Raw genomic sequence first — 86,543 nt, 5'->3', positions numbered from 1 at the left:
GTCGACGTGCTGTGCTTCGGCGGCACCAAGAACGGCATGGCGGTGGGCGAGGCGGTGATCTTCTTCGACACCGCGCTCGCCGCCGATTTCGACTACCGCTGCAAGCAGGCGGGCCAGCTCGCCTCGAAGATGCGCTTCCTCTCGGCGCCGTGGGTCGGCCTGCTGGAAACCGGCGCCTGGCTCGCCAATGCCCGCCACGCCAATGACTGCGCCACTTGGCTCGCCGCGCAGCTGTCGGGGCTGCCGGGGGTGGAGCTGCTGTTCCCGGTCGAGGCCAACGCCGTCTTCGTCAAGGCTCCGGCCGAGGTGCTGGAGGAATTACGGGCGCGCGGCTGGCGCTTCTACACCTTCATCGGCGGCGGTGCCCGCTTCATGTTCGCCTGGGATGCCGACCCGCAGCGGGTCGACGATCTCGCCGCCGACATCCGAGCGGCGTCCGTGCTCCAGGAGGCGGCAGCCGCGGCACGCTAGAGCAGCGGTTCGATCCGGCGGACGAGGGCGAGCAGGCGCGCATCCTGCCCGCGCGCGGCGGTGAACTGCAGGCCGACCGGCAGCCCGCCCTGCCGGCGGCAGGGGACCGACAGGCTCGGCGCGCCGGTGAGATTGGCGTGGGTGAGGGTGAGGATCTCGTCATCTCCCTCCGCGCTCAGCGCCGGATCGGTATCGGGCGCGACGAAGGGCACGGTCGGGGCGATGATGGCGTCCACTGTGCCGAAGATCGTGTCGAGTTCGTCGGTCCAGCGCGCCTGATGCCGCTTCGCAGCGAGATAGCGAAGCGCCGGCAGGCTCATGCCGGCGCGGATCTGTTCGGCGGTGCCCGGAGCATAGCCGGCGGCGCCGCGCTCGAAGGTCCCGGCGTGCACCAGCGCCGCCTCGGGCAGCAGGATGTCGAGCAGGGCGGCAGCCATGGCCTCGGGAGAGGGCAGGTCGATCGCCACGACCTCCACGCCCGCCCGCTCCAGCCGATGGCGCGCGGCGTCGATGGCGGACCGGACCTCGGGTCGGATGGCGGGGCTCTCCCACTGGCTCGCCGCCACGCCGAGGCGGATCCGCGCGAAGGGCTCGCCGGGCGGACCCATGTCGGGCGCGAGCGCGGCCAGCGCCAGCGTCACATCCTCCGCATTCCGGCCGAGAATGCCGAGGTGATCGAGGCTCGGCGCGAGCGGGTAGACGCCCTGCAATGACAGGAGGCCATGGCTGGGTTTCAGACCGACGATCCCGCAATAGGCCGCCGGCGCGCGGACCGAGCCGCCGGTGTCGGTGCCGAGCGCCAGCGGTACGATGCCCGCCGCCACGGCCGCAGCCGATCCCCCGCTGGACCCGCCGGCGGTGCGGCGGGGATCGCACGGGTTGTTGGTCTGGCCGAAGGCGGGATGGGCGATGCCATAGGCGAATTCCAGCAGGTTGGTCTTGCCGAAGATGATCGCCCCCGCCTGCCGCAGGCGCTGCACGCAGGCGGCGTCCGCGTCGGCGATGAGGGGCGTGAGGGCCTTGGTGGCGCAGGTCGTCGCGATCCCCGCCACATCGATGATGTCCTTGATCGCGAAGGGGATTCCGTGGAGGGGGCCCTTGTCCTCGCCGGCGGCCAGCTCGCGGGTGGCCTGCTCCGCCTGACGCGTCACCTCGGCCGTCATCGGGTCGATGAAGGCGTTGAGGCGGGGTTCCCAGTCCCGCAGCTGATCCATCGCATGCCGGCAGACGTCGATCGGCGTGAAGCGCCCGGCACGGTATCCTTGCCCCAGGGCGTGCACCGACAGGAAGGGTGAGGGAAGGGCCATGTTGTGCGCTCCGGCGGGGTGTCGTCACACCTAGAAGCGGTCTCCCGCGCGAGCAATGAGGACCGCAGTCACCATGACAGCGGTGGCAGGTCGATGCCGGTATCGGTGCCACCGGCAGGAGCAGGCCGGTGACGCGACGAGAAGAGGAGCGGACGGACCGCGGCGACCCCCGCGATGGCTACCGGCACCGCGCTCGAGCACGGCTTCCGTACGCGTGACGACTGCCGGCGTGGAGGGAGAAAACCGCGGGCGGAGCGTACCCGCCTTAAGGAACGGCCCGCGGGCCGTGCATGAGGAACAAAGCAGGGAAGCGGGCCCCTTTCCACGCCGGCGCAGAAGGCGGCGCACGCAGGGCTTTCAATGGAAGTCGCGCGACTTCGGCAGGAGGCGGACCTGACGCGGATGGCCTTGGCGCGGATGGCCCTGGCGCGACTGGCGGCCGGGCAGCCCGCGGCCGTCACCGCGCACGCGCTCATCGACCCCGGGATCGACCTGGGGAGAGGGAAGGGAGCGGGCTCCCGGGTGAACCTCGAACAGGCGGGCGAGCTCGCCGCTCCGGTCGTGGACCCGCTCGGCCATGACATGAACGACGCCCTCCTTGCTCTTCTGCACCCGGCCCTCCACCAGGACGAGGCGCGCGCCCATCACCTGCGCGCGGAAACGCTCGAACAGCCGAGCCCAGATCAGCACGTTGACGATGCCGGTCTCGTCCTCCAGCGTCATGAAGATGGCGTTGCCCTTGCCGGGCCGCTGGCGCACCAGCACGATGCCGGCGGTGCGCACGAAGGTGCCGTCGCGCCCGGCCGCCGTTTCCGCGCTGCTGGCGACGCCCTCCGCCCGGAAGACGGCGCGCAGCATGCCCATCGGGTGACCTTTCAGCGAGAGGCGGGTGGTCTGGTAGTCCACCGCGATCTGCTCGGGCAGGGACATGAGCGGAAGCTGCGCATCCGGTTCGGCGCCGAGTTCGCGCGCTTGCGCCGCCGCGAACAGGGGAAGCGGCGCGTCGTCGGGCAGGCGGCGGACGATCCACGCCGCTTCCCGGCGGTCCAGCCCGAGAGAGCCGAAAGCATCCGCATCCGCCAGCCGTCGCAGCGCCGCGACCGGCAGGCGCGTGCGCATGGACAGCGTCTCGATGTCGGGATAGCCCGCGCCGCGCACCGCCGCGAGGCGCTCCGCCCACACCTGGCCGACTCCGTCGATCTGCCGCAGGCCGATGCGCAGCGCCAGCGCACCGTCCGGCCGACGTTCGAGCGTGTTGTCCCAGAAGCTGTGGTTGATGTCGGCGGGGCGGATCTCGACGCCATGTTCGCGCGCATCCCGGACGATCTGGGCGGGGGCATAGAAGCCCATGGGCTGGGCGTTCAGCAGCGCGCAGGCAAAGGCGGCGGGGTGGCGGCATTTGATGAAGGCGGAGATATAGACCAGCTTGGCGAAGGAGGCGGCGTGGCTTTCCGGGAAACCATATTCGCCGAAGCCCTTGATCTGCTCGAAGCAGCGCGCCGCGAAGGCCGGGTCATAGCCGCGCGCGCTCATGCGCTCGATCAGCAGGGTCTGGAACTCGCCGATCGTGCCCACATTGCGGAAGGTCGCCATCGCCCGGCGCAGCTTGTTGGCCTCGACCTCCGTGAACTCGGCGGCGACCATGGCGAGCTTCATCGCCTGTTCCTGGAACAACGGCACGCCCTTGGTGCGTTCCAGCACGGCGACCAGTTCGTCAGGATCATTCGGCGGCTTCGGCGAGGGATAGGTCACCACCTCGCTGCCCTCGCGCCGGCGCAGATAGGGATGCACCATGTTGCCCTGGATCGGCCCGGGCCGGACGATGGCCACCTGGATCACGAGATCGTAGAGCTTTCGCGGCTTCATCCGCGGCAGCATGTTGATCTGTGCCCGGCTCTCCACCTGGAACACCCCGATGGAGTCGCCCTTGCAAAGCATGTCGTAGACATCGCTCTGCTCCCCCGGCACGTCGGCCAGCGTATAGTCGTGGCCCTCATGCGCCCGGATGAGATCGAACGCCTTGCGGATGCAGGTGAGCATGCCCAGCGCCAGCACGTCGACCTTGAGCAGGCCGAGCGCGTCGATGTCGTCCTTGTTCCATTCGATGAAGGTGCGATCCGCCATCGCCGCCCGGCCCACCGGCACCATCTCGTCGAGCCGGCCTTGCGTGAGCACGAAGCCGCCCACATGCTGCGAGAGGTGACGGGGAAAGCCGAGCAGCCGGTCGGCGAGTTCCACCGCGCGGCGGATCGAGGGATTGGCGGGATCGAGCCCAGCCTGCCCGATCTGGCCCTTGTGCACCATGTCGCCCCAGCTGCCCCAGACGAGGCTCGACAGCCGCGCGGTGACATCCTCGGTCAGGCCGAGCGCCTTGCCGACATCGCGGATGGCGCTGCGCGGGCGGTAGGAGATGACGGTGGCGGCGATGCCCGCGCGATGGCGGCCATAGCGCTCGTAAATGTACTGGATCACCTCCTCGCGCCGCTCATGCTCGAAATCGACGTCGATATCCGGCGGCTCCCGCCGCTCGCGGGAGATGAAGCGGGCGAACAGCAGGTCGCTTTCGTTCGGGTCGACCGCGGTGATGCCGAGCACGTAGCAGACGGCGGAATTGGCCGCCGAGCCACGGCCCTGGCAGAGGATGCCTTTCTTCTCCGCGAAGCTGACGATGTCGCGGATGGTGAGGAAATAGGGCGCGTAGTGCAGCTCGGCGATCAGCGCCAGCTCCGCCTTCAGCTGCCTTTCCACCTTCTCCGGCACGCCGGCGGGATAGCGCATGGCGGCGTGGCGCCAGGTCATGTCCTCCAGCCATGATTCCGCCGTGTGGCCGGGCGGGATCGGCTCCTTCGGGTATTCATAGGTGAGTTCGCTCAGGCAGAAATCGATCCGGTCGAGGAAGTGCCGCGTCTCCTCCACCGCTTCTGGCGCGTCGCGGAACAGCCGGACCATCTCGGCGGGCGGCTTGAGATGGCGCTCGGCATTGGCCTCCAGCCGGCGGCCGGCGGCCTCGATCGTGGTGCCCTCGCGGATGCAGCTGAGCACGTCCTGCAGGTCGCGCTGCGCGGGATGGTGATAGAGCACGTCGTTCATCGCCAGCAGCGGCACCCCGGCCTGCGCGGCCAGGCCTTTCAGCCCCGCCAGCCGCCGGCGGTCGTCGCCCCGTCGCGGCATGTCGGCGCCGAGCCAGAGGGAGCCGGGAGCGGCTTCCGCGAGGCGGGCGAGCGGGGACGCCAGCCCGTCAAGCGCGCGGGGTGGCATGAGGATGAGCGAGAGCCCGCGGGCATCGCCCAGCAGATCCTCGAGGGTGAGGAGGCAGCTTCCCTTGGCGGCGCGCATGTTGCCGACCGTGAGGAGCCGGCACAGCCGCCCCCAGCCGTCGCGATCCTGCGCATGGGCGATCACATCGGGGGTGCCGTCCGCGAAGACGAGCCGCGCGCCCACCGCGAGACGGAAAGGCAGCGGCGCTTCGAGCGTGCCGGTATCCGCCCGCCACGCCTCTTCCGCCTCCTTCAGCGCGGCATACGCCCTTACCACGCCCGCCACGGTATTGCGGTCGGCGATACCGATGCCGGCATGGCCGAGCCGGAGCGCCTGCGCCACCAGATCGCTGGCGTGCGAGGCGCCGCGCAGGAAGGAGAAGTTCGTCGTCACCGCCAGCTCGGCATAGAAGGTCCCGCTCATGGGAAAAGACCATGGACGAACCAGCGCGGGGTGCCGGGCTCGCGTTCATAGAGGCCGAGACGGAACAGCCAGAAGCGGCGCCCCTGATCGTTCTCAACCCGGTAGTAATCCCGCGTCGGCGTGCCGTGGCCCTGCCGCCACCATTCGGTCGCGATCCGCTCCGGCCCTTCGGCATGGACGACCTGATGCACGACGCGTCGCCAGCGGAAGCGCAGGGGCGGACCATCCGGCACTTCCGCCAGCGCCTCGATCGGCTGCGGCGGATCGAACATCGTCAGGGGGCGTGGCAGCCTGTCGTCCGGCGGCGGGCCCGCCGGCGTAATCGGGTCGGCCGCCGGCATGAGATGGGCGGCGCGGTCGGGATGGTGAGTGTCGCGCATCGCGACGCGCAGCACGCGCTCGCGGCCGAGCCGCGCCACCAGCCGGTCGACCAGCGCCGCGACCTCCTCCGCCTCGATGGCACGGCCGTCGAGGCTCACCTGCGCCGGCGCCAATGGTTCCGCGCGCAGGACGGCGAGGCGCACCATGTCGAAGCCGAAGCCGGGATCGAGCGGATCGGCCAGCGCGTCGAGCTTCTCGCGGAACAGCCGGCCGAGGGATGCGGGATCGCGCGAGGGGCGGGCGGTCTCCACCGCGATGCGCCGTACCGCGCCGTCCGCCCGGAAGAACGATGCCTCGAAGGCACGACCGCCCTCGCCACGCGCCTCCAGCATCCGCGCGAGATCCTCGAGCAGCCGGCGAACCGAGCCCTCGATATCCTCGGCGCGGCCGATCGGCTCGGCGAAGCGTCGTTCCGTGAGGCAGGCGGGCAGCGGGCGGCGGGGCACGATGCGCGCATCCTCGCGTCCCAGCGTGCGCCGCAGCCGGGTCAGCAGTTCCTCGCCGAAACGCGCCGCCAGCGGCGTTCCCGGTCGCGCGGCGAGGTCGCCGATGGTCCGGAGCCCGGCCCGGGAAAGCCCGGTCACGGTGGCTTCCGGCAGGTCGAGCGCCGCGATGGGAAGCGGGTCCACGCACTCCGCCTCGCGCCCGGGGGGCACCACGCCGCCCTTGCCGCAGCGGGCGAGGGCGCGCGCTGCCTCCGGCGTACCCGCCACCACGGCGCGCAGCGCCAGCCCGTGGTGCTGCAGATGCTCCATCACCCGCCGGCGCATCGTCGCCTCGCCGCCGAACAGATGCGCGCAGCCGGTGATGTCGAGCACCAGCCCGTCCGCCCCGTCGAGCGCCACCAGCGGGGTCCAGCGGTCGCAATCATCCGCAACCGTTTCGAGAAAGGCGGCATCGGCGCGGGGATCGTGATCGGCGACCGCCAGGTCGGGAATGCGGGCGCGCGCGTCCGCCAGCGTCAGCCCCGGCGCCAGACCGACGGCCTGCGCCCGGGGCGACAGGGCGGCGAGGCGCAGCGCGCCTTTCACCCGCTCGACGAACACCAGCGGCAGCGTCTCATCCGGCACGCTGGAGGGGGCGGACGTCGGCGGGCGCCGGACCATGTGCCGCCGCACCCGGTCGAGCCGGTTGGCCGGCAGGAACGGGAACCACAGCGCGAGATAGCGGGGCGATGTCGCGGAAGGAACGGTTGTCATGGTTCCACTCCAGGCTCCAGGCATGGCCTTGCAGGCCGCCGCGGTGACGCAGCAACTCGGCGGCAAAGGCGGGTGCTCCCGGCGCATCCGCCGCCAGCGGGATGGAGATCGCCGGCCGCACACGCCAGCGCGTCGCGGCGACGCTGGGCGACGGCCGGGCGGCCACGCGGATCAGGAAAAGCGTGACGCCGGAAACGCCTGACCGCAGCGCCAGCCGCCGCGTCGCCGTGAGGTCCAGCACTTTCGGCTCCCCCCAGGGTTCGAGCAGGACCGCCCCCAGCGCCGGACAGCGCACCGCATCTCCCGCCGCGCGCAGCGCCTGTTCCGGATCGTGCGTCCGTACCAGGATGAGCCGCGCCGGATCGAGGCCGAAGCCGCTCAGGCCATGGGCATCGAGCCGCCCCGCTTCCGATTCGAGGAAATCCTGCCGGATCCAGACGATGGGCCGCGCCTCGCCCTGCGCGTGAGACGCCCGCAGCGCCAAGGCCAGCGCAAAGCCGCACGCCGCGGGAATATCGGCTCCCTCGGCGGCATAGACCTCATGCAGGACACCCCGCGCCAGCGTGCCCGCCAGCACGCTGTCGGGCCCCGCCGCGCCCAGGCTGAAGGAGGATGAAGCGCCGGGCAGATGCACCGCCTCCAACCCGGCGAGCATCTGCCTCAGCGCGGAAACGTCATGGGCCGCGTTCATGTGAGTTCTCGTTTTGTTCGACTAAAACGACTCAAACGCGAGAGGGAGTCAAGGGCAGCCTCAGGCCCTCGTCTTCGCGAGGCCGACGGTGCCGCGTCGGGGATAGCCTGCCGCCGCCCCGGACAGTCCGGGGCGAAGGAGTAAATAATTAGTCGGCGAATAAGATGCCGTCAGAACCATCGCGCGCGTTTGCGTGCTGTAGGGCGTGTCGCCTTTTCCGTCGGACGCCAATCCGTTCGGGCGAGGAGGCAGCGTGCCGGCTTGCGGCTTGTCGACTTGTATACTAGGGTACAGATAACAAAAGTTCACGACGTGATGACAGGCAAAGCCGTCATCGAATGGGAGAGGAAAATGCTCGACAGGATATCCCATCTCGCCGGCGTGGCCGTTCTCGGTCTCGGCCTTCTCGCCGGCACGGCCCACGCGCAGGAAGTGCCGGCCCCCGGCGTCAGCCCGCGCATCGATGCCATCAAGAAGTCCGGCCAGTTGCGCGTCGGCGTTCTGTCCAACCCGCCGTGGCTGGTCGAGAACACCACCGGTTCGGGCGACGCCTGGGCCGGTCCCGCCTGGACCCTCGCCAATGAATACGCCAAGCGGCTCGGCGTGAAGCTGGTTCCGGTCAACGTCTCGCACGAGACAAAGGTGCCGGTGCTGGCCGCCAACCAGGTCGATATGACCATCTCGCCGCTCTCGGTCACCAAGGCCCGGCAGCAGGTGGTCGATTTCGTCACCTATTCCAAGACCAGCCTGTGCGTGTTCGGCCGCGCCGACAATCCCAAGGTCGCCAACGCCAAGTCGGTCGATGACTTCAACAGCCCGGACGTCACCATCGCCTACTTCACCGGCGGCGGCGAGGAGAACTGGGTGAAGGAGCGCTTCCCTCAGGCCAAGCTGCGCGGCGTCTCGAGCGCCGGAACCGCCGCTCCCGTCGAGGAGATCATGGCCCGCCGTGCCGATGTCAGTCCGATCAACCGCATCCCGTGGATGGCACTGAACAAGAAGGTGAAGGGCCTCGCCGCGCTGCCGCACGGCAACAATTGCCAGGACAGCACCGAGGCGGCCAATGCGATCGGCCTCGCCATCGATAAGAACCAGCCCGAGTTCCTCGCTTGGCTGAACGCCGTCAGCGAGCCGATGCTGCCGGCGCTTCAGGCCGAAGAGGAGCGCATCGTCTCGACGATGTGACGACCACCGCGCGCCGGACCGGGGCACTCAGCCCGTCTCGGCCGGCTCACCGCCGCCATTTCCGCCGGGCACAACGCCATGGAACTGAATTTCCTTCCCGTCATCGACAGCTGGCGATTCCTGGCCGAAGGTCTCCTGGTCACGGTGATGCTCTCGCTCAGCGTCGCCGCGACCAGCCTGATCGCCGGCACGCTGGTGGCGCTCGGCCGGCGCTATGGCCCGGGATGGTTGCGCACCATCCTTGTCTTCTACATCGACTCGATGCGCGCGATTCCCGTGCTGGTCGTGCTGGTGTGGTTCTACTTCGCCTTCCCGATCGCCACCGGCATCAACCTGCCGCCGTTTTTCTCGGCGCTGGTCGCGCTGTCGCTGAATCTCACGGCCTATGTGGCGGAGATCGTTCGCGCGGGCATCGAGTCGGTGCGCCCGGGTCAGGTGCGCGCGGGTCTCGCGCTCGGCATGTCGGGACCGCAGATCGTGCGCCAGATCGTGCTGCCGCAGGCGCTGGTGCGCATGCTGCCCGCGCTCGGCAACATGCTGACCCTCGCGGTGAAGGATACCGCCATCGCCACTGTCATCGCCGTCCCGGAACTGATGCGGCGCGCCGATGCCGTGGCCGGCCAGTCCTACGCCCCCGTCGAAGTCTTCACGACCGCCATGTTCCTGTATTTCATCATTCTTTTTCCGATCACCCGCGGTGTCGACCTGCTCTATCGCCGCATCGGCTTCCTGGGGCGGTCATGAACCTCGATTGGTCGATCGTCCCCGCCAGCGCCGGCGCCCTGTTCCAGGGTGCGCTGATCACCATCCTGCTCACCGTGCTCACCATGCTGATCGCGGTGCCCTGCGGCATCGCCGTCGCCATGATGCGGGAATCGAGCATCCGGCCCGTCGCGTTCCTCGCCACCTGCTTCGTCGAGCTGTTCCGCAACCTGCCGATCATCCTCGTCGTCTACTGGGCGTTCTATGTGATGCCGATGGTGTTCGACATCGCCTTCTCGCCCTTCGTCACTGGCCTCGTGGCGCTGTGTCTCAACAACACCGCCTATAATTCGGAGACCTTCCGTTCGGGCATTCGCTCGATCCGCAAGGGCCAGACCGAAGCGGCGCTCGCCATGGGCATGAGCGAGGGGCAGGCCTTCCGCCAGGTGGTTCTGCCGCAGGCCATGCGCCGCGTGCTGCCGGTGCTCGCCACCACGTGGGTGGCGCTGTTCAAGGACACGTCCCTGGTCTCGGTCATCGCGGTCGGCGATCTCGCCCACACCGCCATGCAGATTCGCTCGCAATCCTTCCGGGTCATCGAGATGCTCACCGCCATGGCGGCGATCTACTGGCTGCTGGGCTATCCGCAGGCCAAGCTCGCGGACTGGATTCACAAGAAGTTCGGGGTCACGGAATGACGCTCGCCGCCGCTCAATCGACCGCCTCCGCTCCGGCGACGGTTCTCCACTATCGCGACGTCCGCAAGCTCTACGGCGATTTCGTCGCGCTCTCGGGCGTCTCGATGGAGGTCCGGCGCGGGCAGGTGGTCTGCCTCATCGGTCCCTCCGGTTCGGGTAAGTCCACCCTGCTGCGCTGTACCAACGCGCTGGAGACCATCGACGGCGGCTCCATCTTGTTCGACGGCGTGCCGCTGCCCACCGACAAGGCGGCGATCCGCAAGGTGCGCCAGCGCATGGGCATGGTGTTCCAGAACTTCGAGCTGTTCCCGCACAAGACGGCGATCGAGAACGTCATGATGGGGCCGATGACCGTGCTCGGCCTGTCCGAGAGCGAAGCCCGCGCCCGCGCGCAGGCCCTTCTGGTGAAGGTCGGCCTCGCCGACAAGGCCGCGAATTACCCCGCCAACCTCTCCGGTGGCCAGCAGCAGCGTGTCGCCATCGCCCGCGCGCTGGCGATGGAACCCGAGGTGATGCTGTTCGACGAGCCGACCTCGGCGCTCGACCCCGAGACCATCGGCGAGGTGCTGAACGTGATGAAGGCGCTGGCCGATGACGGCATGACCATGGTGGTGGTCACCCATGAGATGACCTTCGCCCGGCGCGTGGCCGACCATGTCGTGGTATTCGAGCGCGGCGCGATCATCGAGCAGGGGCCCCCGCAGCAGATCTTCGACGCGCCGCTCGCCGCCCGAACCCGTGACTTCCTCGGCCATCTCGGCTGGGACGCCTGACCGGAGCTTGCCGATGCCGATCGATGCCGCGCTCCAGCCGGCCATCCCTGCGAGGGAGGTCGCACGTCGGGTGACGCCGCCGCTGAGCGTGGGGGCGATCTATGACGAGATCCGCAACGATATCGTCATCCTGAAGCTGCCGCCCGGCACGCGGGTCTCTGAGAACGAGCTGGGGCGCCGCTTCGGCACCAGCCGCACCCCGGTGCGCGAGGCGCTGCTGCGGCTGGTGGACGAAGGACTGGTGGAGGTGTGGCCGCAGCGCGGCACTTTCATCACCCGCATCTCGCTGTCGGCGGTGCGCCGGGCGCGCTTCGTGCGCGAGGCGATGGAGGTGGCGATCCTGCGCCGCGCCGCCGAGACCGGTCTTTCGCCGGCGACCTTGCAGCGGATCGAGGAGGCACTCGCCGATCAGGAGACGGCACGCGGCGACCCGCCGCGCTTCACCCGGGCGGACGATGCGTTCCACCGCGCCTTCGCCGAAGGCATCGATGTCGGCAGCATCTGGTCGGTGCTGGAACGGGAAAAGGCGCAGTTCGACCGGCTGCGTTTCCTCAGCCTGCCGAACGTCACGCCGGTCGACACGCTGATCGCGCAGCACAGGGCGATGCTCGACGCCGTCCGGGCGGGTGACGTTGCCGGCGCCGAGCGCGCCACGCGCGAGCACCTGTCCGAGGTGCTGAAGGTGGCCGACGAACTGGCGGCCAAGCACGCCGAACTGATTGTCAACGATCTTTGACCGGCTCGACACGAGCCGGTTTCGCGAGGGAGTATCGCGCCATGGAGCAGACTTGGCGTTGGTGGGGACCGAACGACGTCATCCGCCTCAATCATGTCGCGCAGACGGGCGCCACCGGTATCGTCAACGCGCTGCATGAAGTGCCGGCCGGCGACGTCTGGACGCGCGAGGCGGTCGACGCGCGCCGGCGCCTCATCGAGGCGGACCCCGCCCTCGGGCTGCGCTGGAGCGTGGTCGAGAGCCTGCCGGTCGCCGAGCCGATCAAGATCGGCGAGGGCGATCTCGAACCGCTCTTCGCGAACTACCGCGCCTCGCTGCGCCACCTCGGCGCGGCGGGTGTCCGCACCGTCTGCTACAATTTCATGCCGGTGCTCGACTGGACCCGGACCGAGCTGCGCCACCCGCTGCCGGGCGGGGGAAATGCCCTGCGCTTCAACGCCGACGAGTTTGCGGCCTTCGACGTCTTCATGCTGGAACGACCCGGTGCCGAGGCGGATCACGACCCGGATGTTCTGGCCGCGGCAAAGGTGTGGTTCGAGCGCTCCAGCGCGGCGGACCGCGACCAGCTCCTGGCCAGCATCATGGCCGGCCTGCCGGGGGCCTTCGACCGCTACGACCTGCCCGGCCTGCGCAGGATTCTCGCCCGCTTCGGGGACGTTTCCGCGGAGCGCCTGCGCGCCAATCTCGAGCGCTTCCTCGATGCCGTGATCCCGGCGGCCGAGGAGGCCGGGATCAACATGTGCATCCATCCCGACGATCCCCCGCGCCCGCTGCTCGGCCTGCCGCGTATCGTGAGCTCGGAGGAGGATCTCGCCGCGATCCTCGCGCTCAATCCCTCGCGCGCCAACGGCATCACCCTGTGCACCGGCTCGCTCGGCGCGCGGCCGGGCAACGATCTCGTGCGCATCGCCGAGCGTTTCGCCGACCGCATCCATTTCCTGCATCTCCGCAATGTCGAGAAATATCCCGACGGCTCGTTCATGGAGGCCGACCATCTGGGCGGCGACGTCGACATGGTCGGCGTCGTGCGGGCGATGCTCCGCGAGCAGCATCGTCGCCGCGAGGCGGGGATCGCGGATTGGCGCATCCCGTTCCGGCCGGATCACGGCCATGAACTGCTCGACGATGTCGGCAAGCCGACCCATCCCGGCTATCCGGCGATCGGCCGCCTGCGGGGCCTTGCCGAAATCCGCGGCGTGATGATCGCCCTTGCCCAGACCGACGGCCTGCCGGTCTGATCGCCACCCGTTCGGAAAGCCTGCGCCATGACGCGTCTCTCGCGGTCCACGCTCGACCGGCTGCCGGCGGATGTCGCGCGCCCCCGCTATGACCGATCCGGCCAGCAGGTCGGCATCGTCCATCTCGGTATCGGCGCGTTCCAGCGTGCCCACCAGGCGGCCTATGTCGACGATCGCCTCGCCGCCGGCGAGCGGGACTGGATGGTTCTCGGCGCGAGTTTGCGCTCCGCCGAGACACGCGATGCGTTGATGCCGCAGGACGGCCTCTACTCGGTGGTGGTTCGCTCCGGCGACGACAACGCGGTTCGGGTCATCGGCGCCGTGCGCGACGTGCTGGTGGTGCCGGAGGGTCCGGAGCCGCTTCTGGCGGCGATGGCCAGCCCGCATGTGCGCATCGTCTCGCTCACGGTGACGGAGAAGGGCTACTGCCACGATCCGGCCAGCGGCGCCCTGCGCGAAGATCACCCCGACATCCGCCGCGATCTGGCCGATCCCGCGCGGCCGCACACGGCGCCCGGCCTGATCGTCGAGGCACTGCGCCGCCGCCGGGCAGCGGGCGTGGCGCCCTTCACCGTGCTGAGCTGCGACAACCTCTCGAGCAACGGCGCGATCACGCGCGGCATCGTGAGCCGCTTCGCAGCGCTGCGCGACGCCGATCTCGGCCGCTTCGTCGCCGGCGAGGTTGCCTTCCCCGCCACCATGGTCGACCGCATCACGCCGGCGACCACGGAGGCCGACCGCGCGATGGTGGCAGACCGCCTTTGGGTAGCCGATGCGTGGCCGGTGATCACCGAGCCCTTCAGCCAGTGGGTGATCGAAGACTGTTTCCCCACCGGCCGCCCCCGCTTCGAGGAAGCCGGTGCGGAGCTGGTGAGCGATGTCGAGCCGTATGAGGCGATGAAGCTGCGCCTGCTCAACGGCGCGCACTCGCTGATCGCCTATCTCGGCTATCTCGCCGGCCATGAGACCGTCGCGGACACCATCGCGCAACCCGCCTTTGCGCGGCTCGTTCGCGCCTTCATGGACGCGGAGGTGACGCCGACGCTGCACCGTCCGCCCGGCGCCGATCTCGACGGCTACAAGGCGCAGCTGCTCGCGCGCTTCGCCAATACGGCGCTGAAGCACCGGACGCTGCAGATCGCGATGGACGGTTCGCAGAAGCTGCCGCCGCGCCTGCTCGGAACCGTGCGCGACCGCCTGCGCGTCGGGGCGCCGATCGATCGGCTGGCGCTGGTCGTCGCGGGCTGGATGCGCTTCGTCAGCGGACGGGACGAGGCGGGACGTGCCGTCGAATTGCGCGACCCCATGGCCGCGCGCCTGCGCGAGATTGCCGATGAAGCCGGCCCAGACGCGACGCGGCTCGCACGCGCCCTGTTCGGCATTGGCGAGATTTTCGGCGACGATTTGCCCGCCGATCCGCGCTTCACCTCGCGGGTCGAACGGGCGCTGGAATCGTTGTTCGAGCGGGGCGCCGCCCGTACGGTGGAGGCGCATGGCTGATCGCCGGACCGGCGGCTGATTGCGCGCGGTTCACGCGAAACGCTTGGCGCCCGCGACGCACAGCACGACCAGCCCCGTCGCGGCGATCATGCTCCACGACACCGGCTCGCCGATCAGAAGCCCTGCGAGCGCGAGGCCGAAGAACGGTTGAAGCAGCTGAAGCTGTCCGACCGCCGCAATGCCGCCGAGGGCGAGCCCGCGATACCAGAAGACGAAGCCGATCAGCATGCTGAATACGGAAACATAGGCGAGCCCGGCCCAGGCTGGCCCGCTGACCGGTGCCAGCGTGTCGGGCCGTGTCGCTGCCGCGATCGCCAGCATCAAGGGAAGTGCCAGCAGCAGGGCCCAGGAGATGACCTGCCAGCCGCCGAGGCGGCGCGACAGCCTTGCCCCCTCGGCATAGCCGATTCCGCACAGCAGGACCGCGCCGACCATGCAGAGGTCGCCTGCCGCGGACGTGGGAATGCCATTGCCGAGCGCAAAACCGGCGACGGTCGCCGCCCCGATGACGGAGAACAGCCAGAAAGCCGGCTTCGGCCGCTCGCCGCCGCGCAGCACGCCGAACAGCGCTGTCGCCAGCGGCAGCAGGCCGATGAAGACGATGGAGCGGGCCGCGGTGATGTGTTCGAGCGCGAAGGCGGTGAGCAGCGGAAAGCCGATCACCACCCCGGCGGCCACGACGGCCAACGGCCCGACATCGGTCGCGGCGGGGCGCTTCTGGGGAATCAGCAGCAGCAGGCAAGCCCCGAGCAGGGCCGCGATGACCGCACGCGCCGAGGTGAGGAAAAGCGGCGTGAAGCCGGCGACGGCAAGCCGGGTCGCCGGCAGCGACCCGCTGAAGATGATGACCCCGATCAGGCCGCTCCACCAGCCGCGTGCCACGATGTCCTCCCTCGATTTCACTCATGCGATACACGCGGCCGACTGGCGGCAACAGCCACGCTTGCGTAGGCTGGAACCGAACAGTGGGGCCATACGGAGCCGTACAGTTGATGGCGAATGGGCTCTCCGGCGCGCCGATGCCGGGCCGCACCGAGATGGTGATGCAGACGATCCGTCGCATGATCGCCAGCCATGCGCTCGCGCCCGGCGACAGGCTGCCTTCCATCCGCAAGCTGGCGCGCGAGAAAGGCGTTTCGCCGTCGACCGTGGTCGAAGCCTATAATCGCCTTGCCGCCGAAGGACTGATCCGCCCGCGGCCGGGCTCGGGTTTTTATGTGATGGCCTGCCTCGCGCCGGCGGGCGGAAGCGAAGCCGACGCGCCGACCGATCGCGCCGTCGACCCCTTCTGGGTGTCGCGGCAGTCGCTGGACGCCGGGCGGGAGATGCGCCGGCCCGGCTGCGGCTGGCTACCGCCGGACTGGATGCCGCTTGCCGCGATCCGGCGCGCGATGCGGGCGGCCGCGAAGACGGATGACGCAACCCTGGTGGAGTACGGCTCGACGCGCGGCTCGCTGGCATTACGCCGTCTGCTGGCGCGTCAGTTCGCAGCGGAAGGTATCGACGCCGGCGCCGACCAGATCTTGCTGACGAGTTCCGGTACGCAGGCGATCGATCTGATTTGCCGCCACGTGCTGCGTCCGGGCGATGCGGTGCTGGTCGACGACCCCTGCTACTTCAATTTCCGGGCGCTGCTGCAGGCGCATGCGGCACGGATCGTCGGCGTGCCCTACACCCCGGCCGGTCCCGACATGGCCGCGTTCGAGGAGGCGCTGGCGATCCATCGGCCGCGCCTCTACCTGACGAACTCCGCGCTGCACAACCCGACCGGGGCAACCCTGTCGCCCAGCATTGCACATCGCCTGCTTGCAGCGGCGACGGCCCATGATATCACCATCGTCGAGGACGAGATCTTCACTGATTTCGAGCCGGAACGGTCGGTCCGTCTCGCCGCGCTCGATGGCCTGAACCGGGTGATACGCATCGGCAGTTTCTCGAAGACCCTCTCGGCGTCGATACGATGCGGGTACATCGCGGCGCGCCCCGAGCTTGCCGAGGCGCTCATCGACCTTCAGCTCGCAACGGGATTCGGGGGCCCGAGCCCCCTCGCCGCCGAACTGGTCTTCCGCACCCTCAGCGACGGCAGCTACTACCGGCACCTGGGCAGCCTGCGCGCTCGGCTGGCCAGGCGGCGGCGTGAAGTGACGGCAGACCTCGCCCAGATCGACGTGCATCTGTGGACGCCCCCGCGCGGCGGGTTCTATCTCTGGTGCCGGCTGCCGCGCGCCAGCGATGCGTCCGAGGTGGCCAAGCGTGCGGTACAGGAGGGGATCATCCTGGCGCCGGGCAACGTCTTCAGTGTCGCCCAGACGGCGACCGACTTCATGCGGTTCAACGTGACCCAGATGAGCCCCGACGTCGCGACGTTCCTGAGGCGGACGCTGGCCTAGCGCTCTCCGGCGGCCTTCACCACGGACTCGACATCGGTGAGCCAGACGAGCGGGTTCGCCTTCAGCGTCTCGAGCACCCGCCGCAGCGCCGCAGCGCCCGCCGGGGTGCCGACCACGAAGGGGTGGATGCCGATGGCGACCACGCTCGCCGGGCGCGAGGGGTCGGCCGCCGCCTCGCGCGCCAACTCGCCGACATAGTCGGTCCACAGCCGGGCCAGGTCGTCCGCCTCCTTGAAGCGGGACAGATACTGGCCCATGTCCACGACGCTGGGCGGATAGGGGACCAGCAGCAGGGGCCGGGGCGTGGTGGCGAGGCGCGAGAGCACGTCGGAATCCATGCCGTCGAGCGTATAGCGGATGCCCTCGGCGGCGCTCGCCTCGAACGTGGCGGCATCGGGATAGACGCTCGGGCTCGACCAGCCGGTGGAGCGCACGCCGGTATCCGCCTCGATCATGTCGAGCGTCTTGCGGATATAGGCGCGCTGGGCAGCCGGGCCTTCCGTGAGTGGCAGCAGCGCCGTCGCGTTGTTGAGGCCATGCGCGACGATGGGAGCCGCCGGGACCAGGCTGCGAAGTGTGGTCCAGACCTCTGGACGCGCCTTGGGGAACTCGGCATTGAGCGCGAGGCTGAGGGGTACGTCCGTCTCACGGAACAGGCGGCCCACGCGCGGCAGACCGAAATTGACGGCGTATTCGCGAAAACCCTCGTCGACGAGGTCGGGCTCGCGGCCGGCCATGTCGGGCCGGAAATTGGGGCCATGACCATGACCCCACACCTCCACATAGAGAACGAAGGCGACGGCGACCTTGCGCCCGCCGGGCCATGTGGCCACGGGAACGTCCTCACGCGGCAGGCCGGTGATCCAGTCGGTCCCGCCCGCCCGGGCCGGCGGGGCGTGAGCCAGCAGGAGAGCGGCGACGCAAGCCAGAGCCAAGGCGCGCATGGGACACCCCGTAACCGTCGATCAGCCGCCGGGGCACGACGCTGCTGCCGGCCCCGGATGTCGCGTGCGTCAGAGCAGGTCGTCGAGCGAGGCCGGCCCGGATCCGCCGGAAATCAGCGCCGGCCACTGGTTGGACCCGAAGGGCACCTGCGGCGGCAGGAATGGCTCCTGCCCGCGCGCTTTCATGCCGGCGATGATCGCCTTGCGGGCGTCGCCTCCCATGAGCTCGTAGTCCATGAGGCGGTAATTGTTGAAGAACAGGCCACCGACCGAGCGGTCGGAGATGATGCGCACCACGCCCGTCAGCATGTCATCCGGCGTCGTGGTAAAGGACACCGTCTCGATCAGGAACAGCCGGTCGTTGATCGCCTTGGGCCCGAAATACTGGGCGAGCACGCTGAACAGCACGTTGTTCTGGCGGGCGACATAGATGGTGTTGCTGGCGCCATAGGCCGTGTCGAAGCTGCCGCCGAGCTGCTTCTTCCAGTCGTCGAGCACGCCCATCCAGTGGTTCACCTGCGTCTCGGCCGCCCAGGCGATGGCCTTGCGCAGCACCGGCGCCTGCGTCTTGCCGAAGCCCTGCACCGCGGCGAGGCTGATGACGCCCTTCGACAGGCAGTCTTCCATGAAGGCAATGTTGTTCTGCAGGATGACACGCGAATTGGCCCGCCAGTCGTCCGGCATCTCGGCGACGTCGATACCGTCGAGGGCGCTCTTCATCTCGGTGAGATAGGCCCGCATGGGGGCGACCCAGGAGGTGTCGCCCGGATTGTCCACATAGGGCAGCACTACCTCCGAAATCGCCATGGAGCTGTGGCCGAGCGATTTCATCACCTGGTAGGACTTCGGCACCGAGGGCGCCTCGAGCGGGGGCTGGCCGGGCCGGTAGAGGATCATCCGTCCGCCCGCGCCCGAGAACAGGGCGAGGATCACCGGGTGCTGATCGAGAATGTTCTTGCGGAACACCTTTCCGGCATTCTCGTACAGCGCGAACATGGAGACGTTGAGCTGGAGCACGTTGCGGGTGGCGAGGTCCGCGGCGCTCGAGGTCTGCGGCGGCCCGGAGATCGGCTTGAGATAGTCGGGCAGTTCGGCCGCCCGTGACGGAGCTGGCAGGCCCGCGACCAGCGCCGCGGCCATCAGCCCGAAGAATGCCGATTTCATCCAACCCTCCCTGATTGTCCCGTCTTTGTCATTTCGGGCAGGCACCACCCGTGGCGACCCATGCCTCGACGAGCGCTTTCGCCTGTTTCTGGCTGCCGGGCGCGGGCGTGCGCCCGCCTCCCGGATGCCAGGCCCACCCCACCAGCGTGTCGTCGCCGATATGGGCGATGAGATCGGTCAGCGCGCGTCCGCCATTGCGGGCGGGATCGCTGATCTGGGCGCAGATCTGCGCCGGCGTCTTGCCCTCCCAGGCCATCTCCGCCGGGGCGAGGTGCCAGAGCGGATGGCCGGGCATGCCGGCCGGCTCGAAATTGTCCGGGCCGTGGCAGGTCGAGCAGCGCAGGCTCGGCGTGCCGAAGCCATCCGCGCCGCGAAACACCGGCGGCTGATGCAGCCGCGCACCATCACCCTGGCGCGGGCGGTCGGTGGCCGGGTGGCAGTTGGTGCAGCGCGGGTGCGTCAGCACCTTGCTCAGCTCGGTGAAATAGGCCGCCGAGCGCTGCGCCGGATCGGGAATGCCGTTGAACGTCTCGGGGGAGGCCAGCGACCCGTTGCCGGCCGCGACGGCGATGCCCGCCACGGCGATGACGCTGGCGAGCGCCGCGGCGAGGACCCGCGACCCGCGGCTGAACATATCGGCGCGGTCCCCGCTCATGTCAGGAACCGGGCGGGATCGGCGAGCACCACGTCGCGCACCGCCTCATGGTATTTCACATAGCCCGAGCAGCGGCAGATGTGGCCGTCGAGCGCCTCCGAGATCGTCCCTTCAAGCTCCGCGCGCGGGATCGGCGTCCGCTCCAGCCGCTCCAGCAAGACCTGCCCCTCGTTCAGGAATCCGGAGGTGCAGTAGCCGCACTGGAAAGCGAAATGGGTGATGAAGCTCTGTTGCAGCGGCGTCAGCCGTCCGTCCTTCGCGTGCCCTTCCACCGTGCGCACCTTCTGCCGGTCGAACGCTGTGGCGGGGACGATGCAGGTCGGCGTGGTGGAGCTCGTCCCGTCGGGGTGGTCGACGATGATCGCGCAGCTCAGGCACTGGGCGGCGCCGCAGCCGAACTTGGTGCCGGTCATGCCCAGCACCTCCCGCAGCAGATCGTTCATCGTCAGGTCCTCGCGGACCTCGATGGGGCCGTGGGCCCTGCCGTTGATGGACAGCGTTATGGCGGGCATGGAGAACTCACCTTCACAGCACGCGACGCACGTCGTCCCCCGTCACCGGCAGGGCCTGGAAACGATGGCCGGTGGCGTCGTGGATGGCGTTGAGGATGGCGGGGGCCACCGGGATCATGACCACCTCGGCCATCCCCTTGGGCGGCTCGTTCGGCGCCACCGGCGGCAGGATATCGACCTCGAGGGCATGGACCGGCAGATCGGAGGCTCGCGCGACGAGATAGTCGCCGAGATTCCAGCGGCCGTTGCCGGGCCCGTCCTCGAAGGGGGGGAGATTTTCCAGCAGCGTGTAGCCGACACCCATGGCGAAGCCGCCCTGTGCCTGGCCGCGCACCACCTCGGGGGCGAGCGCCTCGCCGCATTCCAGCACGCTGTAAGCGCTCGCGACCCGGACCGTGCCGTCGGCCCTGTCGATCTCGACCCGAACCAGCGTGCCGCAGCTCGAGGTGAATGACGTGCCGATGCGGTTGTAGGTCGCCGGCGGGAAGGCGATGAAGCTGCGGTCCAGCACCTTGAAATCCCCGCCCCCGCGCCGCACGGCGAGGGCGTCGATGTCGGCGGCCCAGTCGAGGCCGTCGAGCGGGAAGGCCGCCTGCGCCCAGGCCCAGCGCGAGAAGGCATGCGCCATGGCGCCGGTGAGCGCGCCCATGGCATGAGCCTGCGCCGCCACCCGCTCCTGCGGCAGCGGCGGCAGGCCGGAGAGGATCAGCATCCCATCCTGCCAGAACGCCTCGTCCCAGAGAAAGCGGCGCGGATCGTTCTGGGGAATGCCCCACAAGGCGAGTGCTGCGGGCCACAATCCGAATCGCAACACGATGCGCGCGGCCTCGCCCGCCGCCTGCGTGCCCACATGCGCGCCGATCGAGGCGCTGGTGGCGGAACTAATGCCCGGTACCCAGCGCGGATTTCGGGCGGCAGCGTCCTGCTCGTCCTGGGTGATGACATAGGGGTCGCCGGAGGTCACCAGCCCCAGCGGCGTGAAGGCGTCGATGCGGGCCACCGACACCTCGTCCGCCCGGCGGCCGAGATAGCGGGCGACGCGGTTCGCCACGGCGGTCCCGATGCCGTTGCCCATCTCCACCGCGTCGCAGGCGATGCGGATGCGGCCGGTCGGGTCGATCTCGACCCGGCCGAGCGAACAGTCGGCGCCGGTGCCGTAGTCCTTGGAGCAGATGGCAATGCCGGTACCCACCAGCTTGCCTACTGGCGCCCCGGTACGGGCCGCGGCGCGATCGCGCCAGAGCGGGTGGCGCTCCATCCGGTCGAGGATTTCCGGCGTCCGGACCGAAACGGTCCAGGGGTTGCCGGTCATGCTGAGACCTCCCGCCTTGAGCAGGTTGCGCCGGCGGAAGGTGACAGGGTCGAGGCCGAGCATCCCGGCCGCCTCGTCGACCAGGGTCTCCAGCGCCGCATGGGTCTGCAGCACGCCGTAGCCGCGCATCGATCCGGCCGTTACCCCGCGCGTATGCTCGGCCACGGTGGTGACGTCGACCTTCGGAACGTCATACGCGCCGATGGCCGAAGTCGCGGAAACGGTCGCGACGCTGGCGGAATAGTTGGCGAGCCCGCCCCCGTCGAGCACGTGATCGGCGGCGAAGGCGCGGATCACGCCGCTGGCGCGGTCGATCCCGATTTGCGAGCGCATCTCGAAGGCGTGGCGCTTGATGCCGCCCTGGAACTGCTGGAAACGGTCCTGGGCGAGGCGGATCGGGCGGCCCGGCAGGAACATGGCGGCGAGCGCGACATAAAGCGGGAACGGCGTATGGTCGCGGCCGCCGAAGCCACCGCCGAGATAGGCGAAGTTGTTTTCGATGCGCTCCGGCCGCAGGTCGGATGCGGCCTGCCCGAGCAGATGGTCGAGCGCCTCGCTCGCCTCGAAGGGCGACTGCACCCCGAGCACCAGCCGCAGCGCTTTAGCGCTGGTATCGAACCAGCCGAGGCCGCATTCCGGCTCCAGGAACATGGGGTCCACGGACTGCGTGCGGAAGCTGCGGCCGAGCACCAGCGTGGCGGCATCCGGCGCGGCGAGGCCTGCGCGAATCTCCTCGCCATAGGCGGCGCCCTTCCTGTAGGCACCACCTTCCGCGGTCGGCAGCGGCTTCCAGATGGGGCGCCCGCCGGCCTCGAAGAAGCCGGGACTGATCCAGCCCTCCAGCAGCGGCGAATAGATGTCGGGGGCGCCCGGTGTCGCGCCGGCGACGCGGGTGAAGCGTAGAGCGGCATAGTTGGGCTGCGAGACCGGCCCGGTGTCGGCGCCGAAGCGCAGCGGGCTTGTCTCACGCAACGCGACGCGCGCCCGATCATACGCGTCGAATGTTTCGAACAGCAGCAGCGCGACCGGCTGGCCAAGATAGAGCGGCGTCGTGCCGGCGGGGCAGAGCAGGTCGCCCGCATAGAAGGGGGGCACGCGGATCCCGCCCGAGGCGAGGTCCTGCGCCGTCACCACCCGGCTCGGCCGCGCCGCGGCTTCGAGGAACGAGAGGTCGATGCCGGTGAAGACGTGCCGTGCCTCTGGCGTGCGCAGCAGCAGCGCGTGGGCGGTTCCGGCGGGCCAGCCCTCCATGTCCGAAGCGCGAAAGTCCGATGCGTAGAGCTTGGCGCCGGTGATCTTGGCGACCGCGTCGATCCGCCCTTTCGCGGCATCCGCCGCTGCGGCGCCCGGAAGCGTCAGGCCCGCATCAAACGGCGCGGCCGCGAGCGGGGAGAGACGGGCCATGGCGAGCGTGATGCCGCTGCCGGCGACCCAGGACACGAATTCTCGCCGCGACGGCTGCATGCGGCCTCATCTTCGGGTGAATTGCTGAGCCAGAGTGGCAGAATAGTAGGTGAATAACCGTATAACAGCCGCGCCGGAGTCGCTCCTATTCCCACAAATGAGGGATAGAACCCGGCCGGGTCTCCGCCGCGGTTGCCGGCACGTGGGCGTCTTCGGAATGGCGGTCACCGCCATCACCCATCCGGAAACGCTTCAGCAGCGTGGCGTGGGAGTGGACGCCGAAATGCTGGTAAACGGCCTGCTGATACTGCGCGATGGTGTATTCGGAGAGCGACAGGCTGCTTGCCATCTCCTTGCGGGAGCGGCCGTCGAGCAGCAGGTTGAGCACGAGACGCAGCCGCGGCGACAGGCGTGGCACGCTGGCGCCGCGGTCCAGGGGCCATCCCGCCTCGTGCAGCCAGGGCAGTTCGCTGAGCAGGACATGGGCGATGCGCGCCTCCCGTTCCGTGAAGGGCGCACTGTCCTTGCGGCGAAACACGCTGATGGTGCTGACCGCGCGCTCGTCGATCGGGCGTAGCGAGAAGACGAAGGGGCCGACATCGGCCTCACGCAGGTGCCTGTCGACGCCGGACGCGACGAAAGTGGCCTCGTCGACAATGTGCTGGCGCAGCCGAGTGACGTGGGCATTTCGCCGCCGCATCTCCGTCAGCAGCTTTTCCGAGGTCCAGGCCATGTCGGGATGTGATGCCGCGAGCAGCAGCCGGGCGTAACGCGCCTCGTCGAAGCCACCATAGGCGATGCCGAGATAGACCGGCTGCTGGCCGGGCTCGGCCCGGCAGCCGAGGCTCCACGTCCAGGCATCGGCGTTGATGAGGGCGCAGATGCCGGTCATCAACTGCCGCTTCACGCCGGCGAGGTCCTGCCGCGAAACGATGACGTCGCCGAGCAGCCGGACCACGGCCCGCACATCAGCTTCGTCGAGGACAAGGTCGTCGTCCGAGGGTGCAGACGTGACGCCGGCGCTGGTCATGCCACCCTCATGCGGATCAAGGGGCCGATGATCCGACCCCCGCCGGCTGCGCCATGTCCTCAGGCGCTCGCACGCCGGTCAGAATCGGGCGCACGCCGGCACTGTGACGCTTCGGCAGCACGCCGGCAAGCGGTGCCCGGGACCGGGCGTCCCCGTCGCGAACACCCGCGCGGCACGGGGGTGGGAGATCCCGGCATCGAGGGGTCGGCCGGCATTGGCGGAAGGGCGGGTGCCGCCGCCCCCGCGCCACCCTGTGAACCCTTGTGTTTGTGGCGTTCGGGCGGCCCTGGCGATGTGTCAGGATGGCTCCATCAACGTCCCGGGCCGTTCAGCCACGCGCCATCAACGGGGCCGACGGCGGCACCCTGCGCGTGTTGAAGGGGTGGTAAATGCGCCCCTCATATCCGTGGACCAGTTTTAGCCAACTGCATCCTGCGCCGAACTCAAACGATGGGCGTTCGCGCCATCGAATGGTGGCTGTGTCGCGCGGGGCACGGCAAGGGGACTGAGAATCGGTGCCGCTTCGTGATCCTGTTTGCTACCGACCCATCACGGCGGTGCCCGAAAGACCGTCGTCGCGGGTCCAGGCGATCTTCCGCGGGCCAAGCGAGGTGATCGAGAAGCAGTGGGTGCGCCCTTCGTACCAGCTGGGCCATCGCTGGCAGAGCTTGTCGCCCGAGACCCACCAGCGGCCCTGCTCGCGCGGCGCCAGCATGCTGCCGATCGAGAAGCCCGAAATGTCGCCGACGACCACCCCGTCATCGCGATAGTGCAGCGGCAGGGACAGGCCGTAGGGTGTACTCAGATTGACCCGCTCGCCGCCGATACGTTCCTTGATCCGCTCACCGGTCAGGGGCTCGGCGGCGGCGGAGCCGGCGAGGACAACAAGGCTCGCAACAGCCGTCAGAAACGTCGTTCCGTGGGAAGGCATGAACATCTCCTCCTGTGGGAAGCATCCATCCGTCAAAGCATCAGCGGCGGTGAAATTCGACACGGGTCGTGGCGACCGGGAAGCCGAACTTTGTTACTCGCGCGACGTTGAGCACCGTGCCGTCGGTGCGGTGGGTCATGGTGTCGTGGAAGCGCACCAGATTCTCGCGCGCCCCCGGGTCGAGATCGACGACATAGCTGAACGTCGCCGTGTCCCCCTTGACCGAGACGATCGTGTCACCGCGCACATCCTCGCGCGTTCCCCGGTAGCGGCCCGGCGCAAGTTTCTCGAAGCGCCAGATCTTGCGGTCTTTCTCGCCGTCGGCGAAGCGGAAATCCTCGACCAGGGTCAGGGTGCGGCCATTCCACCGCCCGGACAGATCGACTGTGAACGCGCGGTTCACGCCGTTAATGGCGGAGAACGTGCCTTGGGCGACCGTCCGTCCGGCGAAGAATCGCTCAAGGACGAAGTCGCCGGCCGCTGCCGGATAACTCGCGAACGTGACGACTGCGACGAGGCCGGCCTTGAACAGACTCCGCTTCATCGGTTCCTCCGCTGTTTGCGGGAGGGATACGGCGCGGGAGACGTCGCGGATCAGGCTCCAGACGATGCGCGGGCCCGATTGCGCGCGGGCGCGTCATCCGTTAAATCGCGGGCATGAAGAACATCGACACGTTCAAGGACCGCCAGAAAGCGGCAGCTGACGCCCGTGCGCGCTTGGTCGCCAAGCTGGCGACGCGCCCGGCCGCCGACGACCCCGCCGTCCTCGCCCGCGCCGCCGAGCGCAAGGCCATCGAAGAGGCGCGCGCCGCGCGCCAGATCGCCCGCAAGGAAGCCGAGGCCGCGGAGGCAATAGCCCGCGCCGAGGCCGAGGCCCGTCAGTTGGCCGATCGGCAGGAAGCCGAACGCGCGAGCCAGGAAGCAGCCAAGGCGAAGCGGGATGCGCGCTATGCGGCGCGCAAGGCCCGTACCGGCCGGTAGCGCAGGTCACCGCCATGAGCCGGCCGCCCACGCGACGTTTCACAGGATCGGCTCGGGACGCCGCGGAGGCGGCCTTCAAGAGCGCGACTACGAAACCGCGCGAGGAGATCGTGCCGGTCAAACCGCCATCGCTGCCGAATGCGAAGGAAACGGTTTCGCTGCGCCTCGACCGCGACGTGCTTGACCATTTTCAGCAGGACGGCCCCGGCTGGCAGGATCGTATCAACGCGGCACTGCGGAAGGCGGCGGGGCTCTGACGCCGGCTGTATGACGCAGCGGCGCCGCCGGCACGAACCGCAGCGATCCTCGTGCAGGTGGTGGTCGGTTTGATGAGCGTCGGTGCCGTCGAGCCCGCGGCATGGATGCCGTATGATCAGCCCACAACGAAGTGCCTCGCACCGGTCCGCCGGCGCGATCGCGTGCAGTGCATGAATCGAGCCCGGCGGCCGGCTGACCCATGAGGCCTGACGCCAAGACATAGGCGGAACCAGCCGTGCCCTTCCTCACCACCAATCCGGCGCTCGCGCGCGCCCTCGCGCAACGCGACTACACCACTCCGACGCCGGTGCAACTCGCCGTTCTGGCGCCGGAGGCGGCGGGACGCGACCTGCTCGTTTCCGCGCAGACCGGGTCGGGCAAGACGGTCGCCTACGGCCTCGCCATGGCCGAGACGCTGCTCGGCACCGACGAGCGGCTCGGGCCCGCCGGGACGCCGCTGGGCCTTGTCGTGGCCCCGACGCGCGAACTGGCGCTTCAGGTCCAGCGGGAATTCGTGTGGCTGTACGAAGCGACGGGCGCGCGCATCGTTTCCTGCGTCGGTGGCATGGACCCGCGCCAGGAGCAGCGCCTGCTCGCCAATGGCGCGCACATCGTCGTCGGTACGCCGGGACGCCTGCGCGATCATCTCGAGCGTGGCCGGCTCGACATTTCCGCGCTGCGGGTCGCCGTGCTGGACGAAGCGGACGAGATGCTCGATCTCGGTTTCCGCGAGGATCTCGAGTTCATCCTCGACGCCACGCCGCCGCAGCGGCGCAGCCTGCTCTTCTCGGCCACGCTGCCGCGGGGCATCAGCGCGCTGGCGCGGCGCTACCAGAACGACGCGCTGCGCATCGACGTCGCCAGCGGCGAGGGCGGTCATGCCGACATCGAGTATCGCGCCATCCGCATCGCCCCGACCGAGGCCGAGCACGTCGTCGTCAATCTGCTGCGCTTCTACGATGCGCCGAGCGCTATCGTCTTCTGCAACACCCGCGAGGCCGTACGTCACATGCACGTGACGCTGCAGGAGCGCCAGTTCGCGGCCGTCGCCCTCTCCGGCGAGCTCAGCCAGAACGAACGCAATATCGCGCTTCAGGCGCTGCGCGACGGGCGCGCGCGGGTCTGCGTCGCGACCGATGTCGCCGCCCGCGGGATCGACCTGCCGAGCCTCGGCCTCGTCATTCATGCCGAACTGCCGAACGATGCCGAAAGCCTCCAGCACCGCAGCGGCCGTACCGGCCGCGCCGGCCGCAAGGGCACCAGCGTTCTGCTCGTGCCGCCCTTCCGCCGCCGCCGGGCGCAGGACCTTCTTGCTGGTCTCGGCGTCAGCGCGGAATGGTCGGGCCCGCCGACGGCGGAGGAAATCCGCAAGCTCGACCACGAGCGAATGTTGGTCGATCCGCTGCTGACCGAGCCGCCGGGCGAGGACGATCTGGCGGCCGCGGGTGCGCTGCTCGCCGCGCATTCGCCGGAACATCTCGCCGCGGCGCTGGCACGCCTGTATCGCGCCGCGCTTCCGGCTCCCGAAGAGGTGCAGGATCCCGGCGAGCCGCGCGGCCCGCGCGAGCGGAGCGACCGCACCGCGTTCAACGCGGGCGGAACCGGCGGCGACAGCGCCTGGTTCCGGCTCGGCATCGGCCGACGCCAGAACGCCGATCCACGCTGGCTGCTGCCCCTCATCTGCCGCCGCGGGAACGTGACTCGCCGGGATATCGGCGCCATCCGGATCTTCGACGAGGAGACCACCTTCGAGGTGAGCGCAGCGGCGGCCGACCGTTTCCGCAAGGCGCTGCGCAAGGGTGGTGGCTCGGATGTGGAGATCGAGCCGATGGCGGGCGCCAGGCCAGCCGAGTCGTTCAGTGGTGCGGGCAGGGGCGGGCCATCTCGCGCCGGGAAGCCTCAGGGTCGGTCCGCTGGCGGCGAACCCTCTCCGGGCCGTTCCTCTGCCGATCGCCCGCCCTACGCCAAGGCGCGGAAGGGTGAGGGAGAACAGCCCGCGCGTGCCCGGAAGGACTTCCAGGGCAAGCGTGATGGCGCCGGCCCGCCGCCCGGCGGCCCGCGCGGGAAGAAGCCACGGCGCGATCGCGACTGATCGGGCCGGCTCGGGCGGCGGCCTCTTCCGCAGGTGCGCTCGGCCGGAAGATGAGTCAGACTGCGCCGGGAATGCTGGGCGCGGATGTCGGGACGCCGTCGCCTGCGGGCGTTCGGCCGGCTTTCCGGCGCTGGCGCTCATCCGGGGAGGCGAGCATGGCGATACTCTATTCCACAAGGGTCACCGCCACCGGCGGGCGCAAGGGTACGATCCGCAGCGAGGACGGTGTCCTCGACCTCAAGCTCGCCATCCCCAGGGAACTGGGCGGTATGGGCGGAGCGACCAATCCCGAACAGCTTTTCGCCGGCGGTTATGGGGCCTGCTTCGAGAATGCGCTGTTGCGCGTGGCGCGCCAGTCCGGCCATCGCTTTGCCGATGGCGATGTCACCGTGGTGGCCGATATCGGCCTCAGCCGCAACGAGGCCGCCGCCTTCGTGCTGCACGCGGCGCTGGCAATCACCATCGCCGGTATCGATCAGGCGCGTGCCGAGGAACTCGTGCGCGGGGCCGACGCCATCTGTCCCTATTCGAACGCCATTCGGGGGAATGTGGACGTGGTGAAGACCGTCACGGTGCGCTGAACTGCGTGTGATGCTCACCCGGCGTGGAAAAATCTGGCGAGGGTGTCGGGACAGCGCCGCCCCGTTCGTCCTTCGGCCAGCGCGCCGGCTTGTCGTGTAGCCGCGCGGGCAGAGGAACGCCGCCAGGGGAGCGAGACCATGCATGTGCAGGCCTATCTGATGCTCAACGGTCGGACGGAGGAGGCGCTGGCCTTCTACGCCCGTGCGATCGGTGCTGAAATCACCGCGCTGATGCGGTTTCGCGAGGCGCCCGAACCGCCGCCGCCCGGCATGGTCCCCGACAATTGGGGCGACAAGGTCATGCATTCGAGCTTCCGGGTCGGCGAGACCGAACTGATGGCGACCGACGGTTGCCAGTCCGACGGCAGCGCCTTCAGCGGTGTGTCCCTGGCGCTTTCCGTCGGCTCGGCCGCCGAGGCCGAAACGAAGTTCGCCGCGCTGGCGGAGGGCGGGCAGGTCACCATGCCGCTCGGCCCGACCTTCTTCGCGACCGCCTTCGGCACGCTGACCGATCGGTTCGGCGTGCCGTGGATGATCGTGGCGCCAACCCTGTGAGGCGAGGAGCGGCCCATGACACGCCAGGTCTTCATCTTGGTCGGTACCCGCAAGGGCGCCTTCATTCTTGCGGGGGATGCCGCGCGGCAGTCGTTTGAGCTGCGCGGCCCGTTCTGCGAGACATGGCCGACCAACCACGTTGTCGCCGATCCCGCGACCGGCACCATCTATGCCGGCGGCGGCAACGAATGGTTCGGCCCGGCGGTCTGGAAAACGACCGATTTCGGCCGGAGCTGGACTCACTCGAGCCATGGCCTCGCTTACGAGGCCGGCAATGAGCCGGTGAAGGCGGTGTGGAGCCTGGCGATGGGCGCCGACGGGGTGCTCTATGCCGGCGTCGAGCCGGCCGGGCTGTTCCGCAGCACGGACGGTGGAGAAAGCTGGAGCCATGTCGAGGGGTTGCAGCGGCACCCCAGCCGGGCGGAATGGAATCCCGGCGGCGCGGGCCTGATCCTTCATTCGCTGGTGCCTGACAGCGCCGATCCGTCCCGCATCTGGGTGGGGATTTCGGCAGCAGGCGTGTTCGCCACCGAGGATGGCGGCGCCACCTGGGAAGCCCGCAACCGCGGCACTCGGGCCGACTTCCTGCCCGAGGGCGAGAACTACCCCGAGTTCGGCCAATGCGTGCACTGCCTGGTGATGGCGCCGGGTCGGGGCGGGCGCCTTTACCAGCAGAATCACTGCGGCATGTACCGGACCGACGATGGCGGACGGCACTGGGAGAGCATCGAGGCGGGCCTTCCCTCGTCCTTCGGCTTCCCGGCCGCGGCGCACCCGCGCGATCCGGACACGCTGTTCCTTATCCCGCTCAATGGCGACATCAAGGGGCGCTTCATGCCCGATGGCCGCACCGCGGTCTGGCGCACCCGCGACGGCGGGCGGAGCTGGCAGGACAAGCGGGAGGGCCTGCCGCAGCAGGGCGCCTATTTCAACGTGCTCCGGCAGGCGATGGCGACTGACCGGCTGGAGCCGGCGGGCGTCTATTTCGGCACCAACGCCGGCGCGCTCTATGGCAGCATCAACGAGGGCGAGACGTGGGATTGCCTTGCGCCTCATCTGCCGACCATCACCTCGGTCGAGACGCTGGTGATCGAGAGATAGGCGAGGGTCATGGACGGCTCGGAGGCGCAATCCCGCAATGTCCGGGCGGCAGCGCATTCGCGGGTGCGGGTGCGGCTGCCGGCCCATCTCGTCACGCTGTTTCCGGGCGCTGAAAGGCTGGTGCCGGTGACGGCGACGACGGTGTCCGAGATGGTCGAGGCGCTCGATCGTCTTTGGCCGGGCATGGGAGCGCGCATCTGCGACGAGACGCCGGCGATCCGGCGGCACATCAACGTCTTCGTCGAGGGCCGGCGCGCCCGCCTGTCGACGCCGCTCCCGCCGGGCGCCGACGTCTTCGTCATCACCGCCATCAGCGGCGGATGAGTGTTCAATCACCGGGAAGGTCCGCATGTTCTATGCGCTGCTCTGCTACCATCAGGAAGACATCGTCTGCGCCTGGACCCGGGAGGAGGACGAGGCGGTGATGCGCAAGCTCGCCGTGGTGCAGGAGAAGCTGGTGAAGGCCGGCAAGCTCGGCCCGGTGGCGCGGCTGCTGCCGACCACTGCGGCGACGACGCTGCGCAAGGATCAGGACCCGCCGCTGGTGCTCGACGGCCCCTTCGCCGAGACCAAGGAGCAACTGCTCGGTTTCTACCTCCTCGACTGCGCCGATCTTGAGGAGGCGCTCGGCATCGCCCGCGAACTCGGGCAGGCCAATCCGGGTGGTTCCTACGAGATCCGCCCGGTCGGCCTGTTACACGATGGCGGCGCGCGGCCGTGATGGAGGGGGCGGACTGGATCGGCACGAGCCTCGCCGCCGCCCGCCCGCAGGCGCTGGCCGCGCTGCTGCGTTATTTCCGCGATCTTGATCTGGCCGAGGAGGCCTTTCAGGAAGCCTGCCTGCGTGCGCTGCGGACCTGGCCACAGAACGGTCCGCCACGCGATCCGGCCGCGTGGCTCGTCTTCGTCGGCCGCAATGTCGCGCTCGACGCGGTTCGCCGCCGCGCGAAGCAGACCGAACTGCCGCCCGAAGACGTGCTGTCCGACACCGACGACGCCGAAGCCGCGCTGGCCGAGCGCATGGATGGCGCGCATTACCGCGACGACGTGCTGCGGCTGATGTTCATCTGCTGCCATCCCGATCTGCCGGGCACCCAGCAGATCGCATTGGCCCTGCGCATCGTCTCGGGACTCTCGGTGAAGCGCATCGCGCGCGCCTTTCTCGTCGGCGAGGCGGCGATGGAGCAGCGCATCACCCGGGCGAAGGCGCGGATCGCCCGGGCGGGCGTGCCTTTCGAGGCGCCCGGCCCGGTGGAGCGGGCGGAGCGGCTCGGCGCCGTCGCGGCCATGATCTATCTCGTCTTTAATGAAGGTTATTCGGCCGCCGGCGACACCACCGTCGAGCGTGCCCCGCTCTGCGAGGAGGCGATCCGCCTCGTCCGCCTGCTGCTGCGCCTGTTTCCCACCGAGCCCGAGATCATGGGCCTTGCCGCCCTGATGCTGCTGCAGCACGCCCGTGCCGGGGCCCGTTTCGACGCCGACGGCGCGGTGGTCTTGCTCGACAGGCAGGATCGGCGCTTGTGGAATGGACCGATGATCGCCGAGGGGCTCGCTCTGCTCGACAAGGCGATGCGCCATCGCCGTCCGGGGCCCTATCAAGTGCAGGCAGCCATTGCCGGCCTTCACGCGCGCGCCTCCACCCCCGAGGCGACCGACTGGGCGCAGATCGACCTGCTCTACGGCACGCTGGAGATCATGCAGCCTTCCCCGGTGGTGACCTTGAACCGGGCGGTCGCGGTGATGAAGCTGCACGGGCCGGAGGCGGCGCTTGCCATGATCGATCCGCTCGGCGAGCGGTTGGCGGGCTATTTCCACTATCACGGTCTGCGTGGTGCCCTACTGATGCAGCTTGGCCGCCCGCGGGAGGCGCGGGAAGGTTTCATGGCCGCGATCGGCCTCGCCAACACGCCAGCCGAGGCCGCGCATATCCGTGCCCATCTCGACAGCCTCGACATGCCCGGCTGACGGACGATCGGGTTTCTCCCGACGCCGTGGGCCGGTCGCCGGGTTATTCTGGGCTGGGGTGCGCACTGCCTGGCTGACGGGTGAGCGCGACGGCCGCGAGGGATGGATGACGTGTCATGACTGCGGCTCTCATCAGCATCGCCGAGTACAGCGTCGTTCTCTTCACCGGTGTGTTCTTCGTCGCGCAGTTTGCCTGTTACGAGGCGGGCTTCCGCTTGGCCGCTCGTCGGCGGGGACATCCGGCGGCCCAGCCGGAGGCCGTCGGCGTGGTGGTGGGCGGGATGCTCGGGCTGCTCGCCTTCGTGCTGGCGCTGACCCTTTCCTTCGCCAATGCGCGTTTCAGCGAACGCCAGGCCGGCAGCCTCGCCGAGGCCAACGCCATCGGAACCGCCTGGCTGCGGGCGAAGGCGATCGGCGATCCGAGAGGTGAGGCGATCGCCGGGCTGCTGGAGCAGTATATTGCGGTGCGGGCGGATTTCGTCGAGGCGGGGCGGGACGACGCGGTCATCAACCGGTTGAACCAGACGACGGGCGCGCTCCAATCGCAGATGTGGGGGCATTTGGCGGGGATCGTACGCGAGCGCCCCGATCCGGTTGTCGCGGAGCTGATGAGTGCGCTCAACGCGACCTTCGACGCCAGCACCTCCGAGCGCTTCGCGTTCCAGCTGCGCCTGCCGACGCAGATGTTCTGGCTTCTGGTCGGCATGACGCTGCTCAGCATGGCGTGCCTCGGCTACCAGTTCGGCCTGAGGGGGCGACCGATGCGCCTGCTGGTCGCGCTGCTGACCTTCATGTGGGCGGCGGTGATCGTGAACATTCTCGATCTCGCTTCAGCCCGCCTCGGACAGTTCCGTACCGGGACGGCCGCCTATGAGTGGACACGGCAGGGGTTCCGCGGTGGCGTCGTCATCCCGCCATTGCCGAGCCCTTGACGGCTGGGGCTGCCGTCGTCCGGCTGCGCTCAGGGCTGCCCGAGCTTCATCCGGAGGCCGACCGACAGGATGCTGACATCGAGATCCGACGTCGCCTGGAACGGCACGCCAACATAGCGCGGATCATCCGGCCCGATGTCGATCAGCCCGCTGCCGAGCCCCATCGTGTAGAGATAGGCGCCGTCGAGCGTGATGCGGTCGTTGTATTTGTAGGAGAAGCCGGCGGAGAACATCACCTGGTTGGTCTCCGGCAGGCGGGTGTCGCGATTGGCGGAGGTAAGCGGCGCCACCTCGTAGCCGAGGCCCGCCCGCAGCGTCAGCGCGTCGCTGTAATCATATTCCGCACCCACCGAATACAGCCAGCCGTCGCGGTAGCCGAGCTGCAGCGCGGTCAGCGGCACGTCGCCCGACCCGGTGACGGGAAGCGTTTGCAGCCGGCTCCAGTGATCCCACTCCACCGTGCCGTTGAGGCGAAGGTCGTCGGTGATCACCTGTCGCACGCCGAAGCTGAGCACGTCGGGCGTGTCGAGGTCGGTCTGGGCGAACATGTTGGTGCCGTCGACCACGAGCGAGCCGTCGAGCCCATGGCCGATGGACGAGCGGTAGCCGAGCCCGAAAGTGGTGCCCTGCCACGGGTTGATCTGGACGCCTGCCGTGAAGCCGACGCCGAAATCGTCGGCCTTCAGCATCGCACCCGGTGCACCCGGGACGATATCGATGGCCTGGGTCAGCCGGGCCTTGAAATACTCGAACTGGATGCCGGCCCCGACCGTGATCATGTCGTTGATCTTGTAGGAGGCCATCGGAGTCGCGCTGAGCGAGAAGATCTCGGAGTTGCGTGAATAGACCTGCCCGGCCCAGTTGCCTGGTGCCTTGGTGGAGAGCCCGAACGCGCCGTTGACCGACAGGCCGATCGTCATGCGATCATTGATGGGATAGGCGACATAGCTCGCCGGGACGACCGCCCATTCACCGACATCGATCGAGGCGGTCGACGTGCCGCCATAGGCGTCCTGCACCGCATTGGTGAAGGCGCTCGGGTAGATGTCGAAGGAGGGGAAAATCCCCGTCGCCACGCTCTCCGCCTGGAAATCCCGTACCGTGCCGAGCACGGCTGGGTTCCAGAAGCTGTAGGAGAGTACGTCGCCCGCGGCGACGCCGGCGATCGCCATGCCGAAACCGGCGGCGCTCTGGTCGCGGATGAGAAACGCCCCGGCATGGGCCGTCGAACCCAGGCTCGCCGCGAGCAGCAGCCCCGCGGTCGGCCGAACGAGCGTCAACATGCGCATGATCACCAAAGCCCCCGAATCGCCCCTGTGCGAGTCTAGGGCCGATTCGGGAGGACGTCGCTTCCCGCAATGCGTCGATCAGATGGCGAGGCGCGAGTTTTCGATGGAGTGATTCTTACGCAACGACAGTCCCGGTTGCAGCCCATGCCCCGACCAGCCGGGGGTAGAAGATGCAGTGCTCATGGGCGCCGGCTTCCGCCACCAGCCGGTCATAAAGCGTGTCGATCCCGATTTCCTCGGCGGTGGCAACGCCGAGCCGGGTGATGAAAGGTAGCAAGCTGCGGATCGATTCGGTGACGAATTCGAAGCCGGCCAGTTCGTGGCCGCTGGCCACGCGGGTTAACGCGACGAGATCGGGCGACAGCCCCGCCGCCCTGTAGGATGCGAAGAGCTGCGAGCCCATGTCGGCCTGCCGTCCGGCGCGGCGGTACAGCTCGATGATATGGCCGATCTGCGTGGCCAGAAGCGGCAGGGGCGGAATGGCGGCGGCCGTGCTCATGTCCATCTCGATGAACGCGATGCGGGCTCCCGCGCGCGCTTCCTGCGCCAGCCGAACCAGAACGGCGGCAGGATCGGCCATGTGCAGCAGGATGAAGCGTCCGATGACGGCATCAAATCCATCAATGCCGTCAAAGGCTTCGAGCGGTGTTTCGCGGAACTGGGCCTGCCGGCGGCCGCTGGCCCTCATACGCGCCTCCGCCACCCCGAGCGCCTCACGCGAGATATCGATGCCGACCACCTCGCCGTCATGCCCGACGATGTCCGCGGCGATGGCGGTGACGTCGCCCACTCCGCAGCCCACGTCGAGCACCCGCATGCCCGGTCGGAGGCCGGCCCGCAGGAGGATGTCCCGTGTCATCTCCGCAAAGAAAGCGGCCTGCCGTTCGAGCCGGGCGAGTTCGCGGTCGGAGTGGCCCAGAACATAAGAGGGTTCATCGCTGCTCATCCGCTTGCCTGCCCCGTTCACCCGTTACTGAATCTGCGCCCCATGGCGAGTCGCGACCGCAACAACATTCCCCAGTTGGTTCGAATATTGAAGCATTTTCGATTATTCAAGTGATAAAGGCCACGTAAACCTTTTTCAGGCGATAAGGGGCTCTGGTAACACAGCGGCCGCCATGAAACCGTCGCCTGTCATCGTGCGAACGCCTCATGCCGATATTGCCCTTCGGGACAGCGGCGGCGTCGGCATGCCGGTCCTGCTTCTGCATGGCAATTCCAGCTGCAAAGACGTGTTTCGTCATCAGATGGAAGGCGCGCTCGCACGCCGTTACCGCATGATCGCGATGGATCTGGCGGGCCACGGCGAATCGGGTGACGCATCGGATGTCCGCGCCTATACGATTCCAGGCCACGCCGAGACAGCTTTGTACCTGCTCGACCTGCTGGGCATACCGGATGCGGCCGTCCTGGGGTGGTCGCTGGGGGGGCATATCGGCATCGAGATGCTGGCGCGACGACCGAGCCTCAGAGGGTTGATGATCATCGGCGCGCCACCTTACGCGCACGGCTTCCTTGGCATGGCGCGCGCGTTCCACGTCAATCTCAATCTGCTGCTGATGACGCGAGCGCGCCTTAGCGAGCGTGAGGCGCGTCGACTCACGCGGGCCACGCTGGGTACCGCCTACGATCCGGCCTTCGTGGACGCCGTGCTGCGGACGGATGTTCGTGCGCGACCCGAACTCTATCGCGGCATGATGAAGGCGGAAGGTGCCGATCAGAAGCGGACGATCGAGAGCGCCGATGTGCCGGTTGCGGTAGTCAACGGCGCCGGCGAGCCCTTTGCGCGTCTCGATTATCTCGCCGACCTCGCCTATGGCGATCTGTGGGACGGGCGGTGCCACGTGATCGAGGGGGCGGGGCACGCCCCCTTCCTGGAGCGGCCCGATCTGTTCGATCCGATTCTGGATCGGTTCCTGTCGGACCTCGCGACCCGCCGGGCAGCCCGGCAGGGCAGAATGATGTTCCGGACAGCCTGAGCGGCTCGGCTGCATCCCGTCGGCGCCGTCTCAGCTCTGCCCCGCTGTCTCGAAAATCTCGGGCTGAGGCACCAGCGGCACGCTCGGCACCAGCGGCACCGAAGGCATCCCCTTGAACAGCGCTTCCAGTTCGGGGCCTGTGGCGCGCAGGAAGGGGTGGCGCTCCATCAGGCTCTCGCGCACGCTCGGGTAATGAATGCCCATCAGGCTGAGCGGCTTGGTCAGGCTGGGGTATTCACGGGGCTCGCAGAGCAGCCGCAAGCCGAACAGCCGCTTGTAGAAGGCCTGATGCTCGGCGCGCGGCGTGGCGAGGCCGAAATCGGCGTGGAAATACTCGGTCGCCAGGAAGCCAAGCCGGACGGTGGCATATGGCAGTTCCGAATGCCGGCGGGCCCAGGTCTGGTCGGCGACGAAGCGACTGGGATCCACCATCGAGCGCCCCGCCGCGATTTCCGGACCCAGAACATCCGAGAAAGCCATCATGCACGGCGCATCCGGATACGCCCGCGAGGCGACATGGACACGGATCGAACTAGCCAGTTCGCCCTCGATATAGAGGCCGAAGATGCGCGCGTTCGGCATGTCGTCGAAGCGATCGGTAAACCGCCGGGAGAAGCTGATCGGGATCGCGCCTTCGCGCACATAGGCATCGTAGCGCAGCCGGAAAACGGCCTCGCGATCCTCGCCCTCACCGATCGGCCGATACTCAATGACGTCAAGAAAGTCCACCAAACGCTCGGAAAAACTGCGGCCAACAAGCGCCGTCGACGCCATAAACCCCTCCTCGCGCGCGAAATTCACGCAATGTAAGGGGTTAAGTTAACTATTTGTTAACCAAATTGAAACGGGAAAATCGCTAAAATTTTAGCCGGTCTGTCGAAAATGCATGGCTTGACGAGGCGGTGTGCCGGTCGGTCGCCTCAACCCGCGCGAGAGAAAAGGATCGAGAAAACGCAAGGGTTTGAGCGGGCGATCGCTCAAACCCGCCGGTCCCCGTGAAAGGATCGTAAAGGGTTTCGGCCTATCCTCGCCGGCGGTGGAGAGGTGCCGCGCCCATTATGCGTCTTCATTTGCCGAGACCGTCGCACGAGAAGCTGCCGCTGGACATCTATGTCTCGACGGTCGAGGCGCTGTATTCGGACGCCCGCTCGCTCTATGCCGGTTCGATCAGCGCCTCGGTGGCAGCGCTCGTCACCTGGTGGAAGACCGGCGAGACGAGCCTGCTCTGGTGCGGCGTGCTGCTCGCCCTGATCGGTCTCGCCCGCGGTCGCGACATGCGTGGCTTCGCGCAGCAGCCGGCGAAGCCGGGCACCTACGAGGAGGCCCGTCGCTGGGAAGTCCGCTACACCATCGCCTCAGCCGCCTATGTGGCGGTGCTCGGCATCTGGTGCTTCCTGACCTTCGTGCGGACCGCCGACGCGATCGCGCATCTGCTCAGCTTCTCCGTCGTCCTGGCCTATATGGTGGGTACGACCGGGCGGAATTTCTCGAGCGACCAGATCGTCGTCACCCAGACCATCTGCGCCGCCGTGCCGATGATCTCGGCGCTACTGCTGCAGTACAATGGGTACTATGCCTTCCTCGCGGCGCTGCTGGTGCCCTTCTTCCTCTCCATCCGCACGATTTCCGCGCGCCTGCGCGGGGTGCTGATGAATGCTGTCGTCGCCTCGCACGATATCAAGCTGCTCGCGGTCCAGTTCGACACGGCTCTCAACAACATGCCGCACGGCCTGTGCATGTTCGACGAGCGGCAGAAATTCGTTGTCGCCAATTCGCGGTTCGACGAACTGCTCGGCCTGCCGCAGGGGGAGGAGCGCCGCGGCATGCCGGCTCACGAACTCATGTTGGAGTGCCTGCGGTCGGGGCGGATGTCGCCGCCCGCCGTCGGCCGCTTCGCGCCGAACTTCCTCGCAGCGCTGGCGGCTCCCCGCCACGATCCGATCCCGCTCGATCGGGCCGATGGCCGGATGCTGGAGGTGGCGTTCCAGCCCATGGAGACCGGCGGCTGCGTCGTGCTGATCGAGGACATCACCGAGCGCCGCACCGCCGAGGCGAAGATCGAGCATCTCGCCCGCTATGATGCGCTGACCGGCCTGCCGAACCGCACCTCGTTCACGGAACACTTCGAAGCCGCGCTTGCCAACATAAAGCCCGGCGCGGCCCGGGCGATCCTCTTCATCGATCTCGACGATTTCAAGCAGGTCAACGACACGCTGGGCCACTCCTTCGGCGATGCTCTCTTGTGCGAGGTGGCCGAGCGCCTGCGCAATTCAGTGCGGGACATGGATCTCGTGGCTCGCTTCGGCGGCGACGAATTCGTCGTGCTGCAGACGTTGCGGCGCGGCAAGGAAACCAAGGACGCGGCTGCATTGGCGGGGCGGATCATCGAGACCCTCAGCCGCATCTACGACATCGAGGGTCACCAGATCGTGGTCGGGGCCAGCGTCGGCATCTCGCTGGCGCCGCAGGACGGCTACAACGTCGACCACCTGCTGAAGAATGCCGACATGGCGCTCTACCGTGCGAAGGCCGACGGGCGCGGCGTCTGGCGGTTCTTCGAGCGCGACATGGACGTGAAGGCGCAGGCCCGCCGCACGCTCGAACTGGACATTCGCGACGCTGTGGCACGCGAGGAGTTCGAACTGCATTACCAGCCGTTGATCAACCTGCGCACGGGCCGCACCACGACGTGCGAGGCGTTGTTGCGCTGGCCTCATCCCACCCGCGGCATGGTCTCCCCCGGGGAATTCATCCCGGTGGCGGAGGAAATGGGTCTCATCGTCGATATCGGCGCCTGGGTTGTGCGCGAGGCCTGCCGCGAATGCGCCAGATGGCCGAGCGACGTCAGCGTCGCCGTGAACCTGTCGCCGCTGCAATTCCGCCGGGCGAATGTCGAGGCTATGGTCCGCGATGCGCTCACCGCCTCCGGCCTTCCCCCGCATCGGCTGGAGATCGAGATCACCGAAACGGTGCTGCTGCAGGACACGGCCGCGACGCGGCGCACGCTGCGGCGGCTGCGCAATCTCGGGGTGCGGATCGCGCTCGACGATTTCGGCACGGGCTATTCGAGCCTGAGCTACCTCCAGGCGTTCCCGTTGAACAAGGTGAAGATCGACCGCTCGTTCCTGCTCGGCGTCGAGGCGGACCGGCGCGCCATGAAGCTGCTGCGCGGCGTCGCCCGGCTATCGGTCGAACTCGGCATGTCGGTGGTAGTCGAAGGTGTGGAAACCCAGGAGCAACTCGCCTTCCTGGTGAGCGAGAAGAGCGTTTCCGAGGTGCAGGGCTTTTTGTTCAGCCCCGCCATCCGCAGCGCGGATATTCGCAAGCGCCTCGTCGGCGAGAGCGAGGGGACGCTCAGCGTTCCCCATGCTGCGATCCTCAAGGCGAACGCAGCGTAAGGCAGCAACCCGCAGGCGCGGCCTCGGCCGCACCTGCGAAGAGCATGTTCGTCAGATCACCTTGACGGTCAGCGTGCCGACACCGTCGACGCCGCCTTCCATCACATCGCCGCGGACAATCGCGCCGACGCCCGCTGGCGTACCGGACATGATGATGTCGCCCGCCTTGAGTTCGAAAAGGCCGGAGAGGTAGGAGATCATCTCCGGCACCTTCCAGATCATCTGGTTGAGGTCGCCGACCTGGCGCCGGGTGCCGTTGACGTCGAGCCACACCTTGCCGTCGGCAGGGTGGCCGATCTTGGCGGCCGGAACCAAGGCCGCACAGGGCGCCGACGCCTCGAACGCCTTGCCGACTTCCCAGGGACGCCCGAGCTTCTTCGCCTCGCCCTGCAGGTCGCGGCGGGTCATGTCGAGCCCGACGCCGTAGCCCCACACATGCTCGAGCGCGCTCTCGACCGGGATATTGATACCCCCCTTGCCGATGGCGACCAGCATTTCGAGTTCGAAATGCACATCCTTCGACTTGTCGGGATAGGGGAAGGTGCCGTTGGTGATGACGTTGTCGGGGTTCTTCTGGAAGAAGAAGGGCGGCTCCTTGTCCGGGTCGTGGCCCATCTCGATCGCGTGTTCGGCATAGTTCCGGCCGACACAATAGATTCGATGGATCGGGAACAGCTTGTCCGAACCCTCGATGGGCAGGGTCGGAATTCCGGGCGGCGAGATCACATAGGCGGTATCGATCGGGGCGTTCATCAGCGGACTCCAGCGTAATAATCGACGCGTTTCTCGAGGGATTCGATGATCGCCGAGAGCAGCATCGCCGCGGCGAACAGGATGATGGTGAGGGCCCAGAAATTCTCCATGTCGAAATTGCGCGAGTAGAGCTCGAACAATTCGCCATAGCCGAGAATGGCGACCAGCAACTGCCCGATCACCACGCCCTTGACGCCGCGGATCACGCCGAGGCGGATGCCGGCGAGAATTTCGGGCAGGGCGGCGAGCAGGATGATTCGCGTGTACAGCGCGAAGGTCGAGGCGCCGTAGCTCCGTCCCATCTCGACCAGCGAGGCCGGCACGCCCTGGATGCCGGCGCGGGTGTCCAGCACGATGATCCACACCGCGAACAGGAACACGGTGACCACGACCGTGGTCTCGCCCATGCCGAACAGGATCATCAGCACCGGCACCAGCGCCGAAAGCGGTGCCGATACGAAGATGTTGACCCAGATGCCCAACAGGTTGTCGGCGGTCTGCGAGCGGCCCATCAGCACGCCGACCGCAACACCGGCGACGATGGCGAAGGCCATGCCGATAGCGAAGCTGCTGAGCGTCGTCAGCGCCGCCGCCTGCCAGGTGCCGGTCTGCACCAGCGCCACCGCGGCGACCAGGACGCTGGAAAGCGGAGGAATGAGGAAGATGGCGCCAGAGCGCCCCACGATCTCCCACAGGAGGCACCACACGATGAGCGAGGCCATCATCGGGATGCGGCGACCGAACAGCGTCATCGGCGCAGCCCCTCAATCCACATAGCGCTTCAGGCCCTGCCAGATCTCCTCGACCGTGTCGAGATAGGACTGGTCACGGCGGATGGCATCCGGGGAGGCCGAGCGGTCGATCTCCGGCTCTATGATCTGCGCGATCCGGCCCGGACGGCGGGAAAGGATCACGATGCGATCGGACACGTAGACCGCTTCCTCGATCGAGTGGGTAACGAAGATGAAGGTCTTGCGCTCCAGCTCGACAAGACGCAGCAGGTCTTCCTGGAACTTGCGGCGGTTCTGCTCGTCCACCGCCGAGAACGGCTCGTCGAGCAGCAGCACGTCGGCATTGACGGCGAAGGCACGGGCGAGGCCGACGCGCTGGCGCATGCCGCCTGAGAGCTCGTGCGGGTACTTGTTCTCGAAGCCCGCCAGGCCCACCTCGTTGATGTATTTCGCGGCGATGGCCTGGCGCTCGTCCTTGCCCATGCCCTTCAGTTCAAGGCCGAAGGCGACGTTGCGCATGACCGTGGCCCACGGCATCAGCGCGAAGTCCTGGAATACGAAGGCGCGCTCCGGCCCGGGGCCGGTGACGGCCCGGCCGTTCACCCGCACCTCGCCCGCCGTCGCCGGGATCAGGCCGGCGATGATCTTGAGCAGCGTGGTCTTGCCGCAGCCGGACGGGCCGAGCAGCGTGGTCAGCTTGCCGCGCGGGAAATCGAGATCGATCGAGCGCAGCGCCTCGATCTCCGTATACATTTTGGTGATGCCGCGGACCTCGACGGCGACGTCGGTGCCGGCCGGCTCGGCGGCGGCCGCGGTGGCTTCGGCCGTGATGTTGCGCATGGCTCAGTTCCTACGCTTCTCGGGCCGCAGCACGCGAAGCTCGAAGGCTTCCAGCGCCGCCAGCGTCAGCGTCGATACGAGGATGATGGAGACGACGGCGGCGTACATTTCGGGATAGTCCGCCACCGACCGGTGATAGGTGATGAGATCCCCGATGCCGGTCGGGGTGATCAGCAGTTCGGCGAGGATCACGCCGATGAAGCCGGCGGCCAGCCCGAGGCGCAGGCCGGCAAAGATGACCGGCGAGGCATCCGGGATGATGATCTTGGTGATCTGCTGCCAGCGTGTGCCCTGGAAGGAATGGCACATGGCGACGAGCGATGGATTGGCATTGCGCACGGCCTTGTAGCCGTTCAGCGCGATCACCGGCAGCGCGAGCATGATCACGGCGAGCGTCTTCGCCAGCAGGCCGATGCCGTACACGAAGGTAATGAGCGGGATCAGCGCCGCCATGGGCGCCGCCTGCAGCACGATGAACACCGGCGCGGCCAGCCATTCGGTGAAGCGCGACAGCCCCATCACGATGCCGACCCCGACGCCGACGAGCGCCGAGATGGCGATGCCGATCACCAGAGGCTGCAGCGTCTCGGCATAGGCGGCGAGGAAGGCGCCGTTGAACAGCATCGTCAGGAAGGCGCGCGCCGTCTCGAGGAAGGTCGGGAAGGCGAAGCTGATCGGCACCCGACCGGCGATCTCCCAGACGAGGAAGAACAGGCCGATCGAGGCGGTCCGCCAGAGCGCCATCCGGTGTTCGCCGATCCACCGCCGCAACGAGGAGGTCTCGGCGTCACGAACGGCTCGCGCGGAGCCGTTCGCCTGTGCGGGAAGAGACATGCCCCGGCCTCAGTTCGTGCCGACCTTGCCGAGCGCGCGGTTGAGCGGCTCGAGTGACCAGAACTCGTCGATCTTGAGGCTCCCCGCGTCGCCGGTGAGCTGGCCCGACAGCGTGTAGAAGGCGAAATCGTCCTTGGCTGCCGCCTCGCCGCCGCCATTGAGCGGGAACGCCTTGCCTTCCGCCAGTTCGGTGAAATAGGGCACGATGTCCTTGGCCTGGTCGGCCGGCAGGTCGGGCAGGAGCTTGTACTTGGCCCGCCACTCCGCGACGATCGCCGGGTTCTTGGTGACCTCGCGCCACGTGGTCAGAACCGACTCGACGATGATGTCGACGTCCTTCTGGTTCTTGTCGAGGAAGTCCTGGCGGGCGAACAGCGCCTCGTCGGTGGCGTTCACCCCATCCATCGGCAGCACGATGAACTTGCCGGGCGCCTTGTCCTCGAGCAGGCGGCGGCCGGCGGCGTCGACGATGCTGGCCTTGACGTTGCCCTGGATCAGCGCGCCGGCGCGCACTTCGGAGCCGGGGATGTAGCTGAGCTTGGAGAACTTGATGCCCTGCTTGTCTTCCATCAGGCGCATGATGGCCTCGGTGCCGGAGCCGCGCGAATGCACCGCGACCTCCTGGCCGTTGAGGTCCTTCCAGGTCTTGTAGAATTCAGCGTTCACCACCGGGTAGAAGCGCAGTGTCGAGAGCTGCAGGAAGATCCGGACCGGCACCTTGGCCTTCTGGATCAGCGCATAGGGGCCGCCGACACCGATGTCGGCCTGGCCGCTCACCACCGCCTGCGCCGCGATGTCCTCGGACTTGAGGTAGGTCATCTCGATCTCGACGCCCCGCTGCTTGGCGAGCTCGAAGGCGGCGAGGAGATGGAGATTTTCCACGCTGGCGATGTCGCCATAGGCCACGCGGACCTTGGCTTCGGCCGCGGGGGTCGCGAGGAGGACGGCGCCCAGACCAATAGCGGCCGCGGCAGCCGCCGAGCCGCGCCCCTTCCATGTCAGATGCTTGAGCAATTTCAACTCCCTTGATTGCCGGGTGGCTTGATCCACCTCTGACCATTGCCATTTTGTGGCAAACCAATTCGTATTTGGTTTATATTGGCCCTCCCGCTGGGTCAAGCTCATGACTGGAACGTGATGGCTTGACCCGCCGTGCTGCGCCGCCATAGACAGAACCAATCCCATGTTTGGTTGAGCGGACTCCATGCTGACCCCGCCCGTCGATGCGCATCCGGAAAAAAGCATCCTGACCCAGCTCCGGGCCTATCTGGCCCAGGCGGAACTGCCGGAAGATGGCAGGCTGCCGCCCGAGCGCGAGCTCGCGGCGGCGCTGGGGGTTTCGCGCACCGAACTGCGCAAGGCGCTGGACGTCCTCGAATCGGAGGGCCAGCTCTGGCGTCATGTCGGCAAGGGCACCTTCATGGGCAGCCGCCCGCTCAATACCTTCGCGGACATCGCGGCGCTCGCGCGGCACAGCAACCCGACGGAGGTGATGCGGACCCGTCTCGCCATTGAACCCGAGATTGCCCGCGTCGCCGCCTTCACCGCGACGCCGGCCGCGATTTCCGAGATGCGCATGTGCCTCGCCCGCTCACGCCAGTCGGAGACGTGGCGGCAGTATGAGGGCTGGGACGCACGCTTGCACCGCGGCATCGCCGAGGCCACCCAGAACAGCCTGCTGCTCGGCCTGTTCGATACGCTCAACGCCGTTCGCCGGGCAGTGACCTGGGGCCGCCTGCGGGTGGCGCCGGTGGGTCCGCTCGCGAACCATCACAGCTTCGCCGAGCACGAGGCGATCGTCGACGCCATCGAGCATCGCGACATGTCCGCGGCCGCGGTCGCGATGCGGAACCACCTGCTGATGGTCGAGCGCAAGCTCGTCGAGAAGCAGGTCGGCCGCGAGGATGAGCGCTGAGTGGGGCGAACTCACCCTGGCGTCGGCGCGGCCTACGCCTTGACCAGGTGACGGGGCGAAAGCCCGAGCCGTGCGAAGGCGTTGCGTGTATCGACCACAAGCCTCGCATGGGCGGCGATCAGCGCGTAGTCGATCGCATCATGATCGGTGGCGACCAGTACGGCGTCAAAACCGGCGATCGAATCCGGGGTCAGGACGATGGATTCCTGCCCTGCCAGCGCGGGGTGGCGGCGCGTCCGCGGCAAGGCGGGTACATGCGGGTCGTGATAGGCGAAACGGCCGCCCCGCAGCCCGATCAGTTCCATCAGCTTCAGGCTCGGGCTTTCGCGGGTGTCGTCGACATTCTTCTTGTAGGCCGCGCCGAGGATGAGGATGCGGGCGCCCGAAATCCCGCGCCCCGCAACGGTGTCGAGCGCCTCGGCGAGGCGGTCGATGACGAGATAGGGCATGCGCGTGTTCACCTGGCCGGCGAGTTCGATGAAGCGGGTCTCGATGTCGAACTCCCGCGCCTTCCAGGTGAGGTAGAACGGGTCGATCGGGATACAGTGCCCGCCGAGGCCGGGACCGGGATAGAACGGCATGAAGCCGAACGGCTTGGTCTTCGCCGCTTCGATCACCTCCCAGATGTCGATGCCCATCGCCGCATAGACGGTCTTCAGCTCGTTGACGAGGGCGATGTTGACCGACCGGAAGATGTTTTCCGTGAGCTTCACGGCTTCCGCAACCTGCGTCGAGGACACCGGCACGACATCGGTGACGAGGCGGGCATAGAGCGCCTGCGCGAGCTGCCCCGCCGCAGCGCCGTCTCCGCCGACCACCTTGGGGATGGACGCAGTGGAATAGCTGGTGTTGCCGGGATCCTCGCGCTCGGGCGAGAAGGCAAGGAAGAAATCCCGTCCGCCCACCAGCCCGCCCTGTTCCAATAGGGGCCGTACCACCTCGACGGTGGTGCCGGGCCAGGTGGTCGATTCGAGAACCACCAGCCGGCCGGGCCGCAGGGTACGCGCAATCGCCTGCGCGGTGTCGATCACATAGGACAGGTCAGGCTCGCGCTGCACCGTGAGCGGGGTCGGAACGCAGATGATGAGGACATCGCACGTGCCGAGCCGGTCGGGATCGGTGGTGAGATCGAGCCGCCCGGTGGCGAGAGCGGCGGGCAGGCGTTCACGCGGCATGTAGTCGATCACCGGTTCACCCGCGGCGATCGCGGCAACGCGCTTCGGATTGATGTCGAAGCCCGTCACGGCAAAGCCCGCCTCGACCGCGACCAGCGCCAGCGGCAACCCGACATAGCCGAGCCCGATGACGCCGATTCGAGCCTTGTCCGCGGCGATCAGCGCGGCAAGATCACGGGCGGCGGGAGGCAGGGTCTCGATCATGTCGGTCGGGTCCATCGGCGGCCGGGTGCGGCGCAGGACAGGCGCCATCACCGCTGCCGCTTGTCAATGCAAACTTCGCCGGGCGCCAATGTCGCGGTGGCCGTTGCGTTCGATCAAGGCGCGTCCGTCGGGATCGCCCGAGGAAGGCACGGTATGGAGGGGGTATGATGCGGACCGGACGCTCGACCGAGGTGGGTGGCGAGGACGGGCAGCGGGAGACGCTGGTCTTCCTCCGCGATCATCTTGCGGCTTGCGAGGGAGCCCCCCCGGTCGAGACCGTCTCGACCCATATCTCCCATGTGCTGCTGGCCGGCCGACGAGCGCTCAAGTTGAAACGTGCGGTTCGCCTGCCCTATGTCGATTTCGCGACGCCGGAAAAGCGCCTCGCCGCCTGCCAGCGCGAGGATGAGGTCAATCGCCGCGGCGCGCCGATGCTGTATCGCGGCGTGCGGCGCGTCACGCGCGCGCCGGCGGGGGATCTTGCCCTCGACGGCGAGGGTCCGCTGGTCGATGCCGTGGTGGAGATGGAACGCTTCGATGCGGCGGCCCTGCTCGACGTGATGGCGCGGGCGGGGCGGCTGGATCCGCCTCTGCTCGCCGCGCTCGCCGAAGCCGTAGCGATCTATCATGAGGGCGCGGCGGTCTATGTCACCGAAGACGGCACCGACCGGCTGTCCCGCGTCGTCGACGGTGTGATCCGAGACCTCGATGCCGCAGGCCTGTTCGATCCCGCAGAGGTGGCGGCCTTTGCGGCGCGGGGTAAGGCGGAACTGGAACGTCACCGTGTCCGGCTGGACGCGAGGGGCCGGGCGGGCCGCATCCGGCGCGGTCATGGCGACCTGCATCTGCGCAACATCTGCCTTGTCGAGGGCAGGCCCGTGCTGTTCGACGCGCTGGAATTCGACGAGGCGCTCGCGACCGTCGATGTGCTCTATGATCTCGCCTTCCTGCTGATGGATCTGTGGCGCCGCGGGCTGCACGCCGGCGCCAATCTCGTGCTGAACCGCTATCTCGACCGTGCGCCGCCGGAAGACGAGCACGCCCTGTCGCTGTTGCCGTTCATGATGGCGGTGCGGGCGGCGATCCGCGCTCATATAGCCGGGCGGCTCGCGGGCGATCCGAATGCGGGGGCGGACCACCGCGCGGCGGCACGCCTTGAAGCGCTGGAAAGCTTCGCGCTGGCGCGGGAACTGCTGCGCCCGCAATCCGCCCGGGTGATCGCGATCGGCGGCTTTTCCGGTTCGGGGAAATCCACCGTGGCGGCACGGCTCGCACCGGAGATCGGGCCGCCGCCGGGCGCACGCATCCTTGCCAGCGACCGGATCCGCAAGGCCATGCTGAACGCCGCGCCGCAGACGCGCCTCCCGCCGGAAGCCTATCGCCCCGAGGTTTCGGAGAAGGTCTACGCGACGCTGATCGCTCGTGCCGCCGCCGTGGCGGCGGAGGGCCATGCCGCCATCGCCGATGCCGTTTTCGACCGCGCGGCGGATCGCAGGAGCATTGCCGATGCCGCATTGGCGGCCGGCGTGCCTTTCGACGGGCTATGGCTCGAGGTCGATCCCGAGCGGCTTGCCGTGCGCGTGCGGGCCCGCCGCAACGACGTTTCCGATGCGACCGAATCCGTGCTGGCGAGCCAGCTTGCCCGCGGTGCTGGCGATATCGACTGGACGCGTATTCCCGCCGCCGCCAATGCTGAAGATGTCGCCCGCTCGGCTGCGGAGGCTGTCGTCGCCGTGCCACCGATTGGCGCACGATCACCGGCGCAATAGTCTGGCAGGCTTCGTGGCGCCTCCCGTTCCGGGCTTCGGTCCGGCCCCTCCCGCCGAATGAGGTTCCGGTGAGCATCTATCGCCTCGACAAGCTGTTTGCCCCGGCCTCCGTGGCGGTGATCGGCGCCAGTCCACGGCCTGGCTCGCTCGGCTGCGCGGTACTGTCGAACCTGATCGCCGGCGGATTTCGCGGCCGGATCTATCCGGTCAACCCGCGCTATGCCGACATCGACGGCATCGCCTGTGTCCCGACCATCGCGGAACTCGTGGAAACCCCGGATCTGATCGTCATCGTCACTCCGCCGGCCACGATCCCGGGCATTGTCGAGACGGCTGGACGGCGCGGTGTGGCAGCAGCGATCGTCATCAGCACGGGGCTCGGACACGGACCGGGATCGCTCGCCGAGGCGACGCGGGCGGCGGCGCGCGCCCATGGCATGCGGCTCGTCGGGCCGAACTGCCTAGGGACCATTGCTCCCGGCGGCCGGCTCGATGCGAGCTTTGCCGGCCACGCCGCCCAGCGCGGCGATCTGGCGCTCATCTCCCAGTCCGGCGGGCTTGCCGGCGGCCTGCTGCGATGGGCCGAGCGGCGCAAGGTAGGATTCTCGGCGGTCGTGACGCTGGGCGACATGCTCGACGTCGATTTCGGCGATTGTCTCGATTGGTTCGCGCGCGACGGGGCGACCCGCGCCATCCTGCTCTACGTCGAGTCGATCGAGGACGCCCGCAAGTTCATGTCGGCGGCACGCGATGCGGCGCGAAGCAAGCCGGTGGTGGTGATCAAGGCTGGCCGGCACGTCGCCGGTGCGAAGGCCGCCGCGACCCACACCGGCGCCATGGCCGGCTCCGACGCGGTCTACGAGGCGGCGTTCCGCCGCGCCGGGCTGATCCGCGTGCGCGACCTCGACGAACTCTTCGTCGCTGCCGAGACGCTGGGGCGACGGCGCGCCTTTCGCGGCGATCGCCTGTCCATCCTGACCAACGGTGGCGGTCTCGGCGTGCTGGCGGTCGACCGCCTCGCCGATTTCGGCGGCCGCCTCGCCGAACTTGCCCCTGCGACGATGGCGGCGCTGGACGCCGCGATGCCGGCCACCTGGTCCGGTACCAACCCGGTCGACATCGTCGGCGACGCCGATGCGCCGCGTTACGCCGCCGCCCTGCAGGCACTGCTCGCCGATCCGGGCACGGATGCCGTGGCGGTGCTGCAGGTGCCGACCGCGCTCGCCAGCGCGACGGATGTCGCGGAAGCGGTCGCGGATGTGGTCAAGCGTCAGCCGGGCGGCGGCAAGCCGGCCTTTGCCGTCTGGCTGGGCGGCGACGAGCGGGTCGCTCCGGCCTTCGAGGCGGCCGGCATTTCGAGCTATGCCACCGAGGCCGATGCGATCGCCGGATTCATGCACCTCGTGCGCTACCGCGAGGCCCGCGAGGCACTGATGCGTACGCCCGACGAGATGCCGGCCGACACCGCGCCCGACCTGGCCCGCGCGCGCGCCATCGTCGACGGGGCCTTGGCGGAGCAGCGCCGCACATTGTCGCCGGTTGAAGTGGGAGGGCTGCTTGAGGCCTACCGTATCCCCGCCGTTCCGGTGCGGCTCGCCGCCGATGCCGAGGAAGCGGCCGCGGCGGCCGACCCCTTCCTCGCCGGGGGTGGCGCGGTCGCCATCAAGATCCTCTCGCCCGACATCGTTCACAAGTCCGATGTCGATGGCGTCGTGCTGGATCTGTCCAGCGTGGAGGCGGTCCGGGCGGCGGCACGCCGCATGCTGGAGGCGGTGGCCAGCCGGCAGTCCGGCAGCCGCATCGCCGGAATCATCGTTCAACCGATGATCCGGCGACCTCAGGCGCGCGAACTCATCGTCGGTATCGCCGACGATCCGACCTTCGGCCCGGTGATCGCCTTCGGCCGCGGCGGCGTTGCGGTGGAAGTGATCGGTGATCGGGCCATTGCGTTGCCGCCGCTCGATCTCAACCTGGCCCGCGACCTGATCGGACGTACTCGCGTCGCGCGCCTGCTCGCGTCCTACCGGAATATCGCCGCTGCCGACGGACGGGCGGTGGAACTGGTGCTCGTCCGCCTCGCGCAGATGGCGGCCGACCTGCCGGAGATCGCGGAACTCGACATCAACCCCCTGCTCGCCGATGCGGACGGGGTGCTGGCGCTCGACGCCCGCGTGGTACTGGCCGTGTCGGCGCCCGGCCTCGCGGGTGTGCGCCACGCCCGCTTTGCGGTGCGGCCCTACCCCAGCGAGTGGGAACGGCGGATCACGGTGCGACGGGGCGCGGGCTATTTCGTGCGTCCCGTGCGTCCCGAGGACGAAGCGATGTTCCGGGCCTTCATCGATCGCGTGTCCGATGAGGACCTGCGGCTGCGCTTCTTCGCGCCGGTGCGCAATGTCGGCCACGATTTCCTCGCCGCCCTGGTCCAGATCGACTACGCGCGCTCCATGGCCTTCGTCGCCCTCGACGGGGACGAGATGGCCGGCGTGGTGCGGCTGCACGCGGATGCCGACCATCGCAGCGGGGAATATGCCATTCTCGTGCGGTCGGACCTCAAGGGAACCGGCCTCGGCTGGGCGCTCATGCGGCTGATCATCGAATGGGCGGAAGTGGAGGGCATTTCGCGCGTGGAAGGGCAGATCCTGCGCTCCAACACGCCGATGATCGAGCTGTGCGGCGACCTCGGCTTCCTGATGCGGCCCGACCCGGAGGACCCGGCGGTGGTGATCGCGACGCTGGCCGTCGGAACCCGCCCGGCGACCGCTGCAACAGACCAAGACAGCCGGCCTCCGATATGAAATCCTGACACAACCGGCCCGAAGAGGCCGCACCTCGCGGGGAGATGCGCCATGTCACTCGTCCCGACCGTCACCAGCCTGCTCGTCCATGTCGATCTCGAACCGCGCGGCCGCGGGCGGATCGAACTGGCCGCTGCGCTTGCCGACCGCTTCGGCGCCCGCCTGATCGGGGTGGCGGCGGAGGATTTCCAGTTCCCGATCTATGGCGACCTCTCGGCGACCGTCGACACCCGCTCGCTCGACGCGGCGCAGCGGCGGGTCGAAGAGGATCTCGCCAAGGCCGAGGCACTGTTCCGGCAGGTGGCGGGCACCCGGGAGCGGCTCGAATGGCGCTCCTTCAGTGCATCGCCCGAGCGCGCCATCACCAGTGAGGCGCGGTGCGCCGACCTCGTCGTCATCGGTCAGGCCATTCCCGGCGTGGGCGACGAACCCATGCTCGATGTCGCGCCGGCGCCGGTGCTGATCGAGGCGGGCCGCCCGGTCCTCGTGGTGCCGCGCATGGTACGCACGCTCGAGGCACGGCGGGTGCTGTGTGCCTGGAAGAACTCCCGCGAAGCGCGGCGTGCGCTGCGGGACGGCTTGCCCTTCATGGTCGGGGCCGAGGCGGTGACCATCGCCACGATCGGCGACAGCACCGATCCGGCTGAGGCATTGGATGTTCAGGCCTATCTGCGCGGCTACGGCATCGAGGCCCGGCGGGTGCACGAGCCGAAGACCCACGGCAGCGTCGGCGAAACGCTGCTGTCGATCGCCGAGGGGGAGGGCGCCGACCTCGTGGTGTCCGGCGCCTACGGGCATTCCCGGTTGCGTGAGTGGGTGCTGGGCAGCGTGACCCGTGACCTGCTGCGTCACGCGCCAGTGTGCTGCCTGCTGTCGCACTGAAGGCAGCTGGAAAGGCCGAGGGCCGTCCGCCGAGCGCCGGCCACTGACGTCAGAAACCGGCCAGCACTCGCTCGGTATGCTCGACCTGCGGCGGCTCGGCGAAATGCGGGCCGACCAGCTTGCGCCATTCGAGGAAATCCTCGGATCCGCGGAAGTGCACCGTGTGGTCTTCCAGCGTCTCCCAGTCGACGACGAGCCGGTAGCGGCTCGGATGCTCGATCGAGCGCTGGATTTGCATTCCCTTGCAGCCCTTGGCGCGCTTGAACAGCGGCACCGCCTGCGCCGCTGCGGCCTCGAACGCCGCTTCCTCGCCGGGTTTGACCTCGATCAGCGCGATTTCCCAGATCATTTCCGTCTCCCGATGCCATTCGGCGGCCATTTGCGCCGCACCTGCCGCGCGCATCTATCCCTGCACCGGCCGCCGTGGCAATGCGCGGCGCACCCGCGCGTTTCTGGCCGGAAACTTGCTGGCGTGTCTTGCTGGCAACGAATAGGGAGCAGGGCGGATGTGGCGCGAGATCCAGCCGGACGAAACGATCACCATCGAGGTCGATGGCTACAAGGTCGTCGCCTATTCGTTCGGCAGCGGCGACGAGACGGTGCTGTGCCTCAACGGCGGGCCCGGCCTGCCGTGCGACTACCTGCGCGAGGCCCATTCCTGCCTGATCGACTGGGGCTACCGGGTCGTCGCCTTCGACCAGCTCGGCACCGGCGCCTCGGACCGGCCCGACGATGCCGCACTGTGGACCATTGGGCGCTATGTCGAAGAGACCGAAACGGTGCGGCGGGCGCTGGGGCTCGGCAAGGTGCATCTGCTCGGCCACAGCTGGGGCGGCTGGCTCGCCATCGATTACGCGCTGACCTACCCGGATGCGCTCAGGAGCCTGATCCTCGAGGACACCGTCGCCGACATCCCCCATCTCGTGACCGAACTGGAGCGGCTGCGCGCCGCGCTCGGGCCTGAGACGGTGGCGATGATGCTCGCCCACGAAGCGGACGGCAGCTTCAACCACCCCGAATATCTCGCCGCGATCACGCTGCTGAACTACCGCCATGTCTGCCGGCTCAGCGAGTGGCCGGCGCCGATCCAGCGCTCGCTGGGCGACTGGAACATGGCGCCTTATGAGACGATGCAGGGGCCGAACGAATTCCTCTACATCGGCAACCTCAAGGACTGGAACCGGGTGCCGGACCTTCCCCGCATCATCGTGCCGGTGCTGATCACGGTCGGCCGTCACGACGAGCTCACCCCGGCCTGCGCGGCGCGGATGAAGCGCGCACTGCCCGATGCCGAACTGCATGTGTTCCCCAATTCCAGCCACATGCCTTTCTACGAGGAGCCGGGTGCCTATTATCCTGTGCTCGACGCCTTTCTCGCCCGCGTGCGCGGCAGCTAGGAGCCCCCCGCGATGCTCTATCAGGATGCGCTGCTGCAGCGGCTGGAGACGGGGCTGCGCAGCGCGCTGCCGAACTGGGAACTCACCGACGCGGCCGAGCTTCGCCTGCTCACCATCTCCGAAAACGCAACCTATGTCGTGGAGGAAGCGGGCCGTCGCCTGATCGTGCGGGTCCATCGGCCCGGCTACCGCACCCCCAAGGAGATCGGCTCGGAGCTGGCCTGGATCGGCGCGCTGCGGGCAGAGGGCATCGTTGACACGCCCGCACCCGTGCCGACGCGCGACGGCGCCCTGCTGTCGGGCTTCGACGATGACGGCCAGCGCCGCCATGTGGTCGCCTTCGCCTTCATGGAGGGGCGCGAGCCCGATCCGTCCGACGATCTCGTGCCGTGGTTCCGCGAACTCGGCGCTATCACCGCGCGGCTCCATGCGCATGCGCGGAGCTGGGCGCGGCCGGAAGGCTTCACCCGCAAGGCCTGGACCGTCGAGAGCATCCTCGGCTCGCGGCCTGTGTGGGGCGATTGGCGGGCCGGGCTCGGCCTGACGCCCGACGGCCGCGCCATACTGGAGCGTGTCGCCGCGACGCTGGAGATCCGGCTCGCCGCCTATGGCATGGGCGAGGCCCGCTTCGGGCTCATCCATGCGGACCTGCGGCTCGCCAACCTCCTCGTCGAAGGCCCACGGCTCGGCGTGATTGACTTCGACGATTGCGGCTTCTCCTGGTTCGGCTTCGACTTCGCCGCCGCCGTCAGTTTCTTCGAGCACGAGCCCTTCATTCCGGCGGTGCGGGAAGCCTGGGTCGAGGGCTATCGCGGCGTCGCGCCACTGGCACGCGAGGACGAGGAGGCCATCTCGCTGTTCCTGATGCTGCGCCGCCTTCATCTCACGGCCTGGATCGCCTCGCATGCCGAGACACCGACCGCGCAGGGCTGCGGCGCCCCCTACACGGACGGCACCGTGATACTCGGCGAGCGCTTCCTCGCCAGCTTCGGCTGAGGCACCTCCATGACCGCCGGACGGCAGATCCTCTCGCTCAACCGCTTCGACGCCGGCAATTCGGCGTGGCTCGACGACGACCTCGCGGCGCTCATCGCCCGGCGGCAGGCGGTGTTCGGCGCGGCCTCGGTACTGTTCTACGAGGAGCCGATCATCATGGAACGCGCCGAGGGCGCGGTGATGATCGCCCGCGACGGCCGCCGCTTCCTCGACGTCTACAATAACGTGCCCTCGGTCGGGCATGGCCATCCCCATGTCGCGGCGGCGGTGGCGCGGCAGATCGGCAAGCTCAACATCCATACCCGCTATCTGGTCGAGCCGGTGATCGCCTATGCCGAGAAGCTGCTGGCGACCTTCCCGCCCGCGCTCGCCAACCTCGCCATGACCTGCACGGGCAGCGAGAGCAACGACCTCGCGCTCCGCATCGCCCGCGCCTGGACGGGCGGCACCGGCTTCATCGTCACCGAGACGGCGTATCACGGCAATACGGCCGCGGTGACCGAGGTCTCGCCCTCGTCCTTCCGCTCGCGCGAGGTGCCCGCGCATGTGCGCACGGTTGCCGCCCCCGATGTCGGAACCGGGCCGGCGGAAGACCTCGCCGCGCGTTTCGCCGGGCAGGTGAGCGCGGCGATCGCCGACATGGCGGCGAACGGCATCCGGTTCGCAGGGCTGCTGGTCGACACGATCTTCTCCAGCGACGGCATCCACGCCGACCCGCCGGGATTCCTCGCGGCGGCCGTGGAGGCGGTCCGGAAGGCCGGCGGCCTCTTCATCGCGGACGAGGTGCAGCCGGGCTTCGGGCGCACCGGCCGGCAGATGTGGGGCTTCGAGCGCCATGGCCTGGTGCCGGACATCGTCACTCTGGGCAAGCCGATGGGCAATGGCTTCCCGGTCGGTGGCGTGGTGACGCGGCCGGAGCTGCTGACGGGCTTCTGCGAGACGACCGGCTATTTCAACACCTTCGGCGGCAATCCGGTCGCCGCCGCGGCGGGCCTCGCCGTGCTCGAGGTGATCGAGGCCGAGGGGCTGCGGGAGAACGCGGAGGACGTCGGCGCCTATTTCCGCGCCGGGCTGCGCGATCTCGGCGCCCGCCATGTCGGCATCGGTGCTGTGCGCGGGGCGGGCCTGTTCATCGGGCTCGATTTCGTCGAGGCCGGCAGCCGCGCACCGGACACCGCCGGCGCCACCCATGCCATCAACGCGCTGAAGCAGCGCGGCGTGCTGATCGGCGCGGCAGGCAGCTTCGGCAACACGCTGAAAATACGCCCGCCGCTGTGCTTCAGCCGGGCGAACGCCGACGAGTTCCTCGAAAAGATCGACGAGGTACTGGCCGCGCGCTGAGGCGGCTACATTGCCTCCAGCGCGCCGAGCGACTCGGGCAGCACCTGCCCGCCATCGACGACGATGGTCTGGCCGGTGATGTAGTTCGCCTCCTCCGAGGCGAAGAACAGCGCCGCATTGGCGATGTCGTCGACCGAGCCGAGGCGCTTCATCGGGATCGAGGCGGTCATGGTCGCCATATAGTCGGGGCCGGCGCCCTCCAGCCCCTCGGTGAGGATGTTGCCCGGCATCACCGCATTGACCGTGATGCCGAACGGCGCCAACTCGATCGCCGCCGTGCGCATGAAACCGAGCTGGCCGGCCTTGCTCGCTCCGTAATGCGCCCAGCCGGGATAGCCGGTGATCGGCCCGGTGATCGAGGAGGTGATGACGATACGTCCCGCCCCTTGCGCCTTCATCGCCGGCAGGCAGGCGGAAACGCTCAGGAAGGTGCCCTTGAGGTTGACGCCGATGACATGGTCGAAATCCGCCGCCGTCATCTCGCCGAGCTTCGCGGCCGGAAAGATGCCGGCATTGGCGCACAGCACGTCGAGCCGGCCATAGCGCTCCAGCGCCGTCGCGGCCATCGCCGCGCAGGCGGCGGGATCGGCGACGTCGGCGGCGAAGGCAGAAGCATGCGGGCCGATCTGCGCCGCCACGCCTTCGGCATCCGCCAGGCTGCGGGCGACGACCAGCACGTTCAGCCCGGCGGCACCGAACCGGCGCGCGATGCCGCGCCCGATCCCTTTGCTGCTTCCGGTGACGATGACGGTTCGGCCTTCGAGCGACTTCAGCATGGGCACCTCGATGCAGACGGGAGCGCGATTGTCCCGGCTACATCAAGGCAACCCTCATGCCATCGCCTCGCACTCCGCCAATCTCAGGCCTTTTCCTGAAGGTGCGCCTCGAGGAACCAGAGCGACTTGTCCAGCGTGCGCGAGGCCGCCGTGAAGATGTCGGCGGTCGTCGGATCGCCGGCCTCGTCGGAGTCGTCGATCGCCTTGCGCACGGCATTTGCCACGGCGCCGTAGCGCTCGACCAGCGCCTTGAGGTGATCGGGAACCTTGTAGATGTCGGTCGGATAGGCGGGTAGCGGCGAGGCGGACGCCACGGTCTGGACCGTGCCGAGGGCTGTCCCGCCCAGTTGGACGACACGTTCCGCCATGGTGTCGACATGCTCGTCGAGGTCGGTGCGCAGCGTGTCGAGCAGTTCGTGGACGGCAATGAACTGCGGGCCCTTCAGGTTCCAGTGCGCCTGCTTGGTGACCAGCGAGAGGTCGATCGCCGCCGCGAGATTCGCATTGAGCAGCTCGATCGCCACCTTCTTGGCGTTGGACGGCACGTCGTTTTTCGTTGTGTGCAGGCTCATGATCTGTCTCCCGTCATTGGGTGCGTGATGCCGCAGCTTATCCTGCGGTCGCGACACGCGGGATATCCAATGCGCATCGGGACGATCGGGTTCCTGCATACCGGATATGGGCCGGGGGGGCCGCCGGGTGGACCGGCCGGCCATCCTCCACTACAGACGGCGGCGTAACGCACCGGGACGATCCTCATGACCATCCGCCTGCACAGGGCCGACCTGCCCGACCTCGCCCGCTACAGCGCGGACGTCGCCCCCTATGTGGCGATCGACACCGAGACGCTCGGGCTCAACCCGCATCGTGACCGGCTGTGCGTCGTGCAGCTGTCGCCCGGCGACGGGTCGGCCGACATCGTCCAGATCCCGGCCGGCGCCGGACCGGGAAGCGCACCCAACCTCCAGAAGCTGCTCACCGATCCCGCAGTGACCAAGCTGTTCCATTTCGGCCGCTTCGATATCGCGGTGCTGTCGAAGACCTTCGGCGTGAAGGTCGAGCCGGTCTGGTGCACCAAGATCGCCTCGAAGCTCACCCGAACCTACACCGATCGCCACGGACTGAAGGAACTGGTGCGCGAGCTGCTCGGCCTCGACATCTCGAAGCAGCAGCAGAGTTCGGACTGGGCGGCCGAGAGCCTGACCGAGGCACAGCTCCAATATGCGGCCTCGGACGTGCTGCACCTTCACGCGCTGCGCGAGCGGCTGGAGTTCATGCTGGCGCGGGAGGGGCGGACCGCCCTCGCCGATGCGTGCTTCCGCTTCCTGCCGACGCGGGCCGCGCTCGACCTCGCCGGATGGCCCGAGGACGACATTTTCGCGCATTCCTGATCCGTCGCAAGGCATGCCGCTCGACAGTGCGGGAAATGCGGGGTAGACCACGCGAGATAACTACATTGTCTTCCAGTCAGTCTGGAAGTTTTACAGATACGGTTCGTAAATGAGCAATCTCATCCATGAGCGGGTGCTCAGCGTCCATCACTGGACCGACAACCTGTTCACCTTCACCACGACGCGGGATGCCTCGCTGCGCTTCAAGAGCGGCCAGTTCGTGATGATTGGGCTCGAGGTCAACGGCCGGCCGCTGCTGCGCGCCTATTCGATCGCCAGTGCGCATTACGAGGAGACCCTCGAGTTCTTCTCGATCAAGGTGCCGGATGGCCCGCTGACCTCGCGGCTGCAGCACATGAAGGTCGGTGACGAGATACTCGTCGGGCGCAAGCCGACCGGCACGCTGCTGGTGGACTATCTGGTTCCTGGTCGGCGGCTCTATCTGCTCGCTACCGGCACGGGCCTCGCCCCCTTCCTCAGCCTCATCAAGGATCCCGAGACCTATGAGAGCTACGAAAAGGTGATCCTGGTGCACGGGGTGCGCACCGTCGCGGAACTGGCCTACCGCGACCTCATCAGCGAGCAACTGCCGCGCGACGAGTTTCTCGGCGAATATGCGCGCGAGAAGCTCGTCTACTACCCGACCGTCACCCGCGAGCCCTTCGCCAATCAGGGGCGGATCACGGACCTGATCACCTCAGGCAAACTGTTCGCGGATCTCGGACTGCCGACGCTCGACAAGGAGGACGACCGCGTCATGCTGTGCGGTAGCCCGCAATTGCTCGACGACATGCGCATCATCCTCAAGGCGCGGAACTACGAGGAAGGCAGCACGACCGAGCCCGGCGACTTCGTGATCGAGAAAGCGTTCGTCGAGAAATAGCGGTATACGACGAATTCGCCGGAGATCAACGGCGCCTACTGTCCCGGGCGGCTTCTTCGGGCGAGAGGACGCGGTACTCAGCGTCGATAACCGTCGGGCCGCCTCGACGGGGGGCTCCCGGGGTGCTGCGCGAGGGACCGAACAGCCGGTAGGCCGCCCCGGCGATCAGGACGATCGGAAACACGACCAGAAAGACGCTGGCCGCGACCAGTACCAGCGCCGTGCCGATGGCGAGGGCCACGGCGACCACCAGCGCGATCTGCCACCAGCTGATGCGGCGAACCGTGAAGCGCATACGGTCGAACGGATCGGTCGAACTCATCCTGTCCCTTTCTGGCGTGCCCCTTGCGGCACTCGCACCGGATATGGGGATGCATGCCGTCCCGTGCCAGCCTCAAGCGCGCGGGTAGCGCCAGCCAGCGGCCGACGTTCCTCCGGCGCGCGTCCGCTAACAGCCTCCATCGAAATCCAAAAGCACGTTCGCTAGCGTTTTCGTGATCGCGACTTCGGGATGGCCGGACGCGGCAGCGGGAGCGGCACCGATACGCGGCGAGGCGCCGCGATCGGTATCGGCACCGCTTCGACCAGCGGCGCCGCCTGCGCGACCTTCAACGCTCCTGTTCCCGGAGGCTCGGTGCCGGTTTCGGGCGTCGCGGCGACGGTTTCGGGCTGTAGGGCCTCTTCCTGACCCGCGGCTTGCATGTTGCCGGGCTCCGATCCAACCGTTGTCACCCCGCTGTCGGCCGCCGGCGGGGCCGTGCTGAGGATCGGTGCTGGAACCGGCTCGGGCGCCGCCGGCGGCTGGACGGCGGGTCCGGACGGGACGACGGCGACCGGCGCTGTGGCCGGGCGCTCCTGCGTCTTGCCCGCCGGCTTTGCCGGAGGCGCCGCGGCGCGGGCGGCAATGGCCAGCGCCCGGGGTGTCGGCTCCTCGTCGTCGTCGGTGTCAGGCAGGCCGGCCCAGACGATGAGTGCGACGATCCCCACACACAGCGCCGCGCCGGTGCGCCCATAGAACACCAGCTTGCTGCGCCGCCGCCGGGAGGATGGCTGCTCGCTGCCCTCGGGGGCGTCGGTGAACTCGGCGCCGTTCCATGTCTCACCGGCCGGTGGCGACAATTCGATATCGATGCGAATGGCGTCCAGCCGGCGGCCGCGGAAGGAGCGGCGCTGCCGGACCTCCGCGACGAAGGCCCGCGCCGTGCCGCCCTGATCCAGCAGCTTGGCGATGGGGCGGGCGTCGGGCTTCGGCAGATAGCCGATGAGCGTGCCGTGCCGGCATATGGCAACGGCAAAAGGCCGGCTCATATTCGCCGACTGCCGGACGAGTTCCAGTTCGAGGCCCGGGCGCAGCAACGCCGCCGGATCGGCAGCGCAACCCTCACGCCCCAGGCCGTCGACATAAGACGACCACGTCTCCATGGCCCGCCCCTTATCGCCGTTGCGGCAACTACGCAACCTTAATGACAGACAAGGTGCTGACAATGGCGATTTGACGTCAACGGTATGGCGGGCGCGTGGCGCCTTCATCCACCGGCTTTTCCGCGCTACACGAAGCGCGGCGCGCGGGCGGAGGCCGGCGCGGATATCGGCTCGGAGAGTGCCCCGAATGTCCCTGCTGCGACCAGCTGGCGAGGCCGACCTTCCCGGCATTCTCGCGATCTACAACGACGCCGTGCTGAACACGACGGCGATCTGGAACGACACGCCGGTCGATCTTGCCAACCGGGCGGCGTGGCTGGCCGACCGCACCGCGCGAGGCTATCCGGTGCTCGTCGCCGCCGAGGCCGGTGCGGTTCTGGGTTATGCGAGCTTTGGCGATTTCCGGCCCTTCGAGGGCTATCGCGTCAGCGTCGAGCACTCCGTCTATGTGGCGCAGGCTGCCAGAGGGCGCGGCCTTGGCCGCGAACTGGTGGCGGCGCTGTTCGAGCCGGCCCGTGCGCTCGGCAAGGCGGTCATGATCGGCGGCATCACCGCCGGCAACGCCGCCTCGATCGCGCTTCACGAACGGCTCGGCTTCATCGAGACCGGCCGCATGCCCGGCATCGGCATCAAGTTCGGCCAGCGGCTCGATCTGGTGCTGATGCAGAAGCACTTGTGAGCGGACGCGGGAGGCATCGTGTTCGGCGTAAGCCGCCGGTGGCGTCAGGCTGTCCGGAGGCCGGGGACGGCCTGGCCTCTGACATCGGTGCGCGCAGGCTCGTTCAGTAGCGGTAATGGTCCGGCTTGAACGGCCCGTCGACGGTCACGCCGATATAATCGGCCTGCTCCGGCGACAGCTTGGTGAGCTTCACGCCGAGTTTGTCGAGATGCAGCGCCGCCACCTTCTCGTCGAGGAACTTGGGCAGCGTGTAGACCTTGCGGTCATACTTGCCGGGGTTCGCCCACAATTCGATCTGCGCCAGCGTCTGGTTGGCGAAGGAGGAGGACATCACGAAAGACGGGTGGCCCATCGCATTGCCCAGATTCACCAGCCGTCCCTCGGACAGCAGGATGATGCGCCGGCCCGACGGGAACTCGATCTCGTCGACCTGCGGCTTGATGTTGGTCCACTTGAAATTGCGCAGCCCGGCGACCTGGATTTCGTTGTCGAAGTGGCCGATGTTGCAGACGATGGCCCGGTCCTTCATCTGCCGCATGTGGTCGACGGTGATGATGTCGCGGTTGCCGGTGCAGGTGACATAGATGTCGGCGCGCGAGAACGCCTCTTCGATCGTCGTCACCTCGTAGCCTTCCATCGAGGCCTGCAGCGCGCAGATCGGATCGACTTCCGAGACGATGACGCGGGCGCCGGCCTGACGCAGCGAGGCGGCCGAGCCTTTGCCGACATCGCCGAAGCCGGCGACGAAGGCGACCTTGCCGGCGAGCATCACGTCGGTGCCGCGGCGGATGGCGTCGACGAGGCTCTCGCGGCAGCCATAGAGGTTGTCGAATTTCGACTTGGTGACGCTGTCGTTCACGTTGATCGCCGGGAACAGCAGCTTGCCCTGCTCGGCCAGCTTGTAGAGCCGGTGCACGCCGGTGGTGGTCTCTTCCGAGACACCCTTGATCGAGGCGGCGACCTGCGCGAACCAGCCCTTCGGCTTCTCGGCCAGCAGCTTCCTGATCAGTGCGAAGAAGATCTCCTCCTCTTCCGATGCCGGCGTGTCGAGAAAGGCGGTATCACCGTTCTCGGCACGCAGGCCGTGGTGGACGAGCATGGTCGCGTCGCCACCGTCGTCGAGGATCATGTTGGGCACCAGGCTCTCGGCGGGCTTCGCGCCATGCCAGTCGAATAGGCGCGCGGTGAAGTCCCAATATTCCTTCAGCGTCTCGCCCTTGAAGGCGAAGACCGGCGTGCCGGCTGCGGCGATGGCGGCGGCGGCGTGGTCCTGCGTCGAGAAGATGTTGCAGGAGACCCACCGCACATCGGCGCCCAGTGCCTTCAGCGTCTCGATCAGCACGGCGGTCTGGATCGTCATGTGCAGCGATCCGGCAATCCGCGCGCCCTTCAGCGGCTGTGCCGGGCCGTATTCGGCGCGGATCGCCATCAGGCCCGGCATCTCGCTCTCGGCGAGGTCGATCTCCTTGCGTCCGAAGTCAGCGAGGCCGATGTCCCGCACGATATAGTCGCTGGCGATCGTCATGATGTCGTTCCTGTGTTGCGCCGGTCCCGCGATTTGTGGGCGTGATAGCAGCCGGCGCTCGAGATGACAATAACGATATAAAGATGTCTTTATATTGCGGGAGGCAGGCATATGCGGGCGTGTTGGATCATGGCAGGCGTTGCGGCTCTAGCGGCGGCCGGACTGCTCGCCACGGCATTGCTGGCAGGGAAGGGCTTGCGCTACTTCTTCGAGGAGCGCTCGCGCCTGCGGCTCGAACCGGTGTTCACGGCCCGCTTCGCTGCCGCCAATGCGGCGCTGCCCGCGCCGAAGGGCAAGCGCCTGGTCTTGTTCGGCGATTCCCGCGCGGTACAACTCGCGATGAACGCACCCGATCCGGACTGGGAGGTGGTGGAACGGGCAATCTCCGGCGAGAGCACGGCACAGATGCGCTACCGTTTTGCCGCCGATGTTTTGGCTCCGAAGCCGCAAGCGGTCGTGATCTTCGCCGGCATCAATGATCTCGTCGCCGCGGCGGCCCTGCCCGAATTGCGGCAGGCCGCGACGCAGGCCACCATCACGAACCTCTCCGCCTTCGTCGCCGAGGCCCGCGCGGCCGAAATCGAGGTGGTGCTGCTGACCATCGTGCGCCCGGCGGCGGTGCGGCTGTTGCGGCGGCCGATCTGGTCGGACACCGTATTCGACCTCGTGGCGCAGACCAATGAACGACTGCGCGCGCTGGCCGGGCCGGGCGTCCGGGTGATCGATGCCGACACCTTGCTCGCCGGACGCGAGGCGCGTCTGCCGGGCCGTTACGCCACGGACGAAATCCATCTGAACGCTGAAGCGAATGCCGTGCTGCGCGCCGCGATCGCGACGGCGCTGGAGCGAGTCGACTGACCCTATTCACCTTCTCCGAAGCGGTCGGCGATGAGGGCGTCGAGCGCTTCGATCACCGCCTGCGCTTCCCGGCCGGAGGCCTCGACGAGGATCGAGGTGCCGGGCGCAGCGGCCAGCATCATCAATCCCATGATGGAGGTGCCGCCCACCGTCTCGCCGCAGCGCGTCACCCGGACCAGCGCATCGAAGCGCTCCACCGTCTGCACGAACTTCGCCGAGGCCCGCGCGTGCAGGCCGCGCTTGTTGACGATGAACAGTTCCCGGCGCAGGGCCGGCGCTTCGGAGGTCTCGGATCCGCTCTTCGTCACGCTCATTTGCCGGCGAGCACCCGGCTCGCGATGTTGATGTATTTGCGCCCCGCTTCCTGCGCCTGTGCGACCGCCTCCTTGAGCGGCACGTCGGCGCGGATGGTGGCGAGTTTCACCAGCATCGGCAGGTTGATGCCCGCGACCACCTCGATGTCGGGCGCGTTCATCACGGAGATGGCGAGATTGGAGGGCGTGCCGCCGAACATGTCGGTGAGGATCACGACGCCCTCGCCGCTGTTGGCTGCCTCGACGCAGGTGACGATGTCCTGCCGGCGCTGCTCAATATCGTCGTCCGGGCCGATCGTGACCGTCTCAATCTGGGATTGCGGACCCATGACGTGTTCCAGCGCGGCGCGGAATTCGCTGGCGAGATGTCCGTGGGTGACGAGTACGAGACCGATCATATGCTCCGCCGTCCACGCTGCGGGCCGGCTCCGAGCGGCCAAGGCCGCGGGACGCACATCATCGTTGCACTGCACATGAATGGCAAGTGTCTGATTGGAAAGTGTCCACGGATGCCGCCATCCCGCTGGCGCCTATGTTTGAGGCGGTGGCGCTCGCGAAATCAGCAGTCCGATCAAGGGCAAGAGCGGATCGTGTCCGGCCGGTAGCGGCAGTCGCGGCACCCGGATGCCCGCGATTTCGGTGGTAAGCGCGTTTTCGGGAGGCATGCGCGCACCATCCTGCGCGGCGAGATCGACGACCAGGCGGACGCGCGTGTGCGCTGCGAAGGGGAGTTGACGGATGCCGACGCCGCGGATTTCGATCAGGCCGGCGAGGACTGGAGGGGGCCCTGCGACAAGGTGTCCGTCCTCGGCGCCGAGGAGAACACGGTCATCGGCGACGAGTACGGTCCTGCCGATCGCGCCCGTCCGGCCCGCGACGATGAGGGCCAGCGCGAGGCGCGACTTGCCGCTGCCGGACGGGCCGCGGATCAGCACGCCCGCCTCGTCGATCGCAACGCAGGAGGCGTGATCCGACGTCGTCATGCTGCGCTCACGCCGGCGGCAGGCGGACGATGAAGCGCGCCCCGGCGCGGTGCGGCTCCTCCGGCGGCGCGGGCGGCTCACCGGTGGTGGAGGTGCCGCGCTTGGCCGGTCGCTTGCGCTTCCTTCCCTCGCTTTCAGCCATCCGGTTCTCGGCCCAGATGCGGCCGCCATGGGCATCGACGATCTGCCGCGAGATCGACAGCCCCAGCCCGGAATTCTGGCCGAAACCCTGTTCTTCCGGACGGTCGGTGTAGAAACGCTCGAAGATGCGCGCCAGAGCGTGCGGGGGGATGCCCGGGCCGTCGTCATCGACCACGATCTCCACGGCGTCCTTCAGCCGCCGGCAGGTCACGCGCACCTCACCGCCCTTCGGCGAAAAGGATCGGGCATTGTCGATCAGGTTGTTCACCACCTGGCCGAGGCGGGAATCGTGGCCGAGCACGATGAATTCGCCGTTGATGCCCGGCGCCCGCTCGAATGCCAGCGTCACCGTCACGCCGTCCGCGCGGCGCACGTCATTGTGCACCGAGGTCACCGCGGAGAGCAGTTGCGACAGGTCGACCGGCACGGCCTCCTGGCGCTGGAGTTCGGCGTCGAGGCGGCTGGCGTCGGAGATATCGGTGATCAGGCGGTCGAGCCGCCTCACGTCGTGCTGGATCACCTCGAGCAGGCGACCGCGCGAGGCGTCGGTCTTGGCCAGCGGCAGCGTCTCCACGGCGGAGCGCAGCGAGGTCAGCGGGTTCTTCAGTTCGTGCGAGACATCGGCGGCGAAGCTCTCGATGGCCTCGATACGGGCATAGAGCGCGCCGGTCATGTCGCGCAGGGCGCCGGAGAGGTGGCCGATCTCATCGGAGCGGCCGGTGAAATCGGGAATCTCCACCCGCTGGCGGGTGCGCCGGCGCACCCGCTCCGCCGCATCGGCGAGCTTGCGCACGGGACCGGCGATGGTACCGGCGAGCAGGAACGACAGCACCGCCATCACTGCCATGGCGACGAGGAAGACGCGCACGATGACGAAGCGCTCGGCCTCCACCGCCTGGTCGATCTCCCCGCCCTGGGTCGAGAGCAGAAGCGCACCGAGAATGGCCCGGAAACGCTGAACCGGCACGGCGACCGAGACGATCACCTCGCCGCGATCGTTCACCTGCACCGCGCTTGATTTCTGGCCGCGCAGCGCTTCGGCGACCGCGGGGTCGGCCTTGCCGTTATTGGGACCGAGTTCGTGATAGAGCGGCAGGTCGCCGCGCACGAACCAGAGCTTGAGGCTGTTCCAGCCCCGCTCCATCCAGTTCGGCTTGCGCGTGGTCGGGGCCGGCAGCTCGAAGCGCAGTATTTCGCCGCGCGAATAGAGGGAGCGCGAATCGAGCAGCAGCGTGCCGTCGCGATCATAGATGCGTGCGCGGGTTCCGGTCGGTTCGACCAAGCGCTTGAGAACGGGGGCCACCCGCTCCGGATTGATCGGGAATTCCAGCGGCGCAAAGCCCTCCTCGCCGGGTCCGTAGCTTTCGCCGGCCTGCAACTCGAGCAGTCGCTCGGGGTCGATGGTGATGGCATTGGTTTCGACCTGCGCCGAGGCGGCGATCGCGCCGGCGATGATCTCGCCCTGCACCAGGAGGCTCTGCACCCGCGCGTCGATCAGCCCGGCGCGGAACTCCGACAGGTAGAGGATGCCCGAGACCAGTGTGCACAGGCCCGCGAGGTTCAGCAGGACGATGCGGCGCGTGAGGCTTGAGAAGCTCTTGAAGGCGACGAATCGCTTCAGCCGCCGGAACGTGGCGATGAGATCGGCGATCCGGCCGAAATGGAACGCAGGCCGGCGACGCGGCGCGGGCCCATAATCCTCCGGCGCATCGGGCTCGCCGTCCTGCGGCGCGGCCCGTGTGGAATCGGGATCGAGCAAGAGCGATCCTCACTCCTTGAAGCGGTAGCCGACGCCGTACAGCGTCTCGATCATCTCGAAATTGTCGTCCGCCTGCTTGAACTTCTTGCGCAGGCGCTTGATGTGGCTGTCGATGGTGCGGTCGTCGACATAGACCTGATCGTCATAGGCCGCGTCCATCAGCGCGTTGCGGCTCTTGACGACGCCCGGACGGGTCGCCAGCGCCTGCAGGATCAGGAATTCGGTGACGGTGAGGGTGACGTTCTCGCCCTTCCACGTGCAGGTGTGGCGCTCGGGGTCCATGCGCAGCAGGCCCCGTTCCAGCACCTTGGCGCTGTCGGTCTCGCGTGGGGCGGTGCCGTCCTTGGGCGCGAAGCGGCGCAGCACCGCCTTGACCCGCTCGACCAGAAGCCGCTGGGAGAACGGCTTCTTGATGAAGTCGTCGGCGCCCATCTTCAGGCCGAAGAGTTCGTCGATCTCGTCGTCCTTGGAGGTCAGGAAGATCACCGGCATATCGCTCTTCTGGCGCAGGCGGCGCAGCAGTTCCATGCCGTCCATGCGGGGCATCTTGATGTCGAAGATGGCCATATCCGGCGGATTCGTCTTGAAACCGTCGAGCGCGGTGGCTCCATCCGTGTAGGTCTGGATGCGGTAACCTTCGGCTTCCAGTGCGATCGAGACCGAGGTCAGAATGTTGCGGTCGTCGTCGACAAGGGCAATGGTCGGCATTGCGATGCTTTCCTGTTCGTCCGCAGGTTCCGCGCGGAAAGGGCGGGTGAACCGTGCCGGCGTGGCCATAATGTGACAGGCAATGGCCGCCGCCCGAAAATAGCGCGTTTCCGGGCGCATGGCCAAGAATTCGGCGATTCCACCCGGGGGGCGGTCCGCCCCGCCGCCCCGGGGTTCTGCGGGAGTGGGCCCAAAACGAGCCGATCTTGACGGCCGCCAGAGGCAAAAGCCTTTCAAATCCCGCGTTTTCAGCTAGATGCTGCCCTTGGCCGGGAAGCCCGACGAGAAGACGAGATTGTCATGAACACCACGACCGATGCCGCCGGAGGCTTCGATCCGGCCCTCGCCGCCAAGCGCCTGATTCGCGAGGCGCGTACTGCTGCGCTGGGGACGCTCGATCCGGACGGTGCGCCCTATGTGTCGCTCGTCACGGTGGCGACGCTGCCGGACGGCGCGCCCGTGCTGCTGCTCTCGCGCCTGGCGCGGCATACCCGCAACCTCGCCGCCGACCCGCGCGTGAGCCTGCTGGTCGACGAGCGCCGCGCCGGCGATCCGCTCGAAGGCGCCCGCGTGAGCCTCACCGGCACCATCGCGGCAACACCGGACGAGACCGCACGGCGCCGCTTCCTGGCCCGCCATCCGGAGGCCGAAGGCTATGCCGGATTCGCCGATTTCACCTTTTATCGCATCGACTTGACGGGTGGCCACCTGGTCGCCGGTTTCGGCCGTATCGTCGATCTCGACGCCGCCGACCTCACCACGGACCTCGCCGGCGCCGAGGGCCTGCTGGCGGCCGAGGCGGGGGCGGTGGCGCATATGAACGAGGACCACGCCGACGCGGTGGCCGCCTATGCGACGGGGCTGCTGAAGGCGCCGGCCGGCGACTGGGTTCTGATCGGAATCGACCCGGAAGGCTGCGATATCATGGCCGATGGCGTGGTCCGCCGCCTCGATTTTCCCCGCCGGGTCGACAATCCGCGCGACATGCGCATCGTGCTGGTGGAACTCGCCCACCGGGCCCGTGGCGGGGAGGGGTCTGCCGCCTCGCACTGAGCTTTTTCGCACTGACCGATCGGTGCAGTGAGGTGGATGATCAGACCGATCCGGTGGATGATCGGACCAGTCGGATCAAATCACCTCACAGCAGCGGGCGCGGCGTCACCTCGTCGTCGAAATGCTGGGCGAGGCGCTCCAGCACGCGCGGGTTCTCCAGCTTCAGCCGGCCGTTCTGCCGGCTGAACAGCCCGAGCCGGCGCAGCCGCGCCAGCGTCTTGTTGGTGTGCACCAGCGACAGGCCCAGCGCCTCGGCGATGTGGGTCTGGTTCAGCGGGAACTCGAAGGCGCCGTCCTCGACCAGCCCCAGCGCGTCGCAGCGCTTGTAGAGCGAGATGATGAGGGCGGCGACGCGCTCGGTGGCGTTGCGCAGGCCGACCGACATCAGGTTCTCGTCGACGAGGCTCTCCTCACGCGCGCCCAGCCAGGTCGCCTCGAAGGCGAGCTCGGGCATGCTCTCGAACAGCGCCCAGACCCGCCGGCGCGGGAACACGCAGAGCTCGACCGCCGTCAGCGCCTCGACGCCGTGCAGCGCGGCGCCGAACATCGAGGCCTGCAGCCCGATGAAGTCGCCCGGCAGCAGGAAGTTGAGGATGTGCCGCCGCCCGTCGGGCAGGCTCTTGTAGCGGAAGGCCCAGCCGGAGAAGAGCGTGAACAGCTCGGCGTCGGCCTGCTCGGGATGGATGATCTCGGAACCGGCGGCGACGACCAGGTGGTCGCGCTTCATGGAGTTCAGGAAGGCGATCTCCGGCTCGCTCTTCTTGATGAAGGCGCGCATCTGGCGCAGCGGGCACTCGAAGCACGGCACGCGCCCCCGGACAGGGGCGGATCCCTCGGGGGGCGCTTCGATGCGCGCGGCTTGCGGTGATGTCGCCATGTCGATTGCTTAGCACAATCGTGGCGGGACAATAGTGTTTCTCCATCGATGCCGCGCTTTTACCTGCGGCGCGCGGATGCCGACCGCATTGCGCGTCAACCGGCTTTCACCAATAGTCATGCCGGCCACGGGCTGGACCGCGGCCGGCTGCCTCCACTGCCGGCGCCCGCCATAAAACCAGCACAAGTGGCGGCGAAGACGCTGACCTTACCGGGCGTGCTTCGACGGTCGGTCGGCCCATGCGACGGGAGCCGCTAACGGCTCCGGCAACCAGGGAGGATACCGTGCAGGAAACCGGCACACGCAACAGCGCCAGTGGCGCCGCCGCCCTCGGCCTCGAAGGTTCGGGCATCGTCTACTGGAATCTCACCGAGCCGGTCCTGTACGAGCGCGCCATCGCGCGCGGCGAGGCCCGTCTCACCGCGTCCGGCGCGATCGCCGCCGACACCGGCGTGCACACCGGCCGCAGCCCGAAGGACCGCTTCATCATCCGCGACGGCGAGACCGAAGACGAGATCTGGTGGGACAACAACAACGCCATCTCGCGCGAGCATTTCGACGTGCTGAAGGCGGATTTCCTCGCCTATGCGGCGACCCGGACCCTGTTCGCGCAGGACCTCGAGGGCGGCGCCGATCCGCGCCATGCGCTCGGCGTGCGCGTCTACACCGAGTTCGCCTGGCATGCCCTGTTCATCCGCACCATGCTGCGCCGGCCCGACCGCGCCGCGCTGGAAAGCGCCCAGCCGGGCCTCACCATCCTGTGCCTGCCCGGCTTCAAGGCGGATCCTGAAAAGCACGGCGTGCGCACCGAGACGGTGATCGCCTGCGACTTCACCAACGGCCTCGTGCTGATCGGCGGCACCTCCTATGCCGGCGAGATGAAGAAATCGGTGTTCAGCTTCCTGAACTACAAGCTGCCGCCCAAGGGCGTGATGCCGATGCACTGCTCGGCCAATGCCGGCGAGGCCGGCGACGTCGCGATCTTCTTCGGCCTGTCCGGCACCGGCAAGACCACGCTCTCGGCCGATCCCTCCCGCATCCTGCTCGGCGACGACGAGCACGGCTGGAACGATGACGGCGTGTTCAATTTCGAGGGCGGCTGCTACGCCAAGACCATCAACCTCTCGGCCGAGGCCGAGCCCGAGATCTACGCCGCCTCGAACCGCTTCGGCACCGTGCTCGAGAATGTCGTGCTCGACCCCGAGACGCGGGTGCCCGATTTCGACGACGGTTCGCTGGCCGAGAACGCGCGCTCTTGCTACCCGCTCGACTTCATCGCCAATGCCAGCCCGAGCGGGCGGGGCGGCCAGCCGCGCAACCTGATCATGCTGACCTGCGATGCGTTCGGGGTGATGCCGCCCATCGCCCGGCTGACCCCAGCCGAGGCGATGTACCACTTCATCTCCGGCTACACCGCCAAGGTGGCGGGCACCGAGAAGGGCGTGACCGGCCCCGAGGCGACCTTCTCCACCTGCTTCGGCGCCCCCTTCATGCCGCGCCACCCCTCGGTCTACGGCAACCTGCTGCGCGACCTCATCGCCCGGCACAATGTCGATTGCTGGCTGGTCAACACCGGCTGGACCGGCGGCAAGGAGGGCGTGGGCCGGCGCATGCCGATCGGGGTGACGCGCACCCTGCTCGCCGCCGTGCTCGACGGCTCGCTGCGCGAGGTCGATTTCCGCACCGATCCCTATTTCGGCTTCGCGGTGCCGACCTCCGTGCCCGGCATCGAGCCGCATCTGCTCAACCCGGCGAAGACCTGGGCCAGCAAAGCCGAGTTCGACGCCACCGCGCGCGCGCTGGTGGCGATGTTCGCGGAGAATTTCACGCGCTTCGAGGCGCATGTCGACGCCGAGGTGATGCAGGCGCAGCCGCACATCGCCATCGCGGCGGAGTGACGCCGACCCCGTCAGCCGCCCCTCGTGCCCGGGCGGGATGCCCGGCGCGCGAAGGCGGCACCCTCGCAACTCTCCCTCATGCCCGGGCTTGACCCGGGCACCCCGCTGCCGTGACCGGCCGGCTTGGTGCGGGCGTCACGAGCGGCCCGCCGGAAGCGGGGTCCCCGGGTCAAGCCCGGGGATGAGGGGAGCGATCTACGCGGGGAGGCGACGCAGGGACGAGAAGCGCGGGCGGTCGCGCTACAGGAAATACAACCAGGTCACCAGCGCGAAGCAGGGCAGCAGGATGGCGCCCGACCAGGCCATGTAGCCGAAGAAGCTCGGCATGGCGACGCCGCGCCCCTTGGCGATGGCGAGCACCATGAAGTTCGGCGCGTTGCCGATATAGGTCAGCGCCCCCATGAACACCGCGCCCGCCGAGATCGCCTCCAGCGTCACCGCCAGCGGTCCCATCAGGTGCTCGGCATCGCCGCCGGCGAGATTGAAGAAGACCAGATAGGTCGGGGCGTTGTCGAGGAAGCCGGAGAGCATTCCGGTCAGCCAGAAATACCAGAAGTTCACCGGGTTGCCGGCCTCGTCGGTGACGAGGTTGACGAGCGGCGCCAGCGCGCCCTGCTCGCCGGCCTTCAGGATGGCGATCACCGGCACGATGGTGAGGAAGATCGCCGCGAACAGCTTGGCGACCTCGCGGATCGGCTCCCAGTCGAAGCCGTTGCGCTCGCGGATGAAGGCCGGGGTGATGGCGAGCGAGATGGCCGCCAGCACCAGCATCAGCACGTCGCGCACCAGCGAGGGCAGTTCGACCGGCGTGCCGAGGATGTTGAAGCTGATGCCCGGCTTCCACAGCGCGCTCATCAGGATGGCGGCGATGACGCCGCCGAGCAGCGGGATGTTGCGCTTGCCGCGCAGGCCGAGGCTCTCCGTGTCCGGCGTCGGGTCCGGGCGGGCCGGCAGGTTCTCCTCGCGGGCGTAATAGTAGCGGTCCATGGCGTAGAACAGCGCCAGCAGGATCGGCACGATGATGCCGGTCTCGTGCAGCAGGTGCTCGGTGGTCCAGAAGAAGTCGACGCCCTTCAGGAAGCCGAGGAACAGCGGCGGATCGCCCAGCGGGGTGAGCGAGCCGCCGATGTTCGAGACGAGGAAGATGAAGAAGATCACCGTGTGGACGTTGTGGCGGCGGTTGTCGTTGGCGCGCAGCAGCGGCCGGATCAGCACCATCGAGGCGCCCGTCGTGCCGATCAGGCTGGCGAGCCCGGTGCCGATGGCAAGCAGCGCCGTGTTCACCCCCGGGCTGCCGTGCAGATTGCCGGTGACGAGGATGCCGCCGGAGATGGTGAACAGCGTGAACAGCAGGATGATGAAGGGGATGTATTCGAGCAGCCCGACATGCGCCACCTCGTGCACCACCGCGCCGCCGCCCTGGACGAGCGCGAACGGGACGAGGAAGGCGAGCGCCCAGAACAGCGCCACCTTGCCGTAGTGGTGATGCCAGAAATGCCCGGCCAGCAGCGGCAGCGTGGCGATCGACAGCAGCATGCCGGCGAAGGGAATGCCCCACACGAGCGACAGCCCGGCGCCGTCGAGCCCGACGCCCTCCGCCGCCGCGGCCGGGGCGACGCCGGCCGCGAGCATCAGCGCCAGCCCCAGCGGGAAGGCGCACAGCCCGCGGCGGAGGCGGGCAGGCGGGCGCGGCGCGCTCCCGGCGGCGGCATGGATGGCGGCTCGGGCCGTCGGTCGCAGCATCGGCATCCCCTCGTTGGTGTCGCGTTGGCGATCTTGGCTTCCCGGTTAGCAACCGCCCCCTGACGTGTCGAGCAAATCCGGTCGCCGGCGGCGATCACGTCGGCGTTGCCCCAATGCAGGGGGATGGTCTAGACCGGGGCGAGAGGTTCGCATGCCCCGCGCCGTCGCCGGTCCCGAGATCGAACGCCTGATCCAGCTGCTCGCCCGCGTGCCCGGGCTCGGGCCCCGCTCGGCCCGGCGCGCCGCGCTCGCGCTGATCAAGAAGCGCGAGGCGCTGATGGCCCCGCTCGCCGCCGCCATGGACGAGGCGCTGGCGCGGCTGACCGTCTGCCGCACCTGCGGCAACATCGACGTGCGCGATCCCTGCACCGTCTGCGCCGATCCCACCCGCGATCCCGCGCTGCTGGTCGTCGTCGCCGACGTCTCGGATCTCTGGGCGCTGGAGCGCTCCGGCGCCATTACCGCGCGCTACCACGTGCTCGGCGGCACGCTTTCCCCGCTCGACGGCATCGGCCCGGATGACCTCAACCTCACGAGCCTCGTCGCCCGCGCCCATGATCCGGCGATCCGCGAGGTGCTGCTGGCGCTCGGCGCCACCGTCGACGGCCAGACCACCGCCCACTACATCACCGACCTGCTGCGCGAGAGCGGGGTGAAGGTCACCCGCCTCGCCCATGGCGTGCCGGTGGGCGGCGAACTCGACTATCTCGACGAGGGCACGCTCGCCGCCGCCATCCGCGCCCGCACGACGTTCTGAGCGGGCTTCGCGTCGTCCCGGATGCGGTCTGCTCCCTCTGCCCGGCGGGGAGAGGCTGGGTGAGGGGGCGTCCTCGGCGATCCCGTCATCCCCGGGCTTGTCCCGGGGATCCACGTCTTTCTTGCCGTATGCACCCGGTCGACGTCGTGGATGGCCGGAACATGTCCCGCCATGACGAAGGGGGAAGGCTACGTCCCCGCCGGCCGCACCAGCTCGCGGAAATGGCCGCGTGCCTGGAGATAGGCGAGCAGGATCAGGCTCGGCACGGCGGTGGCGAGCGAGCCGACGAAGAACCACATCCAGCCGGTCTCGGCGGCGACATAGCCGGCGCTCGCCGACAGATAGGTGCGCCCGACCGCGGCCAGCGCGGTGAGCAGGGCGTATTGCGTCGCCGTGTGCAGCGGGTTCTGGCAGAGCGCGGAGAGATAGGCGACGAACACCACCGTGCCGATGGCGCCGGTGAAGTTCTCCGCGACGATGGCCAGCGTCAGCGCGGTGTAGTTGGTGCCGAGGCCCGCCAGCCAGGCGAAGGTGAGGTTGGAGCCCGCCTGCAGGATGGCGCCGATCCACAGCATGGTGGCGAGCGGCAAGGCGCGGGCGGCGAGCCCCCCGGCGATGCCGCCGATCAGCGTCGCGGCGAGGCCGACTCCCTTCACGATCGCCGCGTAGTCGGTGCGGGTGAAGCCGAGATCGATGACGAAGGGCGCCGTCATGGTGCCGGCGAAGGCGTCGCAGAACTTGTACAGCACCACGAAGGCCAGCACGGCGATGGCGAGCCGGCGCGACAGGAATTCGGTGAAGGCGCCGGCGGCGGCACGGAACACGCGGCGCACCGGCCCCTCCTGCGCCGCTTCGACGGCCTCGCGCCCTTGCGGCGCCGCCGGTTCGCCCGACAGAAGTACGGTGACCATGCCGACGCCGACGCAGGCCGCCATGGCGAGATAGCCGTAGTGCCAGGCCTGCGCCGCCGGAATGGCGAGCCAGCCCTCGATGAAGCTGACGAGGAACAGGACGCCCGCGGTCGAGACCAGCATGCCGACCCGATAGGCGGCGACATAGGCGCCCATGCCCGCCGCCTGCTCGGAAGGGTCGAGCCGCTCGACGCGGTAGGCGTCGATGACGATGTCCTGCGTCGCCGAGGCCGCCGCCACCAGCAGCGCGCCGAGCGCCACCATGCCCGGCGCCTTGGCCGGATCGAAGCTCGCCAGCAGCGCGATGGCCCCCGCCAGCAGTAATTGCGCGAAGACCAGCCAGCCGCGCCGCCGCCCCAGCAGGCGGCTGAGGAGGGGGATGGGGATGGCGTCCACCACCGGCGCCCAGAGGAATTTGAGCGTGTAGGGCGTGCCGACCAGCGCGAACAGGCCGATGGTGGTGAGATCGACGCCGGCCTCGCGCATCCAGATCAGCAGCGTCGAGCCCGACAGCGCCAGCGGCAGGCCCGAGGAGAAGCCGAGGAACATGATCGCCAGCACGCGCGGGCGAAGATAGACGGCGAGGCTGTCCCACCATCGCGCCCCACCCGAGGCGGGCGGCGGCGCAAGCGAGGGGGCGGCGTCGGACATCTCGGGGCCTCCGGCGATCCGGCTGGTCGGGCGAATCGCCACCCTACAGGACTTGGCCGGATTCGCTATCGGGACGGGGGAGGGGCGCCCGCGCCTCACTCCGCCGCGCCGGGCACCGGGGCGGGGGCGAAATGGCGGTCCTCGACATGGTGGTCCTGCTCCTCCGCCTGCGGGGCGATGGCGGCGGTCGCCGCGGCGATGGTCGACACCAGCGTGAGCGTGCGGAAGGTGTCGGATACCGCGTCCACCGCGATGAAGAGCACGAAGGCGGCCTCGAAGGGCAGGCCGAAATAGCCGCACAGCACCGACATCTGCGACAGCACCACGACGCCCGACATGCCCGCCGTGGTCAGCCCCAGCAGCACCGCCGAGAAGCCGAGCAGCACGAGGTCGGAGGCCGAGAGCGTGCGCCCGTAGAGCTGGGCGATGAACAGCGTGCCGGCGACATAGAGCATGATCGGCCCGGCCCGCAGCAGCGCGGTCTGCAACGGCACCAGCAACTCGACCACGACGCGGCTGAAGCGCAGCCGCCAGCTCAGGAGATCGATGATCGAGGGGATGCAGGCGACGCTGGAGCGGGTGGCGATGGCCATCATGAAGGTGGTCTGGTGCGCCTTGAAGGTCGTCCCGAGCGGCCGGCCGGAGCGGGCGGAGACGATGGCGACGGAGGCGGCCATGAACACCAGCGTCGCCAGCCCCATCACCACGAGGAAATGGATCATCAGCCGCAGCGGCTGCACCCCGATCGAGGCGGTCTGCTCGGCGATCATCGCGAAGGAGGCGAAGGGCAGCAACACGTTGAACCAGCGCGTCAGGATGATGCAGGCGCGGTAGACGGTGTCGAGCCCCTCGGCGAAGCTGTTCGAGACCGAATAGGGCACCCGCCCGACCGCGAGGCCGAACAGCAGCGAGAACAGCAGCACCTTGATGGTGTCGCCCGCGGCCAGCGCGCCGAAGATGTTGCTCGGCACCAGCTCGACGATCTTCACCAGCGGCCCCGGCGGCTGCACCGTGACGGCCGGCTCGGCCAGCGTCATCTGCAGGTCGGTCGCCAGCGTGTTGTCGCGGTTCAGCACCCGGCCGAACTCGATGCGCGCCTGCGGATCGGTGATCTCGCCCGGCTTCAGCGCCAGCGACAGGCTGCCCGCCACCGCCACGGCGGCGAAGGAGACGACGAGGATCGCCAGCACCACGCGGTAGAGATAGCGCGCCGATTCCGGATCGCGGATCAGCGCGCGGATGGAGAAGATGATCGAGGAGACGATGAAGGGCAGCACCACCATCTTGAGCAGCCCGATATAAGTCTGCCCGATCGGCGCCAGCAGCCGGGCGAGGGTGGGCGCATAGATGCCGCACACCACGCCGCCGCAGATGAACAGCACCACCGCCAGCGGCGACTGCAGGAACCGCGCGATTCCCGCGCCCGAGAGGAGCGGGGCGCGCGGCGCGGGATGCGGCGACAGATGCGGCGTGGTCGACACCTCAGCCGGCCCGGTGCCCGCCGGCGCCGTAGCGGGCGATGATCTCGTCGGCGGTGAGGGCGCGCGACCGGTTGGTCAGCTGCAGGAACAGATCGACATAGGCGGCGAGGTCCGGCGCGCGCGGGCCGATGCCGATGCCGATCGTGTCGGTGAGGTCGGTCAGCGAGACCGAGCGGGCGACGATGGTGAGCGAGGGGTCGTCCACCATCAGCTTCTTGATCTCGAACTCGTCGCGATAGGCGGCGTCGACATTGCCGGCGCGGATCGCCTCGCCGAGACGGGGCCAGCTGTCGAACTCGCGGATGCGGGCCTTGGGGAAGCTGCGCGGGGCGAATTCGGCGAAGGAGGAATTGGCGATGACGCCGAGCTCGCCCTCGAAGCCGCGGATCACCTCCTCCGCCTCGCGCCCGCGCGCCATGTCGGCGAAGCGCACGCGGTTGAGGATCAGGCCGTGGTTCAGCCGCGCATAGGGCTGCGAGTAGCGGATGATGCGGCCGCGGTTGAGCGTGCGCGAGAGCTTGCAGACGGCGATGTCGGCATCCCCGTTCGCCAGCACCGCCACCGCCTCGTTGAAGGTCTTGGGCGCGCGGTCGAAGACGATCTCGGCTCCGAGCGCCGTGCCGAGGTCGCGCAATATGTCGATGTCGATGCCGGTGACCCGCGTTCCCGGCCCGGAGAAGAACGGCGGCGAGTCGAAATCGGGCACGACGGCGCGGATCTTGCGCGCCCAGAGAATGTCGGTCAGCTCGGCGGCCTGTGCCCGCCGGCCCGCCGGCAAAGCCGCGGCCGAGAGGGCCGCCGCGCCTCCCGCCAGCAGGCGCCGTCTCGACAGCTCCGCCCCCAAAGGCCCGTCTCCACTCTCCCGCTACGAAGGCGGAAGCCTATCATTAATCATTCCCGGCACAAGGCGGCGCGCGGCCGGGGCGGGGTGGCGCAACGGCAACCGGGGCTCTTGCCGCGAAGGCGCCATGATGCCAAGAACAATACGCAACCGTAACGATTACGGCGGGGCCGTTCATGGCGATCGAGATGCGCGCCTCCCAGGCGATGCGCCTGCTGCACGGCTTCGCGCTGGCGCAGGTGCACGACGATGCGCCCGATCTCAGCCAGCGCCAGCTCGCCGTGCTGCTCACCGTCTATCTGGAATCGCCGCCCCACACGGTGCGCGCGCTCGCCGCGCGGCTCGGCGTCACCAAGCCGGTGATCACCCGTGCGCTCGACACGATGGGCGCGCTCAAGCTGGTCTCGCGCCGGCGCGACGACGCCGACCGGCGCAACGTGGTGATCCAGCGCACGGTCGAGGGTGCGCTCTACCTGGAACATCTCGGCGACCTGATGGTCGCCACCGCGAAAGCGCTGCCGCGATGAAGGACCTGACGCGATGAGCCCCCCCGATCCGCGCCTGACCCCCGCCCGCCCGGACCTCGCCGCCCGCCACCTGCGCGGCACCGTCGAGGCCGCCCGCTACGTCGACGGCACCAGCCGGCGCGTGCTCTGGCCCACCGTGCCGATGCGGCGCACGCCCTCGCCGGAGGTGAGCTACGTGACCGAGGCGCTGTTCGGCGAGACCGTCACCGTCTACGAGACGACGGAGGAGGGCTGGGCCTGGGGCCAGCTCGACCGCGACGGCTATGTCGGCTGGCTGCCGGCCGAGGCGCTCGGCCCGGCCGGGCCGGGGGCGACCCACAAGGTGGCGGCGCTGCGCACCCATGTCTATCCGCGGCCGAGCATCAAGATGCCGCCCAGCATCGCGCTGCCGCTCGGCAGCCGGCTCACCGTCGCCTCCATCCGCGAGCGCTTCGCCACCACCACCGAGGGCGGCTTCGTCTTCGCCGCGCATCTCGACCCGCTCGAGGCGGCCGAGCCCGATTTCGTCGAGGTGGCGCGCCGCTTCATGGGCACACCCTATCTCTGGGGAGGTCGCACCAATATGGGCCTCGATTGCTCGGGTCTGGTGCAGACGGCGCTGACCGCGGCCGGGATCGACTGCCCGCGCGACAGCGACATGCAGGAGCAGGCGGTCGGCACGCCGGTGCCCTATACGGGCGGCGCGGCGGGCCTCGAGCATGCCGACCTGCTGTTCTGGCCCGGCCATGTCGGCATCGTCGACGGCGACGCGCTGCTCCACGCCACGGCGCATTACATGGCGGTGGTGCGCGAGCCGCTGGAGGCCGCGCTCACCCGCATCGCCGAGGCGAGCGCGCCGGTTCGCACGGTCCGCCGGATCGGCTGAGCCTCAGCCGCCCGCACCAAAGGCTTCCGCCCGCGCCCGGTTCAGCGCGAACCATTGCAGCGCGATGATGAGGAAGCCGTTGCCGACCGCACCGCGCGCCAGCGCCGCGACCGCCTCCTCGATCCCGATCAGGAAGGGATGCGTCTCCTCGGTCTCCGCCGACGCGCCGCTGAGCGCCGGCACGCGCGTGGAATCGACGACGGCGAGGAAGAGTTCGGCATGCTCGTCGGTGACGCCGGGGGTGGGCATGAAGGCCATGAGCGGCATCAGCCGCACCGGCGCGACGCCGATCTCCTCGACGCATTCGCGATGGGCGGCCTGCGCCGCGCTCTCGCCCGCATCGATATGCCCGGCCACGGGCTCGACGATCTCGCCGCGGCCGGTGGCGAGATGAGCCGCCAGCCGGAACTGCCGGATCAGCACGAAGCAGCCGGCGACGGGATCATAGGGCAGCACCACCGCGACGTTCCCGACCCGCAATATGTCGCGCCGCTGGGCAAGGCCGCTGCCGCCCTCGCGGGCGAGTTCCAGCTCGAAGCGCTGATAAGGACGGAACCCGTCGCCAATGGGGGCGGGCTCGGACAGGGTGAGACGCGCCGGCCGATCGACGATGTCGCCGCGGGCGGCGCGATCCCTCTCGTCCCGGCTCATTGCGACACCACCCCGGCATGGGCCGTTTCCATGTCGAAGGCGGCGGCGAACAGGGCGCGGGTGTAGGCCTCGCGCGGGGCCTTGAAGATCTCCCGCGCCGCGCCGTCCTCCACCACCTTGCCCCGCCGCATGACCAGGATGCGCGAGGCCAGCGCCGAGACCACCCGCAGGTCATGGCTGATGAAGAGATAGGTGAGGTTGCGCCGGGCCTGAAGATCCCGCAGCAGGTCGACGATCTGCGCCTGCACGATCATGTCGAGCGCGCTGGTCGGTTCGTCCAGCACGATGAAGGAGGGCTCCAGCACGATGGCGCGGGCGATGGCGACGCGCTGGCGCTGGCCGCCGGAGAATTCGTGCGGGTAGCGGTGCCGGCTCGCCGGATCGAGCCCCACATCGGCCAGCGCCGCGACGGCGCGGGCGTCGCGCTCCGCGCCCGACAGCTGCGGCTGGTGCACGCGCAGCCCCTCGCCGATGATGTCGGCGACCGACATGCGCGGGGAGAGCGAGCCGAACGGATCCTGGAACACCACCTGCATCTCGCGCCGGTGCGGGCGCATCGCCTTGAAGCGCAGCCCGTCGATCGGCTGGCCCATGAAGACGATCGGCCCCTCGCTGGAGATGAGGCGCAGCAAGGCGAGGCCGAGCGTGGTCTTGCCCGAGCCGCTCTCGCCGACCACGCCGAGCGTCTCGCCGCGCCGGATGGCCACCGAGACGCCGTCCACCGCCTTCACATGGCCGACCGTGCGCCGGAGCACGCCGCGCCGGATCGGGAACCACACCTTGAGGTCCTGCGCCTCCATCACCACCGGCGCGTCGGGCCGGGCAGGCGGCGCCTCGCCGCGCGGCTGGGCGGCGAGGAGCTCGCGCGTATAGGGGTGCTGCGGCGCGCGGAACACGTCGGCCACCGTGCCCTGCTCGACGATCTTTCCCCGGCTCATCACGCAGACCCGGTCGGCGATCTTGCGCACGATGCCGAGGTCGTGGGTGATGAACAGCATGGTCATGCCGAGCCGGGCCTGCAGGTCCTTCAGCAGCTTCAGGATCTGCGCCTGCACGGTGACGTCGAGCGCGGTGGTGGGCTCGTCGGCGATCAGCAGCTTCGGCTCGTTGGCGAGCGCCATGGCGATCATCACGCGCTGGCGCTGGCCGCCGGAAAGCTGGTGCGGATAGGAGCCGAGCCGCGTCTCCGGCTCGGGGATGCCGACCTCGGTGAGCAGCTCGATCACCCGCGCGCGCGCCGCCGGCCCGCCGATGCCGCGATGGAGCGCGAGGATCTCGGCGATCTGGCTCTCCACCGTGTGCAGCGGGTTGAGCGAGGTCATCGGCTCCTGGAACACCATGGTGATGTCGTTGCCGCGTACCTTGCGGATCGCGCCCTCGTCCATGGCGAGCAGGTTTTCGCCGTTGAACAGGATGCGGCCCGAGGGGTGCGAGGCGGCCGGATAGGCGAGCAGCTTCAGGATCGACAGCGCGGTGACCGACTTGCCCGAGCCGCTCTCGCCGACGAGCGCCACCGTCTCGCCCGGCCGCACGTCGAACGAGACGCGATCGACCGCGATCGTGCTGCGCCCGCCCTGGGCGAAGGCGACGGAGAGGTCCTCGACGGAGAGGAGGGGGGAGTCAGTCACGGCTGTTTGTCCTCAGATCGTCGAGCGTGAAGGGGCCCAGCGGTATGCGCCTCATGCCGGCAGGCATGGCAAGCCGCTCGTCATTGCTCACGAAAAAGTTGCAGCCATAGTGTTGGGCGGTCGCGATGTGGATTGCGTCGGGCAGCTTGATCGAAGGCCGACGAGCTCGAACGGTTGCCGCTTCGACCAGCCGGTCCCGCGTCACCGGCGAGACCTCGAACAGCGGGTTCGGCGCGACGATTGATTGGTAGCTCTCCGCCAGCTTCTGGTCGCCGAGCTCCAGCGGCTTTACCAGTATTTCGGCAAGCGTGATCTCGCTCGTCACCGCCTCCACTTCCCGCTCTTCGATAGCATTAAGTAGCCACCAGGCGTGGTCGGAGCGTGCACCGACATTTTCGAACGCCGTGATGAAGACGTTGGCGTCGAGATAGATACGCGGCACCTCGCTCATCGCCGATCCCATTCCTCGCGCAGCGCGCGGATGTGATCGTCAATTTCTTCCGCCGATGCGAATCGTGAACGGCGCAAATGCTTGAAGCGGCTGAAATGGCCGCTGGAAGGCATTGAAGAATCGGGATTGGCCTCCGCAAGGATATAGTCTTGGAACTCTCGATCGGTCTTGCCGAGGTCATGCAGATGGCCGGCCGCCGCGTGAAGTTCCGCAAGAGTGTCGGCGGTCACGTCCCTGAAGCCGCGCCGGCGGGCCGCCGCGACGATGTCGCGCCAATAAGCTGCGGGAATAGAGCCGCGTCGTTTCCAAGCGGCCACCGCGGGATAGGAAACGCCGATATCGCGTCCGAGATCCGCGTCCGTGGGCCATAAGGTGAAGATTTCAGATACGTTATGCATAGACCGAATATGCGTCCTGTATCTGGATATGCAATACGCATGTCACCGGAAGGTCTTCCTTGGGTCGAAGGCGTCGCGGACGGCTTCGCCGATGAAGATCAGCAGGCTCAGCATGAGCGCGACGGTGAAGAAGCCGGTGATGCCGAGCCAGGGCGCCTGCACATTGGCCTTGCCCTGCGCCATCAGCTCGCCGAGCGAGGGCGAGCCGGGCGGCAGGCCGAAGCCGAGGAAGTCGAGCGCGGTCAGCGTCATCACCGAGGAGGAGACGATGAAGGGCAGCATGGTCAGCGTCGCCACCATGGCGTTGGGCAGCATGTGCCGCCACATGATCACGCCGTTGGAAACGCCGAGCGCGCGCGCCGCCTGCACATATTCGAGATTGCGGGCGCGCAGGAACTCGGCCCGCACCAGCCCGACCAGCGCCACCCAGGAGAACAGCAGCAATATGCCGAGCAGCACCCAGAAGCCCGGCACCAGCACGGAGGAGATGATCAGCAGCAGGTAGAGCGAGGGGATCGAGGTCCAGATCTCGATCAGCCGCTGCGCGATCAGGTCGACCCAGCCGCCGAAATAGCCCTGCGCCGCGCCGGCCGCGATGCCGATCACCGAGGACACCGCGGTGAGGATCAGCCCGAACAGCACGGAGATGCGGAAGCCGTAGATCAGCCGGGCCAGCACGTCGCGGCCCTGGTCGTCGGTGCCGAGCCAGTTCCATTCCAGCGCGCCGCACGGGTTGTTGCCCGTATAGCCCTTCTTCTCGGCGACGGGCTTGCACTGCGCCTCGGTGAGCAGCCAGGTCGGCGGCGAGGGCGCCGGCGTCGGCAGGTCGAGATTGTGAGTGTCGTAGCTGTAGCGGATCGGCGGCCACAGCATGAAGCCGCCCTTCTCGTCGATCAGCTTGCGCAGATAGGGGTCGCGGTAGTCGGCCGTGGTCTCGAAGTCGCCGCCGAAGGTGGTCTCGGGATAGTTCTTCAGCACCGGCACGTACCAGCCGCCGTCATAGCTGACGAGGAACGGCTTGTCGTTGGCGATGAACTCGGCGAACAGGCTGGTGACGAACAGGATCATGAAGATCCAGAAACTCCACCAGCCGCGCCGGTTGCGGCGGAAATTGGCGAGGCGGCGCTGGTTGAGCGGCGACAGGCGCGAGCGCGGAGCGGGCTCGGCGGCGGGCGGGGGGAGGGCGGTGGCGGCGTCCACGCTCACACCTCCCGGCTCTCGAAGTCGATGCGCGGATCGACCCAGGTGTAGGTGAGGTCGGAGATCAGGTTCACCAGCAGCCCGACCAGCGAGAACATGTAGAGCGTGCCGAACACCACGGGGTAGTCGCGGTTCAGCACGCTCTCGAAGCCGAGCAGGCCGAGCCCGTCGAGCGAGAAGATGGTCTCGATCAGCAGCGAGGAGCCGAAGAAGGCGCCGACGAAGGCGGCCGGGAAGCCGGCGACGATGATCAGCATGGCGTTGCGGAAGACGTGGCGGTAGAGCACCGCGCGCTCCGACAGGCCTTTCATCCGGGCGGTGACGACATATTGCTTGCCGATCTCGTCCATGAACGAGTTCTTGGTCAGCAGCGCCATGGTGGCGAAGGCGCCCAGCGCCATGGAGATGATCGGCAGCGTCAGGTGCCAGAAATAGTCGCCGATCTTGCCGATGAGCGAGAGCTGGTCCCAATTGTCGGAGGTGAGCCCGCGCAGCGGGAACCACGAGAAGAACGAGCCGCCGGCGAACAGCACGATCAGCAGGATGGCGAACAGGAAGCCGGGAATGGCGTTGCCGACGATGATCACCGCCGAGGTCCACACGTCGAAGCGCGAGCCGTCGCGCACCGCCTTGGCGATGCCGAGCGGGATCGAGATGGCGTAGGTGATCAGCGTCATCCACAGCCCGAGCGAGATGGAGACGGGCATCTTCTCGAGGATCAGGTCGACCACCGAGACGTCGCGGAAATAGGAGCGCCCGAAATCGAAGCGGGCATAGTTCCACAGCATCTGCAGGAAGCGCTCGTGCACCGGCTTGTCGAAGCCGAACTGCTTCTCCAGCTGCTTGATGAAGGCGGGATCGAGCCCCTGCGCGCCGCGGTATTTCGAGGCGGCGGGATCGCCCGCCTGCGCCCCGCCCTGCCGGGCGCCGCCGAAATCGCCGCCGCTGCCGGAGATGCGGGCGGTGGCATCGGTGCCCTCGCCGGTGATCTGCGCGATCACCCGCTCCACCGGGCCGCCGGGGGCGAACTGCACCACGGCGAACGAGACCAGCATGATGCCGATCAGGGTCGGCACCATCAGCGCGAGGCGGCGGACGATATAGGCGAGCATGCGGTTCGGGTTTCCCTCGCGGACGTCCCAAGGTGGCGGCGTGGTCCGGCGGCGTCAACTTACGGGATGGTAAGGTTGGCTCGAGTAGGCCGGCGACCATCCGCGTTCTCTGCCGTCATCCCCGGGCTTGTCCCGGGGATCCACGTCTTGGCTTCGGCGGGCCCCGCCGGAGGCGTGGATGGCCGGGACGAGCCCGGCCATGACGGGGGGCGTTCACGCCTCGTCCGCGGACGATCCCGGGTCGGCCTGCCGGCCGTCCGGGATGACGGGCGGCGGGCTGGAGGATGCCCCTCACGCCGGCTTCGCCCACCAGGTGGCGGGCATGCCGCGATCATAGGCCGGCGCCGGTTGGGCGGGCTTTCCGAACACGTCCCAATAAGCGAGCCGGTGCGCGCCGGAATACCATTGCGGCACCCAGTAGCGACCCGCGCGCAATTGCCGGTCGAGCACCTTGCACGCGGTGCGCAGCCTGTCGCGGCTGTCGGCGGCGATCACCGTCTCGACCAGCAGGTCGACCGCCGGGTCGGCGATGCCGGAGAGGTTGTTCGAGCCCGGCGTCGCCGCCGCGCGCGAGCCCATGAAGGCGCGCAGCGATTCGCCGGGCACGGTGGAAACCGAGAAGCGGCGCACCGTGGCGTCGAAATCGAAGTCGTTCAGCCGGCGCTGGTACTGCGCCGCGTCGACCATGCGGAAATTCGCCTCGATGCCGAGCAGCTTCAGGTTCTTGATGAAGGGCGCGGTGTGGCGCTCGAGGCTCGGCTCGTCGTCGAGGAACTCGATGGTCATGCCCTTGCCGGCACCGTCGACGAGGCGCCCGTCCCGAATGGTCCAGCCGGCCTCCTTCAGCAGTTGGGCGCCCTTGCGCAGCAGCGCCCGGTCCTGGCCCGAGCCGTCCGAGACCGGGGGCGACCACGGCGCGCCCTTCAGCACCTCGACCTGCTGCGGCGTGAGCCGACCCTTGAGCGTCTCGATCAGCGCCAGCTCGTCCGGGCCGGCGGCCCCTTCCGCCTTCAGGTCGGAGTTCTCGAAGAACGAGCTCGTGCGCCGGTAGAGGCCGAACATCAGGTTCCTGTTGGTCCACTCGAAATCGAAGGCGTAGGACAGCGCCTCGCGCACGCGCGGGTCGGCGAATTGCGGGCGGCGGGTGTTGAGGAACCAGCCCTGCGCGCCCGAGGGCGTGGCGTCGGGCGTTTCCGCCTGCTTCACGCGGCCGTCTTTCAGCGCGGGGAAGTCGTAGCCGGTCGCCCAGGTGCGCGAGGTGAACTCCTCGCGGAACAGATAGGCGCGGGCCTTGAACGCCTCGAACGCCACGTCGCGGTCGCGGAAATATTCGTAGCGCAGCACGTCGAAATTGTTGATGCCGACATTCACCGGCAGGTCGCGGCCCCAATAGTCGGCCACGCGCTCATAGGCGATGAAGCGGCCCACCTCGAACTTGCCGATCCGGTACGGCCCCGAGCCGAGCGGGGGATCGAGCGTCGATTCGTCGAAGTTTCGGGTGCTGTAATAGGCCTTCGAGAAGATCGGCAGCTGCGCGGCGTAGAGCGGCACGTCGCGGGCGCGGGAGGCGGCGAAGCGCAGGATGAGCGTGCCAATATCCTCCGCTGTGGCGGATTCGAGGTCGCGCAGGTTCTGCACGATGATCGGGTGGCCCTTCTCCTTGAGCAGGTTCAGCGAGAAGGCGGCGTCCTCGGCGGTGAGCGCCGAGCCGTCGTGGAAGCGCGCTTCGGGGCGCAGGCGGAAGCGGTAGGTGGTACCATCCGGCGAGACGGCGACGGACTGCGCCACGAGGCCGTACACCGCGTCCGGCTCGTCATCGGCGCGGGCCATCAGCGAATCGAAGATGAGGGCGAGGCCCTGCGCGCCGTCGCCCTTCAGGATGTAGCCGTTCAGCGTGTTGAAGGTGTTGAAGGACTGGTTGTAGGCGACGGTCGGCCCGACCTGCGAGAAGGTGCCACCCTTGGGCGCGGTGGGCTCGACATAGTCGAAACGGGCGAAGTCGGCCGGGTATTTCAGGTCGCCGAAGGCGGAGAGGCCGTGGCGCTCGGCGGTGGGGTCGAGAGTGGAGGCGGGGACCGCCGCCACCGGGGTTGGCGCATCCTGAGCGTGCAGTTGCCGGCCGGCGAGGGGAGCGAGCGCCGCACCCGCCGCGACGGCGAGCATGTGACGGCGGGATATGGCGCCGCCGGGCGCGCCCTGGAGCGGCGGGAGCGCCTTCACTTCGCGCCCCCGGTCGCCTTGGCCTTGGCCTCGTCCCACCACCAGATGTCGGGGAAGGCGAAGGAATATGCGGGCAGCTTCTCGGGGCGGCCGAAGCGGTTCCAGCGCGCGGTGCGGGTGAAGCCGTAATTCCAGCTCGGAATGACATAGTCATGCGCCAGCAGCACCCGGTC

At 68.5% G+C, this 86,543-nt stretch carries 83 protein-coding genes (1 of these 83 cut by a window edge); 37 read left to right on the top strand and 46 right to left on the bottom strand.

Annotated features, from left to right (window positions below):
* Positions 1-471, top strand: a 471-nt coding sequence (locus ACEUEL_RS20510) for a threonine aldolase family protein (RefSeq protein WP_405709514.1), incomplete at its 5' end; no start/stop codon positions are given.
* Here ACEUEL_RS20510 and ACEUEL_RS20505 read toward each other — a convergent pair.
* The 4 genes from ACEUEL_RS20505 to ACEUEL_RS20490 form a co-directional block, all read right to left on the bottom strand.
* Positions 468-1,778 (bottom strand): amidase, encoded by a 1,311-nt coding sequence (locus tag ACEUEL_RS20505; RefSeq protein WP_405709511.1) that lies wholly within the window; start codon positions 1,776-1,778, stop codon positions 468-470. The genes ACEUEL_RS20510 and ACEUEL_RS20505 overlap by 4 nt on opposite strands.
* Positions 1,779-2,135: 357 nt before the next feature.
* The gene (locus ACEUEL_RS20500) at positions 2,136-5,459 is read right to left on the bottom strand and encodes an error-prone DNA polymerase (RefSeq protein ID WP_405709508.1); all 3,324 of its coding nucleotides are present in this window, start codon (positions 5,457-5,459) and stop codon (positions 2,136-2,138) included.
* The gene (locus tag ACEUEL_RS20495) at positions 5,456-6,946 is read right to left on the bottom strand and encodes a Y-family DNA polymerase (protein WP_405709570.1); all 1,491 of its coding nucleotides are present in this window, start codon (positions 6,944-6,946) and stop codon (positions 5,456-5,458) included. The genes ACEUEL_RS20500 and ACEUEL_RS20495 overlap by 4 nt, the downstream gene beginning before the upstream one ends.
* A complete protein-coding gene (locus ACEUEL_RS20490) occupies positions 6,900-7,730 on the bottom strand; it encodes an ImuA family protein (RefSeq protein ID WP_405709506.1) in 831 nt (276 codons plus the stop codon). The genes ACEUEL_RS20495 and ACEUEL_RS20490 overlap by 47 nt, the downstream gene beginning before the upstream one ends.
* Before the next feature lie 351 nt (positions 7,731-8,081).
* On the opposite strand from ACEUEL_RS20490, the gene ACEUEL_RS20485 reads away from it, so the two are divergent.
* The 7 genes from ACEUEL_RS20485 (at position 8,082) to ACEUEL_RS20455 (ending at position 14,562) form a co-directional block, all read left to right on the top strand.
* Positions 8,082-8,915 (top strand): substrate-binding periplasmic protein, encoded by an 834-nt coding sequence (locus tag ACEUEL_RS20485; RefSeq protein WP_405709504.1) that lies wholly within the window; start codon positions 8,082-8,084, stop codon positions 8,913-8,915.
* 78 nt (positions 8,916-8,993) lie between these two features.
* Entirely contained in the window at positions 8,994-9,659 is a 666-nt protein-coding gene (locus ACEUEL_RS20480; protein WP_405709502.1) for an amino acid ABC transporter permease, read from the top strand.
* Positions 9,656-10,315, top strand: coding sequence for an amino acid ABC transporter permease (locus tag ACEUEL_RS20475; protein WP_405709499.1), 660 nt, complete (start codon positions 9,656-9,658; stop codon positions 10,313-10,315). Before ACEUEL_RS20480 ends, ACEUEL_RS20475 begins: the two co-directional genes overlap by 4 nt.
* Positions 10,312-11,088 (top strand): amino acid ABC transporter ATP-binding protein, encoded by a 777-nt coding sequence (locus tag ACEUEL_RS20470; protein ID WP_405709496.1) that lies wholly within the window; start codon positions 10,312-10,314, stop codon positions 11,086-11,088. The genes ACEUEL_RS20475 and ACEUEL_RS20470 overlap by 4 nt, the downstream gene beginning before the upstream one ends.
* A gap of 13 nt (positions 11,089-11,101) precedes the next feature.
* A complete protein-coding gene (locus ACEUEL_RS20465) occupies positions 11,102-11,824 on the top strand; it encodes a GntR family transcriptional regulator (RefSeq protein ID WP_405709493.1) in 723 nt (240 codons plus the stop codon).
* A gap of 41 nt (positions 11,825-11,865) precedes the next feature.
* The gene (gene uxuA / locus ACEUEL_RS20460) at positions 11,866-13,062 is read left to right on the top strand and encodes a mannonate dehydratase (RefSeq protein WP_405709490.1); all 1,197 of its coding nucleotides are present in this window, start codon (positions 11,866-11,868) and stop codon (positions 13,060-13,062) included.
* 27 nt (positions 13,063-13,089) lie between these two features.
* Positions 13,090-14,562 (top strand): mannitol dehydrogenase family protein, encoded by a 1,473-nt coding sequence (locus ACEUEL_RS20455; RefSeq protein WP_405709487.1) that lies wholly within the window; start codon positions 13,090-13,092, stop codon positions 14,560-14,562.
* 30 nt (positions 14,563-14,592) lie between these two features.
* On the opposite strand, the gene ACEUEL_RS20450 is transcribed toward ACEUEL_RS20455, so the two are convergent.
* Positions 14,593-15,444: a DMT family transporter gene (locus ACEUEL_RS20450; protein ID WP_405709484.1), complete on the bottom strand. Its 852-nt coding sequence runs from the start codon at positions 15,442-15,444 to the stop codon at positions 14,593-14,595.
* A 110-nt stretch (positions 15,445-15,554) separates the two neighbouring features.
* On the opposite strand from ACEUEL_RS20450, the gene ACEUEL_RS20445 reads away from it, so the two are divergent.
* The gene (locus ACEUEL_RS20445; RefSeq protein ID WP_405709481.1) at positions 15,555-16,952 is read left to right on the top strand and encodes an aminotransferase-like domain-containing protein; all 1,398 of its coding nucleotides are present in this window, start codon (positions 15,555-15,557) and stop codon (positions 16,950-16,952) included.
* Here ACEUEL_RS20445 and ACEUEL_RS20440 read toward each other — a convergent pair.
* The 8 genes from ACEUEL_RS20440 to ACEUEL_RS20405 all read right to left on the bottom strand — a co-directional run bounded on the left by ACEUEL_RS20440 (position 16,949) and on the right by ACEUEL_RS20405 (position 25,448).
* Positions 16,949-17,896 (bottom strand): polysaccharide deacetylase family protein, encoded by a 948-nt coding sequence (locus ACEUEL_RS20440; RefSeq protein WP_405709478.1) that lies wholly within the window; start codon positions 17,894-17,896, stop codon positions 16,949-16,951. The genes ACEUEL_RS20445 and ACEUEL_RS20440 overlap by 4 nt on opposite strands.
* Before the next feature lie 69 nt (positions 17,897-17,965).
* Entirely contained in the window at positions 17,966-19,060 is a 1,095-nt protein-coding gene (locus ACEUEL_RS20435) for a hypothetical protein (protein ID WP_405709476.1), read from the bottom strand.
* A 28-nt stretch (positions 19,061-19,088) separates the two neighbouring features.
* Entirely contained in the window at positions 19,089-19,715 is a 627-nt protein-coding gene (locus tag ACEUEL_RS20430) for an Isoquinoline 1-oxidoreductase subunit (RefSeq protein WP_405709473.1), read from the bottom strand.
* Positions 19,712-20,227, bottom strand: a complete 516-nt coding sequence (locus tag ACEUEL_RS20425; protein WP_405709470.1) for a (2Fe-2S)-binding protein — start codon at positions 20,225-20,227, stop codon at positions 19,712-19,714. Before ACEUEL_RS20425 ends, ACEUEL_RS20430 begins: the two co-directional genes overlap by 4 nt.
* A 13-nt stretch (positions 20,228-20,240) precedes the next feature.
* A complete protein-coding gene (locus ACEUEL_RS20420) occupies positions 20,241-23,003 on the bottom strand; it encodes a xanthine dehydrogenase family protein molybdopterin-binding subunit (protein WP_405709467.1) in 2,763 nt (920 codons plus the stop codon).
* A gap of 85 nt (positions 23,004-23,088) precedes the next feature.
* Positions 23,089-23,973 (bottom strand): helix-turn-helix transcriptional regulator, encoded by an 885-nt coding sequence (locus ACEUEL_RS20415; RefSeq protein WP_405709464.1) that lies wholly within the window; start codon positions 23,971-23,973, stop codon positions 23,089-23,091.
* A 538-nt stretch (positions 23,974-24,511) separates the two neighbouring features.
* On the bottom strand, positions 24,512-24,904 hold the full coding sequence (locus tag ACEUEL_RS20410) for a hypothetical protein (RefSeq protein ID WP_405709461.1): 393 nt from the start codon (positions 24,902-24,904) through the stop codon (positions 24,512-24,514).
* A 40-nt stretch (positions 24,905-24,944) separates the two neighbouring features.
* Complete coding sequence (locus tag ACEUEL_RS20405; protein ID WP_405709458.1) at positions 24,945-25,448, bottom strand: DUF3833 family protein; 504 nt, start codon at positions 25,446-25,448, stop codon at positions 24,945-24,947.
* 113 nt (positions 25,449-25,561) lie between these two features.
* On the opposite strand from ACEUEL_RS20405, the gene ACEUEL_RS20400 reads away from it, so the two are divergent.
* The 10 genes from ACEUEL_RS20400 (at position 25,562) to ACEUEL_RS20355 (ending at position 33,369) form a co-directional block, all read left to right on the top strand.
* Positions 25,562-25,885: a DUF6481 family protein gene (locus ACEUEL_RS20400; protein WP_405709455.1), complete on the top strand. Its 324-nt coding sequence runs from the start codon at positions 25,562-25,564 to the stop codon at positions 25,883-25,885.
* 14 nt (positions 25,886-25,899) lie between these two features.
* Positions 25,900-26,142, top strand: coding sequence for a BrnA antitoxin family protein (locus tag ACEUEL_RS20395; protein ID WP_405709452.1), 243 nt, complete (start codon positions 25,900-25,902; stop codon positions 26,140-26,142).
* 236 nt (positions 26,143-26,378) lie between these two features.
* Entirely contained in the window at positions 26,379-28,235 is a 1,857-nt protein-coding gene (locus ACEUEL_RS20390) for a DEAD/DEAH box helicase (RefSeq protein ID WP_405709450.1), read from the top strand.
* A 155-nt stretch (positions 28,236-28,390) separates the two neighbouring features.
* Positions 28,391-28,816, top strand: coding sequence for an organic hydroperoxide resistance protein (locus ACEUEL_RS20385; protein ID WP_405709447.1), 426 nt, complete (start codon positions 28,391-28,393; stop codon positions 28,814-28,816).
* A gap of 138 nt (positions 28,817-28,954) precedes the next feature.
* Positions 28,955-29,371, top strand: coding sequence for a VOC family protein (locus ACEUEL_RS20380; RefSeq protein ID WP_405709445.1), 417 nt, complete (start codon positions 28,955-28,957; stop codon positions 29,369-29,371).
* Between the two features lie 15 nt (positions 29,372-29,386).
* Complete coding sequence (locus ACEUEL_RS20375) at positions 29,387-30,472, top strand: WD40/YVTN/BNR-like repeat-containing protein (RefSeq protein WP_405709442.1); 1,086 nt, start codon at positions 29,387-29,389, stop codon at positions 30,470-30,472.
* A 9-nt stretch (positions 30,473-30,481) separates the two neighbouring features.
* On the top strand, positions 30,482-30,796 hold the full coding sequence (locus ACEUEL_RS20370) for a MoaD/ThiS family protein (protein WP_405709439.1): 315 nt from the start codon (positions 30,482-30,484) through the stop codon (positions 30,794-30,796).
* 25 nt (positions 30,797-30,821) lie between these two features.
* On the top strand, positions 30,822-31,193 hold the full coding sequence (locus tag ACEUEL_RS20365) for a YciI family protein (RefSeq protein ID WP_405709437.1): 372 nt from the start codon (positions 30,822-30,824) through the stop codon (positions 31,191-31,193).
* Positions 31,193-32,437, top strand: coding sequence for an RNA polymerase sigma factor (locus tag ACEUEL_RS20360; protein WP_405709568.1), 1,245 nt, complete (start codon positions 31,193-31,195; stop codon positions 32,435-32,437). The genes ACEUEL_RS20365 and ACEUEL_RS20360 overlap by 1 nt, the downstream gene beginning before the upstream one ends.
* 116 nt (positions 32,438-32,553) lie before the next feature.
* Complete coding sequence (locus tag ACEUEL_RS20355; RefSeq protein WP_405709434.1) at positions 32,554-33,369, top strand: bestrophin-like domain; 816 nt, start codon at positions 32,554-32,556, stop codon at positions 33,367-33,369.
* Between the two features lie 29 nt (positions 33,370-33,398).
* Here ACEUEL_RS20355 and ACEUEL_RS20350 read toward each other — a convergent pair whose 3' ends face one another.
* Positions 33,399-34,652 carry an OmpP1/FadL family transporter gene (locus ACEUEL_RS20350; protein ID WP_405709432.1) on the bottom strand — a complete coding sequence of 418 codons (1,254 nt, stop codon included), beginning with the start codon at positions 34,650-34,652 and terminating at the stop codon, positions 33,399-33,401.
* A gap of 121 nt (positions 34,653-34,773) precedes the next feature.
* Entirely contained in the window at positions 34,774-35,604 is an 831-nt protein-coding gene (locus tag ACEUEL_RS20345; protein WP_405709429.1) for a class I SAM-dependent methyltransferase, read from the bottom strand.
* Positions 35,605-35,776: 172 nt separating this feature from the next.
* On the opposite strand from ACEUEL_RS20345, the gene ACEUEL_RS20340 reads away from it, so the two are divergent.
* Complete coding sequence (locus tag ACEUEL_RS20340) at positions 35,777-36,637, top strand: alpha/beta fold hydrolase (RefSeq protein WP_405709426.1); 861 nt, start codon at positions 35,777-35,779, stop codon at positions 36,635-36,637.
* 30 nt (positions 36,638-36,667) lie between these two features.
* Here ACEUEL_RS20340 and ACEUEL_RS20335 read toward each other — a convergent pair whose 3' ends face one another.
* Positions 36,668-37,438 (bottom strand): N-acyl amino acid synthase FeeM domain-containing protein, encoded by a 771-nt coding sequence (locus ACEUEL_RS20335; RefSeq protein ID WP_405709423.1) that lies wholly within the window; start codon positions 37,436-37,438, stop codon positions 36,668-36,670.
* A gap of 257 nt (positions 37,439-37,695) precedes the next feature.
* Between ACEUEL_RS20335 and ACEUEL_RS20330 the strand changes: the two genes are divergently transcribed.
* The gene (locus ACEUEL_RS20330; RefSeq protein WP_454892299.1) at positions 37,696-40,035 is read left to right on the top strand and encodes a putative bifunctional diguanylate cyclase/phosphodiesterase; all 2,340 of its coding nucleotides are present in this window, start codon (positions 37,696-37,698) and stop codon (positions 40,033-40,035) included.
* A gap of 51 nt (positions 40,036-40,086) precedes the next feature.
* Here ACEUEL_RS20330 and ACEUEL_RS20325 read toward each other — a convergent pair whose 3' ends face one another.
* The 5 genes from ACEUEL_RS20325 to ACEUEL_RS20305 are packed head-to-tail and all read right to left on the bottom strand — an operon-like array spanning position 40,087 to position 44,207.
* Positions 40,087-40,788: a fumarylacetoacetate hydrolase family protein gene (locus tag ACEUEL_RS20325; protein WP_405709418.1), complete on the bottom strand. Its 702-nt coding sequence runs from the start codon at positions 40,786-40,788 to the stop codon at positions 40,087-40,089.
* The gene (locus ACEUEL_RS20320) at positions 40,788-41,540 is read right to left on the bottom strand and encodes an ABC transporter permease (protein ID WP_405709415.1); all 753 of its coding nucleotides are present in this window, start codon (positions 41,538-41,540) and stop codon (positions 40,788-40,790) included. The genes ACEUEL_RS20325 and ACEUEL_RS20320 overlap by 1 nt, the downstream gene beginning before the upstream one ends.
* Before the next feature lie 12 nt (positions 41,541-41,552).
* Positions 41,553-42,359 carry an ABC transporter ATP-binding protein gene (locus tag ACEUEL_RS20315; RefSeq protein ID WP_405709412.1) on the bottom strand — a complete coding sequence of 269 codons (807 nt, stop codon included), beginning with the start codon at positions 42,357-42,359 and terminating at the stop codon, positions 41,553-41,555.
* A 3-nt stretch (positions 42,360-42,362) separates the two neighbouring features.
* Positions 42,363-43,193: an ABC transporter permease gene (locus ACEUEL_RS20310; protein ID WP_405709410.1), complete on the bottom strand. Its 831-nt coding sequence runs from the start codon at positions 43,191-43,193 to the stop codon at positions 42,363-42,365.
* Positions 43,194-43,202: 9 nt separating this feature from the next.
* On the bottom strand, positions 43,203-44,207 hold the full coding sequence (locus ACEUEL_RS20305; protein WP_405709407.1) for an ABC transporter substrate-binding protein: 1,005 nt from the start codon (positions 44,205-44,207) through the stop codon (positions 43,203-43,205).
* A 190-nt stretch (positions 44,208-44,397) separates the two neighbouring features.
* Between ACEUEL_RS20305 and ACEUEL_RS20300 the strand changes: the two genes are divergently transcribed.
* Complete coding sequence (locus tag ACEUEL_RS20300; RefSeq protein ID WP_405709404.1) at positions 44,398-45,108, top strand: FadR/GntR family transcriptional regulator; 711 nt, start codon at positions 44,398-44,400, stop codon at positions 45,106-45,108.
* Between the two features lie 32 nt (positions 45,109-45,140).
* Here the strand turns inward: ACEUEL_RS20300 and ACEUEL_RS20295 are convergent, their stop codons facing one another.
* Positions 45,141-46,487: a nucleotide sugar dehydrogenase gene (locus tag ACEUEL_RS20295; RefSeq protein ID WP_405709565.1), complete on the bottom strand. Its 1,347-nt coding sequence runs from the start codon at positions 46,485-46,487 to the stop codon at positions 45,141-45,143.
* A 164-nt stretch (positions 46,488-46,651) separates the two neighbouring features.
* On the opposite strand from ACEUEL_RS20295, the gene ACEUEL_RS20290 reads away from it, so the two are divergent.
* The 3 genes from ACEUEL_RS20290 to ACEUEL_RS20280 all read left to right on the top strand — a co-directional run bounded on the left by ACEUEL_RS20290 (position 46,652) and on the right by ACEUEL_RS20280 (position 51,933).
* Positions 46,652-48,256 (top strand): bifunctional aminoglycoside phosphotransferase/ATP-binding protein, encoded by a 1,605-nt coding sequence (locus tag ACEUEL_RS20290; RefSeq protein ID WP_405709401.1) that lies wholly within the window; start codon positions 46,652-46,654, stop codon positions 48,254-48,256.
* Positions 48,257-48,324: 68 nt separating this feature from the next.
* Positions 48,325-51,051, top strand: coding sequence for a bifunctional acetate--CoA ligase family protein/GNAT family N-acetyltransferase (locus ACEUEL_RS20285; RefSeq protein ID WP_405709398.1), 2,727 nt, complete (start codon positions 48,325-48,327; stop codon positions 51,049-51,051).
* A gap of 51 nt (positions 51,052-51,102) precedes the next feature.
* Complete coding sequence (locus ACEUEL_RS20280) at positions 51,103-51,933, top strand: universal stress protein (RefSeq protein WP_405709396.1); 831 nt, start codon at positions 51,103-51,105, stop codon at positions 51,931-51,933.
* A gap of 49 nt (positions 51,934-51,982) precedes the next feature.
* On the opposite strand, the gene ACEUEL_RS20275 is transcribed toward ACEUEL_RS20280, so the two are convergent.
* Positions 51,983-52,282 carry an antibiotic biosynthesis monooxygenase family protein gene (locus ACEUEL_RS20275; protein WP_405709562.1) on the bottom strand — a complete coding sequence of 100 codons (300 nt, stop codon included), beginning with the start codon at positions 52,280-52,282 and terminating at the stop codon, positions 51,983-51,985.
* A gap of 157 nt (positions 52,283-52,439) precedes the next feature.
* On the opposite strand from ACEUEL_RS20275, the gene ACEUEL_RS20270 reads away from it, so the two are divergent.
* From ACEUEL_RS20270 to ACEUEL_RS20260, 3 genes are read left to right on the top strand one after another with little or no spacing between them, the layout of a single operon-like run.
* The gene (locus ACEUEL_RS20270; protein WP_405709394.1) at positions 52,440-53,330 is read left to right on the top strand and encodes a proline iminopeptidase-family hydrolase; all 891 of its coding nucleotides are present in this window, start codon (positions 52,440-52,442) and stop codon (positions 53,328-53,330) included.
* Positions 53,331-53,342: 12 nt separating this feature from the next.
* Positions 53,343-54,326: a phosphotransferase enzyme family protein gene (locus tag ACEUEL_RS20265; RefSeq protein ID WP_405709391.1), complete on the top strand. Its 984-nt coding sequence runs from the start codon at positions 53,343-53,345 to the stop codon at positions 54,324-54,326.
* 9 nt (positions 54,327-54,335) lie between these two features.
* The gene (locus ACEUEL_RS20260) at positions 54,336-55,667 is read left to right on the top strand and encodes an aspartate aminotransferase family protein (RefSeq protein WP_405709388.1); all 1,332 of its coding nucleotides are present in this window, start codon (positions 54,336-54,338) and stop codon (positions 55,665-55,667) included.
* 5 nt (positions 55,668-55,672) lie between these two features.
* Here the strand turns inward: ACEUEL_RS20260 and fabG are convergent, their stop codons facing one another.
* Positions 55,673-56,443 carry a 3-oxoacyl-ACP reductase FabG gene (fabG, locus tag ACEUEL_RS20255; protein ID WP_405709385.1) on the bottom strand — a complete coding sequence of 257 codons (771 nt, stop codon included), beginning with the start codon at positions 56,441-56,443 and terminating at the stop codon, positions 55,673-55,675.
* A gap of 83 nt (positions 56,444-56,526) precedes the next feature.
* The gene (gene dps / locus ACEUEL_RS20250; RefSeq protein ID WP_405709382.1) at positions 56,527-57,015 is read right to left on the bottom strand and encodes a DNA starvation/stationary phase protection protein Dps; all 489 of its coding nucleotides are present in this window, start codon (positions 57,013-57,015) and stop codon (positions 56,527-56,529) included.
* 186 nt (positions 57,016-57,201) lie between these two features.
* Here dps and ACEUEL_RS20245 point away from each other — a divergent pair, with 186 nt between their 5' ends.
* Both ACEUEL_RS20245 and ACEUEL_RS20240 read left to right on the top strand, forming a co-directional pair.
* A complete protein-coding gene (locus ACEUEL_RS20245) occupies positions 57,202-57,834 on the top strand; it encodes a ribonuclease D (protein ID WP_405709379.1) in 633 nt (210 codons plus the stop codon).
* 109 nt (positions 57,835-57,943) lie between these two features.
* Positions 57,944-58,717, top strand: coding sequence for a ferredoxin--NADP reductase (locus tag ACEUEL_RS20240; protein ID WP_405709376.1), 774 nt, complete (start codon positions 57,944-57,946; stop codon positions 58,715-58,717).
* 25 nt (positions 58,718-58,742) lie between these two features.
* Here the strand turns inward: ACEUEL_RS20240 and ACEUEL_RS20235 are convergent, their stop codons facing one another.
* Both ACEUEL_RS20235 and ACEUEL_RS20230 read right to left on the bottom strand, forming a co-directional pair.
* A complete protein-coding gene (locus tag ACEUEL_RS20235) occupies positions 58,743-59,039 on the bottom strand; it encodes a hypothetical protein (protein ID WP_405709373.1) in 297 nt (98 codons plus the stop codon).
* Between the two features lie 161 nt (positions 59,040-59,200).
* Complete coding sequence (locus tag ACEUEL_RS20230) at positions 59,201-60,139, bottom strand: HIRAN domain-containing protein (protein ID WP_405709370.1); 939 nt, start codon at positions 60,137-60,139, stop codon at positions 59,201-59,203.
* Positions 60,140-60,326: 187 nt separating this feature from the next.
* Between ACEUEL_RS20230 and ACEUEL_RS20225 the strand changes: the two genes are divergently transcribed.
* A complete protein-coding gene (locus tag ACEUEL_RS20225) occupies positions 60,327-60,818 on the top strand; it encodes a GNAT family N-acetyltransferase (protein ID WP_405709367.1) in 492 nt (163 codons plus the stop codon).
* A 103-nt stretch (positions 60,819-60,921) separates the two neighbouring features.
* On the opposite strand, the gene ahcY is transcribed toward ACEUEL_RS20225, so the two are convergent.
* Positions 60,922-62,343 carry an adenosylhomocysteinase gene (gene ahcY / locus ACEUEL_RS20220; protein WP_405709365.1) on the bottom strand — a complete coding sequence of 474 codons (1,422 nt, stop codon included), beginning with the start codon at positions 62,341-62,343 and terminating at the stop codon, positions 60,922-60,924.
* 129 nt (positions 62,344-62,472) lie between these two features.
* Here ahcY and ACEUEL_RS20215 point away from each other — a divergent pair, with 129 nt between their 5' ends.
* Positions 62,473-63,201, top strand: coding sequence for an SGNH/GDSL hydrolase family protein (locus ACEUEL_RS20215; protein WP_405709362.1), 729 nt, complete (start codon positions 62,473-62,475; stop codon positions 63,199-63,201).
* A 2-nt stretch (positions 63,202-63,203) separates the two neighbouring features.
* Here the strand turns inward: ACEUEL_RS20215 and ACEUEL_RS20210 are convergent, their stop codons facing one another.
* The 5 genes from ACEUEL_RS20210 to ACEUEL_RS20190 form a co-directional block, all read right to left on the bottom strand.
* Positions 63,204-63,515, bottom strand: coding sequence for an HPr family phosphocarrier protein (locus tag ACEUEL_RS20210; protein WP_405709360.1), 312 nt, complete (start codon positions 63,513-63,515; stop codon positions 63,204-63,206).
* Complete coding sequence (locus ACEUEL_RS20205; protein WP_405709357.1) at positions 63,512-63,913, bottom strand: PTS sugar transporter subunit IIA; 402 nt, start codon at positions 63,911-63,913, stop codon at positions 63,512-63,514. The genes ACEUEL_RS20210 and ACEUEL_RS20205 overlap by 4 nt, the downstream gene beginning before the upstream one ends.
* A 132-nt stretch (positions 63,914-64,045) precedes the next feature.
* Positions 64,046-64,498: an HPr kinase/phosphorylase gene (locus ACEUEL_RS20200; protein ID WP_405709354.1), complete on the bottom strand. Its 453-nt coding sequence runs from the start codon at positions 64,496-64,498 to the stop codon at positions 64,046-64,048.
* 7 nt (positions 64,499-64,505) lie between these two features.
* Positions 64,506-66,398 (bottom strand): stimulus-sensing domain-containing protein, encoded by a 1,893-nt coding sequence (locus tag ACEUEL_RS20195; protein WP_405709351.1) that lies wholly within the window; start codon positions 66,396-66,398, stop codon positions 64,506-64,508.
* Positions 66,399-66,407: 9 nt separating this feature from the next.
* Positions 66,408-67,106 carry a response regulator transcription factor gene (locus tag ACEUEL_RS20190; protein WP_405709348.1) on the bottom strand — a complete coding sequence of 233 codons (699 nt, stop codon included), beginning with the start codon at positions 67,104-67,106 and terminating at the stop codon, positions 66,408-66,410.
* A 300-nt stretch (positions 67,107-67,406) separates the two neighbouring features.
* Between ACEUEL_RS20190 and ACEUEL_RS20185 the strand changes: the two genes are divergently transcribed.
* Positions 67,407-68,159, top strand: coding sequence for a HugZ family pyridoxamine 5'-phosphate oxidase (locus ACEUEL_RS20185; RefSeq protein WP_405709345.1), 753 nt, complete (start codon positions 67,407-67,409; stop codon positions 68,157-68,159).
* Positions 68,160-68,244: 85 nt separating this feature from the next.
* Here ACEUEL_RS20185 and ACEUEL_RS20180 read toward each other — a convergent pair whose 3' ends face one another.
* Complete coding sequence (locus ACEUEL_RS20180) at positions 68,245-68,967, bottom strand: Crp/Fnr family transcriptional regulator (protein ID WP_405709342.1); 723 nt, start codon at positions 68,965-68,967, stop codon at positions 68,245-68,247.
* A gap of 353 nt (positions 68,968-69,320) precedes the next feature.
* Here ACEUEL_RS20180 and ACEUEL_RS20175 point away from each other — a divergent pair, with 353 nt between their 5' ends.
* Entirely contained in the window at positions 69,321-70,934 is a 1,614-nt protein-coding gene (locus ACEUEL_RS20175; protein ID WP_405709339.1) for a phosphoenolpyruvate carboxykinase, read from the top strand.
* A 240-nt stretch (positions 70,935-71,174) separates the two neighbouring features.
* Here the strand turns inward: ACEUEL_RS20175 and ACEUEL_RS20170 are convergent, their stop codons facing one another.
* Positions 71,175-72,566, bottom strand: a complete 1,392-nt coding sequence (locus ACEUEL_RS20170; RefSeq protein ID WP_405709559.1) for a sodium:proton antiporter — start codon at positions 72,564-72,566, stop codon at positions 71,175-71,177.
* A 262-nt stretch (positions 72,567-72,828) separates the two neighbouring features.
* Here ACEUEL_RS20170 and recR point away from each other — a divergent pair, with 262 nt between their 5' ends.
* Positions 72,829-73,434 carry a recombination mediator RecR gene (gene recR, locus ACEUEL_RS20165; protein ID WP_405709336.1) on the top strand — a complete coding sequence of 202 codons (606 nt, stop codon included), beginning with the start codon at positions 72,829-72,831 and terminating at the stop codon, positions 73,432-73,434.
* A 188-nt stretch (positions 73,435-73,622) separates the two neighbouring features.
* On the opposite strand, the gene ACEUEL_RS20160 is transcribed toward recR, so the two are convergent.
* The 3 genes from ACEUEL_RS20160 to ACEUEL_RS20150 form a co-directional block, all read right to left on the bottom strand.
* Positions 73,623-74,996 carry an AmpG family muropeptide MFS transporter gene (locus tag ACEUEL_RS20160; RefSeq protein WP_405709333.1) on the bottom strand — a complete coding sequence of 458 codons (1,374 nt, stop codon included), beginning with the start codon at positions 74,994-74,996 and terminating at the stop codon, positions 73,623-73,625.
* A 95-nt stretch (positions 74,997-75,091) separates the two neighbouring features.
* Positions 75,092-76,477 carry a dicarboxylate/amino acid:cation symporter gene (locus ACEUEL_RS20155; RefSeq protein WP_405709331.1) on the bottom strand — a complete coding sequence of 462 codons (1,386 nt, stop codon included), beginning with the start codon at positions 76,475-76,477 and terminating at the stop codon, positions 75,092-75,094.
* Position 76,478: 1 nt separating this feature from the next.
* Positions 76,479-77,321, bottom strand: a complete 843-nt coding sequence (locus tag ACEUEL_RS20150) for a substrate-binding periplasmic protein (protein ID WP_405709328.1) — start codon at positions 77,319-77,321, stop codon at positions 76,479-76,481.
* 173 nt (positions 77,322-77,494) lie between these two features.
* Between ACEUEL_RS20150 and ACEUEL_RS20145 the strand changes: the two genes are divergently transcribed.
* Positions 77,495-77,845, top strand: a complete 351-nt coding sequence (locus tag ACEUEL_RS20145; protein ID WP_405709325.1) for a MarR family transcriptional regulator — start codon at positions 77,495-77,497, stop codon at positions 77,843-77,845.
* 13 nt (positions 77,846-77,858) lie between these two features.
* Positions 77,859-78,710, top strand: a complete 852-nt coding sequence (locus ACEUEL_RS20140; RefSeq protein ID WP_405709322.1) for a C40 family peptidase — start codon at positions 77,859-77,861, stop codon at positions 78,708-78,710.
* A gap of 3 nt (positions 78,711-78,713) precedes the next feature.
* Here the strand turns inward: ACEUEL_RS20140 and ACEUEL_RS20135 are convergent, their stop codons facing one another.
* From ACEUEL_RS20135 to ACEUEL_RS20100, 8 genes are all read right to left on the bottom strand, one after another.
* Complete coding sequence (locus ACEUEL_RS20135; protein WP_405709319.1) at positions 78,714-79,361, bottom strand: NUDIX domain-containing protein; 648 nt, start codon at positions 79,359-79,361, stop codon at positions 78,714-78,716.
* Positions 79,358-80,989 carry an ABC transporter ATP-binding protein gene (locus ACEUEL_RS20130; RefSeq protein WP_405709317.1) on the bottom strand — a complete coding sequence of 544 codons (1,632 nt, stop codon included), beginning with the start codon at positions 80,987-80,989 and terminating at the stop codon, positions 79,358-79,360. Before ACEUEL_RS20130 ends, ACEUEL_RS20135 begins: the two co-directional genes overlap by 4 nt.
* A complete protein-coding gene (locus ACEUEL_RS20125) occupies positions 80,982-81,440 on the bottom strand; it encodes a type II toxin-antitoxin system VapC family toxin (RefSeq protein ID WP_405709314.1) in 459 nt (152 codons plus the stop codon). Before ACEUEL_RS20125 ends, ACEUEL_RS20130 begins: the two co-directional genes overlap by 8 nt.
* On the bottom strand, positions 81,437-81,838 hold the full coding sequence (locus ACEUEL_RS20120) for a hypothetical protein (protein WP_405709311.1): 402 nt from the start codon (positions 81,836-81,838) through the stop codon (positions 81,437-81,439). The genes ACEUEL_RS20125 and ACEUEL_RS20120 overlap by 4 nt, the downstream gene beginning before the upstream one ends.
* A gap of 42 nt (positions 81,839-81,880) precedes the next feature.
* A complete protein-coding gene (locus ACEUEL_RS20115; RefSeq protein WP_405709309.1) occupies positions 81,881-83,038 on the bottom strand; it encodes an ABC transporter permease in 1,158 nt (385 codons plus the stop codon).
* A 2-nt stretch (positions 83,039-83,040) separates the two neighbouring features.
* On the bottom strand, positions 83,041-84,150 hold the full coding sequence (locus tag ACEUEL_RS20110) for a microcin C ABC transporter permease YejB (RefSeq protein ID WP_405709306.1): 1,110 nt from the start codon (positions 84,148-84,150) through the stop codon (positions 83,041-83,043).
* 291 nt (positions 84,151-84,441) lie between these two features.
* Entirely contained in the window at positions 84,442-86,313 is a 1,872-nt protein-coding gene (locus ACEUEL_RS20105; RefSeq protein ID WP_405709556.1) for an extracellular solute-binding protein, read from the bottom strand.
* A gap of 53 nt (positions 86,314-86,366) precedes the next feature.
* Positions 86,367-86,543, bottom strand: the 3' portion of a protein-coding gene (locus ACEUEL_RS20100) for an extracellular solute-binding protein (protein ID WP_405709304.1). The gene runs 1,710 nt beyond the window's last position; the window shows 177 of its 1,887 coding nt (coding positions 1,711-1,887); its start codon lies beyond the right edge, outside the window; it ends in the stop codon at positions 86,367-86,369.

Source organism: Ancylobacter terrae (assembly GCF_045108345.1).
Classification (GTDB): domain Bacteria; phylum Pseudomonadota; class Alphaproteobacteria; order Rhizobiales; family Xanthobacteraceae; genus Ancylobacter.
This window is presented reverse-complemented; position numbering and strand designations above follow the sequence as displayed.

Coding starts and splice junctions, on each gene's coding strand:
- ACEUEL_RS20505 (WP_405709511.1), bottom strand. CDS start 1,778: ATGGCCCTTCCCTCACCCTTCCTGTCGGTGCACGCCCTGGGGCAAGGA.
- ACEUEL_RS20500 (WP_405709508.1), bottom strand. CDS start 5,459: ATGAGCGGGACCTTCTATGCCGAGCTGGCGGTGACGACGAACTTCTCC.
- ACEUEL_RS20495 (WP_405709570.1), bottom strand. CDS start 6,946: ATGGTCCGGCGCCCGCCGACGTCCGCCCCCTCCAGCGTGCCGGATGAG.
- ACEUEL_RS20490 (WP_405709506.1), bottom strand. CDS start 7,730: ATGAACGCGGCCCATGACGTTTCCGCGCTGAGGCAGATGCTCGCCGGG.
- ACEUEL_RS20485 (WP_405709504.1), top strand. CDS start 8,082: ATGCTCGACAGGATATCCCATCTCGCCGGCGTGGCCGTTCTCGGTCTC.
- ACEUEL_RS20480 (WP_405709502.1), top strand. CDS start 8,994: ATGGAACTGAATTTCCTTCCCGTCATCGACAGCTGGCGATTCCTGGCC.
- ACEUEL_RS20475 (WP_405709499.1), top strand. CDS start 9,656: ATGAACCTCGATTGGTCGATCGTCCCCGCCAGCGCCGGCGCCCTGTTC.
- ACEUEL_RS20470 (WP_405709496.1), top strand. CDS start 10,312: ATGACGCTCGCCGCCGCTCAATCGACCGCCTCCGCTCCGGCGACGGTT.
- ACEUEL_RS20465 (WP_405709493.1), top strand. CDS start 11,102: ATGCCGATCGATGCCGCGCTCCAGCCGGCCATCCCTGCGAGGGAGGTC.
- uxuA (WP_405709490.1), top strand. CDS start 11,866: ATGGAGCAGACTTGGCGTTGGTGGGGACCGAACGACGTCATCCGCCTC.
- ACEUEL_RS20455 (WP_405709487.1), top strand. CDS start 13,090: ATGACGCGTCTCTCGCGGTCCACGCTCGACCGGCTGCCGGCGGATGTC.
- ACEUEL_RS20445 (WP_405709481.1), top strand. CDS start 15,555: ATGGCGAATGGGCTCTCCGGCGCGCCGATGCCGGGCCGCACCGAGATG.
- ACEUEL_RS20440 (WP_405709478.1), bottom strand. CDS start 17,896: ATGCGCGCCTTGGCTCTGGCTTGCGTCGCCGCTCTCCTGCTGGCTCAC.
- ACEUEL_RS20435 (WP_405709476.1), bottom strand. CDS start 19,060: ATGAAATCGGCATTCTTCGGGCTGATGGCCGCGGCGCTGGTCGCGGGC.
- ACEUEL_RS20430 (WP_405709473.1), bottom strand. CDS start 19,715: ATGAGCGGGGACCGCGCCGATATGTTCAGCCGCGGGTCGCGGGTCCTC.
- ACEUEL_RS20425 (WP_405709470.1), bottom strand. CDS start 20,227: ATGCCCGCCATAACGCTGTCCATCAACGGCAGGGCCCACGGCCCCATC.
- ACEUEL_RS20420 (WP_405709467.1), bottom strand. CDS start 23,003: ATGCAGCCGTCGCGGCGAGAATTCGTGTCCTGGGTCGCCGGCAGCGGC.
- ACEUEL_RS20415 (WP_405709464.1), bottom strand. CDS start 23,973: ATGACCAGCGCCGGCGTCACGTCTGCACCCTCGGACGACGACCTTGTC.
- ACEUEL_RS20410 (WP_405709461.1), bottom strand. CDS start 24,904: ATGCCTTCCCACGGAACGACGTTTCTGACGGCTGTTGCGAGCCTTGTT.
- ACEUEL_RS20405 (WP_405709458.1), bottom strand. CDS start 25,448: ATGAAGCGGAGTCTGTTCAAGGCCGGCCTCGTCGCAGTCGTCACGTTC.
- ACEUEL_RS20400 (WP_405709455.1), top strand. CDS start 25,562: ATGAAGAACATCGACACGTTCAAGGACCGCCAGAAAGCGGCAGCTGAC.
- ACEUEL_RS20395 (WP_405709452.1), top strand. CDS start 25,900: ATGAGCCGGCCGCCCACGCGACGTTTCACAGGATCGGCTCGGGACGCC.
- ACEUEL_RS20385 (WP_405709447.1), top strand. CDS start 28,391: ATGGCGATACTCTATTCCACAAGGGTCACCGCCACCGGCGGGCGCAAG.
- ACEUEL_RS20380 (WP_405709445.1), top strand. CDS start 28,955: ATGCATGTGCAGGCCTATCTGATGCTCAACGGTCGGACGGAGGAGGCG.
- ACEUEL_RS20375 (WP_405709442.1), top strand. CDS start 29,387: ATGACACGCCAGGTCTTCATCTTGGTCGGTACCCGCAAGGGCGCCTTC.
- ACEUEL_RS20370 (WP_405709439.1), top strand. CDS start 30,482: ATGGACGGCTCGGAGGCGCAATCCCGCAATGTCCGGGCGGCAGCGCAT.
- ACEUEL_RS20365 (WP_405709437.1), top strand. CDS start 30,822: ATGTTCTATGCGCTGCTCTGCTACCATCAGGAAGACATCGTCTGCGCC.
- ACEUEL_RS20360 (WP_405709568.1), top strand. CDS start 31,193: ATGGAGGGGGCGGACTGGATCGGCACGAGCCTCGCCGCCGCCCGCCCG.
- ACEUEL_RS20355 (WP_405709434.1), top strand. CDS start 32,554: ATGACTGCGGCTCTCATCAGCATCGCCGAGTACAGCGTCGTTCTCTTC.
- ACEUEL_RS20350 (WP_405709432.1), bottom strand. CDS start 34,652: ATGTTGACGCTCGTTCGGCCGACCGCGGGGCTGCTGCTCGCGGCGAGC.
- ACEUEL_RS20345 (WP_405709429.1), bottom strand. CDS start 35,604: ATGAGCAGCGATGAACCCTCTTATGTTCTGGGCCACTCCGACCGCGAA.
- ACEUEL_RS20340 (WP_405709426.1), top strand. CDS start 35,777: ATGAAACCGTCGCCTGTCATCGTGCGAACGCCTCATGCCGATATTGCC.
- ACEUEL_RS20330 (WP_454892299.1), top strand. CDS start 37,696: ATGCGTCTTCATTTGCCGAGACCGTCGCACGAGAAGCTGCCGCTGGAC.
- ACEUEL_RS20325 (WP_405709418.1), bottom strand. CDS start 40,788: ATGAACGCCCCGATCGATACCGCCTATGTGATCTCGCCGCCCGGAATT.
- ACEUEL_RS20320 (WP_405709415.1), bottom strand. CDS start 41,540: ATGACGCTGTTCGGTCGCCGCATCCCGATGATGGCCTCGCTCATCGTG.
- ACEUEL_RS20315 (WP_405709412.1), bottom strand. CDS start 42,359: ATGCGCAACATCACGGCCGAAGCCACCGCGGCCGCCGCCGAGCCGGCC.
- ACEUEL_RS20310 (WP_405709410.1), bottom strand. CDS start 43,193: ATGTCTCTTCCCGCACAGGCGAACGGCTCCGCGCGAGCCGTTCGTGAC.
- ACEUEL_RS20300 (WP_405709404.1), top strand. CDS start 44,398: ATGCTGACCCCGCCCGTCGATGCGCATCCGGAAAAAAGCATCCTGACC.
- ACEUEL_RS20295 (WP_405709565.1), bottom strand. CDS start 46,487: ATGATCGAGACCCTGCCTCCCGCCGCCCGTGATCTTGCCGCGCTGATC.
- ACEUEL_RS20290 (WP_405709401.1), top strand. CDS start 46,652: ATGATGCGGACCGGACGCTCGACCGAGGTGGGTGGCGAGGACGGGCAG.
- ACEUEL_RS20280 (WP_405709396.1), top strand. CDS start 51,103: ATGTCACTCGTCCCGACCGTCACCAGCCTGCTCGTCCATGTCGATCTC.
- ACEUEL_RS20275 (WP_405709562.1), bottom strand. CDS start 52,282: ATGATCTGGGAAATCGCGCTGATCGAGGTCAAACCCGGCGAGGAAGCG.
- ACEUEL_RS20270 (WP_405709394.1), top strand. CDS start 52,440: ATGTGGCGCGAGATCCAGCCGGACGAAACGATCACCATCGAGGTCGAT.
- ACEUEL_RS20265 (WP_405709391.1), top strand. CDS start 53,343: ATGCTCTATCAGGATGCGCTGCTGCAGCGGCTGGAGACGGGGCTGCGC.
- ACEUEL_RS20260 (WP_405709388.1), top strand. CDS start 54,336: ATGACCGCCGGACGGCAGATCCTCTCGCTCAACCGCTTCGACGCCGGC.
- fabG (WP_405709385.1), bottom strand. CDS start 56,443: ATGCTGAAGTCGCTCGAAGGCCGAACCGTCATCGTCACCGGAAGCAGC.
- dps (WP_405709382.1), bottom strand. CDS start 57,015: ATGAGCCTGCACACAACGAAAAACGACGTGCCGTCCAACGCCAAGAAG.
- ACEUEL_RS20245 (WP_405709379.1), top strand. CDS start 57,202: ATGACCATCCGCCTGCACAGGGCCGACCTGCCCGACCTCGCCCGCTAC.
- ACEUEL_RS20240 (WP_405709376.1), top strand. CDS start 57,944: ATGAGCAATCTCATCCATGAGCGGGTGCTCAGCGTCCATCACTGGACC.
- ACEUEL_RS20235 (WP_405709373.1), bottom strand. CDS start 59,039: ATGAGTTCGACCGATCCGTTCGACCGTATGCGCTTCACGGTTCGCCGC.
- ACEUEL_RS20230 (WP_405709370.1), bottom strand. CDS start 60,139: ATGGAGACGTGGTCGTCTTATGTCGACGGCCTGGGGCGTGAGGGTTGC.
- ACEUEL_RS20225 (WP_405709367.1), top strand. CDS start 60,327: ATGTCCCTGCTGCGACCAGCTGGCGAGGCCGACCTTCCCGGCATTCTC.
- ahcY (WP_405709365.1), bottom strand. CDS start 62,343: ATGACGATCGCCAGCGACTATATCGTGCGGGACATCGGCCTCGCTGAC.
- ACEUEL_RS20215 (WP_405709362.1), top strand. CDS start 62,473: ATGGCAGGCGTTGCGGCTCTAGCGGCGGCCGGACTGCTCGCCACGGCA.
- ACEUEL_RS20210 (WP_405709360.1), bottom strand. CDS start 63,515: ATGAGCGTGACGAAGAGCGGATCCGAGACCTCCGAAGCGCCGGCCCTG.
- ACEUEL_RS20205 (WP_405709357.1), bottom strand. CDS start 63,913: ATGATCGGTCTCGTACTCGTCACCCACGGACATCTCGCCAGCGAATTC.
- ACEUEL_RS20200 (WP_405709354.1), bottom strand. CDS start 64,498: ATGACGACGTCGGATCACGCCTCCTGCGTTGCGATCGACGAGGCGGGC.
- ACEUEL_RS20190 (WP_405709348.1), bottom strand. CDS start 67,106: ATGCCGACCATTGCCCTTGTCGACGACGACCGCAACATTCTGACCTCG.
- ACEUEL_RS20185 (WP_405709345.1), top strand. CDS start 67,407: ATGAACACCACGACCGATGCCGCCGGAGGCTTCGATCCGGCCCTCGCC.
- ACEUEL_RS20170 (WP_405709559.1), bottom strand. CDS start 72,566: ATGCTCGCGGCCGGCGTCGCCCCGGCCGCGGCGGCGGAGGGCGTCGGG.
- recR (WP_405709336.1), top strand. CDS start 72,829: ATGCCCCGCGCCGTCGCCGGTCCCGAGATCGAACGCCTGATCCAGCTG.
- ACEUEL_RS20160 (WP_405709333.1), bottom strand. CDS start 74,996: ATGTCCGACGCCGCCCCCTCGCTTGCGCCGCCGCCCGCCTCGGGTGGG.
- ACEUEL_RS20145 (WP_405709325.1), top strand. CDS start 77,495: ATGGCGATCGAGATGCGCGCCTCCCAGGCGATGCGCCTGCTGCACGGC.
- ACEUEL_RS20140 (WP_405709322.1), top strand. CDS start 77,859: ATGAGCCCCCCCGATCCGCGCCTGACCCCCGCCCGCCCGGACCTCGCC.
- ACEUEL_RS20135 (WP_405709319.1), bottom strand. CDS start 79,361: ATGAGCCGGGACGAGAGGGATCGCGCCGCCCGCGGCGACATCGTCGAT.
- ACEUEL_RS20125 (WP_405709314.1), bottom strand. CDS start 81,440: ATGAGCGAGGTGCCGCGTATCTATCTCGACGCCAACGTCTTCATCACG.
- ACEUEL_RS20120 (WP_405709311.1), bottom strand. CDS start 81,838: ATGCATAACGTATCTGAAATCTTCACCTTATGGCCCACGGACGCGGAT.
- ACEUEL_RS20110 (WP_405709306.1), bottom strand. CDS start 84,150: ATGCTCGCCTATATCGTCCGCCGCCTCGCGCTGATGGTGCCGACCCTG.
- ACEUEL_RS20105 (WP_405709556.1), bottom strand. CDS start 86,313: ATGCTCGCCGTCGCGGCGGGTGCGGCGCTCGCTCCCCTCGCCGGCCGG.